Origin of the sequence: Salinicola avicenniae (genome assembly GCF_023736115.1) — a bacterium.
Lineage (GTDB): Bacteria > Pseudomonadota > Gammaproteobacteria > Pseudomonadales > Halomonadaceae > Salinicola > Salinicola avicenniae.
This window is the reverse complement of record NZ_JAKQZC010000006.1, coordinates 1-111,334: the sequence shown is the minus strand read 5'-3', so window position 1 is coordinate 111,334 and position 111,334 is coordinate 1. Positions and strand designations below refer to the sequence as shown.

At 62.6% G+C, this 111,334-nt stretch carries 114 protein-coding genes and 5 tRNA genes (1 of these 119 cut by a window edge); 46 read left to right on the top strand and 73 right to left on the bottom strand.

All coding sequences use genetic code 11. From position 1 onward, the window contains the following. Both MC381_RS15195 and MC381_RS15190 read left to right on the top strand, forming a co-directional pair. A protein-coding gene (locus tag MC381_RS15195; RefSeq protein ID WP_251978603.1) for a CDP-alcohol phosphatidyltransferase family protein crosses the window boundary here: on the top strand, positions 1 to 570 show its 3' portion. The gene continues 198 nt to the left of window position 1, outside the view; 570 of the gene's 768 nt are visible here — the last part of the coding sequence; the start codon falls outside the window, past its left edge; it ends in the stop codon at positions 568 to 570. A 187-nt stretch (positions 571 to 757) separates the two neighbouring features. Next, positions 758 to 1,786: a succinylglutamate desuccinylase/aspartoacylase family protein gene (locus MC381_RS15190; RefSeq protein ID WP_251978602.1), complete on the top strand. Its 1,029-nt coding sequence runs from the start codon at positions 758 to 760 to the stop codon at positions 1,784 to 1,786. A gap of 24 nt (positions 1,787 to 1,810) precedes the next feature. On the opposite strand, the gene dusA is transcribed toward MC381_RS15190, so the two are convergent. Further along, complete coding sequence (gene dusA / locus MC381_RS15185; protein ID WP_374708184.1) at positions 1,811 to 2,851, bottom strand: tRNA dihydrouridine(20/20a) synthase DusA; 1,041 nt, start codon at positions 2,849 to 2,851, stop codon at positions 1,811 to 1,813. 107 nt (positions 2,852 to 2,958) lie between these two features. On the opposite strand from dusA, the gene MC381_RS18375 reads away from it, so the two are divergent. Beyond that, positions 2,959 to 4,014 (top strand): tyrosine-type recombinase/integrase, encoded by a 1,056-nt coding sequence (locus MC381_RS18375; protein ID WP_251978600.1) that lies wholly within the window; start codon positions 2,959 to 2,961, stop codon positions 4,012 to 4,014. Here MC381_RS18375 and MC381_RS15175 read toward each other — a convergent pair. The 14 genes from MC381_RS15175 to MC381_RS18305 form a co-directional block, all read right to left on the bottom strand. After that, positions 4,002 to 4,595 (bottom strand): hypothetical protein, encoded by a 594-nt coding sequence (locus MC381_RS15175; protein ID WP_251978599.1) that lies wholly within the window; start codon positions 4,593 to 4,595, stop codon positions 4,002 to 4,004. The two genes, MC381_RS18375 and MC381_RS15175, sit on opposite strands and share 13 nt — an antisense overlap. Positions 4,596 to 4,609: 14 nt before the next feature. Next, a complete protein-coding gene (locus MC381_RS15170; protein ID WP_251978598.1) occupies positions 4,610 to 5,425 on the bottom strand; it encodes an HNH endonuclease in 816 nt (271 codons plus the stop codon). Continuing rightward, positions 5,418 to 5,852 carry a (deoxy)nucleoside triphosphate pyrophosphohydrolase gene (locus MC381_RS15165; protein ID WP_251978597.1) on the bottom strand — a complete coding sequence of 145 codons (435 nt, stop codon included), beginning with the start codon at positions 5,850 to 5,852 and terminating at the stop codon, positions 5,418 to 5,420. The genes MC381_RS15170 and MC381_RS15165 overlap by 8 nt, the downstream gene beginning before the upstream one ends. A 9-nt stretch (positions 5,853 to 5,861) precedes the next feature. After that, entirely contained in the window at positions 5,862 to 6,119 is a 258-nt protein-coding gene (locus MC381_RS15160) for a pyocin activator PrtN family protein (RefSeq protein ID WP_251978596.1), read from the bottom strand. Between the two features lie 271 nt (positions 6,120 to 6,390). Then, positions 6,391 to 6,606, bottom strand: a complete 216-nt coding sequence (locus MC381_RS15155) for a hypothetical protein (protein ID WP_251978595.1) — start codon at positions 6,604 to 6,606, stop codon at positions 6,391 to 6,393. Then, positions 6,596 to 6,811: a TraR/DksA C4-type zinc finger protein gene (locus tag MC381_RS15150; RefSeq protein ID WP_251978594.1), complete on the bottom strand. Its 216-nt coding sequence runs from the start codon at positions 6,809 to 6,811 to the stop codon at positions 6,596 to 6,598. The genes MC381_RS15155 and MC381_RS15150 overlap by 11 nt, the downstream gene beginning before the upstream one ends. After that, the gene (locus MC381_RS15145; protein ID WP_251978593.1) at positions 6,804 to 7,025 is read right to left on the bottom strand and encodes a hypothetical protein; all 222 of its coding nucleotides are present in this window, start codon (positions 7,023 to 7,025) and stop codon (positions 6,804 to 6,806) included. Before MC381_RS15145 ends, MC381_RS15150 begins: the two co-directional genes overlap by 8 nt. Before the next feature lie 37 nt (positions 7,026 to 7,062). Then, positions 7,063 to 9,426 carry a replication endonuclease gene (locus MC381_RS15140; protein WP_251978592.1) on the bottom strand — a complete coding sequence of 788 codons (2,364 nt, stop codon included), beginning with the start codon at positions 9,424 to 9,426 and terminating at the stop codon, positions 7,063 to 7,065. Beyond that, positions 9,423 to 9,632, bottom strand: a complete 210-nt coding sequence (locus MC381_RS15135; protein ID WP_251978591.1) for a hypothetical protein — start codon at positions 9,630 to 9,632, stop codon at positions 9,423 to 9,425. The genes MC381_RS15140 and MC381_RS15135 overlap by 4 nt, the downstream gene beginning before the upstream one ends. Then, positions 9,629 to 10,048, bottom strand: a complete 420-nt coding sequence (locus tag MC381_RS15130) for a hypothetical protein (RefSeq protein WP_251978590.1) — start codon at positions 10,046 to 10,048, stop codon at positions 9,629 to 9,631. The genes MC381_RS15135 and MC381_RS15130 overlap by 4 nt, the downstream gene beginning before the upstream one ends. Positions 10,049 to 10,077: 29 nt before the next feature. Beyond that, the gene (locus MC381_RS15125) at positions 10,078 to 10,464 is read right to left on the bottom strand and encodes a hypothetical protein (protein ID WP_251978589.1); all 387 of its coding nucleotides are present in this window, start codon (positions 10,462 to 10,464) and stop codon (positions 10,078 to 10,080) included. A 44-nt stretch (positions 10,465 to 10,508) separates the two neighbouring features. Beyond that, a complete protein-coding gene (locus MC381_RS15120; protein ID WP_251978588.1) occupies positions 10,509 to 10,754 on the bottom strand; it encodes an ogr/Delta-like zinc finger family protein in 246 nt (81 codons plus the stop codon). 233 nt (positions 10,755 to 10,987) lie between these two features. Then, positions 10,988 to 11,194 carry a ribbon-helix-helix protein, CopG family gene (locus MC381_RS15115; RefSeq protein WP_251978587.1) on the bottom strand — a complete coding sequence of 69 codons (207 nt, stop codon included), beginning with the start codon at positions 11,192 to 11,194 and terminating at the stop codon, positions 10,988 to 10,990. A gap of 21 nt (positions 11,195 to 11,215) precedes the next feature. Continuing rightward, positions 11,216 to 11,350, bottom strand: coding sequence for a hypothetical protein (locus MC381_RS18305; RefSeq protein ID WP_264297447.1), 135 nt, complete (start codon positions 11,348 to 11,350; stop codon positions 11,216 to 11,218). A gap of 109 nt (positions 11,351 to 11,459) precedes the next feature. Here MC381_RS18305 and MC381_RS15110 point away from each other — a divergent pair, with 109 nt between their 5' ends. The 3 genes from MC381_RS15110 to MC381_RS15100 are packed head-to-tail and all read left to right on the top strand — an operon-like array spanning position 11,460 to position 14,038. Next, positions 11,460 to 12,152 carry an XRE family transcriptional regulator gene (locus MC381_RS15110; RefSeq protein ID WP_264297446.1) on the top strand — a complete coding sequence of 231 codons (693 nt, stop codon included), beginning with the start codon at positions 11,460 to 11,462 and terminating at the stop codon, positions 12,150 to 12,152. Positions 12,153 to 12,203: 51 nt separating this feature from the next. Continuing rightward, positions 12,204 to 13,067 carry a sce7726 family protein gene (locus MC381_RS15105; protein ID WP_251978585.1) on the top strand — a complete coding sequence of 288 codons (864 nt, stop codon included), beginning with the start codon at positions 12,204 to 12,206 and terminating at the stop codon, positions 13,065 to 13,067. 20 nt (positions 13,068 to 13,087) lie between these two features. Then, complete coding sequence (locus MC381_RS15100; protein ID WP_251978584.1) at positions 13,088 to 14,038, top strand: sce7725 family protein; 951 nt, start codon at positions 13,088 to 13,090, stop codon at positions 14,036 to 14,038. 159 nt (positions 14,039 to 14,197) lie between these two features. On the opposite strand, the gene MC381_RS15095 is transcribed toward MC381_RS15100, so the two are convergent. Next, complete coding sequence (locus tag MC381_RS15095) at positions 14,198 to 14,623, bottom strand: hypothetical protein (RefSeq protein ID WP_251978583.1); 426 nt, start codon at positions 14,621 to 14,623, stop codon at positions 14,198 to 14,200. 104 nt (positions 14,624 to 14,727) lie between these two features. Between MC381_RS15095 and MC381_RS15090 the strand changes: the two genes are divergently transcribed. Further along, the gene (locus MC381_RS15090) at positions 14,728 to 15,099 is read left to right on the top strand and encodes a hypothetical protein (protein WP_251978582.1); all 372 of its coding nucleotides are present in this window, start codon (positions 14,728 to 14,730) and stop codon (positions 15,097 to 15,099) included. Positions 15,100 to 15,386: 287 nt separating this feature from the next. Here MC381_RS15090 and MC381_RS15085 read toward each other — a convergent pair whose 3' ends face one another. Both MC381_RS15085 and MC381_RS15080 read right to left on the bottom strand, forming a co-directional pair. Then, a complete protein-coding gene (locus tag MC381_RS15085; RefSeq protein ID WP_251978581.1) occupies positions 15,387 to 15,848 on the bottom strand; it encodes a DUF6392 family protein in 462 nt (153 codons plus the stop codon). Continuing rightward, positions 15,848 to 17,269: a PAAR domain-containing protein gene (locus MC381_RS15080; protein WP_251978580.1), complete on the bottom strand. Its 1,422-nt coding sequence runs from the start codon at positions 17,267 to 17,269 to the stop codon at positions 15,848 to 15,850. The genes MC381_RS15085 and MC381_RS15080 overlap by 1 nt, the downstream gene beginning before the upstream one ends. Positions 17,270 to 17,487: 218 nt before the next feature. Here MC381_RS15080 and MC381_RS15075 point away from each other — a divergent pair, with 218 nt between their 5' ends. Beyond that, positions 17,488 to 17,838 carry a LexA family transcriptional regulator gene (locus tag MC381_RS15075; RefSeq protein WP_251978579.1) on the top strand — a complete coding sequence of 117 codons (351 nt, stop codon included), beginning with the start codon at positions 17,488 to 17,490 and terminating at the stop codon, positions 17,836 to 17,838. Positions 17,839 to 17,850: 12 nt separating this feature from the next. Here MC381_RS15075 and MC381_RS15070 read toward each other — a convergent pair whose 3' ends face one another. The 3 genes from MC381_RS15070 to MC381_RS15055 all read right to left on the bottom strand — a co-directional run bounded on the left by MC381_RS15070 (position 17,851) and on the right by MC381_RS15055 (position 19,921). Beyond that, on the bottom strand, positions 17,851 to 18,609 hold the full coding sequence (locus MC381_RS15070) for a reverse transcriptase domain-containing protein (protein WP_251978578.1): 759 nt from the start codon (positions 18,607 to 18,609) through the stop codon (positions 17,851 to 17,853). A gap of 49 nt (positions 18,610 to 18,658) precedes the next feature. Continuing rightward, entirely contained in the window at positions 18,659 to 18,820 is a 162-nt protein-coding gene (locus MC381_RS15065) for a hypothetical protein (protein ID WP_251978577.1), read from the bottom strand. A 225-nt stretch (positions 18,821 to 19,045) separates the two neighbouring features. After that, complete coding sequence (locus MC381_RS15055) at positions 19,046 to 19,921, bottom strand: endonuclease (protein WP_286009770.1); 876 nt, start codon at positions 19,919 to 19,921, stop codon at positions 19,046 to 19,048. 216 nt (positions 19,922 to 20,137) lie between these two features. Between MC381_RS15055 and MC381_RS15050 the strand changes: the two genes are divergently transcribed. Further along, positions 20,138 to 20,665 (top strand): hypothetical protein, encoded by a 528-nt coding sequence (locus MC381_RS15050; RefSeq protein WP_251978576.1) that lies wholly within the window; start codon positions 20,138 to 20,140, stop codon positions 20,663 to 20,665. Here the strand turns inward: MC381_RS15050 and MC381_RS15045 are convergent. The 7 genes from MC381_RS15045 to MC381_RS15015 all read right to left on the bottom strand — a co-directional run bounded on the left by MC381_RS15045 (position 20,662) and on the right by MC381_RS15015 (position 27,242). Continuing rightward, entirely contained in the window at positions 20,662 to 21,672 is a 1,011-nt protein-coding gene (locus MC381_RS15045) for a phage late control D family tail protein (protein ID WP_251978575.1), read from the bottom strand. The genes MC381_RS15050 and MC381_RS15045 overlap by 4 nt on opposite strands. Continuing rightward, positions 21,669 to 22,112, bottom strand: a complete 444-nt coding sequence (locus MC381_RS15040; protein ID WP_251978574.1) for a phage tail protein — start codon at positions 22,110 to 22,112, stop codon at positions 21,669 to 21,671. Before MC381_RS15040 ends, MC381_RS15045 begins: the two co-directional genes overlap by 4 nt. Positions 22,113 to 22,123: 11 nt before the next feature. Then, positions 22,124 to 24,943 carry a phage tail tape measure protein gene (locus MC381_RS15035; RefSeq protein WP_251978573.1) on the bottom strand — a complete coding sequence of 940 codons (2,820 nt, stop codon included), beginning with the start codon at positions 24,941 to 24,943 and terminating at the stop codon, positions 22,124 to 22,126. A gap of 9 nt (positions 24,944 to 24,952) precedes the next feature. Then, the gene (locus MC381_RS15030) at positions 24,953 to 25,081 is read right to left on the bottom strand and encodes a GpE family phage tail protein (RefSeq protein WP_251978572.1); all 129 of its coding nucleotides are present in this window, start codon (positions 25,079 to 25,081) and stop codon (positions 24,953 to 24,955) included. Positions 25,082 to 25,119: 38 nt separating this feature from the next. Further along, positions 25,120 to 25,464 carry a phage tail assembly protein gene (locus MC381_RS15025; RefSeq protein ID WP_251978571.1) on the bottom strand — a complete coding sequence of 115 codons (345 nt, stop codon included), beginning with the start codon at positions 25,462 to 25,464 and terminating at the stop codon, positions 25,120 to 25,122. A gap of 78 nt (positions 25,465 to 25,542) precedes the next feature. Beyond that, complete coding sequence (locus tag MC381_RS15020) at positions 25,543 to 26,055, bottom strand: phage major tail tube protein (RefSeq protein ID WP_251978570.1); 513 nt, start codon at positions 26,053 to 26,055, stop codon at positions 25,543 to 25,545. A 14-nt stretch (positions 26,056 to 26,069) separates the two neighbouring features. After that, positions 26,070 to 27,242, bottom strand: coding sequence for a phage tail sheath protein (locus MC381_RS15015; protein ID WP_251978569.1), 1,173 nt, complete (start codon positions 27,240 to 27,242; stop codon positions 26,070 to 26,072). Between the two features lie 196 nt (positions 27,243 to 27,438). On the opposite strand from MC381_RS15015, the gene MC381_RS15010 reads away from it, so the two are divergent. Then, positions 27,439 to 28,044, top strand: a complete 606-nt coding sequence (locus tag MC381_RS15010) for an IolE/MocC family protein (protein WP_251978568.1) — start codon at positions 27,439 to 27,441, stop codon at positions 28,042 to 28,044. A 46-nt stretch (positions 28,045 to 28,090) separates the two neighbouring features. On the opposite strand, the gene MC381_RS15005 is transcribed toward MC381_RS15010, so the two are convergent. The 16 genes from MC381_RS15005 to MC381_RS14930 all read right to left on the bottom strand — a co-directional run bounded on the left by MC381_RS15005 (position 28,091) and on the right by MC381_RS14930 (position 38,382). After that, a complete protein-coding gene (locus MC381_RS15005; RefSeq protein ID WP_251978567.1) occupies positions 28,091 to 28,681 on the bottom strand; it encodes a DUF4376 domain-containing protein in 591 nt (196 codons plus the stop codon). A 1-nt stretch (position 28,682) separates the two neighbouring features. Then, positions 28,683 to 30,026 (bottom strand): phage tail protein, encoded by a 1,344-nt coding sequence (locus MC381_RS15000; protein ID WP_251978566.1) that lies wholly within the window; start codon positions 30,024 to 30,026, stop codon positions 28,683 to 28,685. Positions 30,027 to 30,043: 17 nt separating this feature from the next. Then, positions 30,044 to 30,673 carry a phage tail protein I gene (locus MC381_RS14995; RefSeq protein ID WP_251978565.1) on the bottom strand — a complete coding sequence of 210 codons (630 nt, stop codon included), beginning with the start codon at positions 30,671 to 30,673 and terminating at the stop codon, positions 30,044 to 30,046. Next, a complete protein-coding gene (locus MC381_RS14990) occupies positions 30,666 to 31,577 on the bottom strand; it encodes a baseplate assembly protein (RefSeq protein WP_251978564.1) in 912 nt (303 codons plus the stop codon). The genes MC381_RS14995 and MC381_RS14990 overlap by 8 nt, the downstream gene beginning before the upstream one ends. Further along, positions 31,574 to 31,912 (bottom strand): GPW/gp25 family protein, encoded by a 339-nt coding sequence (locus MC381_RS14985; RefSeq protein ID WP_251978563.1) that lies wholly within the window; start codon positions 31,910 to 31,912, stop codon positions 31,574 to 31,576. Before MC381_RS14985 ends, MC381_RS14990 begins: the two co-directional genes overlap by 4 nt. An 8-nt stretch (positions 31,913 to 31,920) precedes the next feature. Further along, positions 31,921 to 32,562 (bottom strand): phage baseplate assembly protein V, encoded by a 642-nt coding sequence (locus MC381_RS14980; RefSeq protein ID WP_251978562.1) that lies wholly within the window; start codon positions 32,560 to 32,562, stop codon positions 31,921 to 31,923. Between the two features lie 72 nt (positions 32,563 to 32,634). Further along, positions 32,635 to 33,306 (bottom strand): phage virion morphogenesis protein, encoded by a 672-nt coding sequence (locus tag MC381_RS14975; protein ID WP_251978561.1) that lies wholly within the window; start codon positions 33,304 to 33,306, stop codon positions 32,635 to 32,637. Next, positions 33,303 to 33,785: a phage tail protein gene (locus tag MC381_RS14970; RefSeq protein ID WP_251978560.1), complete on the bottom strand. Its 483-nt coding sequence runs from the start codon at positions 33,783 to 33,785 to the stop codon at positions 33,303 to 33,305. The genes MC381_RS14975 and MC381_RS14970 overlap by 4 nt, the downstream gene beginning before the upstream one ends. Before the next feature lie 95 nt (positions 33,786 to 33,880). Next, complete coding sequence (locus MC381_RS14965; RefSeq protein WP_251978559.1) at positions 33,881 to 34,252, bottom strand: hypothetical protein; 372 nt, start codon at positions 34,250 to 34,252, stop codon at positions 33,881 to 33,883. Next, positions 34,249 to 34,752 (bottom strand): lysozyme, encoded by a 504-nt coding sequence (locus MC381_RS14960; protein ID WP_251978558.1) that lies wholly within the window; start codon positions 34,750 to 34,752, stop codon positions 34,249 to 34,251. The genes MC381_RS14965 and MC381_RS14960 overlap by 4 nt, the downstream gene beginning before the upstream one ends. Next, positions 34,749 to 34,958 carry a hypothetical protein gene (locus MC381_RS14955; protein WP_251978557.1) on the bottom strand — a complete coding sequence of 70 codons (210 nt, stop codon included), beginning with the start codon at positions 34,956 to 34,958 and terminating at the stop codon, positions 34,749 to 34,751. Before MC381_RS14955 ends, MC381_RS14960 begins: the two co-directional genes overlap by 4 nt. A gap of 91 nt (positions 34,959 to 35,049) precedes the next feature. Further along, the gene (locus MC381_RS14950; protein WP_251978556.1) at positions 35,050 to 35,262 is read right to left on the bottom strand and encodes a tail protein X; all 213 of its coding nucleotides are present in this window, start codon (positions 35,260 to 35,262) and stop codon (positions 35,050 to 35,052) included. After that, complete coding sequence (locus tag MC381_RS14945; protein ID WP_251978555.1) at positions 35,259 to 35,726, bottom strand: head completion/stabilization protein; 468 nt, start codon at positions 35,724 to 35,726, stop codon at positions 35,259 to 35,261. Before MC381_RS14945 ends, MC381_RS14950 begins: the two co-directional genes overlap by 4 nt. A gap of 111 nt (positions 35,727 to 35,837) precedes the next feature. Next, positions 35,838 to 36,536, bottom strand: coding sequence for a phage terminase small subunit (gene gpM / locus MC381_RS14940; protein ID WP_251978554.1), 699 nt, complete (start codon positions 36,534 to 36,536; stop codon positions 35,838 to 35,840). Positions 36,537 to 36,545: 9 nt separating this feature from the next. Next, the gene (locus MC381_RS14935; protein ID WP_251978553.1) at positions 36,546 to 37,556 is read right to left on the bottom strand and encodes a phage major capsid protein, P2 family; all 1,011 of its coding nucleotides are present in this window, start codon (positions 37,554 to 37,556) and stop codon (positions 36,546 to 36,548) included. A gap of 10 nt (positions 37,557 to 37,566) precedes the next feature. Beyond that, positions 37,567 to 38,382 (bottom strand): GPO family capsid scaffolding protein, encoded by an 816-nt coding sequence (locus MC381_RS14930; protein WP_251978552.1) that lies wholly within the window; start codon positions 38,380 to 38,382, stop codon positions 37,567 to 37,569. Positions 38,383 to 38,527: 145 nt separating this feature from the next. Here MC381_RS14930 and MC381_RS14925 point away from each other — a divergent pair, with 145 nt between their 5' ends. The 3 genes from MC381_RS14925 (at position 38,528) to MC381_RS14915 (ending at position 42,258) form a co-directional block, all read left to right on the top strand. Then, positions 38,528 to 40,303: a terminase large subunit domain-containing protein gene (locus MC381_RS14925; protein ID WP_251978551.1), complete on the top strand. Its 1,776-nt coding sequence runs from the start codon at positions 38,528 to 38,530 to the stop codon at positions 40,301 to 40,303. Then, complete coding sequence (locus MC381_RS14920; protein WP_251978550.1) at positions 40,300 to 41,373, top strand: phage portal protein; 1,074 nt, start codon at positions 40,300 to 40,302, stop codon at positions 41,371 to 41,373. Before MC381_RS14925 ends, MC381_RS14920 begins: the two co-directional genes overlap by 4 nt. Positions 41,374 to 41,496: 123 nt before the next feature. Beyond that, positions 41,497 to 42,258, top strand: coding sequence for a DNA adenine methylase (locus MC381_RS14915; RefSeq protein WP_251978549.1), 762 nt, complete (start codon positions 41,497 to 41,499; stop codon positions 42,256 to 42,258). A gap of 664 nt (positions 42,259 to 42,922) precedes the next feature. On the opposite strand, the gene MC381_RS14910 is transcribed toward MC381_RS14915, so the two are convergent. After that, the gene (locus MC381_RS14910) at positions 42,923 to 43,222 is read right to left on the bottom strand and encodes a hypothetical protein (protein ID WP_251978548.1); all 300 of its coding nucleotides are present in this window, start codon (positions 43,220 to 43,222) and stop codon (positions 42,923 to 42,925) included. 342 nt (positions 43,223 to 43,564) lie between these two features. Here MC381_RS14910 and MC381_RS14905 point away from each other — a divergent pair, with 342 nt between their 5' ends. Further along, a complete protein-coding gene (locus tag MC381_RS14905; RefSeq protein WP_251978547.1) occupies positions 43,565 to 44,263 on the top strand; it encodes an aspartate/glutamate racemase family protein in 699 nt (232 codons plus the stop codon). A gap of 410 nt (positions 44,264 to 44,673) precedes the next feature. Here the strand turns inward: MC381_RS14905 and MC381_RS14900 are convergent. The 6 genes from MC381_RS14900 to MC381_RS14875 all read right to left on the bottom strand — a co-directional run bounded on the left by MC381_RS14900 (position 44,674) and on the right by MC381_RS14875 (position 48,326). Then, positions 44,674 to 44,760, bottom strand: a tRNA-Leu gene (locus MC381_RS14900). Positions 44,761 to 44,820: 60 nt separating this feature from the next. After that, positions 44,821 to 44,894: transfer RNA gene (locus tag MC381_RS14895), tRNA-Cys, on the bottom strand. Between the two features lie 11 nt (positions 44,895 to 44,905). Continuing rightward, a tRNA-Gly gene (locus tag MC381_RS14890) sits at positions 44,906 to 44,980 on the bottom strand. Between the two features lie 108 nt (positions 44,981 to 45,088). Beyond that, positions 45,089 to 45,637 (bottom strand): CDP-diacylglycerol--glycerol-3-phosphate 3-phosphatidyltransferase, encoded by a 549-nt coding sequence (pgsA, locus tag MC381_RS14885; protein WP_251978546.1) that lies wholly within the window; start codon positions 45,635 to 45,637, stop codon positions 45,089 to 45,091. Positions 45,638 to 45,728: 91 nt separating this feature from the next. Further along, positions 45,729 to 47,570 (bottom strand): excinuclease ABC subunit UvrC, encoded by a 1,842-nt coding sequence (uvrC, locus tag MC381_RS14880; RefSeq protein WP_251978545.1) that lies wholly within the window; start codon positions 47,568 to 47,570, stop codon positions 45,729 to 45,731. A gap of 117 nt (positions 47,571 to 47,687) precedes the next feature. Further along, a complete protein-coding gene (locus MC381_RS14875) occupies positions 47,688 to 48,326 on the bottom strand; it encodes a response regulator (protein WP_251978544.1) in 639 nt (212 codons plus the stop codon). A 366-nt stretch (positions 48,327 to 48,692) separates the two neighbouring features. Here MC381_RS14875 and MC381_RS14870 point away from each other — a divergent pair. The 6 genes from MC381_RS14870 (at position 48,693) to trpC (ending at position 53,033) form a co-directional block, all read left to right on the top strand. Further along, positions 48,693 to 48,768 (top strand) — tRNA-Ala (locus MC381_RS14870). A gap of 459 nt (positions 48,769 to 49,227) precedes the next feature. Beyond that, positions 49,228 to 49,779, top strand: coding sequence for a hypothetical protein (locus MC381_RS14865; protein ID WP_251978543.1), 552 nt, complete (start codon positions 49,228 to 49,230; stop codon positions 49,777 to 49,779). A gap of 106 nt (positions 49,780 to 49,885) precedes the next feature. Further along, positions 49,886 to 50,242 (top strand): hypothetical protein, encoded by a 357-nt coding sequence (locus MC381_RS14860; protein ID WP_251978542.1) that lies wholly within the window; start codon positions 49,886 to 49,888, stop codon positions 50,240 to 50,242. A gap of 292 nt (positions 50,243 to 50,534) precedes the next feature. Continuing rightward, positions 50,535 to 51,122, top strand: coding sequence for an anthranilate synthase component II (locus tag MC381_RS14855; protein ID WP_251978541.1), 588 nt, complete (start codon positions 50,535 to 50,537; stop codon positions 51,120 to 51,122). 17 nt (positions 51,123 to 51,139) lie between these two features. Continuing rightward, the gene (gene trpD / locus MC381_RS14850; RefSeq protein ID WP_251978540.1) at positions 51,140 to 52,159 is read left to right on the top strand and encodes an anthranilate phosphoribosyltransferase; all 1,020 of its coding nucleotides are present in this window, start codon (positions 51,140 to 51,142) and stop codon (positions 52,157 to 52,159) included. A 61-nt stretch (positions 52,160 to 52,220) separates the two neighbouring features. Beyond that, positions 52,221 to 53,033 (top strand): indole-3-glycerol phosphate synthase TrpC, encoded by an 813-nt coding sequence (gene trpC, locus MC381_RS14845; protein ID WP_251978539.1) that lies wholly within the window; start codon positions 52,221 to 52,223, stop codon positions 53,031 to 53,033. 106 nt (positions 53,034 to 53,139) lie between these two features. On the opposite strand, the gene MC381_RS14840 is transcribed toward trpC, so the two are convergent. The 3 genes from MC381_RS14840 to ydiJ all read right to left on the bottom strand — a co-directional run bounded on the left by MC381_RS14840 (position 53,140) and on the right by ydiJ (position 58,739). Continuing rightward, positions 53,140 to 54,939: a cation:proton antiporter gene (locus tag MC381_RS14840; protein ID WP_251978538.1), complete on the bottom strand. Its 1,800-nt coding sequence runs from the start codon at positions 54,937 to 54,939 to the stop codon at positions 53,140 to 53,142. Between the two features lie 89 nt (positions 54,940 to 55,028). After that, positions 55,029 to 55,472, bottom strand: coding sequence for a thioredoxin TrxC (gene trxC / locus MC381_RS14835; RefSeq protein ID WP_251978537.1), 444 nt, complete (start codon positions 55,470 to 55,472; stop codon positions 55,029 to 55,031). Positions 55,473 to 55,604: 132 nt separating this feature from the next. Continuing rightward, a complete protein-coding gene (ydiJ, locus tag MC381_RS14830) occupies positions 55,605 to 58,739 on the bottom strand; it encodes a D-2-hydroxyglutarate dehydrogenase YdiJ (protein WP_251978917.1) in 3,135 nt (1,044 codons plus the stop codon). Between the two features lie 282 nt (positions 58,740 to 59,021). Here ydiJ and serS point away from each other — a divergent pair, with 282 nt between their 5' ends. From serS to MC381_RS14805, 5 genes are all read left to right on the top strand, one after another. Beyond that, positions 59,022 to 60,299, top strand: coding sequence for a serine--tRNA ligase (gene serS, locus MC381_RS14825; RefSeq protein WP_251978536.1), 1,278 nt, complete (start codon positions 59,022 to 59,024; stop codon positions 60,297 to 60,299). 255 nt (positions 60,300 to 60,554) lie between these two features. Next, complete coding sequence (gene cobA, locus MC381_RS14820) at positions 60,555 to 61,730, top strand: uroporphyrinogen-III C-methyltransferase (protein ID WP_374708183.1); 1,176 nt, start codon at positions 60,555 to 60,557, stop codon at positions 61,728 to 61,730. Positions 61,731 to 61,889: 159 nt separating this feature from the next. Then, positions 61,890 to 62,825 (top strand): 2-hydroxyacid dehydrogenase, encoded by a 936-nt coding sequence (locus MC381_RS14815; RefSeq protein WP_251978535.1) that lies wholly within the window; start codon positions 61,890 to 61,892, stop codon positions 62,823 to 62,825. Between the two features lie 106 nt (positions 62,826 to 62,931). Beyond that, positions 62,932 to 64,869, top strand: coding sequence for a putative nucleotidyltransferase substrate binding domain-containing protein (locus MC381_RS14810; protein WP_251978534.1), 1,938 nt, complete (start codon positions 62,932 to 62,934; stop codon positions 64,867 to 64,869). Further along, positions 64,866 to 65,591, top strand: a complete 726-nt coding sequence (locus MC381_RS14805; RefSeq protein WP_251978533.1) for a 3'-5' exonuclease — start codon at positions 64,866 to 64,868, stop codon at positions 65,589 to 65,591. The genes MC381_RS14810 and MC381_RS14805 overlap by 4 nt, the downstream gene beginning before the upstream one ends. Positions 65,592 to 65,731: 140 nt before the next feature. On the opposite strand, the gene MC381_RS14800 is transcribed toward MC381_RS14805, so the two are convergent. Then, entirely contained in the window at positions 65,732 to 67,360 is a 1,629-nt protein-coding gene (locus MC381_RS14800) for a BCCT family transporter (RefSeq protein ID WP_251978532.1), read from the bottom strand. Positions 67,361 to 67,703: 343 nt separating this feature from the next. On the opposite strand from MC381_RS14800, the gene MC381_RS14795 reads away from it, so the two are divergent. The 14 genes from MC381_RS14795 (at position 67,704) to MC381_RS14730 (ending at position 81,852) form a co-directional block, all read left to right on the top strand. Further along, entirely contained in the window at positions 67,704 to 69,503 is a 1,800-nt protein-coding gene (locus MC381_RS14795; RefSeq protein WP_251978531.1) for an acyl-CoA dehydrogenase C-terminal domain-containing protein, read from the top strand. A gap of 436 nt (positions 69,504 to 69,939) precedes the next feature. Continuing rightward, positions 69,940 to 71,247 carry an urea ABC transporter substrate-binding protein gene (gene urtA, locus MC381_RS14790; protein WP_251978530.1) on the top strand — a complete coding sequence of 436 codons (1,308 nt, stop codon included), beginning with the start codon at positions 69,940 to 69,942 and terminating at the stop codon, positions 71,245 to 71,247. Positions 71,248 to 71,341: 94 nt separating this feature from the next. Next, a complete protein-coding gene (gene urtB / locus MC381_RS14785; RefSeq protein WP_251978529.1) occupies positions 71,342 to 72,964 on the top strand; it encodes an urea ABC transporter permease subunit UrtB in 1,623 nt (540 codons plus the stop codon). After that, positions 72,961 to 74,025, top strand: coding sequence for an urea ABC transporter permease subunit UrtC (gene urtC, locus MC381_RS14780; RefSeq protein WP_251978528.1), 1,065 nt, complete (start codon positions 72,961 to 72,963; stop codon positions 74,023 to 74,025). The genes urtB and urtC overlap by 4 nt, the downstream gene beginning before the upstream one ends. Beyond that, the gene (gene urtD, locus MC381_RS14775) at positions 74,022 to 74,879 is read left to right on the top strand and encodes an urea ABC transporter ATP-binding protein UrtD (protein WP_251978527.1); all 858 of its coding nucleotides are present in this window, start codon (positions 74,022 to 74,024) and stop codon (positions 74,877 to 74,879) included. The genes urtC and urtD overlap by 4 nt, the downstream gene beginning before the upstream one ends. Then, a complete protein-coding gene (urtE, locus tag MC381_RS14770) occupies positions 74,879 to 75,574 on the top strand; it encodes an urea ABC transporter ATP-binding subunit UrtE (protein WP_251978526.1) in 696 nt (231 codons plus the stop codon). Before urtD ends, urtE begins: the two co-directional genes overlap by 1 nt. Further along, positions 75,571 to 76,494 carry an urease accessory protein UreD gene (locus MC381_RS14765; protein WP_251978525.1) on the top strand — a complete coding sequence of 308 codons (924 nt, stop codon included), beginning with the start codon at positions 75,571 to 75,573 and terminating at the stop codon, positions 76,492 to 76,494. The genes urtE and MC381_RS14765 overlap by 4 nt, the downstream gene beginning before the upstream one ends. A gap of 69 nt (positions 76,495 to 76,563) precedes the next feature. Continuing rightward, the gene (locus MC381_RS14760) at positions 76,564 to 76,866 is read left to right on the top strand and encodes an urease subunit gamma (protein ID WP_251978524.1); all 303 of its coding nucleotides are present in this window, start codon (positions 76,564 to 76,566) and stop codon (positions 76,864 to 76,866) included. A 123-nt stretch (positions 76,867 to 76,989) separates the two neighbouring features. Continuing rightward, positions 76,990 to 77,328, top strand: coding sequence for an urease subunit beta (locus MC381_RS14755; protein ID WP_251978523.1), 339 nt, complete (start codon positions 76,990 to 76,992; stop codon positions 77,326 to 77,328). Continuing rightward, on the top strand, positions 77,328 to 79,034 hold the full coding sequence (gene ureC, locus MC381_RS14750; RefSeq protein ID WP_251978522.1) for an urease subunit alpha: 1,707 nt from the start codon (positions 77,328 to 77,330) through the stop codon (positions 79,032 to 79,034). The genes MC381_RS14755 and ureC overlap by 1 nt, the downstream gene beginning before the upstream one ends. A gap of 97 nt (positions 79,035 to 79,131) precedes the next feature. Beyond that, entirely contained in the window at positions 79,132 to 79,749 is a 618-nt protein-coding gene (ureE, locus tag MC381_RS14745; protein ID WP_251978521.1) for an urease accessory protein UreE, read from the top strand. 12 nt (positions 79,750 to 79,761) lie between these two features. Then, positions 79,762 to 80,451 (top strand): urease accessory protein UreF, encoded by a 690-nt coding sequence (locus tag MC381_RS14740; RefSeq protein WP_251978520.1) that lies wholly within the window; start codon positions 79,762 to 79,764, stop codon positions 80,449 to 80,451. Positions 80,452 to 80,510: 59 nt separating this feature from the next. Continuing rightward, positions 80,511 to 81,173 (top strand): urease accessory protein UreG, encoded by a 663-nt coding sequence (gene ureG / locus MC381_RS14735; RefSeq protein ID WP_251978519.1) that lies wholly within the window; start codon positions 80,511 to 80,513, stop codon positions 81,171 to 81,173. A 73-nt stretch (positions 81,174 to 81,246) separates the two neighbouring features. Continuing rightward, entirely contained in the window at positions 81,247 to 81,852 is a 606-nt protein-coding gene (locus MC381_RS14730; protein WP_251978518.1) for a HupE/UreJ family protein, read from the top strand. 76 nt (positions 81,853 to 81,928) lie between these two features. Here MC381_RS14730 and MC381_RS14725 read toward each other — a convergent pair whose 3' ends face one another. The 3 genes from MC381_RS14725 to MC381_RS14715 form a co-directional block, all read right to left on the bottom strand. Continuing rightward, a complete protein-coding gene (locus MC381_RS14725) occupies positions 81,929 to 82,735 on the bottom strand; it encodes a DUF1206 domain-containing protein (protein WP_251978517.1) in 807 nt (268 codons plus the stop codon). 831 nt (positions 82,736 to 83,566) lie between these two features. Next, the gene (locus tag MC381_RS14720) at positions 83,567 to 83,809 is read right to left on the bottom strand and encodes a DUF1654 domain-containing protein (protein WP_264297445.1); all 243 of its coding nucleotides are present in this window, start codon (positions 83,807 to 83,809) and stop codon (positions 83,567 to 83,569) included. A 370-nt stretch (positions 83,810 to 84,179) separates the two neighbouring features. After that, a tRNA-Leu gene (locus tag MC381_RS14715) sits at positions 84,180 to 84,264 on the bottom strand. Positions 84,265 to 84,569: 305 nt separating this feature from the next. On the opposite strand from MC381_RS14715, the gene MC381_RS14710 reads away from it, so the two are divergent. The 5 genes from MC381_RS14710 to MC381_RS14690 all read left to right on the top strand — a co-directional run bounded on the left by MC381_RS14710 (position 84,570) and on the right by MC381_RS14690 (position 89,320). Continuing rightward, positions 84,570 to 85,286 carry a ComFC family protein gene (locus MC381_RS14710; RefSeq protein WP_251978516.1) on the top strand — a complete coding sequence of 239 codons (717 nt, stop codon included), beginning with the start codon at positions 84,570 to 84,572 and terminating at the stop codon, positions 85,284 to 85,286. A gap of 41 nt (positions 85,287 to 85,327) precedes the next feature. Then, a complete protein-coding gene (locus MC381_RS14705) occupies positions 85,328 to 86,314 on the top strand; it encodes a serine/threonine protein kinase (protein WP_251978515.1) in 987 nt (328 codons plus the stop codon). Between the two features lie 232 nt (positions 86,315 to 86,546). Further along, positions 86,547 to 87,104, top strand: a complete 558-nt coding sequence (folE, locus tag MC381_RS14700) for a GTP cyclohydrolase I FolE (RefSeq protein WP_251978514.1) — start codon at positions 86,547 to 86,549, stop codon at positions 87,102 to 87,104. A 78-nt stretch (positions 87,105 to 87,182) separates the two neighbouring features. Next, positions 87,183 to 87,635, top strand: a complete 453-nt coding sequence (locus tag MC381_RS14695) for a hypothetical protein (protein WP_251978513.1) — start codon at positions 87,183 to 87,185, stop codon at positions 87,633 to 87,635. Between the two features lie 224 nt (positions 87,636 to 87,859). Then, a complete protein-coding gene (locus tag MC381_RS14690) occupies positions 87,860 to 89,320 on the top strand; it encodes an NAD-dependent succinate-semialdehyde dehydrogenase (RefSeq protein WP_251978512.1) in 1,461 nt (486 codons plus the stop codon). Between the two features lie 194 nt (positions 89,321 to 89,514). Here the strand turns inward: MC381_RS14690 and purH are convergent, their stop codons facing one another. The 8 genes from purH to dsbD all read right to left on the bottom strand — a co-directional run bounded on the left by purH (position 89,515) and on the right by dsbD (position 98,468). Beyond that, entirely contained in the window at positions 89,515 to 91,128 is a 1,614-nt protein-coding gene (purH, locus tag MC381_RS14685) for a bifunctional phosphoribosylaminoimidazolecarboxamide formyltransferase/IMP cyclohydrolase (protein ID WP_251978511.1), read from the bottom strand. Between the two features lie 90 nt (positions 91,129 to 91,218). Continuing rightward, positions 91,219 to 91,527 (bottom strand): DNA-binding transcriptional regulator Fis, encoded by a 309-nt coding sequence (gene fis, locus MC381_RS14680; protein WP_374708182.1) that lies wholly within the window; start codon positions 91,525 to 91,527, stop codon positions 91,219 to 91,221. After that, positions 91,524 to 92,558, bottom strand: a complete 1,035-nt coding sequence (gene dusB, locus MC381_RS14675; protein ID WP_251978510.1) for a tRNA dihydrouridine synthase DusB — start codon at positions 92,556 to 92,558, stop codon at positions 91,524 to 91,526. Before dusB ends, fis begins: the two co-directional genes overlap by 4 nt. Before the next feature lie 167 nt (positions 92,559 to 92,725). Then, positions 92,726 to 93,625: a 50S ribosomal protein L11 methyltransferase gene (gene prmA, locus MC381_RS14670; RefSeq protein ID WP_251978509.1), complete on the bottom strand. Its 900-nt coding sequence runs from the start codon at positions 93,623 to 93,625 to the stop codon at positions 92,726 to 92,728. Positions 93,626 to 93,820: 195 nt separating this feature from the next. Beyond that, positions 93,821 to 95,164, bottom strand: a complete 1,344-nt coding sequence (gene accC, locus MC381_RS14665; RefSeq protein ID WP_251978508.1) for an acetyl-CoA carboxylase biotin carboxylase subunit — start codon at positions 95,162 to 95,164, stop codon at positions 93,821 to 93,823. Positions 95,165 to 95,184: 20 nt separating this feature from the next. Continuing rightward, positions 95,185 to 95,655 carry an acetyl-CoA carboxylase biotin carboxyl carrier protein gene (gene accB / locus MC381_RS14660; protein WP_251978507.1) on the bottom strand — a complete coding sequence of 157 codons (471 nt, stop codon included), beginning with the start codon at positions 95,653 to 95,655 and terminating at the stop codon, positions 95,185 to 95,187. Positions 95,656 to 95,718: 63 nt separating this feature from the next. After that, the gene (aroQ, locus tag MC381_RS14655; protein WP_251978506.1) at positions 95,719 to 96,162 is read right to left on the bottom strand and encodes a type II 3-dehydroquinate dehydratase; all 444 of its coding nucleotides are present in this window, start codon (positions 96,160 to 96,162) and stop codon (positions 95,719 to 95,721) included. A 257-nt stretch (positions 96,163 to 96,419) separates the two neighbouring features. Beyond that, the gene (gene dsbD, locus MC381_RS14650) at positions 96,420 to 98,468 is read right to left on the bottom strand and encodes a protein-disulfide reductase DsbD (protein ID WP_251978505.1); all 2,049 of its coding nucleotides are present in this window, start codon (positions 98,466 to 98,468) and stop codon (positions 96,420 to 96,422) included. A gap of 290 nt (positions 98,469 to 98,758) precedes the next feature. On the opposite strand from dsbD, the gene MC381_RS14645 reads away from it, so the two are divergent. After that, a complete protein-coding gene (locus MC381_RS14645) occupies positions 98,759 to 99,904 on the top strand; it encodes a DUF2333 family protein (RefSeq protein WP_251978504.1) in 1,146 nt (381 codons plus the stop codon). A gap of 173 nt (positions 99,905 to 100,077) precedes the next feature. Here the strand turns inward: MC381_RS14645 and ppa are convergent, their stop codons facing one another. Then, positions 100,078 to 100,608, bottom strand: coding sequence for an inorganic diphosphatase (ppa, locus tag MC381_RS14640; protein ID WP_251978503.1), 531 nt, complete (start codon positions 100,606 to 100,608; stop codon positions 100,078 to 100,080). A 199-nt stretch (positions 100,609 to 100,807) separates the two neighbouring features. On the opposite strand from ppa, the gene MC381_RS14635 reads away from it, so the two are divergent. Next, positions 100,808 to 102,526 (top strand): bifunctional protein-serine/threonine kinase/phosphatase, encoded by a 1,719-nt coding sequence (locus tag MC381_RS14635; protein ID WP_251978502.1) that lies wholly within the window; start codon positions 100,808 to 100,810, stop codon positions 102,524 to 102,526. 51 nt (positions 102,527 to 102,577) lie between these two features. Here the strand turns inward: MC381_RS14635 and MC381_RS14630 are convergent, their stop codons facing one another. The 6 genes from MC381_RS14630 to MC381_RS14605 form a co-directional block, all read right to left on the bottom strand. Beyond that, positions 102,578 to 103,426, bottom strand: a complete 849-nt coding sequence (locus MC381_RS14630; RefSeq protein WP_251978501.1) for an HpcH/HpaI aldolase/citrate lyase family protein — start codon at positions 103,424 to 103,426, stop codon at positions 102,578 to 102,580. Between the two features lie 113 nt (positions 103,427 to 103,539). Beyond that, on the bottom strand, positions 103,540 to 104,739 hold the full coding sequence (locus MC381_RS14625; protein ID WP_251978500.1) for a CaiB/BaiF CoA transferase family protein: 1,200 nt from the start codon (positions 104,737 to 104,739) through the stop codon (positions 103,540 to 103,542). 250 nt (positions 104,740 to 104,989) lie between these two features. Beyond that, the gene (locus tag MC381_RS14620; protein ID WP_251978499.1) at positions 104,990 to 106,063 is read right to left on the bottom strand and encodes a DUF6708 domain-containing protein; all 1,074 of its coding nucleotides are present in this window, start codon (positions 106,061 to 106,063) and stop codon (positions 104,990 to 104,992) included. 1 nt (position 106,064) lies between these two features. Next, positions 106,065 to 108,818 (bottom strand): T6SS effector BTH_I2691 family protein, encoded by a 2,754-nt coding sequence (locus tag MC381_RS14615; RefSeq protein ID WP_251978498.1) that lies wholly within the window; start codon positions 108,816 to 108,818, stop codon positions 106,065 to 106,067. Beyond that, a complete protein-coding gene (locus MC381_RS14610; RefSeq protein WP_251978497.1) occupies positions 108,811 to 109,698 on the bottom strand; it encodes a DUF4123 domain-containing protein in 888 nt (295 codons plus the stop codon). The genes MC381_RS14615 and MC381_RS14610 overlap by 8 nt, the downstream gene beginning before the upstream one ends. Positions 109,699 to 109,701: 3 nt before the next feature. Then, the coding region (locus tag MC381_RS14605) for a DUF2345 domain-containing protein (protein ID WP_251978496.1) at positions 109,702 to 111,334 on the bottom strand (1,633 nt) is incomplete at its 5' end.

Sequence of the window (111,334 nt, the reverse complement as noted above, 5' to 3'; positions counted from 1 at the left end):
ACCTGGCCGCCGGCGCGCAGCGGACTGGGCTGGGCCAACCGGGTCACGTTGCTGCGCGCGGTGTTGATTGCGGTGATCGCTGGGCTGATCGCGTTTCCAGCCTTCATGCAGCGTCACAGCGAAGGGATCGCAGCACTGGCGTTGCTGGCGCTGTCATTGGATGGCATCGATGGCTGGGTCGCGCGACGCACGGGGTCGGCTTCGGCATTTGGTGCCCGCTTCGACATGGAGCTTGATGCCTTTTTCATTCTGGTGCTGAGCGCGGCGGTGGTAGCGCTCGACAAGGTCGGCAGCTGGGCGCTGTTGATCGGTCTGGCGCGCTATGCCTTTGTCGGTGCCGGTATCTATCTGCCGTGGCTGCATCGTGATCTACCACTCAGCTATTTCCGCAAGACGGTCTGTGTCTGGCAGGTGACGACGCTGCTGATCTGTTTGTTACCGATCGTGTCGGCCTCGCTGGCCTCGTCGCTTGCGGCGTTCTCCCTGCTGCTGCTGGTCGTCTCGTTCGGGCGGGACGTGCGTTGGCTCTGGCGGCGCCGTGCGGTGCCGCCCAGCCTCAACGCCTTCTAGGACCGGCGATCGCACCCCGGTCAGGTGTCAGTCGCGCCTAGGCTGGCGATGCCGATGCCTATCGTATGCGGCGAATTGGCTCTCTTTAGGCGCGATGTTCGCGCCTTCTGTTGTCGTTCGCGGGCTCGCCTACGCGCGGGGATGCCAGTACGATCAGCCTGTCTTTCCCGATCCTTCAGGTCGTTACATGGCGCAGGCACCTTTCACGCTCGCGGGCGAGCGCATCGAACCGGGGACGCGACGTCAGGTCGACGTGCCCGTGGCCAAACTCTATACCCACGCACCGCTGCACATTCCCGTCGAAGTCGTTCATGGCCGCCAGCCTGGGCCGGTGCTGCTGGTCTGTGGTGCCATCCACGGCGACGAGCTCAACGGTGTGGAGATCGTGCGACGGCTGCTGCGTCTGCCGGTACTCTCGCGGCTGCGCGGTACGCTGATCGCGGTACCTGTGGTCAACGTATTCGGCTTCGTGCAGCAGTCGCGCTATCTGCCGGATCGCCGCGATCTCAATCGTTGCTTCCCCGGCAGCGAAAGCGGCTCGCTGGGTTCACGCATCGCGGCGCTGTTGCGTGAGGCGATGGTCGACCGGGCGACGCATATCATCGATTTGCATACCGGCGCGATTCATCGCACCAATCTGCCGCAGATCCGTTCGCAGCTACACGGTAACGCGGAAACGCGTGCCATGGCCGACGCCTTTGGCGTGCCGGTGATTCTCAATGCCGAGCTGCGCGAGGGCAGCCTGCGTGAATATGCGCAGAGTCGCGGCGTGCCGGTGCTGACTTACGAGGCGGGGGAGGCGTTGCGCTTCGACGAATGGGCGATCGCCCCCGGGGTGCGCGGTATTCGTCGGGTCATGCGCCTGATCGGCATGTTGCCGTCGGAAGGTCGGCGCCGTTCGCCGCCCGCGGCGGAGATCGCCAACGGCTCGAGCTGGGCGCGCGCGCCAATCGACGGCATTTTGCGGCCAAGGGTCAGGCTGGGCGCGCGCGTGGCGCGCGATGAAGTGCTCGGCGTGGTCGCCGACCCGTTCGGTAATGACGAAGCGCAGGTCGTGGCAAGCGCTGACGGTATCGTCATCGGCATGAGCAACCTACCGCTGGCCAACGAAGGCGAGGCGCTGTTTCATGTCGCGCGCTATCAGGAGATCGACGACGTCGAGAGCGCCGTGGAGGACTTTCAGTCGCGCTACGAGACGCCTGGCGCGAGCGGTTAGAGAAACACGGGGCGTGCGTCAGGCTCAGGCGCTTTCGGTCAGGCGCTGCTCGTCGACTTGGCCCAGTGCATCATCGAAGACGCCGATGCCGGCGCCGTCGCGATGGGCGTGCTCGGAGAGATGGCGGCGGAAACGTCGGCCGCCCGGGCAGCCCTGGAAAAGCCCCAGTAGATGGCGCGTGACATGGTTCAGCTTGCTGCCCTGTGCCAGCCGCTCGACAAGGTAAGGGCGGAACGCGCGCGCGGCCTCGTGGCGCGAGGCGACCGGTGCGGCCTCGCCATAGAGCAGCGGGTCGACGCCTGCCAGCAGCCACGGGTTCTGATAGGCTTCGCGACCCACCATCACGCTGTCGGCACCGTTCTCAAGGTGCTCGCGGCTCTCGGCCAGCGTCTTGATGCCGCCATTGATACCGATGTGCAGCGTGGGATACTGGGCTTTCAGTCGATAGACGCGCGGATAGTTGAGCGGCGGCACATCGCGGTTTTCCTTGGGCGACAGCCCCTGTAGCCATGCCTTTCGTGCGTGCACGACAAAGGTGTCGCAACCGGTTGCCGCGACCTGCTCGATAAAGCGCGCAAGATCGGCGTCTTCGTCCTGGTCATCGATGCCGATACGGCATTTCACGGTGACCGGAATCGACACCGTGCGACGCATGGCATCGATTGCCGAGGCGACTTTCTCCGGGTAGCCCATCAGGCAGGCGCCGATCAGGTTGTTCTGCACCCGATCGCTGGGGCAGCCGACGTTCAAATTGACTTCGTCGTAGCCCCACGCTTCGGCAATCGCCGCACACTCCGCCAACTCGCCGGGATCGCTGCCGCCCAGCTGCAATGCCAGCGGGTGCTCGATGGCGTCGTAGCCCAGGAAGCGCTCGCGCGGCGTACCGTGCAGGATCGCTCCGGTGGTCACCATCTCGGTATAAAGCAACGTGCGGCGCGTCAGGCAGCGCGCGAAAGCGCGATAGTCGCGTGTCGTCCACTCCATCATCGGGGCGACGGAGAAAGTCCTATCAAGCACAGGCCGCGTGATTGTAGGGTTTTCGCGGGTTGTGACGTTTTCGGTCATAGCCATAACTGGTAATATTTACAGTGCTTTTGCCGCGTTTTGCGAGTCGTGTTGTCACAAATCTGGCACCGCGCGGCATCCGGATTTGTCACATTTCGGGAGGGGCTGTGGCCACCATCGTAAAGCGGCGGAAGAAGGACGGCAGTTTCTCATACCTGGCCCGGATCCGCATCGCACGCCGAGGAAGCGGGGATTATACAGAGTCGCGGACGTTTCCGCGCAAGGCGATGGCCGAGGAGTGGGCCAAGCGCCGAGAACTCGAGCTTAGTGCGCCCGGTGGCGTGATCACGGCCCGGTGGCGAAACGTCACTCTTGGCGATGCTTTCGAGCGCTACCTCGAGGAGTTTGGGCAAGGTGCTGGGCGTTCGAAGCGTGCCACGATTGAGCAGCTTGGGCGGTTCCCTATTGCGAGAGTGATGATCACGGACCTCACCAGCGAGCAGGTCATCGATCACGCTCAGATGCGTCGCAATAGCGGGATCAAGCCCTCAACGATCAATCAGGATGTGGTGTGGATCGGCATCATCCTGAAAACGGCCGCCGCAGCCTGGAAAATGCCCGTCGATCTGAATGAGTTCGAGTCAGCGAAATTGCTCTTGCGGGGCAAAGGCCTCATCGCCAAGGCAGGGGAGAGGGATCGCCGTCCATCCGAAGGTGAGATAAGCCGATTGCGAGCTTTCTTCCAGCGTTCCCAACGCATCCGGCCTTCGGCGATCCTTCCAATGGAAGACATCATGGACTTCGCGATCGTATCAGCCAGACGCCAGGCCGAGATCGTGCGACTGCGTTGGAGCGACCTGGATGAGGGATCAATGACCTGCATCGTCAGAGATGCGAAGCACCCGCGGCAGAAACTGGGCAATCACAAGCGGTTTAAGCTCACCCATGCCGCCATGGAAATTATCGAACGGCAGCCGCGGCAATCTGGCATTGATGAGATATTCCCGTACAACGGCAAGTCGATAGGAACCCGGTGGCGGGGCGCTTGCGTCGCCAGTGGGATCGAAGATCTTCGGTTTCATGATCTTCGGCACGAAGCGACGTCGCGGTTATTCGAGGTGGGCTATGAGATCGTTGAGGTGCAGCAATTCACGCTACACGAGAGCTGGGATGTCTTGAAAAGATACACCCACTTACGGCCAGAGAAGCTTCAATTGAAGTGATTGCATAGTTGTAACGATGGAAGTCGTAAAAAGTACAAAATAATCATGATGATGGGCAGAAGCATCAAGGCTCTAAAGGGGTATGCTTTTCTGTTTTTTTCCATCTCTTCTCGGCCATATTCCGTTGTAAGCATGGCGTAAGGCAGGTAGTTAGTAACTGCCGCTAGAGCATAAAAAATGGCGCCGCCCCCAATGATCCAGGGAGAATTTCCAAAAAGGCCAGATATCCCACTTTCTACCAGCGACGCGACGCAAAGTGCCGAAATAATAGCGCCAATAAACAAAGAGCCAATATCAGAGGAAATTTTTATCGTCGATGCCGCTGCTCGCTTAAGTAGCTTAATTTTCGGTGCGACATCATGTAGGCAGAGAAAAAACAAGCCGCAGAAGGTTAGAAGTAACCATAATTCCGGTGATAGAACCCCCAGCACCGCCTGGCATGCTAGCTGCGTCTTAGTCACTTCGTATAGCAGCATCGTCAAGCTTCCCAGGAAAATTCCAATGCCCATGCTTTTGTGCATCGCCCAGTATTTCTCCCTAGTCTCTCCAGGGGAATTAGGTCCCGAAAACACTTCTTTCAATTTCTCTCTGCCCCTCATTTGCGAATCTCTTTTAGGGCATTAATGTCGGCTTCTGCTTCGATAACATGCATCCGGCGGTGGCAGTTGGGGCAGAGCGCGACGGTATTGTCGATTGAGTCTTTGCCACCCCGTGACAGCCATTCGATGTGATGGCACTCCAGGTAGGGCTCTCCACCTTGAGTTTGGAATGGCGCGGGGGCCTGGCAGAGCTCACATGATCCCGCAGCGCGGCGCTTGGCATAGGCGGCGACATACGGTGAGCGTCCGCGCTGGGCGGTGAGCACACTGCGGACACTCACCTCTGCCGGCGATTGCCACGCTCTCTCCTGTAGCTTCTCATCCGAGAGCCTGCGAGCCTGGCGTTCTTGCTTGCGGTAGGCTTCATCCGCCGCCTCCGGGTCCAGCGGTGCTGCCATTGAGCTTTTCAGTTGCAACGGGAATAGCCAGGCCAGGCGGAGGTTACCTTCAGCGTCAGGTTGTTGGGCCTGGTAGGCCGGAGCAATACGTTCGACTTCCCCGACGTAGGTGTATTCACGCTTCCTGAACACCTCGAAAAGGTGGACCGCAACACCGTTCGCTGGGCTTTCATTGAGCGTCCGGTTCTGGGCCGCATTGAGCTCCATTTCACCGGTTTGGCCCATCCCGGTGTAGTGGATGATGTCCCCCTCCCAGCGATCGTCGTAGATCGATTCAATGTGATTCGTCACCACGACCAATGTATTGGTGCGTTTTGAACGCCTCATCCCGCCCTGAGGGCTGCATCCGAAAATCTCACATAGCTGGGCGTTGTTGAGAATCGTGCCTGGTTGAAGCGTCTCGATGCTATCCATGAGATTTGATAAGAGCCTTTGCGATGGGAATGTCTGCGGGTGCGAGCTTGAAGGTCATCAGGTCCTCTATCGGGACCCACTCTGCCAGGTCATGAACTGTGAGGGTGAGTGGCTGACAGTCAGCTTGAGCAATGATGCCAACGAGATTGATCGATCCCCCATCGTAGTCGTATCGGCTTTCCATGAAGACTTCTTTAGCGATGCAAGAAAGCGAGAGCTCTTCAAGTAGCTCTCGCTCTAGGCATTCCTGGATGGTTTCGCCGGCTTCCTGTTTGCCTCCTGGGAACTCCCAGTAGCCGGCGAGATTCTGCCCGGGGGAGCGTCTTGTCAGGAGTATGGTTCCCTCATCCAAGATCAGCCCTGCAGCGACATTTTTCATAGTGGCGCCCAGTATCGATTTGTTGAGTAGCCTAACCTGACGCCACATCGCTGATCATCAATGATTTACTTTCTGCCACATCGCGGACGCTTCAGCTCGCCGCTTGTCCAGATAGCTGGCCAGGTCTGCGGCGCTGATCAGCCAAGGCGATTTCTGGGAGTCCAGCGCACGATAGGCGGGCACGGGCAGCCCTTGCGCCAACGCGCGGGCGTTTGCCGTCTTGGCACTGATACCGAAATACCGGGGCGCCACTTCCTCCAGGAGGAGTTCAGCACGGCCGTCGAATTCGGCCAGCAGTCCGAAGTAGGTATTCATGATTTTTGTCTCGCTCTCCAACGGTTGAAGCGGTTCTGGATCAGCCGGAAGGTGGTACCGGCCTGCTGGTTTGTATCGAGCTCCGATCGGCTGCGGACTTGGCACGCTTTCCGGATCCACTCACTGGCGTCCTGATCGGTATGGGTACCATCTGGGACGTCTGCGCCGAACTTGGCCCGGGCGCGGCGGTCGAGATAGAGCCGGAACGCCGGATCGCGGCACAGGATGCCCGCAGCTCGGGCGTGATGATTGCCGGCCATCGTTCAGGCCCTCAGTACTGATACCGACCCGGCAGCGCCGGGAGCGGTTCTGTGGTGGCCATATCGGCCGTCTCGGCGTGATTGATGGCATGGACCTCAATCACATCGATGCGGGGCAGGATTCTGGCTGTCAGGCCGACGCCTGCCTGAAATGCCACGCCGAGTGCCAATGCGAAGATCAGCAAAGCGGCGACGTGAGACAGCCGTTTGATGCGTTCACCGGACATGGCGCCCCCTGGCTTCACGAATCGACTGGCACTCGATGCAGGTCGTTGCCCACGGAGCGGCGGCGCGCCGGGCGGCGGGGATCTCGTTGCCGCATTCCTCGCACTCGGAGTCGGTGGCGATATCCGCCGGCAGATGATGGCGGGCGAGTGAGCTGGCCAGTTGCTGCTCGATCACGACGCCGGCGTTGTCTGCTGCATCAGCCATGGGCGGCACCCTCCGCGTTGAGCTCCTGGACTCGCTGACCATCCCGATAGGCGCAGCGGTGGTTGGTGACGGCTTGTCGTAATGCGTCCTCGCTGTCGAACGCGATCACCAGGGCATAGCGGTGCCGGGTGGGGCCGCTGGCGTCACTCAAGACGGCCAGCTCGCCGGCTTCCTGCAGCGTGCCGCGTGGCACGGCTCGGGCTTGGGTTTCCATCGTTTCCTCCTTTAGCGCCTGCGTGGCGCGAGCGTTATCAGATGCCATCGGGGAAGAACTCCTCGATGCCATGCCATTCGGGTCGGGGCGCGTGCCGGCGGGCTGCGGCACGGATGTGGCGCTCTTCGAGTTCCACCGCTTCCATCTCGGCGCGGACCGCTTCGCTGCCGCGCCACTCCTGGTACCGGCGGGTCTGCTCCGTGAGCTCCGCCGGGGTGAGTTCTTTCGGAGTGAGGATCCTCCGAGGGATGAGGCTCTGGCCGGTCCCCGTGCCGGGGTCCGTACAGTTAGTGACACAAGTCCAAGGGTCGGCGGCTTCGCCTCCTCCCGAAAAACCCTTCGCGGCCGCACGCTTCGGGCGCACGTTCCAGCGGTACAGGCGCGTCAGATATTCGGACACGCGGCCCTTGCCATCGCTGACGGCGAGCCCCTTGGGTACCTTGATTTCGTCGCCGTAGCGGCCGCGCTCGAGGAACTCGGTACGCCGCTCGCCGGTGGCGTGGCTGAAATCGTCATCGCCTTGATCGGTGCGGAAAGCGGGGATCGACCACGGCTTGATCGGCTGCAGCTTGCGTGGCGTGTTCGGGCCGCCCATGAGCCGCAGGAAACGGTCCCACTGGCCGGCGTTGGCAGCTTCGCGGATCTGGTGGAAGGTGGCCGCCGCTCGCGGGTGAGGGCGGGTCGCGGCTTCCCACTCGCGCAGTTGGCTTTCCTGCTGGTCGGTGAGGCGGCGAATCTCGCGCCAGACGGTCACGCTGGGCAGGCCAACGAACTGGAACTGGCGGATGCCCCAGCACGCCGCCCAGGCTTCGATACGTGGCGCCGCGCTGTTCAGGTCGTGGCCGTAGCGGTCCAGCTCGTCGCCTTCCACGCCGGCGCGGGTGAACTGCTCGCCATTGATATTCTTCGAGATGTATTTCGCCACGTAGCCGGCGGCGGTGCCCTTGTCGTGGTCGATGCGCTTGGCATCGAAGCGCGCCGTGGTCTTGCCGAGCGAGTTGTAGAGCTCCTCGGGGGACTCTTCCTCCGCGTAGCCGCGAAGTGTCTCCGTAATGGCTTCGGCGTCTTCCGGCTTCATCCAGATGAGAAGGTGCCAGTGCGGGGTACCGTCGTGGTGCGGCTCGACCACGCGGATGCCATAGATGGCGCGCTCGTCCCGCGAGAGCTTGGCGCGGGCCTTCGCCCACACCTTCTGGATATGCTGCTGTGCTTCTCGTGGTGTGGAACCGTCGTATTTCGGGTTACGCCTGCAGCGGTAGCGCTCCCGGCCCTTGCGGTCCTTGTAGCGGTTGGCGTTGACCGGATGAAACCGGCTTGGCGCGGTGACGGTGTAGAACATGCCGACGTGGCCAAGACGCCGGGCTTCCACTTCCGTATCGCGGATGCGCAGCATCAGTTCCGCGCGGCGGTGGTCCGGGTTCGACAGACCCAGCTCGGCCAGCTCCGCTAGGGTGTAGACCTGACCTTCCTGATTGATCGCCTCGAAGGCTTCCAGCAGCGTGCGGTTGCGCACGCGCTGGGCGCGGCGGCGTTCGATAGTCAGGTCGCTGCAGTAGATGCCGGCCTGCGCATGAACGCGATAGGCCTCGCGCTGCACCTGCTCCAGCCGGCGCCCGGCCAACCGACGCAGCTTGCGACGCCAGAAGCTCTCGCAGCTCAGGCGGGCCAGTTGCATGCTGGCGGGTTGCTTCACCGGTGGCGGGGTGATGCTATGCAGCGTCGCACGTTTGCGCGCCGCGGCGGCGGCCAGCTCATCGGCGACCGCCAGACTCATGAGCGGCGCCCGATGCCACGCGAATACCGCCATCAACGGGATACCGGCCGGCGGCGGCGTCAGTGGATTGCGTGCCTCGGCGATCTGGCGCGCCATATCCCGCGACTGCTCGGATAGGGAACCACCACGCGGCTGGCGAATGCGCCTTGCCGGCGGCAGCAGGCCGAGCCGCTGGCGACGATTGTGCTCGGCGATGTTGCCGATCAGCTTGTTGCGCGCATCCTCCACGGCGCGAGCCTGTGCCTGGGCGTAGTCGACCAGCGCATCGTCATCGTGGGTCACGTTCAGCGAGCCGATCTTGAGGCGCGATTCGGCATCCTGTAGCCATTGGCAGGCTGCCTTGATGCCCTCGATAGTCGTGCTCTCGGCGTTGCGCTTGGCGATGAACGCGCGCTTGAGATCGTCCGCGATCACCGGGAAGCGTTTGTAGACCTGCGTCGGTTCGAGCAGATCCGCCGTCTGACGTGTCAGCCAGCGGTTACCCGCCGCGTTGCCGTAGCGAATGGCGACGTGCAGAAACCCGGCGGCCAGATCCTCGGCCAGCGAGGGCAGGCGCGTGAAGATGGCCCCGCGCCAACGCAGGCAATCGACCGTGCCCCACTCGCGGGATTGTTCGAGTGCACTCATTCCGATTTACCTTCGAGCGGAGACATTGCAGCGAGAATTCGGCCATCCATCTCGTGAACGAAGGCGGCTAGCCGCCGCTGTTCCGTCAGTAGTACCTGAGCGCCCTCGGTATCTCCCTCTGCCTGCATTTGGCCGGCCAGTTGCACCATTTGCAGTCGGGCGTCTGTCAACGCGTAGGCGATAGGTCGGTAAGTGATTCGGCTCATTGCGCGCCCCGTTCAATCAGGCCCAGCCAATGCAGTGCCGCCTGCGTATCGCCGGCACCGATCGCCCGACGGGCGTTGGCGGCCAGCTCCAGCGTTGGGCTCTCGCTCTTGAGCCGCTCGCCCAGACGCTGGGCGTAACGGCTCATGCGACCGATGGCGGCGCGAATCGCGTCGCGCTCGGTGCGGCTCATCTCGTCGATGCCGCGTAGCGCGTCACCCGGGGTCATCTGCGCGCTGGCCAGCACCGCCTTGCGTTCGTTGGTCAGCATGTCCGCCCATAGCTCGGCGAGATCCTCGTCCGCGCAGCGGGCGTGTAGCTCCGCCCGCAGGGCGCCAAAGCCAGCACGGGAATCCGGTTCGACCAGTGCCAGATGGCGGCGTGGTTGTGTCGTGACGGTTTGTGGAGCGGCTGCCATGGGGTAGACCTCGCTGACTCGAATGGCCGTTACTGCAGCGGCCGTTGGCGAATGACGCGAAGCGTGCCTTTGTCGCGGGCGGATTCCCGCGCGGCGAGCAGGTCGCCCACCGTGAACGAGACCGGCACGCCGCCGGCGGAGCGAATGACGACCACATCGCGGGTGCTGGCATCCAGGTCGATCCAGGCCACCTGATTGAGCGATTCCAGCTCGGCGCTGGCGTGGATCGCCTCCAGCTCCGCCCTGGCTTCCGGCATGGCCAGTTCGCTCATCAGGAACTGGGTGCAGTTTTCCAACGCCTCGCGGCGTTCCAGGCCCCGGCAGTAGCGCAGCAAATAGGCGGTGGCGGCGTTTTTCGGGTCGAGTTGGGGGAGCCGCTTGGCCAGATGGCCAGCGGAAGCGGTTGCGATCGTCATGGTGTCGTTCCTGAAATGAGCCCTTCGGGGCGTTGTGTTGGGGGTTAGCCGTTCAGCTCGGCGAGCTGCTCCATGCAGGCGCGGCGGTGTTCCGGCTCCATGGGGATACGAATGTCGGCGTTGGGCGCGCGGCTCAGCGTCAGCGTCTTGGCGAACTCGACGTAGATCTTGCCGCCGAAGCCGCACGCCGGGTTGATGCACTGCGCGTACACCTCGTAGAGCGTCGGCGACGGGCGTCGACTGGTGCGTGTGATCGACGCTTCGCCGCAATGCGGGCAACAGATCCTCACCGAGAACCTCCTTGGATTGGGTAAAGTGCGCGACCGCGACCGGTAAGCCGGGCATTGCCTTCGCGGATGCTGGTGCGTAGCAGGAACTCGGCGGCCTGACGTCGTGAGCTCAAGCCTGCGTGTTCGCACACGGCATCGAGCACGGCCGCTGTTTGCTCATCGAACTCGACGGACTGTTCCGGCATGAGGGCCTCGCTTTGCACGGTGGAAACACGGTGAATACACGGCTTCTTTCAACCGGCGCTCGCTGGCAAAGTGGCGCTGAGCGAGGCGGGATCGATGCCGAAAGCCTCCCGCGCCTGTTGCAGCATGAGTTGGCGCATCATCTCGGCCCGTGAGACACCCGCGTAGTTGGCGTGGGCCTGAATGATCGCGGCCTCGTACTCGTCCAGATAAACGGTGCACTTGTGGCTACGAACACGTTTCGGGTCCTGGTACATGGCGAGGATTCCTTGTGCTGATCAGGCGGAGGCGCTGTCTTGCCGGTAATGGGCAAGTCCACGCAGGAAGATGATGCGGGCCATCGAAGCCGCCGAACGGACTTCCTTGTCGGCGATTCGCTCCAGCTCGCCGCGCTCATCGGGCAACAGACGCATGGCGACGGGTCTCTCGACGCCGCGCGGACTACGGGTGGGCTTCGACGGCATGGGGTCCATGGGGTAAGCTCCGGGTTAGTGTGACGCTAAATCATCGTGTGAACTCAGAATGATATCCAAATGGATATCTGTCAAGAGTGAGAAATCCTTTTTGAGTAACATTGGCGAGCGGCTTAGACAGGAGCGTACCCGTTTGGGTATGTCTCAAGAAGACTTCGGCGCCGTAGGCGGCGTTAAAAAAGTCGCGCAATCCAACTACGAAACCGGTAAACGGCACCCTGACACTGCTTATCTCGAACGGATATTGCAGGTCGGGGCTGACGTGCATTTCATCCTCTATGGTTCCCGTTTGGATATTCCGGAGTCGCCACCCTCCTTGGACGTACTTCAGGGAGCAGAACCGGTGCCGATGTATGACATAGAGGCCGCAGCGGGAGCGGGGCGCCTATTCGACGCCGAGACGATTCAGTCGACGTTCTACCTGCCGGCCGAGCTGTTCGAGGCCGAGGGAGTGGACCCGGCCCAGGTCGTTGGCGTGACTGCACGCGGGGACTCCATGGGCGACACGATCCGCGATCGCGAACAGGTGCTGGTGAACCGTGGCCAACGCACGCCGGATGGCGTGTTTCTGCTGCGGATGGATGACGAGCTCCGCATCAAGCGCGTGCAGCGCGTCGCCGGCAACGGCTGGCTGCTGATCAGTGATAACCCGGCCTACGAGCGGGAGCTGATCAAGCCGGGCGAGCGGCGGAACGTGGAGATCATCGGGCAGTGCTGGCGGAAGGTGGGTAGGGTTTTTTGATTTCAGTACTGGAATGTACTAGTGCTAAATGTTCGTAAAGGTCGGTCAGTCATGCAGCATTATTTCAACTCTTTTACTCCTGATAGGCTTGCAAGTATATTTTCGCGAGCAAATTTTATGGAGTTATCGACTTGCCGAGATCCTGAGGATTTTGCGAACCGATTATTCTGTCTTTCATCTTTTGGAAAGATAGATGTTACTCTCGGTCAACTTTTCGATTTAGCTTGGAAACGTCTTAAAAGAGTTTATCGAAACGAGTATGTTTTTAAGACAGAAGTCGCTAATCGTATTGTTTTTGGTCGTCACAAACCTTCTACTACAGCTTTGTTTCCTGAGCTAGGCGCAGGAAACTCCGTTGTTGATTTGGCGGTTTTTAATGGTACGTCTACGGCTTATGAGATTAAAACGGAGCTCGATGGACCTTTTCGTTTGAATTCTCAATGCAAAGACTATTTGAAGACATTTGATAAAGTAAATTTAGTTTTGTCAGACAGGCAGTTCTATAAATACAGCTCCATAATTCCTAATGCGGTTGGAGTTTTGCTTCTTAATCAAAAGGGTAGCTTGAGGGTTGTGAGGGGGGCAGCATCCAACTTAAAGCTCCTAGACAAAAGAGCTATGTTTCAATGCCTTCGTCAAAAAGAAAAAATCATCGCTGGCGAGAAAATTACTGGGCAGAAATTAGATTTACCTAATGCGTTGGTACATGAGAAATGCCTAGATATTTTCGAAAATATTGACACCATTGAAGCACACGAAATTTACGTCCAATTGATGAGAGAACGCAAAACCGATATCAATGTTTCACAGTTTCTTTCCGCACTACCATATAGCTTGCGTGTTTTAGGTAGTGCTGTAGAGCTGAACAACAAAAATAAAGCTAATGTTTTGGATCTACTGGCGAAGAAAATATAATTTTACGCGAGGAAGTAAAGATGTACTGCCCATACCTTTATGGAGCTCAATCTGAGCTTTTGGCTTTAAGAGATTATGCCAAAAATCATCCTAACGATCGAGTTTTAAGTCCAATTATTGAGCCTACAAAAGCGAATGTTTCTAATTTGGCAACATGTTTGAGACAACTGTCTAGTAATGGTATTTTAGCATCTGTAGTCTTAAATCCAGGTCAGGATGAACTATCTTCGAGCCAGGCGCAACGGACTTGGTATCAGAATTTTTCTCACCAGTTGACAGCTTTCGTTGACTATATACCGGCCTACAAAACTAACGCAGCTATCGGGTATGCTGACATTGACTTATTTTTAAATGCTTATCCGGCTGGGGCAGTAGTAATACATGCTTCATCTCATTTGAGTCTCGGCAATTTTCAATCTGTCGACCAGGATGCAAGGGTTCGGTGGAACGTTGTTCTTCCCGGCTCCATTAATCCACCCCAGCGGAATACTCTTAGTGCCCATAAGACTATAGATATAGAAGACCGCTTCACGGTCCAGCAAAGAAATGCTGATTATGGCGCCCCTGAATTTTTCTCAAATCAATTTCACACATATCAGCAATATGCAGTGGGTTACGGAGACTATACAGTTCTTTCAACATTGCCACCTAGTTCTGGAGGGCAGCCAGGTGCAGTGGCAATCCATCTGACCTATAAGGATAGTCAGGCGGGAGGTGTTTGGATTGAGCATTTTGTTTCGGCCTTGACTCAAAGGAGTCAAGGAGATGTTGCTGGTAAATATCATGATGCCGCGACTCAATTAGTTTCTGCCGCTAATTCAAGGCCAGCAGAATTTGGGAATAATCCTGCATTAATTTCTTATCAGCAACAGGTCGCTAATATTCATTTTCCGGGCTTGCCAACTAATAAAAGACAACAGATTTTGCATCATCTTTGTCTGAATCGGCAAATGGCAACTGGCCAGATCTAAAGGGAAGTGTCGGTTTTCACGCTTATTGGGGCAGCCGTAAAGCTGCCCTTGTAACTACTACGATTTCTAGGTTTGGTACCGGGATGCTGGTTCCTCTCAAATGCGCTGGGGAGGCTAGCTAGCTTTTTTCAAAGTTGACAATTTTGCGGTAATTTAAAATTAGTCGTAAATCCCAATCACGCTTAATGCTAGCAGAAATGCGATCGGCGCTACGATGACAAAGCTGGCGTAGATCCATGTCACCACGTTGCGGATCCATGCAGGGGAACGTTCCACGGCTGTCACGCGGTCTGGACGATCAAGATAGATCCGGCGCTGCCCCCATTGGGTATGGCGGCCAAGCACCTTGAGGCCGTAGCTGCTCATTCGACGGGCTGATAGTGGCAGGCCCTTGAAGAATTGTTCTTTCTCCGAGGCCAGAGGCCCTAGCGCGTGGTCGACTTTGTCGATGATAAACGGTGCAAGGGTCATGCCGACGATCACGAGCAGGAACGCCAGCACGCCCAAGCCGACCGTGGTGAAGAGGAAAATTTCGAAAGCTGCTGATTCATTTATGTTGTGCCAAGTCCCCACTACCGGTGGCAAATAGCAATGATCTTGAAGGTTACAACGCCACCGGGGAACTTACGCGTCTTCAAGGCCGGTTTCATCTCGCGTCCTTATGATAGGCTAAAGCCTGGATGGTACGTATGTTGGGAATGCTGGCTATGAATGTAGTGGTAGTAGAAAACATCATTTTCGGATTGTCGCTGATCGCTGGGTTGGGGAGTTGGCTCGCACTGGCAAGGTCAATGAGACTCAACGGTCGATCTATTGCCTGGCGCCACGTCGCCGGCATTGCCACAGCCCCGTTTGCCGCTTGCGGCTTGTTCATGCTGCTGTACCTTTATCTGATAGATTCCACGACCGAGATCTCAATGCTGGTCATTTTGACACTCGCCTGCTTCGGAGTGTGCTCGCCGTCGTGGATACCACTTTATATCTCCGGTAAGACAGCTTATTCGTGTGGAAAGGGCGAGCCTCGCCTTAGCAAGAAAAACCCTGATGATCCATGGACATGAATAAGATAAATTAATATTCCCTAATCAACTAAATCTGCATTCCCACGACGATATCTCTTACACGCATTGGTGGTTATTCCTGACAGAGGCATCGCGCCCGGCTGCCGATAGCCAAAGAGTGTGCAGCCGCACATTCATACCCTGCATTGCCCGGCCTGATGGCCGGGCTTTTTTCGGCTACCCGAAGCTTGTGTTATGAATCCGCTCTGCATGGCGGGGCAGGTAGTACCGATCCTTTCCAAGTGGAACTGGTTGAGTTGGGGCCTCGTGTCGATAGCGCGCCTGCTTCAGGAGGATGTTGGTGGCTCGAACATGACGCCGTCTGCAATGCCTTCCTTGTCATAGGCCACTCGCATTAACGCGTCGCCATATACGCGCCGATCGGCCTGGAAAAGATCCGAGCCGCCGGTCATTCCGATGATGGGCAGTTTGACGGGAGGGCTGGTTTCGAGCGGCTCACCGTATTGTTGTCGCACGGCCTGCCGGGTGATTTCGCCTTGCATGGACGGAAACAACTGACCTTGATAGGTTTCCTCGGGGTCTTCGTCACGCAGTGTTATCTCAATTCGTTGAAGTACATCATCAAGGTTGAACTGTAAGACCAGCCCGGTTTCAGGTTCGAGGAACAGCCTGTCAGCACCGTCGTAGTCGGGTGCTGGTCTTGGGGTCTCCGGCAACAGGTCCTGACGGACGAGTTCATCGAAGGTGTTGCCAAGGCGTTGTGCGAGTTCGTCGAGATTGGCTGTCATCAGTACCACCCTTGTTCTTGCATCAATTCGTGTAACCGCGATCTTGCATTTTCAATATCGCGATCTGAATGACCGTGATTTCGTAGACCGGGCTTGATCGCGTCGAAGTTGCTATCGACCGCACGCCGGAGGTCCTCAGCATCCATCGTTCTCTTACTAACGCTGTTTCTACCCCCGTAAGTTTCGCTCAGCTGTCGATGAACGTCATTGGGTATGACTACACTCGGCGCCTGCCGCTTGATAGCGTCGATCTGCCTTTTTCTGATGTTAGGGTCGAGCGAGCGGAGGTAGGTTTCGAGGGCCGCTTGGGACGGAATATGATCTACATCCATACCGTCTCTACGGCTGCGTCGACTGAGGTCTCCGTAGGTACCGACTTCCAGGGGCACCACATCCGGCTCGCGATAGACGATATACAGTGGATCTACGTCATCCGCGGGGAATGTGATGATGAGGTCCTGAGATCCCGTCTCCGAGGCTGGGTACTCTGTTTGCTGCGGGCCTGAAGCATCCAGGTCGATCGGTGTGACGAGAATATTGTCTGGCTCGACGCCGGGATCGGCCGGGTAGGCGGATGTCGGCGTTTCAACGAGCTCGCTTTGATCCGGCCGCCAAGTGAAACGGATGCCGCCGTGTTCGGCGACGTAGTTTTCCCCATCCCGGTAAGCATGAACCACGGGGACCATTTCGATGGCTTCGCCTGGGCGTGTATGTAGACCACTGACTTCCAGCGCGCCTGTTTCGGCGTTCTCGCTCAGATAAAAGCGAACCGGCGTTCGGGCCATGGAAGTGCCGCGCAGATCCTGATGGCTGTATAACGTGCCATCGCCCAGCTCGGAGGGTTTGAATAGCAAAGCAGCCACGGCCCACGGGCCGACGCTTAGCGCCCGTGGCAAAGCCAGCTTGCCTGCGACGCGCTCCAGCAGACTTTCCATCCCCAGTGCACCGGGCCGGGCCGCACCTGCCGCCAGTAACGAAGCATTGCCAAAGTTGCTCGATGGCTCTTCCGTCTCACCGGCGTGGGTTGTGGCGCCGACGGTTAGGCTCTTGGCGAAGACCTTGTCCTGGTTGAGAACGGCGCGTTCTCGATGAGTCGTCCCGTAGAGCCGTGCGGCGCGAGCAGGGGAGTCACGCCGTTCTCCGCTGGTCCCGATGCCGTGGGTGCCCTGTACCGATGAAATAACGGAGGCGCCGCATGCCGAGCGACATCCGTGGGTGGCGACCTGCTTGCCGTCGACGATCATGAACGACCAGCTCTCAACGATAGGGTTGGTGCCGTGCTTGGGGCACGTAACGCTATCGCCTACGCAGGCCACGGGTAGGCCGTGCACCCTGTAGTTCTGGCCATGCGCCGTAATGACTTTGCCGCCGTGGCTGGTTGCATCGCCAAGACGAACAAGACCGTCGCCGGGATTGAACATGAGCAAGTCCTGATTCGTGCTTTGGCGCGAGTTTATTACAGCGCCATGGCGCCCCACAAAGCGCGGCACGACGGTTCACTGGCGAATGTCCGATCTCCTACGCGATTTTCAGCTTTTGCCGTGGTCCCGGTATCTCCTGGGTGCTTCAGCTTTCCTTGAGTACTGTTTTTATATACAGTTTTCGGAATCGGAATTGCGACAAGGTGGGCGGGCGTTCGATGCAGGTGCAATATCTCGGGCCGTTGATGATGGGGCATGGCCACCCGGCGTTGACCGGTTACGACCTGGATAGCTTCCCGGCGAACTACTTCGCGGTGGAGCTGGGCGAACAGGCCGGCTGTGATGGTTCGCTGATCGAAGGTGACGTACTGATCGCGGACGAAAGCCGCGCGGCGCGAAACAATGACCTGACCGTGGCCGATATCAACGACGATTGTCAGCTCGGTCGCATTTGGCGGATCGGCGGCCGCGTCCGGTTCATCCCGATGTACGGCCGAGAGTCTCTGTTCATCCGAGAAGACATGCTGCTGGGCGTGGTGGTGAACCTGGCTCGGCAGTATGTGGCGTGAGAGGCTTACTCTTCAGGGCGCACTCGGGCTACTTGACTGGGCTGTTGAGGCTTTTATAGGCAGATTCGGCTGTTGATTCTTAAGGGATGAACAGGCCTCATCGTATTGACTCTGATTGATGGATTTTATGTATGATAGGATTCCATCGATCTCGTTTTGGTTCTCGCTAAGCGATGCTTTTAAGAGCAGCGATGTGAAGCGAGATTGAGTTAATCTTACGTTTCCATGTGAAAGAATAATGTTGAAGGATTCTATTTCTTGAGCAACCTTGCATGATGATTTTTTCGATAGGAAAAGCTCTGATCGCGTCGATTTTTCAACTATTTTATTACTTATCTTTTGTAGCACTGCGGGGTCATTTGTTGAAATAATGATGTCGTCTACGTAGACGCTGACGTTGGTATCTTGGGATATTTTCTGTAAATACCTGCCTAGTGCACTTTCACGTAGGCATGAAGACGCGATCATTGAGGACTGAGGGAAACCATATGGTAGATGGTGGTAAGCTGGGGCTGAGCCAGGTTTTCTAACCGTAGACTCTATTGCAATTTCGCGGGCTTCAAAATAAGGAAAGAAACGCTTTAGCGTCCTGGTGACACGGCTTCTAGTAATGCTCCCGAAAAAATCTGAAATATCGACGCTCAAGAAGTAAGTGTCGTTTGTATGGCTTTTGATAGCCGACACGTGTCCACCGTTCATCAGATGATAGTAGTAATGCGGCGCAAGAAAGCGTGAGCCAACTCTTTCGGCTATTTTCTTTCCTTTAAGCATTGCCTGTTTCGATGGAACGTAAATCCATCTGTCAGGCTTTATTTGAAATCTAACGTCCCACTTGGAAGGCATTGTTCTTACAATAGTTAAGGGCTGCGCCCAGAAGTTCAACAATCTTGATAGCTAGCGCCGTGCAACGTTCCGCAAGGAAAACGATGCGCAGGGCCAGCAGAATGTGCTCCTGAGCTAGCCGAGATTTTTTCTTTTCCATGATCTCAGCTCCTCTAAATGTCTTGGCTTGACTAGCGCGACGCGCACAACCCGATAACCAACTGACGATACCCGGAGATTCCTATCGAGGACTCCCAGGAACATTGTCAAGCGATCACAAAGTGACTGAGGAGCGATAGGATACGCAGAGGCAGCCTATCGCCAAGACACTCATTTTGTATCAATTGTGGTTTCTTTACGCAAACTAAAGTTACGTTAACGCACCCTAGCGACATATCGCTTCGCAGGGCGTGCCATCGCCGTCACCATCCAGACGGCCGTTACCACACTGCTCTAGGTGGTAACGGGCTTCTTCGCAGGACCGCATCTGGCCACAGCTCTTGCGGGGGCTGCAGCTGAAACCCTCCGCTTCATCGGGATCGAACGGATCGGCGCGGCGGCTATCCGCTAGCCAGTCCGGCACCTCGGCGTTTTCGTCCACGTAAGGGTTGCCGGCCCCCTGTATCGCGGCGATGCGCCGGTTTCGCTCTCGCTCCCAGTCACTCACCGGATCGGCGTTCGCCCAGGCTTGGAAAAGCTGTTGCTGCTGGCGGCTGATCTGAATGCCGTAAGTATCTCGCATGTACCAGTAGGTGCGGGCGATATCGCCGCGGACATCCGCCGGTGGCTCGAAAATACGCTCAGGAAAGCTGACCTTCGCCTGGCACTGGCCGTACTGGTAGGCATCGGCGCCCGCGATCATGCCGTAGCGCATGTTCGAGCGATCGCCATTTACCTCGCCGACTGACGGCACGAGGTTCTGCAGATCGGCTTCGGCCTCCCGAAAGACGGGATCGTTGGCCCGGCAGTTGCGGCGGCCGCCTTCCTGCCAGCACTGGCGTTGACGGCCGAAGTCGTAGGCTGGCATGACGTGTTCCCACTCTATCCGCGCCGCGCGCGCCGGCTGCTTGCGGATCTCATACCCGCAGCTGGCGAGATCTGGCCCCGCCTCGAAATCGAATGCGCAGCCGCAGTAGAACGTCTGGTCCTGGTCGTAGTAGACCTCGCTTTCCGCTACGCGCTTCGCGGCGGAGAAGGACGTGGGCGGGGCGGCGAGGGCTGGAACAGTGAGAAAGGCAAGCAGGGTGATGAGGTAACGCATACGGGCTCCGTCTCAGGGAGACCGGATTGTAAATGGCGTAATGTAATTTGTATTTATCAATGAGCATTATTTTTTACATATGACCGAGCGTATTGATTTTCAGAGATTAATTCTTCGAGTTATTTTTTGTTTTTTTGAAATTCAAAATGAAATATTGCATTTGCATTTTCTTTCCTATTTTGTGTTTGTGTTTTCTGAATTTCCAGGGGAATTGTGATGGCTAACTATTATTATTGCAATGGTGAGTATGGGAATAGGTATGCATGTAATTCTCATGTTAAAGTTGAATATGGTAGGTGCAGTAAAGAGCATGAGGATGCAGACAATTCATGCTTATATTTCTACTTCTGTAATGCTAGTTTACCAAATAATCTTCCATGTGGCGCCCCAGTGGCGGTGGAACATGAACGATGTGCTAAGCATTCAGGAGGTGAATTTACGACATATTTGATTTCGATTTTAGGAAGTATTTTTGCTTCAGGAGTCGCGGATGTTGTAATTGAACAAGCCGGACGTGTGCTTGGGGGGCTCGGTCTGGCTCTCAAGCATGAGCCGCCAGGTTGGAATATGATGGAGATTCAGGAAAAAGCCGCTTCATTAGTAAGTGGGATTAATGACGATCCTGAGGGGGCTGAATATAAACTATTGGAGATGCCTGAAGAGGATCTAAGCAATCTCTTTCAAGAGCTTTATTTGCTTGTTAGGGATACTGGTGTCAATCAACATAATGGCAGAAGTGTCTAGATTCGGCATTCAAGCCTGAGGTGGGTGATGTACGAACTCTCGCTGAGCTCGTGCCGCACCTCCGTCAGCAGCCACGCCGTTTCCTCGATCTCTCGCTTCCAGCCGACGCAGCGGGCCGGGGTTTCCGGGTAGATGTCCGGCCGGCCCTCGGCGAGTGTCAATGAGAAATCCGCCGCGCCGCGCTGGATTCGCTGCCATTCCGACTGAGCGGCGGCGAGGGCGCCTTCCTCGCTGGCGTAGGTGGGTCGCAGCCGCTTGGCGTTGTCGTTTTCGCCGGCGATCACTTCTCGGAGTCGGGCGCCGGAGACGTCATTCCAGTTGGCGATAACACCGCTATAGCTCTCTCGGTCCGCGCTTGCGTAGCGATGCTGGTCGCCGTCCTGGCGTCGGATGATGATCGGGGGGATCTCGACGCCGCTGGCGGTGGTGGCCTGGCCGGCAGCAATGAACATCAGGTTGCCGGCTTTCACGGTGGCGACGGCGTCGTGGCGTTCGGCCAGCCGCGTGAGGAAGTGCATGTCGCTTTCCTCGGTCTGGTCGAGATGGGGCACGCGGATGCCGGCGAGCGTGGTGCCGCTTCTGGGCGTGAGGTCGTGGCGTTTGGCAATGGTGGTGACAATGTCGCCGATGGTGGTGTCGTGCCAGCTTTGTGTCCGCTTGCCGGGTAGCGTGCCGCGCAGGTTGGCACTGCTGGCCCGGATCGAGAGGGTATCCGGCGCGCCGGCATGTTCGACCTCGTCGACGATGAAGGTACCGCGCTGAACGAGCGGCTCGCCGCTCCAGCCGATAGCGACCTGGATCTCGACGCCACGCCGGGGCAAGGCGAGCTGGCCGTCATCGTCGGTCAGCACGATATCCAGCTGATCAGCCTCGAGGCCGCGCCGATCCGTCAGGGTGAGGCGTTGCAGGCGGCCGCGCAGACGTGGAGTGATTCGCTCGCCGTTGATCGCCAGCTCGTAGTCCGGCGAGCGAGCAGGGCGGCCACTCTCGATCGATGACGGGCTCATGCCAGGGCTCCCGTGACGGCGCGCAGGGCGGTGTCGCTGATCGCGCCCAGCAGATCTCGTCGATCGTCGTCGACGCGGGTCAGTGAGAGCGAAAAGGTGATATGCGCGGCGGCACCATCGCGGAAGTGCCGGTCGCTGCCTTCTTCCATCGAGTCGATGGTGTAGAGGCCGAACATGCGGCCGGTGCCTTCGATCAGCGGCCAGGCGGCGCCTTGTTCGCCCATGGCGCGCAGTTGGTCGAGATTCGACTGGCCACCGGTGAACTCCGGGTAGAGCTCGCCGGAGAGCGTGATCGTGTCACTGCCCGGGCCGAGGAACTGGACCGCCGGGCGCTTACCGATCCGCGAGAGGCTGGACTGGCGCCACTGTGTCTGGCGTTTGAAGTCCTGGTACGCGGCCGTGCCGAGCGAGAACACGAACATGCCGTAGACCATCATCATGGGGCGGTGCCTCAGTCGTTGTCGTAGAAGTTGCGCCGGGTGCGAGCGGCGGATTCGCGCTCGGCGGCGGCCAGGGCGCGCTGTACTTCGGCGGCGACGTATCGCGCCAGTGCCCGTTCGTCCATGCCCGGGGCGGCATTGACGTTGATGTCGCCGATCGTGATTTGCACGGTGGTGCCGCCCGGCGCGGCGATGGGCGGGCGCGTGTCCAGCGGCACGCCTCGGGCGCCCTCGATGGCTGGCATGGCGGCCGTGGGCAGGGCGGCGGTACCGAGCGCGATGCCGGCGCCGGCTTGGGTGACACGCTTGGCGATATCCGCGATCCGCCGGGCGGGCTCGTCGCGCTGGCGGTCCAGCCCCTGGTTGAAGCCGTCCACGGTGTAGCCACCGATCTGGCGGAACACACGAGACGGGGAGTGGATATCCAGCAGGTTCTTGACGCTGTCGACGGCGCCGTCGGCCATGCCCCGGGCGCTATCCACCACCGACGAGGCGCCGTTGCGGATCCCTTCGCTCAGGCCGGTGGCCACGTCGGCGCCGGCGGACCACATGCGCGAGGGCAGCGACTTGAGGTAGTCGATCGCGGCGGTCCATTTCTCCTCGAGCTGGCCGAGCAGATCCCACTCGCCGACCAGATCGACGACGTAGTCGATGGCGCGGCCGGGGGCGTTCTTGAACCAGTCCCAGAGGTTCTTGATGCCTTCCCACGCGGCGCCTAGACCATTGACGATGGCATCGCCCAGCGTGGCCATGCTGTCGGGGACTTCGACACCTAGCTTGCGCAGCACGGCGACGATGCCGCGATAGATCAGCCCAAGCGGATTCCAGTTGGCGAGCAGTCGCACGACGCCACCCACGCCTTCATCGAACGCGGCTTTCACGTCTCGCCAGCGGTCGCGGAAAAAGCCAGCGATGGCATCCCAGTTGCGATAGATCAGGTAAGCGGCACCGGCGATGGCGGCGACAGCGAGACCGATGGGGTTGAGCAGGAAGGCGCGGCCAACGATGGCGACGACACGCCCCAGCCAGAGCAGGGCCTTACCGATCATGGGAATCGCGCCCTTGGCCAGCTTGGTGAGCTTGCCGGCGGTACCGCCGCTCTTGATGCCCATTATCGCCAGCCCATAGCGAAGCATGGCGACGGGGCCGAGCAGGGAAGCGAGGCTGAGCGTCAGCGCGCCGCCGGCGGCCACGAGTACGGCGATGCCGGCGGCGACTCTGGTGATCGTGCCGGCGAGCTCGGGGTTCTCCTTGATCCAGTCGCCGACGCCGCGAACGATACCGGTGACGGATTGAATCAGGTCGCGCAACGGACCTTCGTTGGTGTCGGTGATGCTGATGCCGACTTCTTCCCAGGCGGAGCGCAGGCTTTTAAGATCGCCGCCGATGTTGTCGCTCATGGTCTTGGCGACGCGGGCGTTCTCGCCGCCGGCCTGGGTGAGAATCTCGACGAATTTCTCGACGCCGGCGGCACCCTGTTGGGCGATCAGCTCGGCCATGCCGGCGCCGGGCTCCTCGCCGAAGATGGCCTTCAAATAAGCGGCGCGGTCGGCGTTGCCCATGTTCTCCGTGGCCTGCGCAACATCCGCCAGAATGCGCGGCACGTCGCGCATGTTGCCCTCGGCGTCCTTGGCGTTGACGCCGAGGTCCTCGAGCGCGCCGGCGGCGGCACCGGTCGGGGCGGCGAGCCGCGTCATCATCGCGCGCAGGGTGGTGCCGGCCTGACTGCCTTGAATCCCCACGTTCCCCAGCAGCCCCGTCATTGCGGCGGCCTGTTCGAGCGAGAGGCCCATCTGCCTGGCTTGCGGGGCGACGTACTTCATCGACTCGCCGAGCATTTCGAGGTCGACATTGGCGCGGGTTGTCGTGGCAGTCAGGACGTCGCCAACGCGGCCCATCTGATCCGGATCGAGGCCGAAGCCGCTGAGAATGTTGGAGCTCAGATCCGCGGTGCGGCCGAGATCGGTGCCGTTGGCCAGGGCGAGGTTGAGCATGTCCGGCATGGCGGCCTTGATGGCCTCCGGATCGAAGCCGGCCATGGCGAGGAAGCCCTGGGCGTCACCGGCCTGGGTCGCGCTGAAGGCGGTCGAGGCGCCGAGGTCGCGAGCTTGATCGCGCAGCGCCTGCAGTCGTGGGTCGTCCTTGTCCAGACGCGTCAGCGCCTGCACGCGGGACATGGCGGTACCGTAGTCGATACCGGGAGAGAGCAGGCGCGCGGCGCCATAGACCCCTGCGCCACCGGTCGCCAGCATGCCGGCGCCGGTACCGGCCATGGAGGTACGCAGACTCATCGACTTGTCGTAGGCGCGGCGCGCGGTGGTGAGCCGGCGCTGCTTGTTGGCGAGCTGGTCGAGCTGGGCCTGCTGTCGCCGCATGGCGGCGGTAGTGTCGGTGATGCGTTCGCCCAGTTCCCGCTCATGACGGGCGAGATCCCGCGTGCCGAGGCCGGCTTCGCGCAGGCGTTGCTTGGCGTCCTGCATCTTGCCGAGGTAGCGGTTCTGCTTACCGGTGAGCCGTTCCACCTGACGCGCGGCGGCAGCGTGCTCCCGGGCCATCTGTTTGGTGGGCACGCCGAGCGCGTCGGTGGCGTCGCGGACTTGCTTGAGGCGTTGGCGGGCGGTGCGCAGGGCGTCGTTGTTGCTCTTCACGTCCCGCGAGACCTGACGGAAGCCGCGCGCGGCCTGCTGTTGCTTCTCGAGACGAGTCAGCTGCTCGCGATTGGCGCGCAGGGCATCGGCGGTTCTTTGGCTTCCGCGAGAGATCTTCTTGAGCGGCGCCGTGACCCGGTCGGCGGCCTTGAAGAGCAGTTGCAGCTTGAGGTTGCGCGCCATGGGGGATTCCTACGCTTTGCCGGACTTAGGCGGCTCCAGGCGGACCCGGGCACGCTCGCGCCAATCCATCAGTTCGGTGACGCTCATGGCGTCCATCTCGCGCGGGCCCCAGTGAAACGCCATGGCGAGATCCGCCATGGCGTCATCCACGTGATGGGGCAGGGCGCGCGGAGTGATCAGGCTTCCCCCTTCGCTCGCTTCGTCAGCAAAAAACCGGCCACCTCGCCGCCGAGCTGGACGAGGTCGGCGGGATCCAGGTTGCGCAGTTCGGCCTCGGTCAGCGCCGGCTCGGTGATGCGGGGCAGCACTTTGATCAGTGCGGTGACATCGAGCTGCAGCACATCGCTCAGCGTGACGCCGCGCAGGGCGCCGGAGAGCGGCTTGCGCACCGTGATCTCGGTGATGGACTTGCCGCCGCGCTGGAGGGGCGTGTCCAGGATGATGGTTTCGGTCTGCACACGGGCGGAGGCTTCGACGGTGGGGGCGTTGTCTTCGGTCTTGGCGACGGTGGTCTCTGTCATGGTTTTCTCTCTTCTGGCGATGTCGTGCCACCCCGGCGGGGGTGGCGGTATTGGGTCCGGGCGGACGTCGTGTCTCGTTTACAGGCCGAGCGCCTGGCGGCGATCCGCGTAGCGATCCTCGCCGCGGACCTTGAAGACGTAGCCGGGCACGTCGCGCTCGATGATCTCCTCGCCGTCGACGGTGAGCTTGTAGTAGCTCAGCGTGGTGGTGACGGAGATAGTGTTGTTGTCGCCCTTGCTGACCTCGCCCATGCCGATCGTCTTGTGACGGCCGCGCACGACGACCTCAACCGGGATCACGTCGCCGGTTTCGTCGCTTTCGTAGCTGCCGGTCATGCGAAGCAGGGCGGCGTCGTGCACCGGGGAGCCGAAGGAGTCGAAGAGGCCGTCGACGATCAGCCCGCCGGCGGTCCATTCCATCGTCATCAGTTCCTGGCCCTGGTCGACCTCGATGGGGCCATCCATGCCGCCGCCTTCGTATTCGGCCATGCGCCGGGCGAGCTCGGGCATCGTCAGTGACGGGATCTGGCCCTGCCAGTTGTTGCCATCGCCGAACAGGTTGAAGTCCTTGAGGATGTTGGGGAGTGCCATGTGTCGGTTGCTCCTTAGGCGGCGACGCGCGACGCGAAGTCGACCAGGTACTGGTCGCTGATGCGCTGCTGCAGCATGAGGTTTTCGAGCGGCGGGACGGGCGTGTAGTCGTAGTCGATGTACAACTTGCCGCTCTTGAGGACGTCGGTGGTGTTCACCTCGGCGTCGAACCAGGCGCTGCCGCCGAGCAGGTAGCCTTGCCGGGTCAGCTCGCGCATCTTGGCGTTGATGCCTTCGATGATGTCGCGCGCCAGGCTGGGGTGCATGGGCTTGTCGATCGCCCACAGATGCGCCTCGGCCATGGTGTCCGCGAGCACCTGGGCGGTGCGGGTGTAGTTCTCGAAGGCGAACAGCGGGTCGTCGGTGCAGGTGCGTGAGCCCCAGAAGCGGAAGCCGTCGCGGTTGATCAGCGTGGTGACGTCGGCGGCGTTCAGCACGCCGGCATCGGTCGCCGGGTCCTGCAGATCCCAGTAGATGTCCTGCGAAAGACCGGTAACGCCGTTCACCGCCACGTTGCTCAGTGTCTTATGCCATCCGGTCTGCTCGTCGATCTTGGCGCGCAGGCCCATGGCACGGGCGACCGCGGAGAGATTGCGGGTGCTGGCCGTGGCGGTGTCGAAGCCAGTGAAGTCCGGCCAGATCACCATCGCCTCGCGGGCACCGTAGGTCTGGCGATACATCGTCGCCTCGTCGACCGTGGTGCAGCCATAGGCGGAGAGGTAGGCGAAGGCGCGCAGTTTCTGGGCGACGCTGATCAGCTCGGCGCCCACGTCTTCGTCGTCGAGCTCCGGCACGCCGAGGATGCGGGGTTTGACGCCATGCCGGGCCTGCGCGGCCAGCAGCGCCTGGATGCCGGTCTTCCGGCCGTTGGGCTCGACGCCGCCGATGATGTTGGCCTTGGTTTCGTCGGCGGTTTCGCCCTCGGCCACGCGCACGATCACCGACAGCGGCTTGGCCTGATCGACGATGGCATCCAGCGAACGGGCGAGGGTACCGCTGTCGCCGGCCTTGCCGAGCGCGGTGTAGGCATCGGTGACCAGCACCGGGGTATTCAGCGGGAACTGCTCTGGGTCGGCATCTTTCGCCGTGGCGACCATCCCGATCACCGCCTTCGACACGGTCCGGATCGGGCGGGTGCCCTCGTTGATCTCGACGACGCGAACGCCGTGGTGGTAATCGGTCGCCATGGGCGAACTCCTGCGCGGGGAATGGTTCAGTGCATGCGTGCGGCCATGCTTGCGCGGTCGTTGCCATAGCTCTAGCGGCGGGCGTTGTAGATCGGGGATCTACAACAGGGAGGGGGCGGGCATTCCTGAGGATGGGACTGGTAGAGTGATGCGAGAGGGGCGTCATAGAACTGGCAACTCAGATATCGGAGGCAGCATGACCGGAATCGAACCAACTTTGGCAGGGGCGTTAAGATGGGCAGCCGCCAGAGGATATGAACACTTCACACAAGTGCGCCTAGAAAGATCCTTGCGTCGGGCGGCAGAGAATGGAGTGTCGGTTCAGGATTTATGCCGTACTGAAGTGCGCTTTGCTCATTTTGTTCGGATGGTGCGAGCCTTAGAAGTTTGCTCTAACAACGAGATGGCAGACTATTTGGTGGACTTAATGGTCGGCGGCGTGGAAAGTCGTTTTTCTGATGATTCACCAGACCAGTTTCAGCTTCTGATGGACTGCTTGGGATCGCTAACCCGCACCGAGATCATCGTTTTAGCTGAAATGCGGAAGCTGAGGCTATTTGATGATGAGCGCAGTGGTGAGGACGAAAGTAAACGAAACGAACTGGAATTGTTCGGTGAAAACAGCTTGGGATTCTCCAGAGACTATCTCGCTTCTCTGCTCAATCGTATGGCTGGCTCGGGGCTCGTCACCAGTCCTGGCGCTACATACGGAGGTGGATACGCACGGAATAGCAATCGATTATCACCTCTTGCTCGGGAGTTGTTTCATTATCTGGATTATTCCCATCGGATAACGAACTGAGCCCACATTCGCGGGCTCTTTTAATTGACGGTTCGATATTGTGAAATCACTTTATCCAGCTCACGACCTCGATAGCATCCCGGTCGCCGTTCCGTTCGGCTTCGCTGACGGCGTCCTTGAGCTGCCAGCTTTTGGCCAGCTGTGCTTTTTTGAACGCTTTGGCGGCGTCGGTGGCGGCGATCATCTGCTCGGGCGTGAGCGTGTAGACGCGGTTCGATTGCGCGCGCAGCGACATCACCGCGCCGGTCTCGCCTGCAGTGCGCAGGTCGCGCGCTTCGATTGCCAGCCCAAGTAGATTCGATTCGTCCTCGGGCCGGGTCTGGATCACATCTTCGGTGCCATCGGGCAGCGTGTAGGGCAGCCCGGTGGCGAGCGCGGCGGCATAGGCCGATTCAATCTCGGCGCGCTTGGCGGCAGCTAGGTCGGCGATCGGTAGCTTCCGCTCAGCAATGTTCTCGCCCGAGGCCAGGATCGCTGCGTGAAGCTGTCGGCCGCTTTCCTCTACGTCGTCTGCCGAGGCGGTGAATGGAATCCAGCCGTAGTCCGGGTGCTCGATCTCGCAGTCGATGGTGCCGTCGGCGTTGCGAACTGGGTTCTGCCAACGCGGCACCGTGGCGGTATTCGTGATGTCGCTCATGTCAGGAGATCCTCAGAAAAAGCGTGTTAGGGGAGCTTCCATAGGGTTGCCCCATGGCCCGCCAGGTCCCTGACGGCCGGTTTCCCTCTCCTCCCGACGCATCCGCATATTCCAGATTACTGGCCGCGGTAGTGGCACCAACAGACAGATCGCGTGATGAGTGCAGAAAAGCATACGTGCCCACCGCGCCGACGCTGGCCCCCTTGGTGGCATTGAGCACGCTTGAAGTAGTGACCTTTACGCTGTTCGGCAGGCGTGCGGCCGGCACCGTCCCGGCGTTGAGATTGGAGGCGTTTCGGTAGTAGCCGCCGTGCTGTCCGTCGAGGGTGTCGGCGTTGCCGGTGATATTGATGTCGTAGGTGCCGGACAATCGCGCTCTAGGCACCGTCCCGGCGTTGAGGTTGCCCGCGTTGCGATAGTAGCCGCCGGGCTGGCCTCCAAGCTGGCTGGAGTTGTTGGCCGAGGCGGCAGCGCCGTCGATATCGATGTTGTAGCTGCCCGAGAGGCGCGCCCTGGGAAGCGTGCCGGCGTTCAGGTTGCCGGCATTTCGGTAGTAGCTGCCGTGCTGGCCATCGAGCGTGTCGGCATCCAGTCCATTCCCGGGGCCCTGGTCGCGCAGTACCACGTTGCCCATGGCGGCCAGAGCCGCCTGGACGGTCTGGGGGTTGCCAAGGTTGGGCAGATCGCCGAGCGAGATACGGTCGGCGGAGTGGGCGTCGGTTTCCCTGCGGTGCTCATCCAACGCGACTTTGTTGCCCGCAGGGGTAACCGCGCGCTGGCTGTCATTACCGGTTCTTGTCTCTGTGGGCGTGGCGAGCTCCACCATGCCTTGGGCCGTGGTCGTCGCGGCGGGATGGCTGCGGGCCTTCGTGTGTTTGTCGAGCTCGTCGTTCACGTAGCCGCGCGTCGCAAGCACGATGCTGGGGTCGACCTTCAGTGTGACCGCCGCGGTATCGGAGACCTGCAGCACGAAGCGAATCGTCTGCGTTCTGCCACTGCCTTCGCTGAGCAGTGGCTTGTAGGTCTCCGGATAGTTGCCATAGGCGATCATGTCGCCGTCGGTATCGAACACGCCGACCTCGCGAATGGTCCATCCACCGACCTCCGGTGGCACGATCTGTTCGATAACGATCCAGGTCGGGTTATCGGGATCGGTCTCGCTGGCGTTGATCGGCGCCCGGCGCTGCTCGTTGATCAGTGATGAGCGGCTGCTGTCAGGATCGGGCAGGTTGCCGCCGCCGTCACCGACCGCCATCTCAACGATCTCGATCGGTACCCCGAGGGCGATGGCGTTGGCGAGCTTGGCGGCGCCGACTCGCGTCGGCACGGTGTAGTACTGGGCCATGGCGATTTCTCTCGCGGTTAGGAAACGGGTCCGGGGTAGACGGTCGCCGCATCGATCAGGTGCATGCCGGCGCCGATATAGCAGGCGCCATGGCTGGCAATGACCGGCGGCAGATAGGGGTAAACGGCGGACTGGTCGCCGTCATAGATCGTGCCGCCCAGATAGAGCGGCCCTCGGGTCTCGCCAAGCAGATCCAGTCCGGTGATATGCCGAGTCAACGGCTTGGCGTCATCGACCAGTCGCGCAAGCTCGGTGTACATGGCATCCGTAATGCCGGTGTCCAGCACGCCGACACGCAGCGCGAACGTGCCCGGCGTGCCTTCGGGGGATTGCTGCCACCACTCTTCCACTGTCAGCAGGTACCCGAGCGGCTCGACAACGCGGCGGAGCGCCGAGATCGTGCCCTTGCGCTGATGGATGTAGAACGCATTGCGCACCACGTCCCGTTTGGTGGCCTCGCTCCAGGTAGGATCCCAGCGGTCGACCGAAAACGCCCAGGCCAGATAGGGCAGCAGCCGCGCCGGGCAGGTGGTCGGGTTCCAGAGCTGACGCAGCGGAATCGGTACGCGCTGGATTTCCGCCAATGCCTCGGCGGCGGCGCGCTCGAGCGCGGTGGCGTTGGGCGGCAGCAACGTGGCGCTACTCATCGCTGCCCCCGATCACGATGCTCGTGCCGGTGCAGTGCGCGGCCTGCGTCTCGTCGAGCACGACATCGGCCGCCGGCGCGGCGAGCTCGACACGCTGGACGCCTTCGACGTGCAGGGCCGCGTAGACGGCCGAGAGGCGGATATCCCGGCCGATGCGGCGTTGGGTGGTGACGTAGGCCTCGAGCGCGGATTGGGCGGCGGCGAGGATGGGCTCCTGTTCCGGTCCCGGGTAGAGATAGAGCGTGGCGTCGACGGTGTAGTCGACGATGCTTGCTGATTGGACCGTCAGCCGGTCACCGACCGGTCGCACGTCCTCGGCGGAGAGCGCGGATGCGACGACATCGAGTAGCGCCTGGTCGGCGGTGCCGTCGCCGGCACGGGCCAGCACGGTGACGACCGCCTCGCAGGGTGCCGGCGAAATCGCCGTCGCGTCGGCGACGCGGCCGTCGGCCGACAGCGCGTGAAATACGTAAGCGCCACGAGGCCCGGCGACCGATAGCCCCTCGAACGCCCGCTGGGCGCGAAGCCTCAGATCGTCGTCGCTCTCATACGTCGGCGCGACCGGCGGCACCGCGTCCGGGTCGCCCGGGTCGATAACCAGCCTTTCGACGTTGTAGTTCGCGGCGACCTGGTCGAGATCGGTTTTCCGGCTGAATGCGAGCATGACCGAGCGCGCCGCCTCGTTGACGCGCTGCCGCCAGGTCAATTCTCGATAGGCGTTCTCTTGGCAGAGCTTGGTCAGCGGCTCGGATTCGAGCTCGAGCGTGGCCGCGATGTCGGCCTGTTCGTCGGCCGGAAACAGGGTGATGAGCGCGGCTTTGCGCTCGGCGAGGATGGTTTCGTAGTCGAGGGATTCGACGACCGCCGGTGCGGGCAGCTGGGAGAGATCGATGGGCGAGCTCATGCGCGGCCACCCACGGGGACGGAGAGCGAGACGTCTTCGCCATCGCTCGTTACGGCGTCGATCTCCAGCGTCGCGCTACCGGGGGCCGTCGTGCCGACACGCCTGTTGATCGAGCGAACGACGATGCGAGGTTCCCAACGGATGATCGCCATGACCGCCGCACTGTAGGTACGCATCAGCGTGGCGTCGTTGAGCGGCTGATCGATCAGGCTGGGCAGCAGTGAGCCATAGTCTCGGCGCATCAGCCGCGAGCCAATTGGCGTGGTGAGAATGTCGGCGACGCTCTGGCGAATATGCTCGAGGCCGGCAATCGACGCGCCAGTGGTACGGTTCATGCCGGGCATCAGGAAACGCCCCCTGTGTTATTGCTGCCACGCTGCACATCGGTATGTGTGTGGCTGCTGCTGATGTCCTTACCGTTACTGGTAACGGCGCCCTTGAAGTGGACCGCGCCAGACATCGTTGCGGTCTTCCCGCTGGGCTGATTGAGATTGCCGTTCAACGTGACGTTGCCGTTGATGACGACGTTGGCGTTGATGGTCGCGCCGCCGGCCGCGGTGGCGGTCAGCGCGGCGGTGGTGGTAACGGTGACATCGGCCTGAGCGTCGATCGAGGCGGATCCGGGCAGGGCGGCGCGCAGATGATGCGCCTCGTGGTCGTACTCGATTACGGCGCCATCGGGGAAGACGCGGTGCCACAACGAGGCCGCGTCACTTGGCGCTGGGTGGGCAGTGCTGAACAGGCCCGTGAGTGCGACCCCCAGAGCAGGATCTCCACCCGGAGACAGCAGTACGACTTGCTCACTGATTGTCGGTGGATCCCATTCGCGGGTCGTGCCTGCCCGCAGTGCCAACCACGGCAGCCAGGTCGTCAGTAGGCCGCCGGATCGGACACGAACGCGTGCGCTGGCGTGGTCCACCTCGGCGATGGTGCCGAGGCGGATCAGGTTGTGAATCAGGCGAAGAAGTTCGGCGACGTTGTTCATGTCGCCATGCTTGCGCGGTGGGTCGTTCAGCTCTAGCGGCGGGCGTTGTAGATCGGGTATCTACAACACGCCCTAGCCCTCCAGATCCGAGCCGAGATGGCGGATGAGCATGTCGTAGACGCGCTCGATATCGTCCGGCGTGGCGCCCAGCAGTTCCCGTTCGGGATAGTCGTAGCGCAGGAAGCCGTTGATGGGGGCGTTCTGGCCTTCCTGGTGGATGCGAGCGATGTGGGCAATGCGGCCTTCGTAGCCGACGGCGACGTGGTCGGCGTTCGCCTTCAGCTTGAGATACCGCGCGGTGCGTAGCTTCTGGAACATGGCCTCGCTGGCTTTGCCCTGATTGCGCTTGGCTCGCGGGTCGATCACCGGAGTCAGGTCCCGCTCGAGTATCCGGATGACACGCCGCTTCTTGAAGGTGCGCAGCTCGCCGGCGTGTTTCTGGTCGAAGCCAAAGTAGGTCTCGGGCGTCGCAAACCAGTTGAGAATCTCGCGCTCTTCCGGGGCATGGCCGGGTTTTTCGTAGATGAAGCGCAAGCGGCGGCGCGCGCGCCGGGTCTGCTTCTGGCCGACGCGGGAGCGGTAGGGCGTGCCATCCGGGTTTTGTTGGCGACGGATACGCTGCTGCTGGCTTTTGCGGAGCGCCACGCCGATCTCGCGGGACAACTTGCGCCGCTGGCCTGGTTCCAGCTTTTCGATCAGCGGACCCGCCCAGCTCTCCAGGCGCTGCAGGTCGTCCTCGGTCATGGCGTTTGCCACTCACTGGCGGGCGTGAAGTCGTCCTGGCCGTCGGTGCGTGTCGATAGCTGCCAGCGCTGGGCCGGGTCGCGATCGATGGGATACTCCGGCAGCCGGTGCTCGCTGCGGATCGTTCCGGCGTCGTTGTCCACGAGGGCAACCACGCGTTCGGTCAGCTCGACGCTGAAAATCAGGTCCTGCTCTTCGTGGGACAGGATCTCGGCGGAGAAGCTGACGGCCTGTTCCGGATCCGCGTCCGGCTGGTAGTGGGCGAGCCATTGCAGCAGGGGCAAGACGATCGGGTCGAGATCGCCCCGATGCCCCATCACGATAATCTCGGCAGTGAAGCGGTATTCATGGGAGAGGTGTTGGCCCCGGCTAAAGCGAATGCTCCCCGAGGGAGTGTAGGTACGCAGTCGATCGGGATCGGCCGCGAGAGGCGGCACGCTATCGAGCAGGTGCTGGCGAAGGTTGGCGAGCTTGCGCATCGAGTACCTCGACGAGTCCGTTGTGGCGTAGGGCGCAGCGGTGGTAGGCGCTGGCCCAGGTGTTCATGGTGAGCACGATGTCTTCGCCCGTGCCGTCAGTCAGCAGCGGGAGCGCCCGCGGGCAGCGCTGCAGCAGGTTCTGCTGGAGTGTGGGCGCGGCCGGCGGCGTCGTTGAGCAAGCGCACAGCGTTATCGCCAAGGCACACGTTGCGGTAAATCGGCTGCTGAATTTCACGGATGATCCCTCTATCGATAACGCGCTCGTTCGCGTCGAGCTCGGCGAGACGTTCCTCAACGATGCCGGCGATATCCGCTTCGCGGGCTGTCGCGGCATCGGCCACCAGCCGGGCGGCGCGTTCTTCGGTCAGTCGTTGGGCGTCTTCGAACCAGCCGCGCGTAAGCCAGCCGGCGGAAAAGGCGAGGGCTGCGACCAGCGCGATAAGTCCCGCGAACACGCGTGCTTTCATTCCAGCCCCGCGAGGCAGAGATCGCGTTCCGTGGCGCGTCGACGCACGAGTCCCTCGAGCTTCTGCCCCTGCGCGTAGATCCAGCGCGATAACTGGTTGCAGGCATCTCTGACGCGGCCGGCGTTGAGCCGCTCCAGGAGCGTGGAACCGCGAAAGGCGCCCTCGCCGACGTTGAAGATGAAGCTGGCCAGCGCCGCGCGCCGGACCGGTGGCATCGTGACGTTGATATCGGGCGCGACGTAGCGGTCGATCGCATCGAAAGCGTTGCCCAGGTCGCCGGCGAGTAGGTCGTCGCACTCTTCTTGAGTTTTTGTCTGATGCAGCTCTACGGTCGGCCCCGTGTGTCCGGTGCAGATGGTGGGGATCCCCACCGGATCGGGGTAGGATTCCAGCTCCGTGCCTTCGTAGTGCTTCACCATGCCGATGGAGATCGACAACGCCAGGCCGATACCGCCACCGATTCCGATGACGCCGTTATCCAGCCAGCGGCGCCATCTCATCGCTTGTTCCCGCGAAGCCGGTCCCACCACCCGCGTATCCGCTCGAGATACTTGGGCAGCAGCAGGCCGATCTGCAGCATGAGATAGGCCAGTGTCAGCACGGTGATCCAGTCGCTGGGCGTCATCCCGCCGGCGTGCAACAGGGAGACGATGGCCGGCGGTGTCGTCTTGATCGCTTCGGTGGTGATATTCAGCTGCTGGGCCATGGCCGTTCCTGCGTGAGCTATCAGAAGGGTGATCAGCACGACTATCGGGTCGGGCTGTTTGCGTGGTTGGCGTAGTCGCGCGGTCATGGCATCAGTCCCAGAGCTGAATGGGGTCGGACCGCTGGGGGCGGGGCGCGACGTCCGGCAGTACGACCGCCGTGCCCTGCGGCAGTACCGGGCCAAACTCGGCGAGCCCTGGGTTCAGTTCGAGCGCCTGCTCGGTCACGCCAGCGGTACGGCCGAAGACGCGCTGGCAGATGGCGTCGACCGTGTCGCCCTGGTGAGCGCGAACGGTGCGAGTCATATCAGCTCGACCGTGGTATGCGGCTCGCCGATGATCTCCGACACCGCCCAGCGGGCATCGCGCCGATAAGCCTCGGCCGCGTCGCTCTTGGCTTCTCCACGTTCGTCACCCTCCCGCGTGGCAGTGAAATCTCGGTAGCTTTCGAGCAGCTGCGCGTGCGCTTCGGCGAAAACCCCCTGACGATAGAGACGCCCGGCGTGCCCATCGATCTGCCAGACTTCCGGCGGCACGGCGTCGGCGGTTCGATGGCCGGCGGCCTGTCGGTCAAGCTGGTAGTCGGAAAGCTGTCGATTGAGGCTGGCGACCGCGATCTCGAGCGCGGCGACGACACGCCCCTGGGTGATGGTCGTGTCGATGCGATGCCGTTCGCGAAACTCGCGCGGCTGGATGTCCGGCCAGAAGCCGTTGTTGGTAATGGCTCCGGCGGTGGGGATGTTGGCGTTGCCGTAGGCGACCAGTGACATGGTGCGCTCCGTAAGTAAGGGGGTGGGTCGGAGATCGACGACGGGGCGCTGGGCCCGATCTCCTCCGACGCCCCCTTGGCGTCGGCGTGCGACTCGGTGGCGGCGTCGGGCTTACTGGCCCGGGGTGCCGGCGTTCTGTCTGGTGATTTCCCGTTCGAGCTTCTGGATGTCCTGCTTCACGCCGACGCGGTCGTTGAGCGTGTAGGCGCGCTTCAACTGCTCGAGCGCGGCGGCCGGGCAGCCGGCGTCGCGCAGGGCATAGCCATAGGCCTTGTGGAACTTGGCCGAGATCTGGTCATGCATGTCGGCGCCGTCGATTAGGCCGCGGGCCTCGGAACAGAGCCCGGCGAGGGTCGTGGCGAGTGCCAGTCGATCCTCGTCCGTGGACCGGTCGAGCTGTCCGAGCGTCTCTTCCGCCAACTGCTCGGCGACCAGGCTCGGCGTATCACGCTCGAAACTGTCGGGCGTGTCGAGATCGTGCTCGACGGCGTAACGGGCGATGGACAGTGCCCCGGGCAGATCGCCGATGTCGAAGCGCCAGATCATGACTCGGGCCAGCACGTCGTCCTGGGCACCGCTGCCGCTCTCGAGCACGCCTTCGATGTAGGCATCGAACTGGGGCAGCAGCTGGCGTTTCAGGGCGATCTTGCCTTCGGTCGATTTGATCGCCTTGAGGGAGCGGCGGGCCTCCCACATCGCGGCCATCATCAGCTCGTACTGTTCACCGTTCTGGGGCTGGCCGGGTACCGCGTCACCGGCCGCCCGGGCGGCGGTGACGCGCTGAAAGTGTCGGCGGGCTGGGCTCGTCATCGTTTCCCCTTACGCTTCGGTGACATCGATGTTCTCGATCAGGCATCCGAGCCCGAAGTCCTCGACGACATAGGCGTCGTTGGAGCTCTCGTAGTTCTCAACGCGTTTGCGCTCCGGCTTGTCGCGGATATAGCGGCGGCGGCTACCGTTCTGCCAGTAGAGCGACAGGTTGCTCAGCGCGGTGACAAAGATGGCGCCGTCCGGCACGTAGGGGGCACGCACTGCCTGGAGACCACCCACGCGCTTCTGGCTGACGATCAGGTCGAGGGCTCGCTGCTCGGTCGGCGGATGGTCCTGATTGATCAGCGGGAAGTACTTATCGGCGAGCATCTTGCGGCCCATGATTGCGACCAGGTCCGTCGATTCCCGGAACCAGGGGTCGATGAGCTCATTGACCGCGTCGATGACCAGCGCATCGAGGTTGACGTAATCGCCGCCTGTTCCGACGACGATCTTGCCCTCGGCCGCGCCTTTCGACATCACGCGCGCCGGCGCATGGGTGCGGTACTGCTGCAGCCAGCCGACATTGACGTCCTGAAGGAGAGGGTTTGTGGCTCGGTCGGTTTCCCGGGCGGCGTTGGTGCCGTTGAAACCCACCATGATCCGGTCCAGCGCCTGTTGCCGCAGGATGGTGTTGCGCACTCGGGTCTGGAAGTCAGGGAACTTGGCCCAGGCATCCAGCTTGTTCCACGGCAGGTATGTATCGAATTCGGTCGAGGCACACTCGTAGCTCTGCGAGTCGAGCGTCGTCAGGTCGCGAGGCGAACGGTCCTTCTGGCTCACATCGGTGCGGCCCGCGATCGGCCCCGAGATACCGAGGCCGAGCTTTTCGCCCTTGAGCTCATCGACCCCAACCACGTTGATCATGCCGAGGAATTCGCTGGATTCCTGAATACGGGTTTCCAGCGTCTGCTGGACGCTGGGCTCGACAGCGAAAGAGTCGGTCGCGGAGTTGACGCCGGACAATTGGGCGATCTGGGCCGTCAGGCGATTGAAAGCGAGGCGTGTATCGTTGCGCATTGGGCGGTCCTTAGCAGTCGGTCAGTTCGGTACCGCCGTTGCCGCCGGTGGCGGTGGAGCGGGGCGGCTGGTCTGGGGTGGTGTCGAGTTGGGTGAAGAGCGCATCGAGTTTTTGGCGCGTCTCCGCGTGCGCGGTCCGCAGTTCGGAGAAGGCATCGGCGCTCGGTCGGTTCGCGAGCTCGGCTTCGAGTGCGGCGTGCTTCTCGACGAAGAGGCCGAGGGTCTGCTCGAGGTCGTTGCGGAATGCCGCGAACTCGAGTTTTCCCTTGGCGGTATGTCGGGTGAACAGCGCCTTCACGTTCTCCAGCAGCGAGGGGCCTTCGTCTTCCGGCTCCGAGAAGTCGAGCTCGGTTTCGGTCGCGGCGGTGAACAGGTTCTCGGGGCGCTGCTTGCGCGCGTTGAGCGGAGAGGCCTCGCCCTGGGTGGCCGAGAACTGCAGCATTTCAGTACCGAGGCTGGCCGGTGAGTCGGTGACGGCCAAGCCGATGAGGTAGGCCTCGCCACTGCCGGCGAAGTCCGGGTCCACCTCGATGCTGGTGTAGACCTTCTGCCGCTCGCCATTGATCTGCTTGAGCCGATCGGTCGGATCGATCTGGACGAAAAGCGCCTGCTTGCCATCCTCGACCTCGCGGGCTTCGGCGGCGGTGACGTCGCCCAGCGCCGCGAACGGACCGTCGTGGAACATGCCGCGCATGTGTTCCATCCAGATCCGGGCGCCGTACTTCGCCGGGTCGAAATTGCTGGCCATCTGCTCGATCCACGTTTTGGAGATCGTGCGGCCATCCGTTGTGGCGCCCTCGGTCGCGACGCGAAACCATTTCGGCATTGGGTGTCCCTCGGTGACTGCCTGCTTGCTGTGTGCCGACAGGTTCCGCGCCCCCTTCGCTCATCTCAATCGAGCGACGTTGTAGATTCGCGATCTACAACGGCTTGCCCGGTAGCCCGAGCGCCCGGGCGGGTACGCTGGCCGCATGACGACGACAGCCCCCGACTCCCTCGATTCTCCGCGCCTGACCGCTCGCCACCTGTACTGGCAGGGCTGGCGTGTCGCGCGTATCGCTGAATTCATCGAGGTGAAGGCGGCCACGGTACATAGCTGGAAGGAACGCGACCGCTGGGAAGAGTCCTCGCCCACGCAGCGGGTCGAAGGCGCGCTCGAAGCGCGGCTGGTTCAACTGATCGTGAAGGACCGTAAGACAGGAGGGGATTACAAGGAGATCGATCTGCTCGGCCGGCAGATCGAGCGCATTGCGCGGGTGCACCGGTACCAGGAGACGGGCAAGGAGGGGGACCTCAATCCGAAGCTCGCCGCGCGCAACGCGGGGCCGAAGCGCAAGCCGAAACGCAACGCGCTATCCGAGGAGCAGTTCGAGGCGCTGGAGGCGGCGTTCTTCGATTCGCTGTTCGACTATCAACTGTCCTGGCATGCCGCCGGCGAAAAGCACCGCATCCGCAACATCCTCAAGAGCCGCCAGATCGGCGCCACGTTCTATTTTGCCCGCGAGGCGATCGTCGATGCCTTCAAGACGGGAAAGAACAAGATCTTCCTCAGCGCCTCGAAGGCGCAGGCTCACATCTTCAAGAACTACATCATCCAATTCGTCAAAGAGACCTGCGACGTCGAGCTGAAAGGCGATCCGATCATCCTCGAGAACGGTGCCGAGCTACATTTCCTCGGAACCAACTCGAAGACCGCCCAGGGCTATCACGGTGACGTGTATCTGGACGAGTACTTCTGGATTCATGGGTTCGAGCAGTTCCGGAAGGTCGCCTCGGCCATGGCCACGCATAAGCAGTGGCGGCAGACCTATTTTTCGACACCGTCGTCGATCGCGCACGAGGCATATTCCTTCTGGACCGGCGAACGGATCAACAAACGGCGGAAGAAGGCCGATCGCGTCGATATCGACGTGAGCCACTCGGCCTTGAAGGACGGCGAGCTTTGCGGCGACCGGCAGTGGAAGCAGATCGTCACGGTGCACGATGCCCAGGCCGGTGGTTGCGATCTGTTCGATATCGAGGACCTGCAGTTCGAGTACAGCGCGGACGAGTTCGCCAACCTTTTCGAGTGCGAGTTCGTTGATGATAGCCAGAGCGCTTTTCCGCTGGGCGTGTTGCAGGGCTGCATGGTCGACGCCTGGGAAGCCTGGGACGACTACCGGCCATTCGCGCCTCGGCCGGTGGGCGAGCGGGGCGTGTGGATCGGCTACGACCCGACCGGTATCAACGAGGATGGCGATGGGGCGGGGCTGGTGGTGATCCTGCCGGCACGCTCCGCCGGCGAAAAGCACCGGATTCTCGAGCGTCATCGACTCAAAGGGCAGGACTACGAAGAGCAAGCGGCTTTCATCCGCCAGTTCGCCGACAAGTACGACATCGACCACATCGGCATCGACACGACCGGCATTGGCGCGGCCGTGGCCGAGCACGTGGCCAAGTGGTTTCCGCTGGTCACCCGGTATCACTACACCGTCGAGCTCAAGACCCAGATGGTGCTGCAGGCGCAGCAGATCATCCGGCGTGATCGACTCGAGTTCGACGCCGGCTGGGTGGATCTCGCCCAGTCGTTCATGGCGATCAAGAAGGAGCTCACGGCCAGCGGTCGTCAGTTCACCTACACCTCGGGGCGCAACGCCAAGACCGGCCACGCGGATCTCGCGTGGGCGACCATGCACGCCCTGCACTTCGAACCGATCGACGGCCCGGCCGGCGATACCGGCGAATCCATGATGGAGATCTACGAATGAGCGAGCCAGCCGCCGCCAAGCCGCGCGTGCGCGTTCCCGCGATTCTTTCCAACGCATCCGAATCCACCCGCGAGACCGGGTCCCCAGGGGCGGGACGCGCCGAGGCGTTCAGCTTTGGCGATCCGGAGCCGGTGACCAGCCTGTGCGACGTGTTCTACGAGGGCGTCTACCTATCGCCGAACGAGTGGTATGAGCCGCCGATCCCGTTTCACATCCTGGCCAAGAGCTACCGGGCGACCGCGCACCACGGATCCGCGTTGCAGGTGAAGCGCAATATCCTGCTGCGCACGTTTCAGCCACATCCACTGCTGAGCCGGCAGACGTTCAGCGCGCTCGCGCTCGACCATCTGGTTTTCGGCAACTGCTACCTCGAGGAGATCCGGGGGCGGCTAGGGCGGTTGCTCGAGCTGCAGCGTCGGCCGGCCAAGTACATGCGCCGCGGCGCGCAGACGCATCGCTATTTCTGGGTGCCGGACTGGATCAACCGCACCGAGCTGCCGGCGGGGCGAACCATCCACCTGATGGAGCCCGACATCGACCAGGAGGTCTACGGGTTGCCGGACTATATCGGCTCCATGCAGTCGGCCTGGCTCAACGAGAGCGCGACGCTGTTTCGCCGCCGGTACTACCTTAATGGCAGTCACGCGGGCTTCATCATGTACGTGAACGACGAGGCCCACGACAAGAAGGATATCGACTCGATGCGCCAGGCTCTGCGGGAGAGCAAGGGACCGGGCAACTTCCGCAACCTGTTCCTCTACGCGCCCAAGGGCAAGAAGGATGGGGTGCAGATCATCCCGGTATCGGAGGTCGCCGCGAAGGACGAGTTCTGGAACATCAAGAACATCACGCGTGACGACCAGCTTGCCGGCCATCGAATCCCGCCGCAGCTGATGGGCATCATTCCGCAAAACACCGGTGGCTTCGGGGACGTGGAGAAAGCGGCGCGTGTATTCGTCGCCAACGAACTCGAGCCGCTTCAGCAGACCATGCTCGAGATCAACGATCGCATCGGCGAAGAGGTGGTGCGATTCCAGCCGTATTCACTGGAGGCACCGGCACAAGCCTGAAGGTAGGGCGCCCGGCGGCCACCGGGCGCATCGCCTGAATCTTCCTGATTCCTGTCACTCCCTCGGACCTCACAGCGACAGCCAAATCTTAACGAAAAGCTGTATAAATAGACAGGTATCAGGATGGCCCAGAAACCGATTCTCCCGTGGATGGGTGGCAAGCGTCGCCTCGCGAAACAGATCTTGCCGCTGTTCCAGCCCCACCACACCTACGTCGAGCCATTCTGTGGCGGCGCCGCGCTCTACTTCATGAAGGAGCCGAGTGCGGTCGAAGTCATCAACGATGCGCACGGCGAGCTGGTCAATCTCTACCGGATCGTCAAACACCACCTCGAGGAGCTCGTGCGCCAGTTTCGTTGGGCGTTGGTCAGCCGCGAGGAGTATCTCACCCAGCGCGAGGTCGATCCCGCTCACCTGACGGACATCCAGCGCGCCGCGCGATTCTTCTATCTGCAGAAGCTGGCATTCGGGGGCAAGGTGTCAGGGCAGTCGTTCGGGGCGAAGGTCAGCGCACCGCCTGGTTTCAATCTCATGCGAATTGAGGAAGAGCTAAGCGATGCCCATCTTCGTTTGGCCCGTACTTGGATCGAGCACCTGGACTGGTATGAGTGCCTGCGGCGTTACGACCGATATCAGACGCTGTTCTATCTGGATCCGCCGTACTGGGGCACCGCCGGTTATGGTCGTGACTTCGCGCTCGAGGAGTACGACCGCATGGCGGAGTTCGCGCGATGCTCGAAAGGTCAGGTGGTCATCAGCGTGAACGACATCCCGGAGATGCACGCCGCCTTCGATGGACTCAACATCCGCAAGACACAGCTGCGATACAGCGTTGGCCGGCAGACTACCGAGGCACGTGGCGAACTGATCATCACCAATCGCTGATCGATCGATCCACGACAGCGCGGCCGCCCAGGAGGGCGGCCGCTTTCGTTGGGCTGGCGGCCCCTAGCCCCGATCGCCGCCCGAGCCGCGCGATCAGCACCCCGCCCCGCCCGCGCGCTAAATGGGTCAGAAATTACGCACCCTTGCAGTAGCGTGGAAGCCGCGCCAGTACTGGGCATTCTGATGGTTATGAGGGGGCGATTTTTTATGCAGATTTATGCAAAAACTGGCGGTGTTGTGACAGCGGTTTCATGCATGTAGGGAAGAATAGGCGAGAAGGTCTGGTGATGGGAGAGTACGTTGTAGCGAGAGGTGCCAGATGTGGCCAAGCGTGGGCGTTATCGTGAGCCGCTAGCCTGGAAAAAAGAGGTTCTGTGGTCACAATTTTGTCACTGGGAGGTCACGAAGACCGTAGTTATAGGCTCTCGATCCAATCCATCATCGGGGCGACGGAGAAGGTACGGTCAAGCGGAGCGGGCGCGGAGCGTTCGAGAGTCATGGGGCAGAGCGTCGGTAGGGTGGTCGGTCGCGAGGGAAAGGCGCGGAGTGTCGCATATTTCGTGACGGTCTGCATGACCGGTGCTGAGGCAGGATGGTGTCGAACCTGGCGGGAATGACAACAAAAAAGCGATGGCGCTGGGCCATCGCTTGCGCTCTGAGGTAATCAGCCCAAATGGCCTTGCGAAATCGGACAGACCTGCTGCCGGATCCGCTCCGTCGGGCTGGTCCTGAAGAAGTCTGGCAGTTTTAGCAACGCCGACTTCACAGCGTCGTCGGTCCGTTCGCTGCGCAACTGTTCGATTTCGGCTCTGGCTTCATCCAGCTGGTCCAACACGCTTCGCAGCAGCGCATTGGAAGCGGCCAGCTGTGTACTGAGCTGATCAATCTTTCTTGCCGCTGCGACGTTTTGCACTGCGCGAACTTCCAAGTCGAAAACATCATCAGCGTGTGTCTGTCGATGCATGCCTGTCTCCTTGGGCTAGGCCCTGTGGGAATCGGGTTGAACAGTAGGCAACGCGGCAAAGATAATTCTTGGTTTGCAGAATGTATCTACACGTATAGAAAGTTGACATTTAAAGGGGGGAGTGGCCCTGGACGCGAGTTGCCTGGAGGTATCCGCGGGCCGGCCCCGCGCCTGGCGATAGGTGAAAGTGTCAGATGAGATTCGGAAATTGATCGTCAGCCATTCGGTCGCCTGCGCGCCCGAGGTGGCTGTCCACTATTTTGGGATAGCGCATTGCGACGGCTTGGCTTGGTCCGGGGTTCGATGGTCTAGTGGGTCTTTCGACGAGTGTGGGAGCGGGGCATGAAGACGATCGGCGTGTTGGGGGGTATGAGCTGGGAATCCACCGAGAGCTACTACCGCCTGTTGAACGAGGGGGTGCGCGAGCGTCTGGGAGGGCACCACTCCGCCAGGATTGTCATGATCAGCGTCGACTTCGCCGAGATCGAGGCGCTACAGCGCGCCGGTGACTGGGTGGCAGCCGGACGGCAGCTGGCGGAGGCCGCGCGCCGTGTCGAGGCGGCCGGGGCGGATTGCCTGTTGTTGGCGACCAACACGATGCATCGGGTCGCGCCAGCGATCTCGGCGGCCATCGATATTCCGCTTCTGCATATTGCTGACGGTACCGGCGAGCGATTGATGGCCGCGGGGATCGAGCGGGTAGGCCTCCTGGGGACGCGCTTCACCATGGAGCAGGATTTCTACCGCGGCCGACTGGCGGAGCGCTACGGTGTCACGTGCCTGGTCCCCGACGCGCCGAAACGTGATCAGGTGCATCGAATCATTTTCGAGGAGCTGGTGCAGGGGGTGATCAGCGACGTTTCCCGCCAGAACTATCGAAGCATTGTCGCAAGTCTGGAGGCAGACGGGGCGCAGGCGATCATTCTAGGGTGCACGGAGATTTCGCTATTGCTGCGGCCAAAGGATTGCGATCTACCGCTTTACGATACGACGGCGCTCCACGTGGCGATGGGGCTCGAGTATGCCCTGCGGTCGGTGTGAGTCAGACTTGGCGCGTCGCGCCGGCCACGCGCTGTGATCACGGTCGATGAGCAATTGTGGGGCGGTTCAAGTTGCCGGACACCATGCCGATAACTTATCCGGTTCTCACGGAGCAACGCTGCCGGGGCCGTTGGCATCGACGCGCCACGGCGGCAGGATTCGAGTCGCTTCCCTGCGACCGCTTCGACTCGGCAGCGCCCAATCGTCACCGCGATCGCACGCTGCCGAGTCGTTTTTTCTTGGCGTGACAAGACATAGAGCCGGTAGCCAGCGCTCGCAGAGATTGGTGATGATAAAGGCGCCGGGAGCGAATCGATAAAAACAGGAACGAGTCGATAAAACCAGGAACTGGTCGATAAAAGAAGCGCAGAGTTCACGTGGCCGGCGGTGGGGCAAGGTCGACGAGAGCATGGTGCCCGGAGCCGGGCTCGAACCGGCACGGTGTCACCACCGAGGGATTTTAAGTCCCTTGCGTCTACCAATTTCGCCATCCGGGCTGCGAATCAAAGAATTCGGGAGAGTGCGCTGAATGCGCTTCCGACGGGAGCTGTCGGAGTTGGAGGCTGGAGTCGGAATCGAACCGGCGTACACGGAGTTGCAGTCCGCTGCATAACCACTCTGCCATCCAGCCTTATTGAGTCATGGAGCGGGAAAGGAGATTCGAACTCCCGACCCTCGCCTTGGCAAGGCGATGCTCTACCACTGAGCTATTCCCGCTCAACTCGCCGACGCATTATAAGGATAAGTCCGTAAGTGTCAAACGCTTATGGCAATTTTCTGGAGAGGTTTATGTCACGGCGGCAGACCGGCCGGTCGTGCACCCGCTCACAGTGATCGGGTCAGCTCCGGCCACGCCGCCTTGAGGTACTGGATCATCGACCAGAGCGTGAGTGCTGCCGCTGCGTAGAGCAGCACCACGCCGAGCGAGGCGATCGGCGTAGCGGGCGGGAAGCCGAGCAAGAGCAGCAGCGCCACCATCTGCAGTGTTGTCTTGGACTTGCCAATCCAGGAGACGGCAACGCGTTTGCGTTCGCCGATCTCTGCCATCCACTCGCGCAGCGCGGAGATGACGATCTCGCGACCGATGATGACCAGTGCCGGCAGGGTGAGCCAGAACACTTCGTAGCGCTCGATCAGCAGAGCCAAGGCCACGGCCACCATGACCTTGTCCGCAACCGGATCCAGAAAGGCACCGAAGGGCGTGCTCTGGTTCCAGCGACGTGCCAGGTAGCCGTCCAACCAATCGGTCACGGCGGCGAGGCCGAACAGGACCGCGGTCACCGGCAGGCTCCAGTGATAGGGCAGATAGAACAGGATCACCAGCAGCGGAATGAACACGAGTCTTGCCAGAGTGAGCATGTTGGGAATGTTCATCGTACCGCTAGCGTCCTTGCTGGTAAGAGAGATTGAGGCATTCTACTCGCGACCGAGATCCCTCGCGACCGGCATCGTTATCCATGCAGGGTTATCCATGTAGGGCCTGATGAATCGTCGTCGCCATCTGTTCGTTGATACCGGGGACGCGCGCCAGATCGTCTCGGGTTGCCTTGCGCACCCCCTGGAGGCCGCCGAAGAAGCGTAGCAGCTCGCGTCGCCGTTTGGGACCGACGCCGGGGATATCCTGAAGCGAGGAGGTCCGGCGCTGCTTGTCGCGCCGCTGGCGATGACCGGTGATCGCGAAGCGGTGCGCTTCGTCGCGGATATGCTGGAGCAGATGCAGGGCGGGAGAGCTGGTGTCGAGGTCGAGCTCCCGGTCCACCGTCTCGATGAACAGGGTTTCGAGACCTGCCTTGCGGGTCACCCCCTTGGCCACTCCAATCAGGGCCACGCCGGTGACCTCCAGCTCGGCGATGACCTCGCGCGCCATGTTGAGCTGCCCCTTGCCGCCATCGACGATCAGAATGTCAGGCAGCTTGCCTTCGCCTCTCTGCAGTCGCTTGAAGCGTCGAGTGAGCGCCTGGCGCATGGCGGCGTAGTCATCTCCGGCCGCGACGCCCTCGATGTTGAAACGACGATAGTCGGACTTGACCGGGCCGTCCTGGTCGAACACGACGCAGGAAGCGACGGTCGCCTCGCCCTGGCTGTGGCTGATGTCGAAGCACTCCAGGCGCGCTGGGGGCTGAGGCATGTCGAGAGCCGCTCTCAGTGACTCGAACCGTCGGCTCAACTGGCTGCGGTTGGCCAACTGGGTCGCGAGATGCTGTTCGGCGTTGGTGACCGCCAGACCACGCCATTGGGCGCGATGGCCGCGAACCTGTGAGGCGATGCGTACCTTGCGCCCGGCGCGTTCGCCAAGCGCCGATTGCAGCAGGTCGATGTCCGTCAGCGGGTGCGAAACGATGACTTCTTGCGGAATCTCGTTGGATTGGCCCAGGTAGAACTGGCTTACGAACTCGCCAAGCAACTCGCCGATGCCGAGATCCAGGCCGTTCTCCGGCTGGTGGTGGCGAGCGCCAAGCATCCGACCTTGGCGAATCGTCAGCACGCTGATGCAGAGTCCGCCGGGCTGCTCGGCCAGGGCGAAAATGTCGGCGTCGCCGTCGGCGTTGTCGACGAACTGCTTTTCCTGCATGCGCCGAAGCTGCTGAATCTGGTCCCTAAGGCGCGCGGCCTCCTCGAAATCGAGCGTCTGGGCGGCCTGCTCCATGGCGAGGGTCAGCTGTTTCGTGACCTGCTCGCTGCGACCGTCAAGGCACATCACCGCGTGGTCGATATCGCGCTGATACTCCGCCTGGCTGATATAACCGACGCAAGGCGCGCTGCAGCGCTTGATCTGATACTGCAGGCAGGGGCGGTCACGGTGCGCGAAAACGCTGTCTTCGCAGTTGCGGATGCGGAAGATCTTCTGCATCAGCGCGAGGCTTTCGCGAACGGCGGTAGCGCTCGGGTAAGGGCCTAGGTAGCGGCCATCCTGGCGCTTCTGGCGCGCGCGCTTGAACTCCAGCGCCGGGTAGGCGTGACGATCGGTGACGAAGACGTAGGGATACGACTTGTCGTCGCGCAGCAGCACGTTGTAGGGCGGGCGCAGCTCCTTGATCAGCGTCTGCTCGAGCAGCAGCGCCTCGGTCTCGCTCCGGGTGATGGTCACCTGAATGTCGCGGATGCGGGCAACCAGTGCCTGGGTCTTGGTATTCAAGGCGCCGCGAAAATAGCTCGAGAGTCGTGCCTTGAGTCTCTTGGCTTTACCCACGTAAAGCACGTTGGCGGATTCGTCCAGCATGCGATAGACGCCGGGCGACTCCGAGACGGACTTCAGGAAATGGCGGGCATCAAAACGCGCGGCGGTGTCAGTAGGGGCTTCGCTCATGCCCGCAGTATATCAAAAACTACCCGCGTGGCCGGAAAGTCGGGCTCACCTGATGCGCGTCTCCGCGCGGGCGAGCGCGTCCGTTCGAAGCCCCGATGCTACTCGAAGCCCTCGATTCTACTCGAAGCCTTCGATCATGCCGTGACGCAGGCCGAGATGGGTCAGCTCTACATCGGATTGCACCTGCAGCTTGTCGAAGATGCGGTAACGATAAGTGTTGACCGTCTTCGGGCTCAGGCAGAGTTTTTCCGAGATCTGGCTGACCTTGTTGCAGTTCATGATCATGGTCGCAATCTGCAGCTCTCGGTGCGACAGCTGTTCGAACGGGTTGCGGTGGCCTTCGCTGCGAGCCAGCACGACCCGCTGGGCGACATCAGCGCTGATGAAACGTTCGCCGGCGGCAACGCGACGCACGGCCTGAATCATCAGGTCGAGCTCGGTCCCCTTGCTGACGAAGCCGGTTACACCCGCGTCGATCAAACGTTGAGCGGTGCTTTCTTCGACCTGCCCGGTGAGGACGATGACCTTGATCTCCGGCTGGTTTCTCAGCAGCTTGAGAATCGCTTCCAGGCCGCCGATACCCGGCATGCGGATATCCATCAGGGCGATATCCGGTTCGTGTTCTCGGCAGGCGTCCAGTGCGCCTTCACCACTATCGACTTCGGCAACAATGTCGATATCGGCCTCTTCGCTCAGCACGCGAGCGATGCTAGTACGCACCAGGTGGTGGTCGTCGGCAATCAATACCCTTGTCAAAAAATCATCCCCCGCTAACTGCCTGACTCGAGCCCGCCAATGCCATTAATAGGCGTGATTCACTGCGTGCTCGACGCGCTATCGAACGATCCCTGCAGTTGGTGAGCGTCTTTCAGTGAGATTCTTTATCTTTCAAAAATGAAACATTAAGAAACAACGCTTCTTGTCGGTCACAGTCTGACATGTTCCTGAACCGATTGCTCCACCTCCATCAGGGGAATTTGCCGCCCGGAAATGTGGCGACGGCCATTGGCCACTCGAGGTCGTTGGCCTTGGGCGACATTGTTGTGGATGAAAAAATCGCGCTTGACGGCTGCCTGGGCTATCGATAAAGTATGCCGCGTTGTCGAGAGACGACGCCCGCGTGGGGCCTTAGCTCAGCTGGGAGAGCGCGACACTGGCAGTGTCGAGGTCAGCGGTTCGATCCCGCTAGGCTCCACCAAAAATTGATCTGAATGAGCCGCTTGCCGTATTCATGGCAAGCGGCTTTTTCATATCTGCCATATGCAGTGTCAGTCCCTTCCTCTTCCTGTTTATCTCGGTATGTCGTCTTTGTCCTGATGCTTCGGCTGTCGCCGTTGTCGGCATGCGTCCCCTGCAAAGGGCTTCGTTCGGCACATTTACGTCTACGCGTACGACAGTGGTGGCGCTTCTACATGCTGGCGGCACTTCTACGTTGGTGTATCGACGTCATGGTTGGTGTATCGATGTCATGGGCATATCGACGTCATCGGTCGTGTCTAGGCTGCGCATCGTCCGACGCTGTACAGGACACGCCTTATCCCTTTTGATGACAAAAATAAGCCTCTATGGCTTTTCATATTCCTGTTGGTGGTTGGTAATCTTTTCCTTGCACAGCGTTACTGTCAGGGAAAGGACTGCTAACGGGAGTCCGTACGCAATGATGAGGGAAAACGGAACCGGCCCAGGGCCGGTGATCGCGCATCCGTCAGCGGTGGACCGCGGCGGTGCGGGCGGTCTGCTGGGAGGCGAGGAGATAATGGCTCACGAGGCGTTGCGCCTCGGGCATGTCATGCTTTATCGCGCGACGGATCTTGCTTTTATCAGTCAGGATGTTTCCTTCCATGTCAGCGATGTGGCCAAGTCGCTGTGTCGTCGGCTGGTCGCGAACACCTTTCTCGAGGAGCGCGAGCGTTTCGAGTCGCGCTCGACCTGGTTCGGCCACTGCTTCCGGCGCGAGGAGGTCGGAATGGACCTGGAGGCGCTGGAGGCCAGCTACGTCTGCTTTCTGGCGCCGATGTTGCCGCACAGTGCGAGTATCGATGGTGCCTCCGCTACTGCGGCGAGCGCTGTTTCGTGCAGCCCTGGTTCGTTATTCGGCACGGTGAAATGCACCGAACAGGCTAGTGTCCGGCAGATGACTGCCTGGATCGGAAGTGTCGCTATTGGTGCTTTCATCTGTTTCCTGCCGATTGTGCCAAATGAAGGGTGATTTTTTCGCATTCGTTGCGCCCCGGTTCTGTCATGATTCAGTCACCGGTCGTCATCGGGTGCGATCCGGGCGCCTTGACCGGCGTCAACATTCGGGGCGAGGGCTTATGCGAGAACTCATTTTCGACGTCGCCATTCGTCCGACGTCCGATGTGCCCCGCCTTTGGGAGGCCTTGGTGCCGGCGCTGCCGGGGCTATCGGTTGTGGCCGAGAGCGATCTGCTGGCTTTCGATCGACTGCAGGCGCTGATGATGACGCATTTGTCGGACCGTCTGATGGCAGGGCTCGGCGTACCGGCCCAGGCGCGTATCGGTCAGTACCTTGGCGATTACGGCCTGGTCTTCTGGCAGTTCCTGCGCGTCAAGCTGGGGCCGGGTTGCGGCAGTAGCCGGGAGGTCGAACCCGTCTTTCCGGATATCGATGAATTGATGCGCAATCTCGTCGAGGAGACAGGGCGCGAGTGACGGGCCCGGTGGTGGCGCGGCTGCGTTGACACGTCAGTGAGCGTCGAGGCACTATACGGGCCATGAATATGAGCCCAACGCACAGATTGACCCAGTGGTGGTGGCGCCTTTGACTCAAGGGCGGCACGCCAATGTCTGTCGGAAATGCCGCCCCATGGGGCGGCATTTTTCGTTTGTCCGTTGCGCTCCGTGAGGTTGGCATAGGTGAAATGATCGAACTGGGGAGCCTCTCTCCCGGGTAAGAAATCACGGCCATGACTCGATCTGTCACGAATATCAGGAGTTTATCGCTATGTCAGTCCTCATGATCGATAACTACGACAGCTTTACCTTCAATATCGTCCAGTATCTGGGCGAGTTGGGGGCGGAGGTGATCACGGTGCGCAACGACGAGGTCGAACTGGCGGATCTCGAACGCTACGCGCCTACGCATCTGGTGGTCTCGCCGGGGCCTTGTACGCCCAACGAGGCGGGGATTTCGATGGCGGCGATTCGACATTTTGCCGGCAAGCTGCCGATTCTGGGCGTCTGTCTCGGGCATCAGGCGATCGGTCAGGTCTATGGCGGCGATGTCGTGCGTGCACCGCAGGTCATGCACGGCAAGACCTCGGCAATCCGTCACCGTGGGGAGGGGGTCTTCGAAGGACTGGAGGACCCGCTCGAGGTGACGCGCTACCATTCTCTGGTCGTTAGCGCGGAGACGTTACCCGACTGTCTCGAGGTGACTGCCTGGGTCGACGACGGTGACCCGACCCCGGGGCTGATCATGGGGCTCAAGCACAAGACACTGGATATCGAAGGGGTGCAGTTTCATCCCGAATCGATTCTCTCGCGCCAGGGGCATGAACTGCTGGCCAATTTTCTGAAACGGCGCGCCTGAACGGCTGGGAGAGCGATATGCAAATGCGGGATGCCATCGGCGCCTTGATGCGTCATGAGAACCTCGGCTTCGAGGAGACCCATGCCGTCATGCGGACCATCATGACCGGAGAGGCCACCGACGCCCAGATTGCCGGCTTCCTGATCGGGCTATCCATGAAAGGGGAGACCGCTGACGAGATCACGGCGGCGGCCAAGGTCATGCGTGAGTTGATGCAGCCGGTCTCGATAAGCTGCGACAACGTGGTCGATATCGTCGGCACCGGCGGTGACGGCGCCAACCTGTTCAACGTATCGACCGCGTCCAGCTTCGTCGTGGCCGCCGCCGGCGGTCATGTGGCCAAGCACGGCAACCGCGGCGTCTCCTCCTCGCAGGGAAGCGCTGATCTCTTCGATGTGGCCGGGATCTATCTCGATCTGGATGCCGCGACCATTGCGCGCTGCATCGAGCAGGTCGGGGTCGGTTTCATGTTTGCGCCGCGCCATCATCAGGCGATGCGCCATGCTATCGGCCCGCGTCGCGAGATGGGCGTTCGCACCATCTTCAACATTCTCGGTCCGCTGACCAATCCGGCAAGCGCGCCCAATCAGCTGCTCGGTGTCTATGCGCCGCACCTGGTGCCGCTGGTCGCCGAATCGCTGCGTCAGCTCGGCAGTGAGCACGTGCTGGTCGTCAACGCAGAGGATGGGCTGGACGAGATTTCGCTGGCAGCGCCGAGCCGGGTCGCCGAGCTGCGCGACGGCGAGATCCGGGAGTATACCGTCACGCCCGAATCGCTGGGTATCGAGCGGCAGTCGTTGGCACCACTCAAGGTGGTCACGGCGGAAGACAGCTTGAAGCTGGTCAAGGAGTCGCTGGTGGGCAAGGGGCCGGCAGGTGATATCGTCGCGCTCAACGCCGGTGCGGCGCTTTATGTCGCTGGCATAGCCGATTCGCTCAAGGAGGGGGTGCTGATGGCGCAGGATGCTCAGGCTTCCAAACTGCCGCTGGAGAAACTCAAGGAGCTGGCGGATTTCACTCGCGTCTTTCAGCAGTGATCCCGATGCCCACGTCGTTACGCATTTCGTCTTTTGTCAGAGCCGTCACCGGAGCCGTCGTATGACCGACAATGCCAATTCCGCACTGCCCACCATTCTGGCCAAGATCCTGGCGCGCAAGCACGAGGAGATCGCCGAGCGGCGCGCGACCCTCAGCGAGCAGGCTTGGCTCGAGCGTGCGGCCGCGCAGGACGCCCCACGCGGTTTCGTGGCGGCGCTCGAGACCTGCATTCGCGGCGGTGACCCGGCGGTGATCGCCGAGATCAAGAAGGCCTCGCCTTCCAAGGGGATCATTCGCGAGGACTTTCGTCCGGCGGCGATCGCCGCCGATTACGCGGCAGCCGGCGCCAGCTGTCTCTCGGTGCTGACCGATGCGGACTATTTTCAGGGGCACGAGGACTATCTGATCGCCGCGCGCGAGGCGTGCCAGCTGCCAGTCATTCGCAAGGACTTCATCGTCGAGAGCTATCAGGTGGCGGAAGCGCGCGGGATTGGCGCCGACTGTATCCTGCTGATCGTCGCGGCGCTCGATGACGCCAGGCTCAAGGATCTCTACCAGCAGGCGACGGCGCTCGGCATGGACGTGCTGGTGGAAGTCCATGACGCCTTTGAGCTGGAGCGCGCGCTGACCCTGGATCTACCGCTGGTCGGCATCAATAATCGGGATCTGCGGAGCTTCGAGACTTCGCTGGACACGACCTTCGAGCTGCTCAACCGCATCCCCGCTGGGGTGACCGTCGTCACCGAGTCCGGCATCCACACCCGCGACGATGTCGAGCGCATGCGTGAATACGACGTCAATGCGTTTCTGGTCGGCGAAGCCTTCATGCGCGAAGCGGAGCCGGGGAACGCGCTGCGTCGCCTGTTCTTCTGAGTCGCCGGCTTGACTGCCGTCGCCCTAACAAACGCCGCTGCCTGTCAGCGGCGTTTGTCGTTGAGGGCGATGATCCTACGGGGGCGGCGAGCCTTGGCCGGCTGGCTTAGAACTCCGGCGAATCCGGGAAGATCAGGCTGATCAGCAGGTCGCCCGCCTTCGGGTTGAGCGGCTTCTCCGCCGTGGCGATGCGGATGCGCCCGCTGGTCGAAATGGTGAACAGCGTCAGTAGCCGGTTCTGATGGATGCGGCGATAGTCCTCGATGCCGAAGCTGTCGTTGATATTCGCCGTGCGAATCACCGCGTCACGACTGATCAGACTGGAGAGCCGCGTGAAGGTGGTGTGGCCGTCAAACAGCAGCGGCAGGTGGGCGAGCGCCTGCTGGTGGTGGCGACGCGCGCTGCGCGACGACTCTACCGCTAGCCGGAAGACGTTGCCGTGGCCGAGGACATGTTCGAAGTGGAGCGCAGCGAGATTGTTGAGTTCGCGATAGGGCGATAGGGGCAGCAGATGGCCGAGGCCGGTCAGGGCCAGGTGCTGGCTCGCGTGTTCTGAGAGCGGGTTGCCGTAGTAGGTCGAGAGCCCGGCCATGCGCGCCTCCTGAATGGCGTCCCAGTTGTGATCGCAGAGCCGTACCGTAAAACCGGCCTCTTGCAGGACCTTGCCGAAAGCCCGGGCAACCGGATTGGCGCCGATGATCAGGAAGCCCGAGGGGGTTGGCGCATCGACCTTGAGCAGTCGCGCCAGCGGTCGCGAGAAGAGACTCTGGACCACCACCGTGCTGATGATCACGAGAAACGTCACCGGCACCAGCAGTTCGGCGCCGGGCACGTCTAGCGTCTCCAGACGGATCGCGAACAGCGAAGCGACTGCCGCGGCCACGATACCGCGCGGCGAGAGCCAGGCCAGCAGCGCTTTCTCGCGCCAATTGAGCGAGCTACTCAGCGTACACAGCCACACCGCGAGCGGGCGTGCTACCCAGACCAGAATGACCAGGAAGACCCAAGCTTGCCACGACAGCAGGCCGAGCTGCTCCAGGCTCAGCCGAGCCGCGAGCAGGATGAACAGGCCCGAAATCAGCAGGATCGACAGCGTCTCCTTGAACTCTAGGATCGGCTGGGTCGGCACGCCGCGCATGTTGGCCATCCACACGCCCATCACCGTCACGGTCAGCAATCCGGATTCGTGGAACAGCTGGTTGGAGGCGGTGAACAGCGTCAGCATCACCATCAGCGTACCGAAGCTGTGGAGTCGCTGCGGCAGCCAGTAGTGGCGCAGCACGCTGCCCCAGAGATAGCCGCCGGCAGTCCCCAGTCCGAAACCGATCACGGCGGTCTGGGCGAAGCTGAACAGGGTGTGGGTGGCGGCACCGTTCGATGCGCCCAGGGCGACGTACTCGTAGACCAGTACCGCGCCGATGGCGCCGATCGGATCGATCAGGATGCCTTCCCAACGCAGGATCTGGCTGACGTGTTCGCGGGCGCGCAACGACTGCAATAGCGGTAACACCACGGTGGGTCCGGTCACCACCAGCAGCGCCCCCAGTACGCTGGCCATCTTCCACGACAGGCCAAGGACCCAGTGCGCGGCGGCGATACCGATCAGCGCGGTGACCAGCGCCCCCCAGGTGACTAGCCGGCTGACGGTATGACCATGGCCGCGTAGCTCGCGAAAGTCGAGCGTCAGTGCTCCCTCGAACAGGATCACGGCGACGGCCAGCGAGACCATCGGGAACAGCAGGTCGCCGAGCACCGCGTCGGGTTCGAGAATGCCGGTGACCGGCCCGGCGGCGATGCCGGCGATCAGCAGCGGCAGAATCGCCGGTACCCGCAACTGCCAGGCAAGCCATTGGCAGATCAGCGCCAGCAGTCCGATGCCGGTCAAGGCAAGGGCAGCGTCTTCCATGGCAGTTTCTCCGGGGCGTGGCAAAAAGCGCGCAGACTAGCGGTGGCGCTGCGGCGATGCAATGCCGACAAGGACAGAAAATTGGCGGATTACGGTGTGGCGAGTTGCCGCGCCACCCACTGCTCGATCTCCGGCTGACGCATGGCGCCAGCCTGGCGGGCGATTTCGCGCCCGCCGCGATAGAGGATCAGCGTCGGAATGCTGCGGATACCGAAGCGCGAGGCGATGTCCGTCGCGGCTTCGGTATCGAGCTTGCCGAGGATGACATCGGGAGACAGCGTGCGGGCGGCGCCGGCAAATCCCGGTGCCATGGCCTGGCACGGGCCGCACCAGTCGGCCCAGAAGTCGACCAGCAGGGGCAGATCACTGCGCGAGAGAAAGCGCTCGAAATTGGCCGAGTCCAGCGTCAGCGGTTCGCCGGTGAACAGCGCATTGTGGCAGCGGCCGCAGTTGGGGTGCGCCGCGAGGCGTTCGGCAGCGACCCGGTTGACGGCTTGGCAGTGAGGGCAGACAACGTGCCGAGGATCAGACATGGTATGGGGCGTCCCTGGAGGAATAGCGGTGGACAATGGGATGGGCCGGCCTCGACAAGAGGCCGGTCGCCATGAAGATAGACCGAAGTCATGACGCCTGCGCGAGGACGGCGTTGAAGTCGGTGCCGGCGCCTAGGTCGTGGAGTTGCCGGCGAGTCGCGCGACCTTCAGGAGCGCCTGCAGCGGATGCGGCAGGCGGCTGTCGGAAAGCCGTTTGACTTGACTGCGGCACGAGTAGCCGGTGGCGAGCAGGCGTCCCGCGTTGGCGTCGTCCTCGACCGGGGCGCGCCACGAGAGATCGTAGATCGCTGCCGACGTATCACGATTGCGTGCCTCGTGGCCGTAGGTGCCGGACATGCCGCAGCAGCCGGTGTCGACCAGATCGAGCTCGAGCCCGGCGCGTGCGAAGAGCTGCTGCCAACCCTTGGGGCTGCCGGGGGCGTTGGTCTTCTCGGTGCAGTGCGAGAGCAGTCGATAGCCGGGATCTGCCTGCGCTGCCGCCGCGGGGTCCCACCCCGACGGCAGAAGCGCCGGGCCCAGCCCGAGCAGCCACTCCTGCAATAGCGATACCGGCGGTACCGCCGTCGGCCCGAGCTGTTTCACGTATTCCTGGCGATAGGTCAGCGTCATGGCTGGGTCGATTCCCACTAGCGGTACGCCGAAGCGCGACAGCGTCTTGAGCCGTTCGGCCTGGCGTGCGGCGACGCGCTGGAAACGGCCCAGAAAGCCTTGCACGTGGAGTGGCTTACCGTTGGGGTGAAAGGGCGCCACGAACACGCGGATATCCAGGCGCGAGAGCAGCTCGACGATATCCAGCACCAGTTCGGCCTCGAAGTGGCTGGTGAAGGCATCCTGTACCAGGACCACGCTGCGTGCCTTCTGGGACTCGGTCAGCCGGCCCAGGGTGATCGGCGTCGCTTCGGCAATGCCCCAGGCGGCCAGCCCCTTCTTCAGGCTCGCGCGCGACAGGCGCGGGGAGTCGACGAGGCCGAGCCCCCGAGACAGGCACCTGTCAACCAGCCTCTGGTCGAGCAGCGCGTTGTAGAGCCCGGCGACCGGTTGCAGATAAGGGATCGAAAACTCCAGTCCGCCGATCAGATAGTCGCGCAGCGGGCGTGCATAGCGGCTGTGATAGCTCTCCAGGAAGCGCGATCGGAAATCGGGCACGTCGACCTTGATCGGGCATTGGCCAGCGCACGATTTGCACGCCAGACAGCCGGCCATGGCATCGTAGACCTCATGCGAGAAATCCGTTTCGCCGCGACGCCGCGCAACCGCGTGGCGCAGCTTGCTCGGCTGCGCCTTGAGCCAGGCGCCTAGTCCGCCGCGCTGCTGGGTGCGGCTGACCTCAAGCACATCGACCCCGGCGTCACCCTGACGCGTGAGCCACTCGCGCATCAGGCTGGCGCGCCCCTTGGGTGAATGCACACGTTGGCGCGTCGCCTTCCAGGAGGGACACATCGCGTCGTTGGGGTCGTAGTTGTAGCAGGCGCCGTTGCCGTTGCAGTAGACCGCGCTGGCGTTGGCCTGCCAGACGCGTTCATCGATCCGGCGGTCGCGCTCGCCGCGGGTCGGTACGCCATCGACCGCCAGCAGTCCCGGATCGGTGCCGTCGATGATGCCAGAAACGCCGGGCCTGGCGGGCGTCGCGATCTTGCCCGGATTCAACTGATTATGCGGGTCGAACGCCGCCTTCAGACGCTGCAGGGCCGGATAGAGCTCGCCGAAGAAGCGCGGCGAGTATTCCGAGCGCACGCCCTTGCCGTGCTCGCCCCACAGCAGGCCGCCGTAGCGCTGTGTCAGTGCTGCCACCTCGTCGGAGAGTTCGCGAATCAGCACCGCCTGGGCCGGGTCCTTCATGTCGATGGCCGGGCGCACGTGGAGCACGCCGGCATCGACGTGACCGAACATGCCGTAGTCGAGCCCGCGGGCATCGAGCAGGGCGCGGAACTCGGCAATATAGTCAGCAAGCGCCGCCGGCGGTACTGCCGTATCCTCGACAAAGGGGATCGGGCGCTTCTCGCCCTTGGCGTTGCCGAGCAGGCCCACAGCGCGTTTGCGCATGGCGTAGACCCGTGCGATCTGCGCTCGGCCCTCGGCCAGGGTGTACCCGATTCGCTCGACGCCCGCGTCAGTCCCGAGGTGGGCGGTGAAGGCGGCGACGCGGGCGGCCAGGCGCTCGGGATCGTCGTCGTTGAACTCGACCAGGTTAATGCCGCGCGCTGGCGTGTCGTCTGCCGCCTCGGGGAAGAATTCGGCGACGCTGTCCCAGACGAAGTCCTCCATCGCCAGCATCAGCACCGTGTCGTCGACCGTTTCGATCGATGTCGGTCGACTCACCGACATGAGGGTCTCGGCGTCGCGAAGGGCCTCCATGAAGCCCGCGTAGCGCACGTTCACCAGCGTCGAATGTTTCGGTAGCGGCAGCACGTTGAGCGTTGCTTCGTCGAGCAGTGCCAGTGACCCTTCCGCGCCGCATAGCACGCTGTTGAGATCGAAGTGTCCGTCGGTGGTGTAAAGGTGCGCGAGATCGTAGCCGGTCAGGCAGCGGTTGAGCGGCGGAAAGCGGGTCGCGATACGCTCGCGCTCCGTCTCGGCAATGTCGTGGGCGGCGCGATGGACACGGCCGACGGCATCGTCGCGTTCGCAGGTCGCCGCCAGCGCATCGGCGGCGAGCGGTTCACTGTATAGCCGCTCGCCACCGATGAGCAGGGCATTCAGCGCCAGTACGTGGTTGCGCGTCTTGCCATACTCGCAGCTGCCCTGGCCGCTAGCGTCGGTGGAGATCATGCCGCCGATCGTCGCGCGATTGGAGGTCGAGAGCTCCGGCGCGAAAAAGAGCCCGTGCGGTTTGAGCGCGGCGTTGAGCTGATCCTTGACCACACCGGCCTGGACGCGAACGCGGCGATTGTCGACGTCGATCTCGAGAATCCGGTTCATGTGGCGCGAGACATCCACCACCACGCCATCGGTCAGCGACTGGCCGTTGGTGCCGGTGCCGCCGCCGCGAGGCGCCATCACGACGCCGCGATGGCGCGTCGTGCCGATCAGCCGGGCGATTCGCTCGAGGTCGGCGCCGTCGCGCGGGTAGAGCACTGCCTGCGGCAGGCGCTGATAGATTGAGTTATCTGTCGCCAATACGGTTCGGTTGGCGGCGTCCGGCGCGATTTCGCCGGTGAATCCTGCCGCCTCGAGATCATCGAGAAAGCGGCGGTAGATCTCGTCGAGGGTCAGGTCGGCGCTGGCCGGGTCGAGCCTTGCAATCATGGTGGTCATCAAGCCTGTTCATCCCGCTTTCGGGGCGCGGTTGTCGTTGGCCATCTTGCCGGCGCGCCTGCATCACGGCGCGTCAGGAGGATCGAAAAGGGCCATGTCAGGAGGATCGAAAAGGGCCATATTGTAGCGCGAGAGCGACACGACTGACATGAAACCCGCGCGGCGCATGGTGCGGCTCGCGCCTTTTCCCTACAATAATCGCCCGGCGTCGCCACGACGTCGGCGTCTGTCTCGACCACAGGCTACCGATCCAACCATCAACGGAACATCGTCATGCTCGATCCCAAGCTGTTGCGTAGCGATCCGCAGTTCGTCGCCCAACGCCTGGCCCTGCGGGGCTTCACGCTCGATACCGCGAAGCTCGAGTCGCTCGAGTCGCAGCGCCGCGAGCTGCAGACCCGCACCGAGCAGTTGCAGAACGAGCGCAACGTGCGTTCCAAGTCGATCGGCAAGGCCAAGGCGGCGGGCGAGGATATCCAGCCGCTGCTCGCCGAGGTCGGCCAGCTGGGCGATGATCTCGACCGCGCCAAACGGGAGTTGGCCGAGCTGCAGGAAGCCTGGGACGCACTGGTCTCCGGGTTGCCCAACCTGCCGCACGCGGAGGTGCCCGAGGGGGCGGATGAAGACGACAACGTCGAGCTCCACCGCTGGGGCACGCCGCGAGCGTTCGATTTCGAGGTGCGCGATCACGTCGACCTCGGCGCGCGCTTCGGGTATCTCGACTTCGAGATGGCGACCAAGCTGACCGGCTCGCGTTTCGCCGTCATGCGTGGCCCGATCGCGCGGCTGCACCGGGCGCTGGTGCAGTTCATGCTCGACAAGCAGACCCAGGAGCACGGCTACGAAGAGTGCTATGTGCCCTACATGGTCAATGCCGACTCGCTGATGGGGACCGGCCAGCTGCCCAAGTTCGGCGAGGACCTGTTTCGCCTGGCAGAGAGCGACTATTACCTGATCCCTACCGCGGAAGTGCCGTTGACCAACTTCGTGCGCGACGAGATCCTCGATCAGGCTTCGCTGCCGTTGAAGCTCACGGCGCATACGCCGTGCTTCCGCAGTGAAGCCGGGGCATACGGCCGTGATACCCGCGGCATGATTCGTCAGCACCAATTCGACAAGGTCGAGATGGTGCAGGTGGTCGATCCCGCGACCAGCTACGAGGCGCTGGAGGCAATGCGCGGACACGCAGAGGCGATCCTGCAGACGCTTGAGCTGCCCTATCGGGTCGTGACCCTGTGCACCGGTGACATGGGGGCGAGCGCGGCCAAGACCTACGATCTGGAAGTGTGGCTGCCGAGCCAGGAGACCTACCGTGAGATCTCGTCGGTCTCCAACTGCGAGGATTTTCAGGCGCGGCGCATGCAGGCGCGCTTCCGTGGCGCGGAGCAGAAGAAACCGCAGCTGGTGCATACGCTCAACGGCTCCGGCCTGGCGGTCGGTCGCTGCCTGCTGGCAGTGCTGGAGAACTACCAGAACGCCGACGGCAGCATCGATGTACCGAGCGCGCTGCAGGGTTACATGGGCGGCGTGACACGCATCAACGTCGAGTAGTCTCGGGTTTGGCGCGACGCCCGAGCGGTGTGCCGTTAACAAGGTACCGCTCGGCCGACTCCCTCGCCGCTTCTGGGGCGAGGGAGTCTTTGGTTATAACCCTGTAAAAAAGCGTTCCTTCGTCGACACCGCCTGGGGTTTTACAATTCGGCTATAAGACAATGCGCTTTGCGCACTTTTTCGTTCTAAGACGCGGTCTGTGGCCCGCGCCAACCGATGGTTCGATTCGTGACCCGACATGCCCATGAGCCCCTGATGCTGCAGCATGATCCTGCTCAGCTCGATGTGCATCTGATTGGCGGTGGCGGCGAGGCGCTCACGCTGGCGCGGCGCTGCATCGACCTGCTGCCGGCGATGACCGTGCATGCCGCAACCGCCATGCCGGGCCTGGCAGCTCTTTGCGAAGCGCAACGCTGGCGACTGCGCACCGCGGCGCCGACGCCGGCGGCGGGCCAGCTCTGGCTGGTGGCCACGGGGGAGGTCGAGGCAGACCGGCGTCTTGCCGAACAGGCGCGCCAGGCGCGAGTGCCTGTCTATGTACCGGCGCACCCGGCGCTCTGCAGTATCCGTCTGCCGGCGCGGCTGACGGCGACGGATCGTGCCGCGGCGGAAAGCCGGTGGCGCCGGGGGCGGGTGGCGCTGGTCGGTGCCGGCCCGGGTGATCCGGAGCTGCTGACCTTGAAGGCCCTGAAGCGACTGCAGCGGGCCGATGTCGTGATCCACGATCGGTTGGTCAGTGCCGAGATCCTCGCGCTCGCCAACCCCGAGGCCAGGCGCTTCTATGTCGGCAAGGCCCGTTCACAGCACAGCGTGCCGCAGGACGGCATCAATCAGGCGTTGGTCGAGTGGGCGCGTGCCGGCTTTGAAGTGGTGCGTCTGAAGGGCGGCGATCCTTTCATCTTCGGCCGGGGTGGCGAGGAGCTGGAGACGCTGGTCGACGCGGGCGTCGAGTTCGAGGTCGTGCCCGGCATCACGGCCGCCTCGGGTTGTGCGGCGTATGCCGGCGTGCCGTTGACGCACCGCGATCATGCCCAGTCGGTGCGTTTCGTCACCGGGCATCTCAAGAACGGTAGCTGCGACCTCGACTGGCCGACACTCGCCGCCCCGGGCCAGACGCTGGTGTTCTACATGGGGCTCGGCGCGCTTGAGCTCATCCGCGAGCGCCTGGTGGCGAATGGCCTGGCCGGCGATACGCCGATGGCGTTGATCGAGCAGGGCACCACCGCTAACCAGCAGGTGCATCTGGGGACGCTGGAGACGCTGCCGGCTAGCCTGGCCGATCGCGCGCCGAGGCCGCCGACCCTGATCGTGGTCGGCAGCGTCGTCAGTCTCGCCCAGCGGCTCGACTGGTTTCGGCCCTCGGACAGCGGCAGCCTTGGCTGGATCGAGGGCAAGCACCCGACGCCGCTGTCGCAGGCCGATAGCGCCTGACGGGAACGCGTTTTCGCGACGCTTTTCCCGATCTCTCCTTCCGTTCTCTGGCGTTATCGGCGCCCACTGTCGCAAAGCGGTATTCGGGCGGCGCGGCATTTACTCTGATGACGCGTCGCGGCATGGTAATTTCGACCATTCCATCGAAAGGGGATTGCCGTGCGCGTACTGTTTGCCGCCGAGGAGGACGCCTGGGGCGGAATTCTTCACAAGTTTCGCCGGGCGCTGCCCGAGGTCGAATTCGTGGCCGCCGGCGGTTACGCGCTACGCTCGCTGGCCGGCTTCGACGCGCTGATCCCGACCATGGCGCGGGTCGATGCCGAGCTGCTGGCCACCGGTGATCGCCTGCAGCTGATTCAGCAGATCGGTGCCGGGTTAGAGGGTGTCGATCGCGAGGCGGCGGAAGCACAAGGGATCGTCGTGGCCAACGTGCCGACCGGCCTCTCCGGCAATGCGGACTCGGTGGCCGAGCTCGGTATCTGGCTGATGCTGGGGCTGGCACGTCACGCGCGTCGGATTCCCGAGCATTTCGCAGCCCGTCAGTTGGGCGGGCCGATCGGCGTCGGTCTGAAGGGCAAGACGGCGGGGGTGATCGGCCTCGGCGGGCTTGGGCAGTCGCTGGTCCAGCGGCTGCGCGCCTTCGACATGACGCTGATGGGCATCAAGCGGCAGGCCGATCCGGCCTTTGCCGAGCGACACGGGCTGGCCTGGCTCGGCACTCTCGAACAGCTGCCGACGCTACTCGAGCGGGCGGATTTCGTCGTGCTTACGCTGCCGGATACGCCCGAAACGCACCAGATGATCGACGCGCAGGCACTGGCTTCCATGCGTCACGGTGCCTTTCTGATCAACCTGGGACGCGGCGGCCTGATTTCGCGTGATGCGTTGCTCGAGGCGCTGCGCAGTGGTCAGCTCGGTGGTGCCGGTCTCGATGTCTTCTGGGAGGAGCCTCCGAATCCGGACGACCCCATCTTTGTCGAGAACGTTATCGCTACCCCGCATATCGGTGGCGTGACGGATGTCTCGACCCAGGGGATCTTCGAGGTTGCCTGCGAGCGTCTGCGACAGCTGGCGCAGCAGCTGGAGCGCGCATGACTGGCGCTCGGCTTTTGCCCCGATATCAAGCCGATATCCCCGAAGGCGCGATTGACGCCGCCAAGGCGCCCCCCGGAAAATGAGGGCTCGCACCGGGGAGGCAAGCATGAACGTTGAGCAGTTGGACATCCGCGCCCATATGGCGCAATTTGCGCCTTTCGATGACCTACCCGACGAGCTGCTCGATCGCCTTGTCGGCTCGGTCGAGGTCCGCTATTTCCAGGCCGGCAGTGAACTGCTGGTCAAGGATCAGGAGATCGACTCCCTGTGGTATATCCGCAGCGGTGCGGTGGAGATGTATTTCCGCAGCGGGCGGCTGTTCAATCGGCTCGATGAGGGCGATATCTTCGGCTACTCCGATCTGCTGCGGAACCGGCGTGTCCGCTACCCGGTCAACGCCATCGAGGATACCCTGATCTACTTTGTGCCCGCCGACGTGTTCGAGTCGGTGTGCGACGAGGACGATGATTTTTCCGAGTTTGTCGATACTGGCGGCCAGCGTCTCAAGGGCACGGTGGAGCAGCAGCGCGACGACAGCGGGCTGATGACGACGCGGGTACGCCGCCTGATTACGCGCCAGCCGAAGATGGTCGAAGCCACCACCACGCTGCAGGAAGCGGCCCGCGAGATGCGCGACGGCAATACGACCTGCGTGCTGGTGGTCGATGTCACCGATACTCAGTCCGCCTACACCTTTACCGGACGCGACGGCCGCAATTGGCAGCTCAGCGGCATTCTGACCGATCGCGACTTCTGTACCCGGGTGCTGGCCGAGGGTTTGTCTCCTGAGACCGCGGTGGGAGACGTGATGTCATCCAAAGTGATCGTGGTGCAGTCGGACGAGTCGGTCTACGAAGCCATGCTGAGCATGCTGCGCAATCAGGTCCATCATCTGCCGGTTCTGCACCGGCGGCAGCCGATGGGTGTGCTGCATCTGTCCGACATCGTGCGCCACGAGACTCACAGCAGCCTGTTCCTGGTCAACAACATCTTCGTCCAGAATACCGCCGCGCAGCTGGCCCGGCTCTCGTCGGAAGTGCAGACCGGCTTCGTGCGCATGGTGGCCGATGGCGCCAATTCGGAGATGGTCAGCCGATCGCTGGCGACCATCGGACGCAGCTTCACGCAGCGCCTGCTCGAGCTGGCGGAGAGCGAGCTGGGGCCGCCGCCGGTGCCTTACTGTTTCATGGTACTGGGGTCGATGGCGCGCGAGGAGCCGACCATCAACGCCGACCAGGATAACGCGCTGGTGCTCGACGACCGCTATGACGCCGAGCAGCACGGCGAGTACTTCGAGTCACTGGCGCGCTTTGTCTGCGATGGTCTCGACGCCTGCGGCTACGCCTACTGCAAGGGCGACGTGATGGCGATCAACCCGCGCTGGCGGCAGCCACTGCACGTCTGGAAGCGTTACTTCACAGAGTGGATGGACGAGCCTAACGGCGAGCGGCTGCTGCATAGCTCGATCTTCTTCGATCTAGCGCCGGTGCATGGCGAGTCGCCGATGGTTGAGGCGCTGCAGGATCTGATCGCCGACCTGGCACCGCAGCGTCCGGTCTTTCTGGCTGCGCTGGCGCGCAACGCCAAGAGCCGCACGCCACCGCTGGGATTTTTCCGCACCTTCGTCATGGAGCAGGACGGCGAGCATCGCAAGTCGATCAACCTGAAGCGTCGTGGCACGGCGCCGCTGACCGATCTCGTCCGTGTCCATGCGCTGGCGTGTGGTTCCAAGGCGCAGAACAGCTTCGCGCGACTGGACGATATCGCCAACACCAAGCTGCTCGCCGAGGGGGTCAACGAGCGGCTGCGTTATGCCTTCGAGTTTCTCTCGATGGTCCGTATTCGGCATCAAGCGGATGCCATCGAAAAAGGGCAGGAGCCCGATAACAGCGTCGATCCGGAAAATATCGGCAGCCGCGAGCGGCACCATCTCAAGGATGCCTTCGAGGCGATCAGCAACGCGCAGAAGTTTCTCTCCTTCCGCTACACGATGCCCGCCGGGCGTCAGGGCAAGCGCACCGGTAGCGGCAAGGGGGCGCCGTGAGCCGGCGCTTCGGTTTTCGTCGTCAGGCGCAGCCCAACTGGCCCGACTATCTGGCGGCGCGTGCGACACAGGCCGCCGACCCGCGCCTCAAGCGCTACTTCGAAACCGGCCTGCCGGATCCGGCGACGCCGATCAGCGAGGTGCCGTTGATGGCGATGGACTTCGAGACCACCGGGCTGGACAGCCACCGCCACGATATCGTCAGCGTCGGTCTGGTACCGTTCACGCTCGATCGCATCCGCCCGGCAGAAGGAAAATACTGGGTACTGGCGCCGCGCCGCCAGCTGAGCGACGAGTCGGTGGCATTTCACCATATCACCCATGCAGAAGTGGCCGATGCGCCCGACTTCGCCAGCATCATCGACGAGCTGCTGGCGCAAATCACCGGTCGGTTAGTGGTGGTGCACTACCGTCAGTTGGAACGAAGCTTTCTCGATGCCGCCTTCCGCGAGCGTGTGGGTGAAGGCCTGCTGATGCCGATGCTCGACACCATGTCGCTCGAGGCGCGGATTCATCGGCAGTCCTGGTGGGCGCGTTTGCGGCGCTGGGCAGGTCGCCCGATGGCCTCGATTCGCCTGCACGAAAGCCGCCAACGCTATCATCTGCCGGCCTACACGGGGCACCATGCGCTGGTCGATTCCTTGGCGACGGCCGAGCTGCTGCAGGCGCAGATTCTCTATCACTACAGCTGGGATACCCCGGTCAGCGCGCTCTGGCGCTAGGGTCCCGGCAACCGGGCGCTGGCGTGATCGTCGCATCCTTCTCGCTTTCTTCTCGTGTTCTGGCATTTTCTCTACTCGGAAACGACAGCGAGCGGCCAGGTGGCCGCTCGCTGTAGGGGATGCTCGATGTCGCGATGTGATTAGCGCGGTTCCGAGCGCAGTCCCTGGATGATGGCGTAGCACGCTGCCAGCAGCACGATCGTGAACGGCAGGCCCGTCGTGATGACGGCGGCCTGCAGCGCAATCAGTCCGCCGCCCAGCAGCAGGGCGATAGCGATGGCGCCTTCGATCAGCGCCCAGAACACGCGCTGCGGTTTCGGTGCATCCACCTTGCCACCGGCGGTGATCGAGTCGATGACCAGAGAGCCGGAGTCGGAGGAGGTGATGAAGAACACCATCACCAGCACGATCCCGACGAAGGAGGTAATCGCGGAGAGCGGCAGTTGCCCCAGCATGGTGAAGAGCTGCAGCTCAAGAGCGGCGTCGCGCACGCCTTCGAAGCCGTCGCTGACCAGCTGATTGATGGCAGTGTCGCCGAAGGCGGTCATCCAAAGCACCGATACCACGGTCGGCACGACCAGTACGGCGATCAGGAACTCGCGTACGGTACGGCCGCGGCTGACGCGCGCGATGAACATGCCGACGAACGGCGACCAGGAGATCCACCAGGCCCAGTAGAAGGCAGTCCAGCCATGAACGAAGTTGGTGTCTTCACGTCCGAACGGATTGGACAGAGCCGGCAGTTCGGTCGCGTACGAGAACAGGTTCTCGAAGAAGCTGGTAGCGATCAGGGCGGTCGGGCCGACGATGACCACGAACAGCAGCAACAGGAAGGCCAACGCCATGTTGATCTGCGACAGACGCTGAACGCCCTTGTCGACGCCGAGCATGACCGAGCCCAGGGCAATGATCGTGATGCCGATGATCAGTAGCACCATGGTGACGTCGGTATTGGGCACGCCGAACAGGTAGTTGAGGCCGGCAGAGGCCTGTGAGGCGCCGAGACCCAGTGAGGTCGCCAGACCGAACAGCGTCGCAAAGACGGCCAGGATATCGATCACGTGGCCCGGCCAGCTCCAGATCCGCTCACCCAGAATCGGGTAGAAGATCGAACGCATGGTCAGCGGCAGGCCCTTGTTGAAAGAGAACAGCGCCAGCGACAGGGCGACGACGGCATAGATGCCCCACGGGTGCAGGCCCCAGTGGAAGATCGTGGCGGCCATGGCCAGCGACTGAGAGGCGGCATCGTTGCCTTCAGCACCACCCAGCGGCGCCCAGGAATCCCCGGTCACGGCTGTGCCGAAGTGTGTAATCGGTTCGGAAACGCCGTAGAACATCAATCCGATACCCATGCCGGCGGCGAACAGCATCGCGAACCAGCCGGCATAGCTGAAGTCGGGTTTTGCCTCCATGCCGCCGATTCTGACCTTGCCCAGCGGGGTAAAGATCAGCACCACGGAGAGAATCACGAAGATATTGCCGGCCAGCAGGAACAGCCAGCTCAGGTTATCCGTCAGGAAACTCTTCATGCCGTTGAAGATCGGTCCCATCTGGTCGGGCAGTGCCAACGTGATGATCACGAAGAAGAGAATCAACAGCGACGAGATCGTGAAGACCTTGCCATGCAGGTCGACATCGAAGCCGAACTTGTTGGTCTGAATATTGTCCTGGCCAATCACATAATCGGTATCGATGAGATTGGCGGGACCCTCCGGCGCCGGAATGCCTTCCTGTGGCGCATCCGGCTGATTATTAGTGTCCTGAGCCACTAGCCGTTCTCCCTTGGTTATGTTTGATCGCTGGTGCCGCATTCGCATCGCGAACGACGGCAACGCCCTTGCGTTCGATTGCGCCATTCTCGCCGCACCAGTGCGCACTTAGTCTGGCGGATCGGTGAAAACACGCAAGCCCATAATTATCCTGAATCAACCGCGGGGTTCCAACCACCCTCAACCCGATCTCCACGGTCCTGTTTGCGTCGCGGCGGTGATATTGATGGTGCAGCCCGCGACAGGCGTGGCGTACAGCGCCATGGCTAGACCAATGTCAGGGATCAGTCAGCGCCCTATCATCGTTTATATTGAAACGCACGTTTGAACGGGAGGTGAGGAGATGACGGTCTATCGAGCGCCGCTAGCGGACCTGCGGTTTGTACGTGAAGACGTTCTCGAAGCGGGAAAAGTGTGGCCGACGATGCCGGCCACCACGGAGCTGGAAAGTGGGCTGGCGGAGGCGGTGCTCGAGGAGGCGGCTCGAGTGATCGAAGCCGAGCTGCAGCCGCTCAACCAGTCCGGTGATGCCCAGGGATGTCTGCTGGAGGCCGGGCGCGTCTCTACGCCTGCTGGGTTTCGCGAGGCTTTCCGGCTGCTGGCGGATGGGGGCTGGTGCGGCCTCGGCGGGGATCTCGAGTTGGGCGGGCAGGGGCTGCCCAAACTGGTGACGCACGCCGTCGACGAGATGTTGTTTGCCGCCAACACCGGGTTCGCGCTTTACCTGTCGCTCAATCAGGGGGCAGCGTCGCTGCTCGAGGCGTGTGCGGACGAGACCGTCCGGGCACGTTACCTGCCTCATCTCTATGCCGGCGACTGGCTCGGCACCATGTGCCTGACCGAGCCGCACTGCGGCACGGATCTGGGGTTGATCAAGACGCGCGCCGAGCCGCGAGAGGACGGCGACTACGATATCTTCGGCAGCAAGATCTGGATCACCGGCGGCGAGCACGACCTGACCGACAATATCGTCCATCTGGTGTTGGCCAAGCTGCCTGACGCCCCGGCCGGCTCGCGCGGCATTTCGCTGTTTCTCGTGCCGAAGCGTTGGGTCGATGAGTCGGGGGCGCTCGGTGACGATAATGGCGTGCTCTGCGGCGGTCTGGAACACAAGATGGGCATTCGCGCGAGCGCCACTTGCGTCATGCACTTCGAGGCGGCGCGAGGCCTGCTGATCGGTGAGCCGCATCAGGGGTTGGCGGCGATGTTCACGATGATGAACGAAGAACGGCTGTCGATCGGTATTCAGGGGCTAGGGCTGGGGGAGGTCGCCTACCAGAACGCCATTGCCTTCGCCCGCGAGCGCCTGCAGAGCCGGGCGCCGGGTGGGGCTGCTTTACCGGCCAAGCCGGCCGATCCGATACTCGTGCATCCGGACGTGCGCCGCATGGCGCTCGACGTGCGGGCCTGGAACGAGGGTGGGCGACTCTTCGCCGGGTTCGTCGCCGCGGAGATTGATCGGGCGCGGCTGCATCCTGAGGTCGCCGTGCGCGAGGCATCGGAGGCGATGGTCGCGCTGCTGACGCCGGTGGCCAAGGCCTTCCTCAGCGATCGTGGCTTCGACGCCACGGTGGAAGCGCAGCAACTGTACGGGGGTAGCGGGTACTGCGTCGAATGGGGCGCGGAGCAGTTCGTGCGGGACGCGCGTATCGCCATGATCTATGAAGGTACCAACGGTATTCAGGCCATGGATCTGGTCGGACGCAAGTTGACGCGTAACGGCGGCGCCTACGTCGAGGCGCTGGCGCGACGGATGCGCGATGACCTGTGGCTGCCGGCAGGCGCCGAGGAGGCGTTGGCGCCGTTTCTCGAGGCGGCCGAACAGGTTCTGGCGCGTCTCGAGCGCAGCACGGCGACGCTGCTGGCCGAGGCCGATCGAGACCCGGCGGCTACGGGTGCAGCGGCGAACGACTATCTGCAGCTGACGGGCTATACAGTTTATGCCTGGCTCTGGTGGCAGGCCGCACGGGCGGCGTGGCGCGGCCTGGAAAAGGGAGGCGCCATGGATGAGGCTTTCTATCGTGCCAAGCTGATCGTGGCACGCCACTTCATCGAGCGCTTGCTGCCGCGTAGCACGGCTTTCGAGGCGCAGATCGGAGCCGGCGCGGCTGGCCTGATGGCGCTCGACGCGGATCACTTTTAAGCGCTAGTAGGTGCTAGCGGTCGTATCCTGTCGCGGCCCTGATAACCCCTGCCACGCTTTCTCCGCATCGACGTGCGGCCTGTGGTGCCCGCTGGCACCGCAGGCGCGCACAAAATCGGTGCCTTCAAATGCTTACCCTAGTCGTGCGTGTGCCTTATTGGTGCATTCCGCGGCGCGGTGCGGCCTCGTGTTGAGGCATGGCTGGCGCAATCCGGCAGAAATTCGGCGCGGCTGTGCACCATTTTCTTGCATATTTTGGGGTGTGAACGTCCTCTTTTCCCGTTTTTTGTATACGCGTTGGCGGCGCGGCGTCATTCAAGGCACGAAATATGCATGTGCCTGAAGGATCGACGGCAGCGCGTCCGCGGGGCCTCCCGCGTTCGAGCCCGCTCGCATCAGGGTGACTGAACTGGGGATACTGACGAAGGAGCACTCCATGACAACAACTTCCCTCCGTAGACTGATCGCGGGTTCCAGCATCGCGCTGGGATTGAGCGCATTCGGCGGCGCCGCCGTGGCGCAGGATGAAGGCCCGATTCGCGTCGGCATTCTGCACTCGCTCTCCGGCACCATGGCCATCAGCGAGTCGACGCTGAAAGACGAAATGCTGATGCTGATCGAGCAGCAGAACGAAGCCGGCGGCCTGCTGGGGCGCCAGCTGGAGCCGATGGTGATGGACCCCAATTCGGACTGGTCGCTCTACGCCGAGCAGGCGCGTGACATGCTGACCGGCGACGACCGGGTCGACGTCATCTTCGGCAACTGGACCTCGGCATCGCGCAAGGCGGTGCTGCCGGTGGTGGAAGAGCTCAATGGCCTGCTGTTCTACCCGGTGCAGTACGAAGGGGAAGAGTCCTCCGAGAACATTTTCTATACCGGCGCCGCGCCGAACCAGCAGGCGATTCCTGCCGTCGACTACCTGATGAGCCAGGGCGTCGAGCGCTGGGCGCTGCTGGGAACCGACTACGTCTATCCGCGGACGACCAACAAGATTCTCGAGGCCTACCTCAAGGATCATGGCGTGTCGGATGACGACATCATGATCAACTACACGCCGTTCGGCTTCAGCGATTGGCAGTCGATCGTCTCCGAGGTGAGCGATTTCGGCAGCCAGGGCAAGAAGACGGCCGTGGTCTCGACCATCAACGGCGACGCCAACGTTCCGTTCTACAACGAGCTTTCCAACCAGGGCATCTCGGCTTCCGACATTCCGGTGGTGGCATTCTCGGTGGGCGAGCAGGAACTGTCAGGGATCGATACCGCCCCGCTGGTCGGTCACATGGCGGCCTGGAACTACTTCATGAGCGTCGACAGCGACGCCAACTACGATTTCATCGATAACTGGCTCGACTTCACCGGAAATGATGACGCGGTGACCAACGATCCGATGGAAGCGCACTACATCGGCTTCAATATGTGGCTGCAGGCGGTCGAGAGTGCCGGCACCACGGATGTCGACGCGGTCAAGGATGCGATCATCGGTGTGACCGTGCCCAACCTCTCCGGCGGTGCCTCCACGATGATGCCGAACCACCACATCACCAAGCCGGTGATGATCGGCGAGATCCAGGATGACGGTCAGTTCAGCGTTGTCTGGCAGTCCCCCTCCGCGGTGGCTGGGGATGCCTGGTCGGACTACCTGCCGGAATCGGCAAACCTGATCAGCGACTGGCGTGCGCCGTTACGCTGCGGCAAGTTCAACGTCGAGTCGATGACCTGCGAAGACGGTCCGGGCGCCGAGTAACGCCCGCCTGCCGGCGCTCGAAGAGCGTCGGCCTGCACGCCAGAGGCACCGATTCGGATGACGCCCGTGAACGGGCGCCTTCGAGGATAAGAACATGACCGATAACAGACTGTCAGCGGGCCAGCGCCTGGCGCGCCTGCTGACCCTTTCTCTGCTCCTGTGCCTGCTGTCGGCATGGGGCACCTCCGCCGTGGCCGCCGTCAGCGAGTCACAGGCGCGAACGCTGCTGGATGCGCTCGACACCGGCAACTTTCAGGCCAAGGGCGAGGCCGCGCAGGCCATTGCGGACAGCGACGCCGAGCAGAAGATGCGCTGGCTGCAGGCGCTGCTCGACGGCCGTCTGGGCAAGGAGCGCCGTGGCGATCGCTTCTACATCATCACCGATGACAGTGGCCGCGAATGGCCGATCATCGATGCCATCAGCTATGAGGATGCCGGTACCGGTACCCGGCGTACGGTCGATGCCTTTCGCATCAACAACGACCTGCGGACCCAGCTACAAGGCATCATGGCATCGCTGTCGCTCGCCAGTGGCGACGAGGCATCGCGCTTGCAGGCCGCCGACCGCCTGCTGGGCGAGGTGTCATCGGACAACGTCGAGACCGTGCGCCGGACACTCGCCGATGAAGAGAGCCCGGCCGTACGCGAACGCCTCGAGATGGCGCTTGCCCTCCATGCGGTGGCACAAGGGGATGCCGAGGCGCTGGAAACGCTGCGCGGCAATCTCGACACCCGCGTGCGCAACGCGCTGACGCCGATCGCCGCCGGTGACGACGCGCTGGCCGAACAGACGCGGGCGGTACTCGACGGCATCGAGAACAAGCGGGCCTGGTACAGCCGGGCCCAGACCCTCTTCTTTGGCCTTAGCGCCGGGTCGATTCTGGTGCTGGCGGCGATCGGGCTGGCGATTACCTTCGGGGTCATGGGCGTGATCAACATGGCGCACGGCGAGCTGATCATGATTGGCGCCTACACCACCTGGCTGATCCAGCAGGCGCTGCCGGGGCAGCCGGGGCTGGCGCTCGCGCTGGCGATTCCCGGTGGCTTTCTGGTCGCCGGCGCGTTCGGGGTGGTGATCGAGCGCACGGTCATCCGCTTTCTCAAGGGACGCCCGCTGGAGACACTGCTGGCGACCTTCGGCCTCAGCCTGATGCTGCAGCAGCTGGTGCGCACGGTCTTCTCGCCGCTCAACCGCCGGGTGAGTTCGCCGGACTGGCTGCAGGGCTCGTGGCAGATCAACGAAGCCCTGTCGTTGACGCTCAACCGCTTCGGCGTGCTGCTGTTCTGTCTCGCGGTTTTCGCGGCGTTGTGGGCACTGATGCGCTTCACAAGACTCGGGCTGGAGGTGCGCGCCGTGACCCAGAACCGGGCCATGGCACGGGCGATGGGCATCCGCGCGACGCGCGTCGACATGCTCACGTTCGGCCTGGGCGCGGGGGTCGCCGGTCTCGCGGGGGTGGCGCTCTCGCAGTTGACCAACGTCGGCCCTAACCTGGGGCAGGGCTATATCGTCGACTCCTTCCTGGTCGTGGTCTTCGGCGGCGTCGGCAATCTGTGGGGCACCCTGGTCGCCGGCATGTCGCTGGGTGTCATCAATCAGGTGCTGCAGCCGTGGGTCGGCGCCGTGCTGGCCAAGGTGTTCGTGCTGGTCGGCGTCATTCTGTTCATCCAGAAACGCCCGCAGGGCATCTTCGCACCGAAGGGGCGCACCTCATGACCGCGAGCGACAACCCTCAGGCCATCGACCGCTCCCGCCAGGCCTTCCTGTCACGCTCGACGCTATTGACCAGCGTCGTGCTGATTGTCGGCATGCTGGGCGTACTGGTGCTCAATGCGCTGCCGGATGGCAACCCGCTGCATGTCAGCAGCGCCACCGTGGCGCTGCTCGGCAAGTATTTTACCTACATGCTGCTGGCGCTGGCCGTGGATCTGATCTGGGGCTATCTCGGCATCCTCAGTCTCGGCCATGGCGCCTTCTTCGCCCTCGGCGGCTACGCCATGGGGCTCTATCTCAACGCGCAGACCTCGCCGTTGCCCGGCTGGCAGGCGGTGATGACCTACTTTCCGGTCGCCGCGCTGGCGATCGTGCTCGCGCCGGGGTTGCTGGCACTGGTCTTCGGCTGGCTGGCATTCCGGTCGCGCGTGACCGGGGTCTACTTCTCGATCATTACCCAGGCGCTGACCTTCGCGCTGATGCTGGTGTTCAACCGCAACGAAATGGGCATGGGCGGCAGCACCGGACTGACTCGCTTCTACGAGCTGCTGGGCTTCTCCCTGTCCAGCGAGGGCATGACGGTGGCGCTGTTCATCGCATCCGGCGTCGCCGTGCTGCTGGCCTTCTGGCTGTGCCGGGCGATCGTCGTCTCGAGGCTGGGACGCGTCAGCATGGCCACGCGAGATGCGGAGGCGCGAGTGCGTTTCATCGGCTACCGGGTGGATCATGTCAAGCTGGCCCTGTTCGTGGTGTCGGCGATGATCGCCGGGATCGCTGGGGCGCTCTATGTCCCGCAGGTGGGCATCATCAACCCGAGCACCTTTGCGCCACTGTTCTCGATCGAGGTGGTGGTCTGGGTCGCGCTGGGCGGACGCGCCACACTGTACGGTGCGCTGCTGGGCGCCCTGGTGGTCAATTATCTGAAAACCGTGCTGACCGGTGCGGTGCCGGATGCGTGGCTGTTCCTGCTGGGTGGATTGTTCGTGCTGGTCACGATGGCGCTGCCACAGGGAATTGCCGGGCTGCTGGCACGTCGGCGCGGCCGGCAGGAGGCAAGTGCATGAATCCGATCGCTTCCGGCCGCCTCGAGCGGCTGCGGGAATTCGCGCGTCCGGATCGCGTCTTTGACTTCATGGCTCCGGCGCAGTCGCCGGTGGACGTGAGCCACGGCCCGATCCTCTATCTGGAAGACGTCAGCGTCAGTTTCGACGGCTTTCAGGCGATCAACCGGCTCAACCTGACCATCGACGACGGCGAACTGCGCTGCATCATCGGTCCCAACGGGGCCGGCAAGACCACCATGATGGATATCATCACCGGCAAGACCCGGCCCGATACCGGACAGGTCTGGTTCGGCAGCCGCCATAATCTGCTGACGCTCGACGAACCGCAGATCGCCAACCTGGGGATCGGTCGCAAGTTCCAGAAGCCGACGGTCTTCGAGGCGCTGGACGTGACCGAGAATCTGGAGCTGGCCATGGCCGGCGATCGACGCATCTGGAAAACACTGTTGGCACGACTCGATCATGAAGGCCAGGCGCGCATCGACGAGGTGCTGGAGACGACCGGCCTGAGCGCGCAGCGCCATCGCCTTGCCGGCGTCCTCTCTCACGGTCAGAAGCAGTGGCTGGAGATCGGCATGCTGCTGATGCAGCGTCCACGTCTGCTGCTGGTGGATGAGCCGGTCGCGGGCATGACCGAGCCGGAGATGCATCGCACCGCGGATCTGTTGACGCGACTGGCGGGCCAGCAGTCGGTGGTGGTGGTCGAGCACGACATGGGCTTCGTGCGCTCGATCGCGCGCCAGGTGACGGTGCTGCATCAGGGCAGCGTACTGGCGGAAGGGACCATGGACGAGGTGGCCGGCGATCCGCGAGTGATCGAGGTCTATCTCGGTGGCGACGAGGAGGCAGCTTGATGCTGAGTGTCGACGGGCTGAACCAGTACTACGGCGAGAGCCATATTCTGCGCGACCTGTCGCTCGAGGTGCCGAGTGGCCGCTGCACCTGCGTCATGGGGCGGAACGGTGTCGGCAAGACCACGCTGCTGAAGACGATCATGGGCGAGGTCGGCGCGCGCAGCGGTAGTGTCCGGTTCGACGGCGAGGAGCTACTCAAGCGGCGCCCGGAGGCGCGTGCGGGTCTGGGTATCGGCTATGTGCCACAGGGACGCCAGATCTTCGCCACCCTGAGCGTGGAGGAGAACCTGCGCATCGGCCTGCCGGCCCGGCGCGATCGAGTGCGGCGCATTCCCGAGCGCATCTACGAACTGTTCCCGGTACTCAAGGAGATGCGTTATCGCCGCGGCGGTGATCTGTCCGGTGGACAGCAGCAGCAGCTGGCGATTGGTCGAGCCCTGGTGCTCGACCCGCGCCTGCTGATCCTCGATGAGCCGGGCGAGGGTATTCAGCCCAATATCGTGGCGCAGATCGGCGAGGTCATTCGCCGGCTCAATCAGGAAGATGGTTTGACCGTCCTGCTGGTCGAGCAGAAGCTACCCTTTGCGCGTAAATACGCCGACGGCTTCGCGATCATGGATCGCGGCCAGAAGGTGGCGAATGGGGACATTGCCGCCTTGAGCGACGACTTGATCAAGCGACACCTGACGGTATGACGGCAGACCCTTTACGTGATTGGCGGCCCGCCGAGGCCGATTCCGGCCACCGTTTCGATGCCGAGCGGCGCTGGGAAGCGGCGCTCTCGTTGCAGTTTGTGGCGCGGCCGGTAGGCGATGGCGAGGCGAGGCGCACGCGGCTGGCGCGCGCGCGCCACCGCGGGCCGCTGCGGGTGCAGCGGCCATTCTATCCGGAGCGGACCGAGGCCGGGAAAAGCGATCCCTGCCATGTCTATCTGTTGCATCCCCCGGGCGGTCTGGTCAGCGGCGATGCGCTGGAGATCGAGGTCGAGGTGGCCGCCGATGCGCACGCCGTGCTGACCACGCCGGCGGCAACCAAGCTTTATCGTGCCGACAGTCATGCCGTGGCCTGGCAGCAGACCAACCGGTTGCGAGTCGATGACGGCGGCCTGCTCGAGTGGCTGCCACAGGAGACCATCGCCTTCGACGGCTCGCGCGGGCTGCAGCGAACCGAAGTTGCCCTCGCCGGCGGGGCGCGCTGCCTGGGCTGGGAGGTGATGGCGCTGGGGCGCCCGGCGAGCGATCTACCGTTTGCCAGCGGGCGTATCGAACAGCGCTTCCAGCTCGTTCGCGACGGCCGGCCGCTGTGGATCGAACGCCAGCCGCTCGACCCTGCGCATCCGCGCTTCGTTGGGCGCTGGGGGCAGGGGGGCGCCACGGTCCAGGCAACGCTGTGGGCCGTCGGCCTGGAGAACCCGCGCGCGGCGGTCGAGGCCGTGCGGGCATCGCTGGCCGCGGATACCGGCTGGGCCGTGACCGAGCGCCATGGCGTTCTGCTGCTGCGCTACCTGGGCAGCTCGCGTAACGCGGCCTGGGCGCTCTGCCGTGCCGCCTGGCAGGTTCTCAGGCCGCTGCTGGCCGGGCGTGAGGCCTGCGATCCGCGAATCTGGAACACGTGATTCGAATGACGGTGCCACGCGGAGCCGATTCGCGCGGTGCGGTCGACAGACGACGATCAGGAACCCGATATGGAACTGACACCGAGAGACAAAGACAAGCTGCTGCTGTTCAGCGCCGCCCAGTTGGCCGAGCGCCGGCGTGCCCGCGGGCTCAAGCTCAACTATCCCGAGTCCATGGCGCTGATCAGCTTCGAGATTCTCGAGGGCGCGCGTGATGGCAGGAGCGTGGCCGACCTGATGAGCTACGGGCGCGAGATCCTGGGCCGTGACGACGTGATGGATGGGGTCGCCGAGATGATTCATGAAGTGCAGGTCGAGGCCACCTTTCCCGATGGGACGAAGCTCGTCACCGTTCACGACCCCATCGTCTGAAGCGGCTGCGCTCGCTCAGGCGCTGTTGGCGGCCGGGCCCTCTCTCATGGCGGGTCAGATCAGCGGCAAATGACAGCCGAAGCGCTGTCCATGCGACGAACAATCGACAACAAGGGAAAACCCATGATTCCCGGTGAAATGCAGATTCAGGATGGCGAGATCGAGCTCAATGCCGGTCGCGAGCCGATCACGCTCGAGGTCGGCAATACTGGTGATCGGCCTGTACAGGTCGGCTCGCACTATCACTTTGCCGAGACCAATCCGGCGCTGACTTTCGATCGCACGGCGGCGCGCGGCTATCGTCTCGATGTGCCGGCGGGCTCGGCAATTCGCTTCGAGCCGGGGCAGACCCGGGAAGTGACACTGGTCCCTTACGTCGGTGAGCGACGTATCTACGGCTTCCGGGGCGAGGTGATGGGGGCGTTGGACGACGTCGCCGACAGCAACGGGGGAGCGAACTGATGGTCAAGATCACCCGACAAGCCTACGCCGATATGTATGGCCCGACGGTAGGCGATCGCGTGCGCCTCGGCGATACCGAGCTGTGGCTCGAGGTCGAGCGCGACGCCACCGTCTACGGCGACGAGGTGAAATTCGGCGGTGGCAAGGTTATCCGCGATGGCATGGGCCAGAGTCAGCGGGTCGACGACGCGGTGATGGATACGGTCATCACCAACGCGCTGATTCTCGACTGGTGGGGCGTGGTCAAGGCCGATGTCGGCCTGCAGGGCGGGCGGATCGCGGCCATCGGCAAGGCGGGCAATCCGGACGTGCAGCCCGGTGTCGATATCGTCATCGGCCCGGGCACGGAGATCATCGCGGGCGAAGGCAAGATCCTCACCGCAGGCGGTATCGACGCGCACATTCATTTCATCTGCCCGCAGCAGGTCGAGGAAGCGCTGATGAGCGGCGTGACCACCATGCTCGGCGGTGGCACGGGGCCGGCAACCGGTACCAATGCCACCACCTGCACGCCGGGTGAGTGGCACATGGGCAAGATGCTGCAGGCGATCGATACGCTGCCGATGAACATCGGCCTGCTCGGCAAGGGCAATGCCAGCCTGCCCGAGGCGCTGGAAGCGCAGATCGTCGCCGGGGCAATCGGGCTCAAGCTGCATGAGGACTGGGGCACGACGCCGGCGTCGATCGACAACTGCCTGAGCGTGGCCGAGCGCTACGATATTCAGGTCGCGATCCATACCGATACGCTCAACGAATCCGGCTTCGTCGAGGACACGATCGCGGCGTTCAAGGCGCGCGGCATCCATACCTACCACACCGAGGGGGCGGGCGGCGGTCACGCGCCGGACATCATTACCGCCTGTTCCAAGGACTATGTGCTGCCGTCGTCGACCAACCCGACGCGCCCCTATACGGTCAACACCATCGACGAGCATCTCGACATGCTCATGGTGTGCCACCACCTCGACCCCAACATCCCCGAGGATGTGGCATTTGCCGATTCACGCATTCGCCGCGAGACCATCGCGGCCGAGGATATCCTGCATGACATGGGCGTGATCTCGATGATCTCGTCGGATTCCCAGGCGATGGGGCGGGTCGGTGAGGTGGTCTGTCGTACCTGGCAGACCGCGCACAAGATGAAGGTGCAGCGCGGTCTGCTGCCGGAGGACGAAGCGCTCGGTGCGGACAATTTCCGGGCACGCCGCTATATCGCCAAGTACACCATCAACCCGGCGTTGACCCATGGCATCGCACATGAGGTCGGTTCGGTCGAGGTCGGCAAACTGGCCGATCTGGTGCTGTGGGATCCGGCTTTCTTTGGGGTCAAGCCGGCGCTGATCGTCAAGGGCGGGATGATTGCGGCAGCGCCGATGGGCGATGCCAATGCGTCTATCCCGACCCCGCAGCCGGTCCACTATCGGCCGATGTTCGGCGCCTTCGGCAAGGCGGCGAGTGCGACGCGGCTCACCTTTGTCAGCCAGGCGGCGCTGGATGCCGGCGTCAAGTCGCGCCTCGGGCTGGATAGCCCGCTGTCGGCGGTGACGAACGTGCGCGGCGTGCGCAAGCGTGACATGAAGCTCAACGATGCCTGCCCGCATCTTGAGGTCGATCCGCAGACCTATGAAGTGCGCGCCGACGGCGAGTTACTGACCTGCGAGCCGGCAACCGAACTGCCGCTGGCCCAGCGCTATCATCTGTTCTGAGAGCGGTGGGCCACTTGTCGCCGGGCGCTTTTTCGGTCATCTGCAGCGCTCGGCCACTCCCACCACTTTTCCACTATCACTTTCCGAGGAAGGGGCGATGTTGAAATTCACTCAGCGTCTGGAGGCGACGTCCGACGCCGTGGCCAGTGACAGCGTGACGCTGCCATTCGAACTGCGCTGTCGAGGGCGGCTGAAGGCGACCAGCGATAGCGGTCGTGAGATTGGCCTGTTTCTCGACCGCGGGCCGGTACTGCGTGACGGCGCGCTGCTGCGTGCCGAGAGCGGCGAGATCGTCGAAGTCCTGGCGGCCGACGAGCCGGTCGTGACGGCTCGCGTTACCGCCGGCCTGGAGCTGGCGAGGCTCTGCTACCACCTTGGCAATCGCCACGTGCAGCTGGCGATCGGCTGTGATGGTGAGTCCGGGTGGGTGCGATTCCCGCCGGACCATGTGCTGGAAGCGTTGGCGGCCCGACTGGGCGCGTCGCTCGAGCACCATCAAGCGCCCTTCGATCCCGAGCCCGGTGCCTATGCCGAGGGGCATTCTCACGGCCATGCCCACGGGCATGATCATGGGCACAGTCATGAGCCCGGCCCCAGTCATGAACCCGGTCACAGTCATGAGCACGACCACGAACACGATCATGGCCACTCGGCTCGGATCCTGGAGTTTCGCGCCCATCGCGGGTCGTCGCACGATCATGATCATGAGCACTGAGCCGAGTCGCGCATGATGGTAGCCGATACGACGCGGGACCCGCTGGCACTGATGGGCCTGATGCAGTTGGTCAGCCCAGCGCTGCCGATCGGGGCGTTCGCCTGGTCGCAAGGACTGGAGAGCGCTTTCGAACTTGGCTGGGTCCACGACGAAGAGAGCCTGGGCGAGTGGCTTGCCGGTGTGCTGGAGGATGGATTAGTGCGCTGTGAGCTGCCACTGATCGCGCGTCAGCAGCAGGCCTGGGCCGACGATGATCGGCAGACGTTGAGCGTCTGGAACGACTGGTTGCAGGCCAACCGCGAGACCCACGAGCTGGCGGAGGAAGATCTGCGCCTGGGGCAGGCGCTGGTGCGCCTGCTGGGAGATCTGTCGTTGCTACCGGAACACGGCTGGCTGCCGCCGCGCCCGGCCTACGTCACGCTGTTTGCCTGGGTCGCCTATCGTCGGGGCATTGCGCCGGTGGACGCGCAGCTGGGGTTCGCCTGGGCCTGGCTCGAGAATCAGTTGGCGGCGGCATGCAAGGCACTGCCGCTGGGGCAGACCGCCGCGCAGCGGCTGATCGAGCGCCTGCGCCCGGCGTTGGTGAGCGCGGTGACACGAGCTAATACCCTCGGCGATGAGGACCTCGGGCCGGTGCTGCCCGGGCTGGCGCTAGCCAGTGCGCTGCACGAGACGCAGTACTCGCGCCTGTTTCGAAGCTGACACCCTGGCGCGCTGGCACGCGAGTCGGCGCCGCTGAGAGAAGAGAGAAGGAGAAAACCATGAAACATTGTCTACGCGTCGGGGTCGGTGGGCCGGTGGGCTCGGGCAAGACCGCGCTGCTGCGTCAGCTCTGCCTGGCATTACGGCAGCATTACGATATCGCCGTCGTCACCAACGATATCTATACCCGTGAGGACGCCGATTTTCTGCTGCGCCACGAGGCGCTGGAAGCCGAGCGCATCATCGGTGTCGAAACCGGTGGCTGTCCGCACACCGCCATCCGCGAAGACGCCTCGATGAACCTGGCGGCGATCGACGATCTGCACGCCCGTCATCCGGGCCTGGAGCTGGTGCTGGTGGAGTCAGGAGGCGATAACCTGGCGGCGACCTTCAGCCCGGAGCTCTCCGATCTGACGCTCTACGTCATCGACGTGTCGGCAGGTGACAAGATTCCGCGTAAGGGCGGGCCCGGCATTACCAAGTCGGATCTCCTGATCATCAACAAGATCGACATCGCCGAGCAGGTTCATGCCTCTCTCGAGGTGATGGAGCGTGATGCCAAGAGGATGCGTGGGGCGCGGCCTTTCGTATTCGCCAACCTGCATGATGGCATCGGCGTCGAGACGATTGTTCGCTTTATCCTCGATCAGGGCATGCTGCCGGAGCGCAGAGGGGAGGACCGCCGGGAGCTTCAGGATCAGGCGCTGTTGAGCGCTGATTGAGCCGGCTTCGGAGCATTTTTTTGACGATGGATCGCTTGGATAAGTGATCGTTTCTACCTGCAAGGAGATAGATATGTTGCATTCGCTTTTGACCTCGCGCCGACTTGCCGCGCTCTGCCTGCCACTGACGCTTCTGGTCGCGGGCGTGGCCTCGGCCCACCCAGGGGCGCTGCCGCACACGCACGGCGGCAGCTTTCTGGCAGGGTTGATGCACCCGCTGACCGGCCTGGACCATCTGCTGGCGATGCTGGCAATCGGTCTGTGGAGCTGCCGTCAGAGCGATGTGCTGCGCCGCGTGATGCCGTTGCTGATCGCGTTCGGCATGGTAGCGGGGGCCGGGCTTGCCTGGTTCGGCGTGCCGCTGATGGGAGTCGAGTTCGGTATCGCCTCCAGCGTGCTGCTGGCCGGCGTACTGCTGGCCACGTTGGCGAAGCTACCGACCGCTGTCGGTGGTGGATTTGTCTTCGCCTTCATTCTGCTGCATGGCCATGCGCATGGCAGCGAGTTGGCGCCCGGTGCCTCGGCGGCGCTGTATGCGATCGGTTTTGTGCTGGCGAGCGTTGGCATCACGCTGGTCGGTCGCTATGTCGGCGGTTGGCTGGCTCGCCGCGACAATCGCTGGCTGCGCGGCATCGGTGTGGCGATCGCCGCGGCCGGTGGTGCACTGCTGATGGGATAGTACTGCAACACGTTACGTTTGTAGTGCCGCGGGCCGCTACTTAGCGGCCCGCATCGTTTCCCTCGGTAGCGAGATCTCAGCGAGGATGACGCACGCGGCGATAGCCCGCGTTGATGAAGCAGTAACCGCCATAGGCGATCAGGCCGATGGCGACTGCGCCCAGCATGACGTCGCCGTAGGGTTGATGGGCGAGGAAGTTGAGCGCGGCGCCCAGCCCCTTGGCATCGTCCGGCGAGACCTCCCATGCTGCGATGCCGAATAGCATGCCGATGAGCATGAAGGTGACACCACGTGCGCCAAGACCCAGGCGTGCAATACCTTCGAGAAGCGGCAATGGCGGGTTGGGGCGGTCCTCCAGATGCCAGTTCTTGCGATAGGAGCGCCGCCAGGCTCGCCGTAGCTGATGAATCCCCACGGCGATAAACACCGCACCGGTCGCCAGTAGCAGCCAGCGTCCGCCGGGCAGCGAAAATAGCCGCTGTGCGCCTTGCTGATCGCCGCCTCCGCTCGAAAGGCTGTTGAACAGCAGCGTCGCGCACTGCCAGGCCAAGGCCGTGTAGAGGCTGCCGCTGACAGCGAATCCGATCCGCTGTAGAAGGCCTTTCCACTCGCGTCCCTTGCGCTCGGTATCCCAGATCGCCTGTGCCAGTCGCCAGAGTACGTAGGCCACGAGCCCAAGCCCGAGCAAAGCCAGCAAAAAGCCGCCGAACGGCCACAGGGCAATCTGACGAATGACGTCGCTGGTGCCGCTTTCACTGCCGCCAAACCCGGCGGCGGTCAGCAGCGCGAGCCAGCCGACCGTGATGTAAATGACGCCCTTGGCGATATAGCCGGCGGAGGCCGTATGACTAAGCCAGTTTCTCAGGCTGTGTGATGAGGTCATTAAAATCTCGTGTTGTCGTCGTCCTTGAGCCTAGACCTGAGCCTAGAAGAGAACGGCGCCGCTGACACCTGCGCCGATCCACGTTCTTGCCGCATTGCCGTTCAATCCTGTGTCCGCACTGTCATGTCAGCAAGGAAAAACAGCTTGGCGGGTGTGAATATTTTGTACGAAGCTTTGTTGTTTGTAATGTATTGATCTAACATCTGGGCAGTTCTTCTCCTGAAGGCTGCCGCAGGGACGTGACCAAGGGATGTGCGCTCGGCGTGGGTTAGCGGCATGGGCCAAGGAACGAGTTCAAGACTCAGGAGCCAGAGAAGAATGGGCGCGAACAGGCCGGTTTGATCGCATGAGCACCGTATTCGATACGTGGTTCCGCGAATGCGGCGTGAACAGTGTCAGAAAAACCGACGTCCTTCCGTCGGTTTTTCTCTTTAGGGTGCTTGAATCTGATCCCCCTCCTTTCCCGCCTCAGATGTTCTTCGTGTTTCATGAAACGCTTGACCCTCAGTCAACTCTTGTATAACTTTACGTCTGTCAGCTGGCCCACCGGCTTCAAGGAAGAAGCTAGGGGAGGGAATCCACTGTGCCTTAGTCGGCACGATGAGCGTGGGCCGGTTCGCAGCCAAGGAGGGCTGCTGGGTCTCGAAGCATCAGGATGATGTAGAAAGACTCGTGAAGCACAGCGCCGCGCGCCAGATCCCGTCAGGATGACGTCATGGATCGGACAGGATGTCCACGGCAGATGCGGAACCTAAAAAGGCGGGCCCAAGGGCCCGCCTTTCGTGTTTCTGACGCAGTCCCATGGCGTCGAGACGACACTCGATGAATCGCCTACGAAGCCAAGCCAGTACCCGCCGCGCGCCAGTCCAGCAGTACGTCATCGTGCCCGATATGGATCACGTTGAGCGTACCGCTCTCCCCCAGAATTTCCATCGTCAGGGACCAATCCATGGACGTTTCGCCGTCCACGCGCGAGACGACAATCTGGCGTTGGCAGTGACGTTCGGCCTGATGCATGCGGCGCTGGATGCGTCGCCCAATGCGTTCGCGAGCGGAAGGAAAAGGAAGGATCATTGCGTTACCCATGGATAACTGTCTATGCATACAGTATTTCACTCAATGGGCACCGGGCGCAATGCCCGCTACCGAGCTTTCGCCTCATGACTGACGCGCAAGGCGGAGCGCGATGACCTTCAAGGTCAGAACGGTCTCGGTATGCCTGGTTCCGAGGCTAGTTCATAAGGACGAGTATCATAGCAGGGCGATTTTACGCGGGACTTCTTCACGCGGGGCTGCGGGAGGGAAACCGTTGGCGTCGTTTAGTGGTGACAGCAAGGCGGTGTGTCTAGACCAGGAGCGCAACACGCTGTCTCGGTAGGGGCAGGGCTCTCGCCCATCCGAGGAGGATCGGGGCACGATGTTAAGGAATGCGCAAGGTAAAGCATGGTGCGGATGGGGAGACTCGAACTCCCACGCCTCTCGGCACTAGAACCTAAATCTAGCGTGTCTACCAATTCCACCACATCCGCAGGATGACGGGCCGGGCGTATTTTACGGACGCGGGCTTCGAAGTCAAACGCCGGATGGTTCGGTCATAAGACGTCGCTTGACACTGGAGGCTATCGTGCAGCGTTTGCGGGCGTCAGTTGGTCGCCGAGACGAGAACTGGCTTCAGTTTTCCGGCTGGGCTGCCGACAGAGGTTGATGAATGAGTCTACTGAAAATGGGGCCCACGGAAGAGAAAGGGGCCCACGAAAGAGGAGGCGTGGCCACGAGTACGAGATCCGGGAGACAGCGTTTTGACAGGGTGTCGGGCGCGGGGCTGCGTGGTTACGTGGCGCGCCTGGTCAATACGATCAACGCCCAGTTGCGACGCGCGTTGCCGGGCTACTGTGCGTTCTGTCTGGGACCCGTTCGCGGCGACCATCCCTGGTGCGAAGGGTGTCTGGTCGAGATGCCGTGGAACACCTCTGCCTGCTGGCGCTGTGCCGAGCCATTGCCGAGCGTGGCGGGGGGCGACAGGACGCTTTGCGGTCGCTGCCTGAAACGGCCGCCGGCGCAGGTGCGGAGCCTGGCGCCGTGGCGTTATGAGGGACGCATGGTGCGCCTGGTGCAGCGTTACAAGTTCGGTGCCGAGGCGTGGGCGGGCGAGGTGATGATTCAGCTGATGGTTGTCGCGTTGGCCAATGCTGCGCTGAGGGTGGATGCCGTGATTGGCGTGCCCGGTCATCGCGAGCGTACGCGGCAGCAGGGCTTCGACCACGTGGCCTGGTTGACGAGGCGCCTGGCCGGTCGCCTGGAGCTGCCGTTGATCGAGGCGCGACGGCGGCGGGAGACGCCCTCCCAGCGTGGTCTCGATCGACAGCATCGCCGGCGCAATCTACGGGGCGCCTTTGCGCTGTCCCAAGCGCTACCGAAGCGAGTGATGATCATCGATGACGTCATGACCACCGGCGCCACGCTCGATGCGCTGGCTCGCGCCTGTCTCGACGCTGGCGCCGAGGAGGTCGTGGCACTCGCCTTCGCACGGACGCCGCCGGGTGGAATCTGATAGCATGCGCGCAATGAAAGAGGCCTTCTGGCGAGGTAAGCATGAGCGCTGCATCCCCGCACCCCTTCGAGTCGCTGACGCCGCAGCTCGTGGTCGAAGCCGTCGAGTCTCTCGGCTTCTGGCTGCCGGGCGAGCCTTTCGCGCTCAACAGTTACGAAAACCGAGTCTATTCGCTGACCGATGAGGATCGCCGCCGCTGGGTGGTGAAGTTTTATCGGCCGGAGCGCTGGAGCGACGCGCAGATTCTGGAAGAACACGCGTTTCTCGGGGAGCTGACGGCTGCGTCGGTGGCCGTGGGTGCGCCCTGGGCAGATGCCGCGGGTACGACGTTGCATCACTATGAGGGCTTCCGCTTCACGCTGTTCGCGCATGTGGTGGGACAGGCTCCGGAGCTCGAGAACCCCGCTCATCTGTTCGCCCTCGGCGAATTGATCGGCCAGGTGCACGCCGTCGCGGTACGGCAGCCTTTTCTGCATCGTCCTCGCTTCGATATCGCCGCGCGGGTCGAGCAGTGTCGTGAACGCGTACTGCAGGCGCGCTGGCTGGATAAGCGCCAGCGCGAGAGCTATGCCAAGGTGACCCATGCCCTGCTGCCGCTACTCGAGGCGAACGCCTGGCCGGCGTCGGCGTTGCAGCGTGTTCACGGTGACTGCCATCTCGGCAATATGCTGGGAAGAGACGAGTCGTTCGCGCTGGTCGATTTCGACGACTGCGCCATGGCGCCGGCAATTCAAGATCTGTGGATGCTGCTGACCGCGCAGTCACCGGAAGAGTGGCAGATGCAGCTCTCCGAGGTGATCGAAGGCTACGAAACCTACTGCGAATTTGATCGTCGCCAGCTTGCCTGGATCGAGCCGCTGCGCACGCTACGATTGATGCGTCACAGTGCCTGGCTGACCGCGCGCTGGGAAGACCCGGCCTTTCCTCGCGCCTTCCCCTATGTCGCCGACTCGGCCTACTGGGATCAGCACATTCGCACGCTCGAGCAGCAGCGTGTGGCGCTCGACTCGCCCCGCTGGCTCGCTTGAAACGACGGTGATGTGGAAGCCGGCGATATGGTGTCAGGTCATCTTGTGGCGTAAGCAGGCGTCGTGAGGATCGACTGTCTCGGCGGCGTGAAAATTGCGTTCTGGCAACGAGCGTGTCGGCAAGAAGATAGAGGCTCTCGGCGAGTTTCGCTAGAATCGCCGCAATCCCGAAGGCGATGACCCCGTCCGGTTGCCGGGCGTCATCCACGATACCGATAGACAAGGCAGCAACATGACAGAGCAATTGGCAGGCCATTTCCGCGGCATCCTGGAAAAACTCGGCGAAGATCCCGAGCGCGAGGGCCTGCGCAATACCCCGATGCGCGCCGCCAAGGCGATGCAGTTTCTGACCCAGGGCTACCATCAGTCGCTGGAAACGCTGGTCAACGACGCGGTCTTCGCCTCCGACACCGACGAGATGGTACTGATCAAGGACATCGAGATGTACTCGATGTGCGAGCATCACGTCCTGCCGTTCATCGGCAAGTGCCATATTGCCTACCTGCCGCAGGGCAAGGTGCTTGGGCTCTCCAAGTTTGCGCGTATCGTCGATATGTACGCCCGTCGCTTGCAGATTCAGGAGAACCTGACGCGCGAGATTGCCGAAGCGGTCATGCAGGTGACCGAGGCGCGTGGCGTCGGCGTGGTGATCGAGGCTCAACACATGTGCATGATGATGCGTGGTGTCGAGAAGCAGAACTCCTGCATGAAAACCTCGGTCATGCTCGGCAGCTTCCGCAAGAATCAGACCACGCGTCAGGAGTTCCTGATGCTGGTCAACGGACGCTGACAGGTTGGCGGGTAACGCGATGATGACTGATCCGAAGGCGGCCTTGACCCTCGCTGGTGAGATAACCGGGGAGGTGACATGGATGGCCACCTGACGCGCTTCGACGACGAGACGCAGCAGGGCGAGATCGACAGTGAGGATGGCCAGCGCTACGCCTTCGATTTTTCGCAGTGGCGCGGGCGTGGCCTGCCTGGCGCGGGCATGCCTGTCCGATTCGAGGTGCGTGACGGCGCGGCGATTCGGGTTTTCAATCGTCCGGAAACCCAGCGTCGTGCCGTCAGTACGCGGGATGCTAAGGGCGAGACCGTTCGCAAGCAGCTCTCCCACTGGTCGCTGGCCGCCTTCGTGCTCTCCGTGGTCGGCTTCAGCGCCGGGCGCTTCGCGCCGGTGGTGGAAGTGCTGGCCTTGATTCTGGCGTGGGTGGGGCTGCGCCATATCCACCGCGAATCGCAGCGTATCAGTGGCTACTGGGTCAGCGGGCTGGCCATTGCCATCGCCGTTGGCGTCACGCTTTGGTCGCAGCTGCCCTGACACGTTACGGTGCGGGGTCTGGTCGCCGTTGCGCGACGGATTGCGACTGGCAAAGGCGCTCGCGACACGCCATCCTTGAGGGCAGAAGCGCAGCCGCTGCGGTCTTTGTCACGTCCAAACGTACCTCGTGAGTTCGAGCCGGCAATGGCCGAATCGAGACCGCTGCCCGCGTCGGTCGGTGCCGCGCCAGCGCACCGGCAAGTCCATCCAGGAAGGAGCGATTCATGCAATCCGTCAAAGAGAGCGCGCTGTTCCGGCCCTATGCCTATATCGATGGCAACTGGGTCGCCGCCGACAGCGGTGAACAGATCGACGTCGACAATCCCGCCACGGGAGAGATTCTCGGCCGTGTGCCGCGTCTCGGCCGCGTCGAGACCGAGCGTGCGATCGAGGCCGCCGAGGCGGCGTTGCCCGCCTGGCGCGAGCATACCGCGCTGGAGCGCGCGGATATCCTGATGAAGTGGTACGAGCTGATGCTCGAGCACAAGGATGAACTCGCCGCCATCATGACTGCCGAGCAGGGCAAGCCGCTCAAGGAAGCCGCCGGCGAGATCGTCTACGCCGCTAGCTTTATGCGCTGGTTCGCTGAAGAGGCTCGGCGCATCTACGGCGATACCATCCCGGCCGCCAGCAACCAGCAGCGTATCGTGGTGACCAAGCAGCCGGTCGGCGTGGTCGGCGCGATCACGCCCTGGAACTTTCCGTCATCGATGATCACGCGCAAGGCAGCGGCCGCGCTGGCGGCTGGCTGCACGATCGTGATCAAGCCGGCCAGCCAGACGCCGTTCTCGGCGACGGCGCTGGCGGCACTGGCCGAGCAGGCCGGCGTACCGCGTGGGGTGTTCAATGTGGTGCCAGGCAAGGCCAGCGAAATCGCCAAGGCGATGACCGAGTCGCCGGTCGTGCGTAAGGTCACTTTTACCGGTTCGACCGAGGTGGGTAGTTCACTGATGGCCGGCGCGGCCAAGCATATCCAGAAGATTTCCCTGGAGCTGGGCGGCAACGCGCCGTTTCTGGTCTTCGAGGATGCCGATCTCGATGCGGCAGTCGAAGGCGCCATTGCCTCCAAGTTCCGCAATGCCGGCCAGACCTGCGTCTGTACCAACCGTTTTCTGGTGCAGTCGAGTGTCATCAACGCCTTCAGCGAGAAGCTGGCCGCGGCCATGAACAGCGAGCTCAAGGTGGGCGACGGTTTCGAGGAGGGCGTCAACATCGGTCCGCTGATTGATGAAGATGCCGTGGCCAAGGTGACCGAGCATATCCAGGACGCCACCGATCAGGGCGCCGAACTGCTGCTGGGGGGGCACGAGCACTCGCGCGGCGGACGTTTCTTCTCGCCGACCTTGATCAGTCACGCCACGCCGTCGATGAAGGTTGCCAGCGAAGAGACCTTCGGTCCCCTGGCGGCGGTCTTCCCGTTCGAAACCGAAGAGGAAGCCGTGCGCCTGGCCAACGATACCCAGTTCGGGCTTGCCTCCTACTTCTACTCGAAGGATCTTGGGCGCGTCTGGCGCGTCGCGGAAGCGCTCGAGTACGGCATGGTCGGGATCAACACCGGCCTGATCTCGAATGCCAGCGCGCCGTTCGGCGGGGTCAAGGCCTCCGGTCTCGGGCGCGAAGGTTCCAAGTACGGTCTTGATGAGTACCTCGAGACGAAGTACCTCTGCATCGATCTAGGCCAGTAGTCACGCGCAAGCCGCCACCGAGCGGCCGGCCAAGCAAAACGCCAGCGACGGCCGTCGCTGGCGTTTTGGTTCGTTAGGGCTGCGGCCTGCATATCGCAACCCTGATGGCGATGCCCTCGGTGGCGTCGAGCTGGGTGTTATCGACTCCGAGGGCAGCGACTGGGTACCGGCAGTGGCTTGGTGTCGGAAGTGACTCAGTGCCGGAAGTGACGCATGCCGGTAAACACCATGGCGATGCCGGCCTCGTTGGCGGCGGCGATTACTTCTTCGTCACGCACCGAGCCCCCCGGCTGGATGACCGCCGTGATGCCGGCAGCCGCGGCGTTGTCCAGGCCGTCGCGGAAGGGGAAGAAAGCGTCCGAGGCCATCACCGAGCCGGCGACTTCGAGGCCTGCCTGTTCAGCCTTGATCGCGGCGATGCGGGCAGAGTTGACGCGGCTCATCTGGCCGGCGCCGATACCGACCGTCTGGCGGTTCCTGGCGTAGACAATGGCGTTGGACTTGACGAACTTGGCGACCTTCCAGGCGAAGATCAGATCGTGGAGTTCGCGCTCCGACGGCGCGCGCTGGGTCACGACCTTGAGATCGTCGGCCGTGATCATGCCGGTATCGCGACTCTGGACCAGCAGTCCGCCGTTGACGCGCTTGTAGTCCCAGCCTTCGCCGGTCTTGGCCGGCAGCTCGCCGCACTCGAGCAGGCGCACGTTGGTCTTGCTGGCGACAGCTTCGCGCGCGGCGTCGGAGATCGTCGGGGCGATGATCACCTCGACGAACTGACGTGCAACGATGGCTGCAGCGGTGTCGCCGTCGAGCTCGCGGTTGAAGGCGATGATGCCACCGAAGGCAGACTCGCTGTCGGTCTCGAAGGCCAGATCGTAGGCGCGGCGAATGCCGCCCTCGTCGTCGGGGACGACGGCCACTCCGCAGGGGTTGGCATGCTTGACGATCACGCAGGCCGGCTTGCTGTAGGACTTCACGCACTCCAGCGCGGCATCGGTGTCGGCCACGTTATTGTAGGAAAGCGCCTTGCCCTGGAGCTGTTTTGCGGTGGCGATGCTTGCTTCCGTGTCGCTCGACTCGGCGCCTGATTCGACGTAAAAAGCGGCTTTCTGGTGGGGGTTTTCGCCGTAGCGCATGCCCTGCTTCTTCTCGAATTGCAGCGACAGCGTACGCGGGAATTCCGGCTCGCCGTTGCCGACGCGTTGGCCGAAGTAGTTGGCGATGGCGGCGTCGTAGGCGGCCGTGTGTTCGAAAGCCTTGATCGCCAGATCGAAGCGCGTCTTGTGGCTGACACCGCCGTCGTGGCCAGCCATGTCCTTGAGCACGCGGGTATAGTCGCCGGCGCTGACCACGATGGTGGTGTGATCATGGTTCTTGGCGCAGGAGCGCACCATGGTCGGGCCGCCGATGTCGATGTTCTCGACTGCGTCTTCGAGGGTGCAGTCCGGTTTGGCCACCGTCTGCTCGAAGGGGTAGAGATTGACCACGACCATGTCGATGGGATCGATGCCGTGTTCCGCCATGACCGCATCGTCCTGACCGCGCCGCCCGAGGATGCCGCCATGGATCTTGGGATGCAGCGTTTTCACGCGTCCGTCCATGATCTCCGGAAAACCGGTGTGCGCCGAGACTTCGGTGACGGCGATCTCGTTTTCCTTGAGTAAGCGATAGGTGCCGCCGGTAGAGAGCAGTTCGACGCCACGCGCGGAGAGCTCACGCGCGAAATCGACGATGCCGGTCTTGTCCGAGACGCTCAGCAGGGCGCGACGGACGGGACGGGGGGCGGTAGATGCGGAATTTTGAGACATGCCAGTCCACTCTGTTCGATGAGTCCGACGGGCGTCGCCGAGGCGTCGCGCGTCGAGGTGGCGCTTCGCCTACGCGAAGCATAGGGAGAATCAGATCAGCTCGTACTGCTTGAGCTTCTTGCGTAGCGTGCCGCGGTTGAGGCCGAGCAGGTCGGCGGCGCGGGTCTGGTTGCCTTCGACGTGACGCATCACGACCTCCAGCAAGGGGGCTTCGACCTCAGCCAGCACCATGGGGTAGAGGTGGGAGACCGATTCGCCCTCGAGGTGCGCGAAATAGCGCTCCATCACGCGCTCGACGCACTCGCGGAGGGTGGTCTGGGGCAACGTCTCGGACATCTGTAGCGGATCTGCCTCGCGGGGCGCGTCGCTATCGAGGGCTAGTGGCTGCCGACTGTTCATGCTGCGTGGATTCCGTTATCGATCGCGGCGGCGTCACCGCGAAAGAGTTCATGGAGAAACTCGAATTGTTCGCTGGCCTGCTCGAGCCGGTTGAAGCGGGCGCGTCGCTCGCGGTTCGGATCATGCGCCGCGAGATACCACCCGACGTGCTTGCGGGCGACGCGGACGCCCAGATAGTCACCGTAATGCGCATGGAGCGCCGCCAGATGGCGGCGCATGGTCGCGACGATCTCTTCGGCGCTCGGTGGTGCATGCGCCTGGCCGGTGCGCAGGTAGTGCTCGATCTCGCGAAACAGCCACGGATTGCCCTGGGCGCCACGGCCGACCATCACCGCATCCGCGCCAGTGTATTGCAAAACGTCGGCGGCGCGCTGCGGCGTAGTGACGTCGCCATTGGCGAAGACCGGTATCGACACCTGCTGCTTCACCGCCGCAATGGTGTCGTATTCGGCGTGGCCCGTATATTTCTGCTCGCGGGTGCGACCATGGACCGCCAGCGCTGCGATGCCGGCGTCTTCTGCCAGCCGGGCAACGCGCTCTGCGTTGCGTGTTTCCTCGCACCAGCCGGTGCGGATCTTGAGCGTCACCGGGATCTCCACCGCCGCGACCACGGCCGTGAGAATGGCGGCCACCAGACGCTCATCGCGCAGCAGGGCGGAACCGGCGGCCTTGTTGCAGACTTTCTTCGCCGGGCAGCCCATGTTGATGTCGATAATCTCGGCCCCGGCCTGGGCGTTGAGCCGTGCGGCTTCAGCCAGCATGTCGGGGTCGCCGCCGGCAATCTGCACCGAGCGTGGTCCCGGTTCGCCGCGATGGATCAGACGCTGCTGCGACTTACGCGTGTGCCACAGACGGCTGTCCGAGGTGACCATCTCCGAGACCACCAGCCCGGCCCCGAGCTCTCGGCAGAGTTGACGAAAAGGACGATCCGTCACCCCCGCCATGGGGGCCAGAATGACCCGGTTGGGCAGGGTGAAGCTGCCGATACGGGGCAATGGGCGGTCGCTCTGCGATGATACGGGATCACGCATCGGTTCTGAGGCTCAGGCAAAACGGGGAAGCTATGATACCGGTCACCCCCGGTTTGTTGAAGCGCTGTTTGGCCACGCCAGACCTAAGCCGTAGTCGTTCCCCGACGACGCCAGTGTCGCCGGGGGTAGCGGAGGGGGTGACAGGGTGGAGCGCCCTGACCAATGGGCTAGGCGGGGCGCCGGCCGGTCAGCAGAATCCAGCCATCTTTTTCGACCGGCTCGTCCATGTACAGCCCCTGTGCGCGATAGGCGTCGAGGACCGAGTCCGCTTGCGCGCTCAGGATGCCGGAGAGGGCGATGAGGCTCCCCGGCGCGACGCGACCGGCGATGTCGGCGGCGAGCTCGATCAGCGGCGCGGCCAGGATATTGGCGACCACGACATCGAAGCGGCCCTGGCCGAGCTTTTCCGGGTAGTCGAGGATCAGTTGGGCCTCGTCGATGGCGTTGCGCTCGGCGTTATCGCGACTGGCCTGCAGCGCCTGAGGGTCGATATCGACGCCGACGGCGGTATCCGCGCCCAGCTTGAGTGCGGCGATGGCCAGAATGCCGGAGCCGCAGCCGTAGTCGAGCACGTGGCGCTGATCGAGGTCTTGGCCATCCAACCAGCCGAGACAGAGTGCGGTGGTCGGATGGGTGCCGGTGCCGAAGGCGAGCCCGGGGTCGAGCAGCAGATTCACCGCCTCGGGATCCGGTGCCTGATGCCAGCTCGGTACGATCCACAGCCGCTCGCCCATGCGCAGCGGTTCGAAGCCGTCCATCCACTCGCGCTCCCAGTCGCGGTCGGCGAGCAGCTCATAGTCGATCTGCGGCGCCGGCTCTTCCGGCTGGTGCGCCGCCCAGGTGCGACGAACGCGTTCGATCATCGCCTCGACATCGTTGAGATCGTCGTAGAGCCCGGTCAGTACGGTTTCGCGCCACAGCGGTGTGGTACCTCGGTCCGGTTCGAACACCGGCTCGTCATGTGCGTCTTGCAGTGTGATCGCGCTGGCACCTTCGGCGAGCAGCAGCTCTTCCAGCCATTCGGCCTGCTCGGGGGCGATATGCGCCTTGAGTTGTAGCCACGCCATGGCGACTCTCCTGAAATGATGGGTCGAACCGCACGTTGCGAGCATCACCTTGGCCGGTGTCTGAGATTCGCAATCAGGGCCTGCCGCGACGGTGTCGACCAAAATGGTATCGTGACGTGACGTTCCGATCGGGGATCACGACGCAAACGGGGCGGCCATCGCAGGATAGGCCGCCCCGTCGAGAAGATTCGAGACTCAGTGGATCCCGAGCTTCTTCTCCAGGTAGTGAATGTTGACGCCGCCACGCTGGAAGGCGCTATCGCGAACGAGATCCTTCTGCAGGTCGATATTGGTCTTGATGCCTTCGACCAGCAGCTCGTCCAGCGCATTGCGCATCCGCACCAGTGCGATATCGCGGTCGGCACCCCAGGTGATCAGCTTGCCGATCAGCGAATCGTAGTGGGGCGGCACGCTGTAGCCGGTGTAGATGTGCGAGTCCATGCGCACGCCGAGACCGCCCGGCGGGTGGTAGAGGTCGATCTTGCCCGGCGACGGCATGAAGGTGCGCGCGTCCTCGGCGTTGATGCGGCACTCGAAGGCGTGGCCGCGCAGCTCGACATCGGACTGCTTGATCGACAGCGGTTGGCCGCAGGCGATGCGCAGCTGCTCCTTGACGATATCGACACCGGTAACCATTTCGGTGACCGGGTGCTCGACCTGCACGCGGGTGTTCATCTCGATGAAGAAGAACTCGCCGTTCTCGTACAGGAACTCGAAAGTGCCGGCGCCACGGTAGTTGATCTCGATGCAGGCGTCGGTACAGGCCTTCAGCACCTGGGCGCGAGCGTCCGGGTCGAGATGGGGGGCCGGGGCCTCCTCGAGTACCTTCTGGTGGCGGCGCTGCAGCGAGCAGTCGCGATCGTAGAGGTGGATCGCGTTGCCCTGGCCGTCGGCGAGTACCTGGACTTCCACGTGACGCGGATTCTCCAGGAACTTCTCCATGTAGACGGTGCCGTCACCGAAGGCGGCAGCCGCCTCGGTGCGGGTGACGCTGGCGGCGTGAGCGACTTCGTCGTCGTTGCGCACCACACGCATGCCGCGACCGCCGCCACCGGCGGCAGCCTTGATGATCACCGGGTAGCCGATCCGGCCGGCGATGCGACGAATCTCGTCGTCATCCTCCGGCAGCGGGCCGTCGGAGCCAGGCACCGTCGGGACGCCAGCGGTCTTCATGGCGTTGATCGCACTGACCTTGTCGCCCATCAGGCGAATGGTCTCGGCGCGCGGGCCGACGAAGGTGAAACCGGAGCGCTCGACCTGCTCGGCGAAGTTGGCGTTCTCGGAGAGGAAGCCGTAGCCCGGGTGGATGGCGCTGGAGTCCGTCACCTCGGCGGCGCTGATCAGTGCCGGGATGTTGAGATAGGACTGCGCCGACGAGGCCGGGCCGATACAGACCGCTTCGTCCGCCAGGCGAACGTGCATCAGTTCCCGGTCGGCCTTGGAGTGAACCGCCACGGTCTTGATCCCCAGCTCCTTGCAGGCGCGCAGGACCCGAAGGGCGATCTCGCCGCGGTTGGCGATGAGTACCTTGTCCAACATGATGGTTTCGCTCGTATGGCTTAGTTGATGATGATCATCGGCTGGTCGAATTCGACCGGTTCGCCATCCTCGACCAGGATTGCTTCGATGACGCCGTCCTTGTCGGCTTCGATCTGGTTCATCATCTTCATCGCCTCGACGATGCACACGGTGTCACCCTTCTTGACGCTCTGTCCGACTTCGACGAACGACTTCGCGCCCGGCGCCGGTGAACGGTAGAAGGTGCCGACCATGGGCGAGGTCACGGCGTGGCCGGCAGGCTGTGCCGGTGCCGGTGCCGGTTCGCCGGCATCGGCGCTCGGCGCGGTCGGCGCCGGCGCGGCGGCCGGTACGGCCGGCTGCGGCATGGCGGCCATCGGCTGCTGCAGGGCGCCAAAGCCATTCGGGTGGCGGCTGATGCGTACCGACTCCTCGCCTTCCTGAATCTCGATCTCGCTGATGTTGGACTCTTCGAGCAGTTCGATGAGTTTCTTGACCTTGCGTATATCCATGGCGGTGTAGCTCTTTTCAGTCAGGTGAAGCGTTCCGGAGAACGACGAGAGTGGAGTGGCAATCTAGCGTGACGCTAGCTGTGCCAGCGCGGCTTCCAACGCCAATGTGTAGCTGTCCGCCCCGAAACCGGCAATCACGCCGCGGGCGACATCGGTGAAGTACGAGTGCGTACGAAACGGCTCGCGGGCATGGACGTTGGAAAGATGCAGCTCGATGAAGGGTATATCGACGCCGGTCAGCGCATCGCGCAGTGCAACGCTGGTATGCGTGAACGCAGCGGGATTGAGCAGGATAAAGTCGATGCCTTCGAGGCGGGCGGCGTGAACGCGTTCGACCAGTTCGTGTTCGGCGTTGGACTGCAACCAGTCCAGCTGATGGCCGGCGGCGAGGGCGCGTTCGGTCAGTCGCAGGCGAATATCCTCGAGCGTCGTGGTGCCGTAGACCGCCGGCTCCCGGGTGCCGAGCAGGTTGAGATTGGGACCGTTGAGAACGAGGAGTCTAGCCATTGATCGCTTTCCTGGCGCTGTTAACCCTGTCGCGCTTTGCCGAGTTCACGTCACTTTCCTGCAAGATGGCGTCATCGGCGGCGTGTTTTTCAGTGGCCCGAAGTTTGCCGAAAAATCTGGCAGGTGTCCACCCTGACGCTCGAACGATGTTCGTTAATGGTGTGTAAGCGCTAGCCCAGGCGGCCATAGGCTCCCGGGGCGAAGTGGTCGGCGGTTGTAAAGCCTGGTGAATCAGGCGGCGCCTCTCGCCGTCGGCGTCAGTCTTGAGCCGAGAGACGCTCGACCGTGGCCAGGTGCGCGGCGAAGGCGTCAGCCTCCATTTCGCCCTGGACTCGGGCGCGCGTGAGTTCATGGTCCCCGGCGAAGAACAGAAAGGCTGGCGGACCGAACAGCCGGTAATGCGCCAGCAGTTCGCGGCTGGCCGGCACGTCATCGGTGACGTCGGCGCGAATCAGCGCAAAGTCGGCGAGCCGTGCCGCGACCGCGGGAGCGGGGAAGACTTCGCGTTCCATCACCTTGCAGGCGATACACCATTCGGCGCTGACATCGACCATGGCCGGGCGGCCGGCCTCGCGGGCGGCGTCGAGCGCCGCCGAGAGCTGATCGAGATCGGTGACCGTGTGAAATACCGGCGCCGCGGGCGTCGAGTGATCGCTCGTCATCGGCCCGCGCAGTGGGCGCAGAGGGTCGCTCTGGCCCTGGGCCGCCCCCCAGACCATGGCGACACCCCAGACGAGAAGCACCCAGCCAGCGGTTTGGCGAATCAGGGGCCAGCCGCCGGTGGCGCTGGCGGGTGCCCGGTGCAGGCCTCCGGATGGGTTGCTGCCCTGCGCTGTCGGTAGCGGTCGCCATGGCCCCAGCGCAACGGCGCACCCCAGCGCCAGCACGCCCCACAGCACCAGTGCCAGTGGGCCAGGGAGCAGGCGCTCGATTAGCCAGATAGCGACGCCCAGCAGCATCACGCCGAATAGCGCCTTGACGCTATTCATCCAGTGGCCGGTGCGCGGTAACCAGCGGGTGCCGAAGGTGCCCACCAGAATCAGCGGTAGTCCCATGCCTAGCGCCAGCGCCAGCAGTGCCAGTGCGCCGGCCACGGTATCGCCGGTGGAGGAGATGAAGACCAGCGCCCCGGCTAACGGTGCAGAGACGCAGGGCGATACCACCAGCACCGACAGCGCGCCGGCGACGGCCAGCCCGAGCGGACCGCTGCGGCGCAGCCGCTGCTGCCAGGCATCGGCGCGCTGGCTCAGGCCGTTTGGTAGGCGCAGATCGAAACGGCCGAACATCGCACAGGCAAAGAGCACGAACAGCAGCGCGAAGGGAATGAGTACCCAAGGAGACTGCAGGCGCGCCTGCAGGTTCAGCGACGCACCGAACAGCCCCATCAGTGTACCGAGCAGGGTGAAGGTGAGTGCCATGCCGACGACATAGCTGACCGACAGCACCAAGGCTCGGCGGCGCCCGGCATGCTGGCCGACGATGATCGAGGTCAGGATCGGCACCATCGGCAGTACGCATGGCGTGAAGGTCAGCCCTAGGCCGGCGAGGAAGAAAAACCCCAGAGAGGCGATACCGAGACCACCGCGCAGCAGCGATTGAAAGTGGCCGTCGTCACTGACGGGGGCAAGAGAGGCCGCGTCTCCTGTCGTGAGGGGCAACGTCTTGGCGGATGCCGCCGGAGGCGAGGAGGGCGCGCCGATCGGGTCGGCCTGAGGAGCCGGGCCAGGATCGGCTGCGAACGGGGCGTTGCCCGATGCCGGTGTCGAGCCCAGTGGCGAAGCTTGGGCATCGTCGCTGGCATCGGTATAGCCCGCTGGAGCCGAGCCGGCGCGGGCCGAGAGCGACCAGTGCTCGGGCGGATAGCAGAGGCCGGCGTCGGCGCAGCCCTGAAAGCTGAGCGTGACCGGCAGGGCGCCTTCGCGGTCAGCGGTCGCGGCCGGCGGCAACGGGGCGCTGAGCTGAACCCGGTCGCGAAAGATATGCACGTCGCCGAGATAGGGGTCGTTTTTGAAGGTGCCGGCGGGCATCTGCAGCGTGCCGAGAGAGAGATGGGGATCACTGCTCTCCAGCGCGAAACGCTGGCGATAGAGATAGTACCCGGGGCGGGCGCGCACGCCGACGTAGACGCGCGAGTCATCATGCCAGGCATAGGCCTGGAAGGCCTCGTCCACCGGCAGAAACTGGGACGGGTTGCCGGCAGCGGCGGTGTTGTCCTTCTCGGAGGACGAAAACGGCCAGGCGGCCTGTGCGTTGGCGCAGGATAGAACCAGACAGCAGGCAACGAGCAGTAAGTAGAGACGCGACATTCTGAAGCGGGTTTCCCGACAAGCAATTGGCGCCGTGACCTTCGGTAACGGCAATAGGGCTGCGCATCCTGCCTGCGTGACGCCGGATTGTCAGGCGCAGCGGCAGGTTTGATCGCGAAACAGGTAAAAAGTGCCTGCTCGCCGTTCGGGTTGTCCCGTGTCGCGCACTGTCGGTCGACGTGCCGGGGACTGCACCAAAGGCGGGCTGCGCGGCAGACGCTGCATGATAGGATAGACTGAAGCGATGCCCAACCCGGGGCGCCCTCCACCTGGAATGACAAGGATCGTCCATGGCCCTGTTTCGCAAGACATCGACCGATACGCGAACCAACCCGCTCGAGACGCCCCAGTACGGCTGGATCTGGAAGCCGCTGGTCGCGCTGGTGGTCATCTACCTGCTGGTCTGTATCGTGCTGGGCATCTGGTGGAGCTGGACACCCAGCCCGGTATCGCCACAGCAGGCCGTGGAGCGTCAGCGTGGCTTTCCGCAGGCGGTCGACACCGGCGCCGGTTCGGCGACGATTCAGCCAGGCGAGGCGCTGCTGGCGACCAACCTGGCCATGCTCGATACGCTGTTGAACAAGCCGGGGGGCTACCTGCGCAACGACGTGATGCCGCCGGGGCTCTGGCTCGACAACATGCCGAACTGGGAAAAAGGCGTGACGAGGCAGGTGCAGGATGCGGTCGCGGCGCTGGGCGACGGCCTGGATATCGGCCAGGCGCCGCTCTCGCACGCCGAAGACGCGCTCGGCGGCGATCTCGACAGCTGGCGATGGCCGACGGCGGAAAAACAGCTACTGTCCGCGCGCAACGATCTCGGTGAGGCGTTCACGGCGCTGGAGAACGCGAGCCGCGCAAGCTCACCCTCGCAAGCCGCCGATACCGATGAGGCGGCGGTGGCCAACCGGGATGCGGCGAGTGCCAGCGGCGACGAGTCTTCAGAGACCGATGGCGGTCCGGATAGCGCAGCCGATGGCGAGAGCGCCGCGGCAACGCCCGGCCAATCAGAGGCGCCGGGGTCGCCGAGCGCCGAGAATCTGTCTGCCTGGCTGGCGGTCGCGCAGCAGCGGCTGCGTACCCAGACGCGCCAGCTCGCGGCGAATGTGGGGCAGTCGCCGAGCGGTGATGTCCAGCGCGAGCGCACGCCCTGGTTCCATATCGACAACGTTTTCTTCGAAGCGCGTGGCACGACCTGGGCGCTGGCACAGCTGATGCGCGCTGCACAGATCGACTATGCCGAGGCGATCGAGACGGCCGGGGCAAGCACGCAGTTCGATCAATTGATCGCGGAGCTGGAAGCCTCGCAGGCGCGGCTCTGGAGCCCAGTGATTCTCAACGGTTCCGGTTTCGGGTTGTTTGCCAACCACTCGCTGATGATGGCCAACTACACCGTTCGTGCCACGCAGCTGATCGGCGAGATTCGCGCCCAGCTCTGACTGGGCTGCAACTCGAAAGCCGGCAGGCGAGCGGTATCCTTGTGCGAGAGCCCGGCGCTGGCTCCAGCAACACGAGCGGTTCGGGCGAGACGCCACAAAAAACGCCGCCCCGGTATCTGACCGGGGCGGCGTTTTTGAACATGGCGGTCGCGCGGGGCGCGCCGCCGTGCGCCTTATTCGTTCTCGTAGGCGGCGATAGACTTCTCGATCGCCTTGCGTGCCGCGTCGGCACCGTCCCAGGAGTCGATCTTGACCCACTTGCCTTTCTCGAGATCCTTGTAGTTCTCGAAGAAATGCGCGATCTGCTGGCGCAGCAGCTCGGGCAGGTCGGTCACTTCGCGCACGTCGTCGTAAAGCGCGGTCAGCTTCTCGTGCGGCACGCAGACCAGCTTGGCGTCTTCGCCGGCTTCGTCGGACATGTTGAGCACGCCAACCGGACGAGCGCGAATCACGCTACCGGGCTGGACCGGATAGGGAGTGACGACCAGCGCATCCAGCGGATCGCCGTCGTCGGCCAGGGTGTTCGGAATAAAGCCGTAATTGGCCGGATAGAACATCGGGGTGGCCATGAAACGGTCCACGACCAGAGCGTCCATCTCCTTGTCGATCTCGTACTTGATCGGCGCGTGGTTGGCGGGAATCTCGATCGCCACGTACACGTCGTTGGGGAGATCCTTTCCGGCGGGAATCTTGTCGAAACTCATCGTCGAGTCCTTGCGGTTTGCAGGTTGAACACCAGCGGGCGAAAATCCGGAGAATTATACGAACAGGCATGGCCGATTACCAATCCGGTCGGTGGTCACTCGCTGTCGAAGCCGAATGTCAGGGCGGCGGCGATGGGCGAATCCGGCCGCTGGCACGCGCCACTGACCTGAACGGATCGATTCATGGGGGAGAGAACTGTTGTCGAAAAGCGCGTTGTCACTGTCCTACGGCCAGGCCTTCGTGGCACCGGATCTGCATCGGCACCGCAGCTCCATGTCGGTTCAGATTCCGCAGGGTGACCAGCTGCTTTCCAAGGGGGGGTGTGCGCTCATCAGCGACTCCACCTGGCGTAACTCGATTGCCAAGCAGGCCGGCGACCTGAGCGTGCGCGGGTTTCTCGCCGATTACTACTCGACGCCCGAACACTGGGATATCAAGACCTCCGCGACTCGAGTACTGCGGGCGCTCAACAGCTGGTGCTATAGCCAGAGCGGTTATATCGAGGGCGGCAGCTACATCTGTTCGCTGTCGGCGATGATCTTCCACCAGCACGAGGCGCACCTTTTTCACATGGGCGACACGCTGGTCTTTCGTATCCGTGGGGCGGAGTTCGAGCAACTGACCCGGGATCACGTCACCGACCTGGGGGGCTACCGTTATCCGTCGCGGGCGCTGGGCATGGATGGGCACGTCGATATCGACTACTCGACCTTTCCGCTCAAGCAGGGAGACCTCTTCCTGTTCATGACCCAGGCCGTGCGAGGCACGCTGGTGCCATCGGAATACGTGCAACTGATCCGGGCCGATGTCAGCGATCTCGACGCGGCCTGCGAGCGCTTGACCGAAGCGGCCAACCAGCGCGCGATAGAGCGCGGCTACAACGCCAATCAGTTCTGCTTCCAACTGGTGCGCGTCGACCGTCTGCCGGAGGAGATCGCCGACCAGCAGCCGCGTGTCTTCCATCATCTGCCGGTGCCGCCGGAGCTTGCCGGTGGCGATCGCATCGACGGCCTCGAGGTTGTCGAGGTCTTGTCGCGGACGGCCAAGGCGCGCCTCTATCGGGTTCGTGACAGTCGTACGGGGCGCGACATGGTGCTCAAGGCACCGAGCCCCGAGCTCTCCACGCGCAACGTCTATCTGGAACATTTCGGACTGCAGCAGTGGGTGGTCGAGCGCGTTAACTCGCCGTTCGTGGTCAAGGTGGTCGAGCCTGCCCGGCCGAGGCGGCATCTCTACTATTTGATGGGCTATATCGACGGCGAGACGCTGACCGAGTGGCTGGGGCGCCATCCGCGGGCGAGTCTGGAGCAGCGGCTGGAGATCGCACGACAATTGGTGAAGGCGGTTCAGGCGCTGCACCGCCATGATGTCCTGCACCAGCATGTGCACCCGGACAACGTGTTGATCGACCGCCATGGCAACCTGCTGCTCACGGACTTCGGTGCCTGCCACAAGCGCGACGGCGACGGGCTGGGCGAGGCGCGAGAGCTGGCGCGGCAGGTCGGGCTGACCGAACACAGCGCGCCGGAGTATGCGCTGGATACGGAGGTCGGCAGGCGCAGCGATCAGTACTCGCTCGCCTCCACGATCTACTGGATGCTCACCGGACATCTGCCGTATACCATGCTGCCCAATCACCTGCGCAGCCACACCGATCTCGAGCAGATGACCTATCGCCCCGCCGCGCTCAGCAATCCGGCGATCAGCAGCGATCTCGACGATGCGCTGCGGCGCTCGCTGGACCCGCTGCGGGCGCTGCGCTTCCGGCGTATCTCCGAGTTCGCCTACCACCTGCGGCCAACGCCGCGCCACGACGAGAGCAGCCGTAAACCGCCCTGGCGTGAGCCCGCCAACGTCTGGCAGGCGATCGCGACCGTGCTGCTGCTGCTGCTGATTCTCTCCTGGTGGCTGAAGTGACTCGCTATCTCGTGACCGGCAAGACGCGGCCGATCGATGCCATGTTGCGAATCAGCGGCGGTTGGCCCGGGCCAGCAAGCGGCGCGCCCGCTCCATAACGGGAGCATCGATCATCTGTCCGTCGACCTGAGCGGCGCCGGCGTCCTGTTCGGCGGCCGCCAGCACACGCCGGGCCCACGCCAGTTCGTCATCTCCGGGATGAAACGCGGCGTTCACGATCTCGACCTGGCGCGGATGGATACAGAGCATGCCGCCGAACCCCATGTCGACAGCGCGCCGGGCGGCGGCGGCAACCACACTGGTATCGCGGAACTCCGGATGCACAGTCTCGATAGGCGCGCACAGTCCGGCCAGGCGCGACTGCAGCACCAGTTGGTAACGAGCCTGATCCAGCATCCAGCGGCCGCCCTCGCTGTGCGGGTCGATCCCGAGATCGAGCCCTAGATCCAGTGCGCCGAAGCTAAGCTGGGCAATGCCCTCCACGCGTGCCAGCTCATCGAGCCGCTGAAGCCCGATGGCACTCTCGATCAACGGCATGATCGGCCGGCCCAGCGCTGCCGCCTGGGCCAGCGCGCGCGGGCTTTCCGCCTTCGGCACCACCAGACCGGCGACGCCCGGTTGGTCCTGACAGATGGCAAGGTCCTCGAGCACATCATCGTCGTCGGCGTTGATGCGCACCCAGACAGAACGGGGCGACGCCTGCGTCAGATACGTCAGCAGGGCCTGCCGCGCCGCGGGTTTGGCCTCCGCCGCGACCGCATCTTCCAGATCGACAATGGTGATGTCGGCGCCGCTCGCCAGCGCCTTGGGAATGCGTTCCGGCCGGTTAGCCGGCACGAACAGCGCGGAGCGTGGCGTGACGGCGGGGCTGTCTGGCTGGGGCAGATCTTGCTGTGTCATGAGGGCGGTGTCCTGAAGAGGGTGACCTAAAGATGGTGCCTAAAGAGGGTATCCGGAAATCGAGACGTCACAGACGAGAGAATGGGCGCCGGCGTCAACGCCGCCACCCTGGTTCAGATCGTCCCATGCTCGCGCAGGCGGGCGATATCGTCTTCGGCATAGCCAAGCTGCTTCAGGATAGCCTCGCTGTGCTCGCCAAGCGCGGGTACCGGATCCATGCGCGGTTCGAACGCGGCGTTGCGCCCCGGGGGCAGTAGTGCCGGCAATGGCCCCTGTGGGCTGCCGACCTCGCGCCAGCGCTCCCGCGCCGCCAGTTGCGGGTGAGCCCAGACACCCGCCATGTCGTTGACATGCGCGTTGGCGATCTGCGCCTCGTCCAGCCGGGCAATCACGGCTTCCGGAGACAGCGCCGAGAACACCGAATCGATGATGCTGCGCAGCGTGTCGCGCTGTGCCGAGCGTTTGGCGTTGGTGTCGAAACGGTTGTCTTCGGCCAAGGCCGGTTGCTGGAGCACGGTATCGCAGAACCGTTGCCACTCGCGCTCGTTTTGCAGGCCCAGCATGACCGTACCGCCTTGTCCGGTGGGGAAGGGGCCGTAAGGGTAGATGGTCGAGTGCGAAGCGCCCGCGCGCGGCGGCGGTGTCGCGCCGTCGAAAGCGTAGTAGAGCGGGTAACCCATCCACTCGACCAGGCCTTCGAGCATCGAGACATCGATATTCGAGCCTTCGCCTGTCCGGCCCCGCAATAAAAGGGCGGAGAGAATATTGCTGTAGGCATACATGCCAGCGGCGATATCGGCCACCGAACAGCCGGCTTTCGCCATCGCCTCCGGTTCTGGCCCGCCGGTAACGGACAGGAAGCCGGCTTCGCTTTGGATCAGCAGGTCGTAGGCCTTCTTGGTCTCCAGCGGCCCCCCTTGGCCGTAGCCGGAGATATTGCAGACGATCAGCCGCGGGTAGCGTGCATGGAGCGTATCGAAATCGAGCCCCATCCGTGCGGCGGCGCCCGGCGCCAGGTTCTGCACCAGCACGTCGGCCTCAACCAGCAGTTCATCGAGAACCGGGCGTGCGGCCTCGTGCTTGAGGTTGAGCGTCAGGCTCTCCTTCGAGCGGTTGGTCCAGACGAAGTGCGACGACAACCCCTTGACGCGGGTGTCGTAGCCGCGCGCGAAATCTCCGACTTCAGGGCGTTCGATCTTGATGACACGCGCACCTTGATCGGCAAGCTGGCGCGTACAGAAGGGCGCGGCGATGGCGTGTTCCAGGCTGACGACAGTGATGCCGTCGAGTGGGCGAGGCGAAGTCATGGTCATGAAGCATCCTGATCCTGAAGGGATGTGTAATGAGCCGTGCCCGGCCGCGCTGTACCTGTCAAACTCAGACAGCGCAGCGACTGACAGGTATCAGCGCGATCGCCTCGACGCCCCGGTTAAGGGACGTCGCATTCTGGGTGAGAGCGGCAGTGGGCAAAAGCCGGACACGAGCTCCGATCATCGCCTCGGAGACATCATCGGAGGAATTCGCCTTTGCCGAGAGGGGGCTTCGGTGTGGGTTGAAGCGGTCTTAGAAATAGCCCCGAAAGCAGAAATAGAGGATCACCAGCACTTCTGCCCAGCCAAGCAGAAAACACAACAGCGGCCAGAGTATTTCCTTCGCGGTCAGCGGACGCTCGGTGTGGCGATTGCGGACGTAAGGATCGTCCGGAGCAACCTGGCATTTCTCTTCGACCCAGGCGGGCCAATGCGGCACGCGACAGGTCCACTTGGCGATGAGACGGCCGGTGCCGGCCCACATGACCATCGGTGCAAAAATCAGCTGGATCGCACGACTATCAGCCATCACCTGCGTGGCCTGTATCAGCGAATGGATGAAACTCTCACGCTTGCCATCCAGATCCAGCAGACGCTGGTCGACCTGATAGGCCTGAATATGGCCGTCGGGCTCCTCCATATAGCGACGCACCAGCTCCCAGATCTCCAGCACGCCTTTCATCCCTTTAAGGCCTTCGTATTTGAAGAAGACCAGGTGATAGAGCATGTTGCCGTTACTATCTCGTACGTATCCGCGAATCTCCTCACGCGACATACCCCGACGATCCTGAGATTTGGTCGCCTGACTGCTATAAAACTGGATGTCATTCCAATTCATGGTGACGATGCCCATATCCTGAGACCAGGCATAGACTTTGCGGTCACGACGATTGAAACGTATAGGATAGTGAGTTTTGCGAAATAATTCCCTGCTTACCAATGAGGAAGTGATCGGTAGTACAAATACAAAGCTAGTAATCAGTGTTAGTATGGCGAGAACAATTACAAAAATAGGAAGTTTTTCGCTGTGGCTAGACAGTATGTATAATAGGGCAAAGAGCCCTAAAAGAAATGGTACACCTCCGATTAGACCAAAAAAAGATGGCACGCCACGTAGGCGATTGCCAGGGTCCACTGCCTCAATAAATACTGAGTTTGTTTTTATTACGGTGTCGTTTAGTTTCGTGCCGTCGACTTTTAGGGTTTTAGTTTTTTTGTCAAGAGTTTTGATTTCTCCTTCCAGCTTTAAAAGCTTTGAGGTGGTGCTAGAAAAGCCCCAGTTTCCTTTGATGTAAAGGTTGTAATAATCCCGCGCGGACGGCCGCATTTTAGTCTCTCTCTTGAGTAATGGCTTTGAGATTCTGCAGCTCACTTTCCAGGGCGGCGGAGCCCAAGTTCAAGTTGCCCCGCTTTCCGAAGGCGCATTCGGCTAGCCATTTCTGTAAATCATCTTCAGTAAACCACCAAATAGCGAGGGTCGCTGCGATTGCAAAAACCCCTAATATACCAGCTACCCACCAAAGGGCTACGATCGAGAGAGCCCCAGTCATGCCTGCTCCGATGGAGAAGATGGCCAAACTGGCGCCCACAGTAGATATGCCGGAAACTAGGTGTAAGGTACTTAACGTAAGTTCGCCATCAGCCCACTCTTCGCCTCCTTCCCAAAGATCCATCGCTCCAAGCAGTAACCCCCCTGCTAGGCTGAAACGAATCCCTAACCTTAGGAGAAACTTACTAGGTCTCCCTAGCAGTTGTTCCGAAGTAACGAAGGTTTTTTTTGCCTGTTTTAATGTGTCTCCAACCAGTTCTAGTCCTGCCCCGGAGACGGCCATTCCTGCTCCCATCAAACGCCCCTGTTTTCGGATAGGTTCGTCCAGCAGTCGGTTCATTCCAGAGAGATAATTGTTGAAGGTGCAGACGGCAAAGAAGACATTCAATACACCTGCCGAGATCTCACGGTTGGCGATCAAAGCCGCAAGTTTTTCCCCCGCGCCGGCTCGTCCGCCAACCTCAGACATAGGCTCCAGCGCGGTTAGTGCCTGGTTCATTAGACGGGTCTCGGAGTCGTAATCACTCAACTCGCCCAGCTCGATATGCCTTATTGCGAATGAATAATCGTGCTGTCCAGCGACGGAGTTGTTCATTTGTCGCAAAGAGCGAGTATTAACCCTAATTTTTCTCTCGAACTCTTTTATGTTGACGTCGTCTAGTTGTGGGTAAATGGTTCGTAATTTATTGCTCAAGGCTGGTATTGCCTGCTTTTGTGTAGTCCCTCGCTTTTCAAAAACCCTTACGGGCCTTGCTGAGGTCACTCCTAACGCGATCAGCAGAGGGCGAGGCACGCGTTCACTGTTGACCGCGCTCATCATGGGGCCGAACAGTCGGCCAATTAACCAAGCTGGAGAGACCATTTCATCAGGAAAATCTTTGGTCAGGCCAACGAAACTGGCTATCAGAGGTCCCCAAGGTATAGTGCGAAAGGTATCCCCTGTCTCGTCTAAACGTTGTGCCTCGCTATCAGCTCTCGCTTGATCAGCAGCCGCGAGCACGCTTGTCTGTAGCTCCTTGTGGTTGAGACACAGCGCCCTTAGCAGCAGGTTGTCGTCGGCAATGTCCGTCGATGAGAGCCATTGCACGTATTGCCGGAACGCGGAGGTATAACTCTGGGTGCCCAGCAGCACGAAGGAAATGACGGAGACAAAACTGATACCCGATTCGACGCTATCGTCATCGAAGCGGTTATCGAGATAGATCAGCAGGGGATTACCGGTCAACCAGCTCATATAAGCCGATGCCAGTGGTTGCATGTTGTCTTTATCGTAAACCGATAACTGTGCGCGATAAGTGCTTTCCATCCAGTGATCGGGCTCGTCGGGGCGGAGCTTATCGCCATATTTGTCCCAGGCATCGTCGGCGGCCTCTTCAAGTTCAGCCTCACTGATGCCCTGGTAGGCTGCCGACCGTGTGGCCTCGACCTCTTGCCGATAGACCGGGTCTTCCTGCTGCCGGCGCTCGAAATTGGCTTTGAGCTCATGCGACATGCCCGGCGGGCCGCCATAAGTACGGTAGTACTCATGTTCGAGGCGTTCCTCGACAATCTTATTGGCGCGCTGCATCCGAGCCCGCTCCCGTAAGCCGTCACGCAGCGCATTGATGACCCCCGCCGTCACGAAGGGTCGCTTGATCGCTTCCTGCTCGTTGAACTCATGCTCCCGTGCTTCGAGTAGCGCGGCGAGATCGCTGGTGACGCCGGCCGGATCGTCGAGCACGAACAGCGCTGGTGTCATCTCGCTTGATGTGGCCTGGCGTTGCGACCACTCGATAAGTCCATCGACATCGTCCCGTATCCCGTTGACGGGTGCCAGGCTGTGGCTCAGCGCACTCACTTCCGTGCTCTGGGGTGCTTCGCCGCTTTCTGTGTCGCTCGGTTGGCGTTGTACCCAAGGAAAATTGGCCTCGGCCACTCGCTCTCCGAGTTCGTTGAGGGGACGGGTGTAGTCAGCCGAGCCGCTTTTCCATTGTGTTAGGGAGAGCCTACGCATGGCATCACGTCGGCCATCCGTATTGGCGGCGTGCGCTTTCCATACCCGTTTGGTCCAGCGGTCATCCGAAAAGGCGAGGTAAAGCTCGGTGGCATCCTGAGCCGTCGGTATCGTAATGCAACGCCCTGGATAGACATGCTCGGGATTGCCGCGGCAGGGGAACTCGTCATCCTCTACCGACGCATGGATATCGGCATCGAGCGGTCCCGGCGCATTGGGGTCGAGCGCCAGTAACTCGGCGTTTGTGACATCGATGTAGCGACTGAGAAAGCCTTCATCGGTCACATAGTAGCCCTGCCAGCGTCCACGGGCTGCGTTGAATACATACAGGAATCCTTCTCGCAGCAGCCTCAGCGTGTAGTGCTGGCCTCCCGACAGAGCGACTTGCGAGACCGCATCGTCCGCGAGATCCGCTGGCAATTCGGGGGCGGTGAGGCTGACATCATCACTACGCGCCACGGCATATCGTACGGGTAGTATCGGCAGGCCACCGCCGCCACAGAAACTGCAATCGGGGCGAGGACTATCGGCGCTACTCATGGCCGCTCCTTAACTCTGAAATGAGGATGTTCCATTCGGCGTCATGCCATGCATCGAGATGGCCGCCAGTGTCGGATAGGCGCCGCGTCGCTATCGCCATGAACAATTCCAACAGGTGTTGTCCGGCCAAGTCCGGCAGATGCATGGCCGCTCGTTCTGCCAGTAACGCCTGATCGTCGGACGATAGGCTTGAGCGCTGCGCATGACCCAGGGCATGATCCAGCCACTGCCAATGGATCGTGTCCTGTGGCCAATCGGGCGCCAACAGGGTCAAACGGCGCAGGCTTCGATTCAGGTTCGCAAAGCGATCGATACGCGACCACTGGGCGCGAGTCAGCTCCATCCAATCGATGGATGTCGTGACTTCAGGGCGTTTCAGGGCATAAGACCGGCCCAGGCTATCGAACCAGGACCATTGATCGAGAGGGCCCAGGAGTCGGGCCAACTGCGTCGGTGTCAGCAGCCACGCCAGATGGCGGAAGACGAGCGGATCATAATAGCGGAACCAGTAATAGCGGCGGTCGCCCGGACGTCGCTGCAACAGCTGACGACGCAGATGATGGGCCGTCTGCTCGAGATCGGATTTTCCCATCATCAATGCCGAGAAAAACAAGGCACCACGTTTGCGATAACGCCTGGTCCGGTCGATAAGGTCGTCGCACGTTTCATCAGACAAAGTGTGAAGATCGACGAGCTGTGGCAAGCGATGCGCCCGCGCTGGTGCAGGTGACGTTTCCAACGCGTGGACCGGCAGATCGTGCCAGTCTCGCTCGTGCACGATCAAAGGGTTGATCACGGCATAGTCGAATTGACGCAGCGATGCGGTCGTTAGCGTCGCATCATGGGCGTGAAGTTGAGGTGGCTCCCTCAATACCGACATGGATTAGCCTCCCACAGGCGAACTGCCTGCGGCCGACTTATCGGCGCCTGCGAACTGCTTTTCACACTCCCCGTCTGGCAACCCCGGCAACGTGGTGTCCATACTCGCCGGCCCGCCAAAACTTTGCGTCGCGCCTTTGACCGTGACCTTGCCGGGCGCGTGAAGCTCGATATCGCCACCCTTGATGCGCACGTAGGCGCCGCCACTGACCAAGAGGATTTCTTCGGCGGCGGCGAGGTCGATCTTCTGATCGCTGGAGGCCACGCTGACATCGCGTTTGGCGGTGGCCTCGAGATTATCTGATTGCGCCTGCACCTCGACCTTGCCCCGGGCCGCGAAGAGCTTGATCCCGGCCCGCTGCACGAACAGCGAGAGTTTCTCCGAGATCGAGGCGATCAGGCTCTTGCCGGTGGCGACGTTGACGTCCTCGCCGCTCGAGATACTCAGCGATTGGCCCTGCGCCAGGTGGGTCGACTCGGGCGTGCTCAGCGTGATGCCGGCGGGCGAGGCCATGTGCAACCACGGCGCTTTCATGCGCGCGGATTCGCCTCGGCCGCCGCTGTCGCTGGCGCCGGCGGCGTTGCTCTGGTCGGCCTGTCCCGATGAACCGGCGAGCTGTTCGCTGGTGCCGTAGGTGTCGTCGGCGTCCTCGCCGGCCTGCTTGAGATGCTCGCGGGCCTCGAGCGCCTCGGCGTTGTGATCCTGGGCGCTCTGGCTGAGGGCGTCGGTGAGGTTATAAGCGCTGTCGAGCTGCTGTTTGGCCGGGGTGAGGTCGAGCTGGTCGCCGCTGGCCCCGAGCTGGCCCCAGCTGGTGAGGTAGAGCCCCTGATTGGCACGGATGGCGCCATAGGCGTCGGTGCGTAGCTCGAACCCGGTACCGCGGAAGGCACCGCGGGTGTTGCCGGTCTGGTGGATCAGGTAGCCCAGGTTGAGCTGGCTCTTCTCGGCTTCGGAGTTGAGCCGCACGCGTTCCTGGTCGGTGGCGTCGTCGAACACCAGTTCGTTGTACTTGCTGCCGCGATAGGTCTTGCTCTTGAATCCGGAGAGCAACCCATGGCTGTGCCAGTCGGGGGTCTGTTCGCCGTTGTAGACCCGGCCGGTGATCAGCGGGCGGTCGGCGTCGCCTTCGAGAAAGTCGACGAGGACTTCCTGGCCGACACGCGGGACGAACACGCCGCCCCAGCCGGCGCCGGCGTTGGGCTGGGAGACACGCAGCCAGACGCTCGAGTTCTCGTCGTGCTGACCCTGGCGATCCCAGTGGAACTGCACGCGCACGCGGTTGAGATGATCGGTATGGATCTCTTCATTGGCGGGGCCGACCACGGTGGCGGTCTGCGGGCCGCCGATGACGGGCCGGTGGTGGGTCAGCGGATGGCGATAGGGCTGCGTGCGCCGCTGGGCCTCGAGATCCACGAGGAAATGGCCGGTGCCGCCAGTCGCATAATCCGACAGACGCTCGCCGGTGGGGTCGGCCCGATTGCCGTTAACATCGTCACCTTCCAATCCGTGCGCCTTTTTGGCGGCGTCGAGCTGCGGCTGCAGGCTGCCCGGCAGGGCCTTGAGCTGGGCGGAGACGGGCAGGGCGTTCTCAGCGTGGACAGTGACGCCGAGGAGCAGGAACTGACGCTCGGCTTCG

Coding starts and splice junctions, on each gene's coding strand:
- MC381_RS14615 (WP_251978498.1), bottom strand. CDS start 108,818: ATGAGTAGCGCCGATAGTCCTCGCCCCGATTGCAGTTTCTGTGGCGGC.
- MC381_RS15050 (WP_251978576.1), top strand. CDS start 20,138: ATGGCTAACTATTATTATTGCAATGGTGAGTATGGGAATAGGTATGCA.
- MC381_RS14690 (WP_251978512.1), top strand. CDS start 87,860: ATGCAATCCGTCAAAGAGAGCGCGCTGTTCCGGCCCTATGCCTATATC.
- trxC (WP_251978537.1), bottom strand. CDS start 55,472: ATGTCTGATCCTCGGCACGTTGTCTGCCCTCACTGCCAAGCCGTCAAC.
- MC381_RS15085 (WP_251978581.1), bottom strand. CDS start 15,848: ATGACAGCCAATCTCGACGAACTCGCACAACGCCTTGGCAACACCTTC.
- MC381_RS15075 (WP_251978579.1), top strand. CDS start 17,488: ATGCAGGTGCAATATCTCGGGCCGTTGATGATGGGGCATGGCCACCCG.
- MC381_RS14960 (WP_251978558.1), bottom strand. CDS start 34,752: ATGAGATGGCGCCGCTGGCTGGATAACGGCGTCATCGGAATCGGTGGC.
- MC381_RS14795 (WP_251978531.1), top strand. CDS start 67,704: ATGACGGTCTATCGAGCGCCGCTAGCGGACCTGCGGTTTGTACGTGAA.
- MC381_RS15040 (WP_251978574.1), bottom strand. CDS start 22,112: ATGATGATGGTCTACGGCATGTTCGTGTTCTCGCTCGGCACGGCCGCG.
- urtE (WP_251978526.1), top strand. CDS start 74,879: ATGCTGAGTGTCGACGGGCTGAACCAGTACTACGGCGAGAGCCATATT.
- uvrC (WP_251978545.1), bottom strand. CDS start 47,570: ATGAGCGAAGCCCCTACTGACACCGCCGCGCGTTTTGATGCCCGCCAT.
- MC381_RS15100 (WP_251978584.1), top strand. CDS start 13,088: ATGTACTGCCCATACCTTTATGGAGCTCAATCTGAGCTTTTGGCTTTA.
- MC381_RS14720 (WP_264297445.1), bottom strand. CDS start 83,809: ATGATCCTTCCTTTTCCTTCCGCTCGCGAACGCATTGGGCGACGCATC.
- MC381_RS15125 (WP_251978589.1), bottom strand. CDS start 10,464: ATGACGATCGCAACCGCTTCCGCTGGCCATCTGGCCAAGCGGCTCCCC.
- MC381_RS14970 (WP_251978560.1), bottom strand. CDS start 33,785: ATGCGCAAGCTCGCCAACCTTCGCCAGCACCTGCTCGATAGCGTGCCG.
- MC381_RS14705 (WP_251978515.1), top strand. CDS start 85,328: ATGAGCGCTGCATCCCCGCACCCCTTCGAGTCGCTGACGCCGCAGCTC.
- MC381_RS14855 (WP_251978541.1), top strand. CDS start 50,535: ATGTCAGTCCTCATGATCGATAACTACGACAGCTTTACCTTCAATATC.
- trpD (WP_251978540.1), top strand. CDS start 51,140: ATGCAAATGCGGGATGCCATCGGCGCCTTGATGCGTCATGAGAACCTC.
- MC381_RS14955 (WP_251978557.1), bottom strand. CDS start 34,958: ATGGCCCAGCAGCTGAATATCACCACCGAAGCGATCAAGACGACACCG.
- MC381_RS15135 (WP_251978591.1), bottom strand. CDS start 9,632: ATGAGCCGAATCACTTACCGACCTATCGCCTACGCGTTGACAGACGCC.
- MC381_RS14730 (WP_251978518.1), top strand. CDS start 81,247: ATGTTGCATTCGCTTTTGACCTCGCGCCGACTTGCCGCGCTCTGCCTG.
- MC381_RS14905 (WP_251978547.1), top strand. CDS start 43,565: ATGAAGACGATCGGCGTGTTGGGGGGTATGAGCTGGGAATCCACCGAG.
- MC381_RS14915 (WP_251978549.1), top strand. CDS start 41,497: ATGGCCCAGAAACCGATTCTCCCGTGGATGGGTGGCAAGCGTCGCCTC.
- MC381_RS14695 (WP_251978513.1), top strand. CDS start 87,183: ATGGATGGCCACCTGACGCGCTTCGACGACGAGACGCAGCAGGGCGAG.
- MC381_RS14620 (WP_251978499.1), bottom strand. CDS start 106,063: ATGCGGCCGTCCGCGCGGGATTATTACAACCTTTACATCAAAGGAAAC.
- MC381_RS14965 (WP_251978559.1), bottom strand. CDS start 34,252: ATGAAAGCACGCGTGTTCGCGGGACTTATCGCGCTGGTCGCAGCCCTC.
- MC381_RS15045 (WP_251978575.1), bottom strand. CDS start 21,672: ATGAGCCCGTCATCGATCGAGAGTGGCCGCCCTGCTCGCTCGCCGGAC.
- MC381_RS15080 (WP_251978580.1), bottom strand. CDS start 17,269: ATGTTCAATCCCGGCGACGGTCTTGTTCGTCTTGGCGATGCAACCAGC.
- cobA (WP_374708183.1), top strand. CDS start 60,555: ATGCTGCAGCATGATCCTGCTCAGCTCGATGTGCATCTGATTGGCGGT.
- MC381_RS15000 (WP_251978566.1), bottom strand. CDS start 30,026: ATGGCCCAGTACTACACCGTGCCGACGCGAGTCGGCGCCGCCAAGCTC.
- dusB (WP_251978510.1), bottom strand. CDS start 92,558: ATGCGTGATCCCGTATCATCGCAGAGCGACCGCCCATTGCCCCGTATC.
- MC381_RS15145 (WP_251978593.1), bottom strand. CDS start 7,025: ATGGAAACCCAAGCCCGAGCCGTGCCACGCGGCACGCTGCAGGAAGCC.
- MC381_RS15025 (WP_251978571.1), bottom strand. CDS start 25,464: ATGACAGAGACCACCGTCGCCAAGACCGAAGACAACGCCCCCACCGTC.
- MC381_RS14760 (WP_251978524.1), top strand. CDS start 76,564: ATGGAACTGACACCGAGAGACAAAGACAAGCTGCTGCTGTTCAGCGCC.
- gpM (WP_251978554.1), bottom strand. CDS start 36,536: ATGACGAGCCCAGCCCGCCGACACTTTCAGCGCGTCACCGCCGCCCGG.
- MC381_RS14645 (WP_251978504.1), top strand. CDS start 98,759: ATGGCCCTGTTTCGCAAGACATCGACCGATACGCGAACCAACCCGCTC.
- MC381_RS15065 (WP_251978577.1), bottom strand. CDS start 18,820: ATGGAAAAGAAAAAATCTCGGCTAGCTCAGGAGCACATTCTGCTGGCC.
- MC381_RS15055 (WP_286009770.1), bottom strand. CDS start 19,921: ATGCGTTACCTCATCACCCTGCTTGCCTTTCTCACTGTTCCAGCCCTC.
- MC381_RS14980 (WP_251978562.1), bottom strand. CDS start 32,562: ATGAACAACGTCGCCGAACTTCTTCGCCTGATTCACAACCTGATCCGC.
- MC381_RS14755 (WP_251978523.1), top strand. CDS start 76,990: ATGATTCCCGGTGAAATGCAGATTCAGGATGGCGAGATCGAGCTCAAT.
- MC381_RS15090 (WP_251978582.1), top strand. CDS start 14,728: ATGTTGGGAATGCTGGCTATGAATGTAGTGGTAGTAGAAAACATCATT.
- fis (WP_374708182.1), bottom strand. CDS start 91,527: ATGAACAGTCGGCAGCCACTAGCCCTCGATAGCGACGCGCCCCGCGAG.
- purH (WP_251978511.1), bottom strand. CDS start 91,128: ATGTCTCAAAATTCCGCATCTACCGCCCCCCGTCCCGTCCGTCGCGCC.
- dusA (WP_374708184.1), bottom strand. CDS start 2,851: ATGACCGAAAACGTCACAACCCGCGAAAACCCTACAATCACGCGGCCT.
- MC381_RS14740 (WP_251978520.1), top strand. CDS start 79,762: ATGATGGTAGCCGATACGACGCGGGACCCGCTGGCACTGATGGGCCTG.
- MC381_RS15005 (WP_251978567.1), bottom strand. CDS start 28,681: ATGAGCGACATCACGAATACCGCCACGGTGCCGCGTTGGCAGAACCCA.
- MC381_RS14860 (WP_251978542.1), top strand. CDS start 49,886: ATGCGAGAACTCATTTTCGACGTCGCCATTCGTCCGACGTCCGATGTG.
- MC381_RS15105 (WP_251978585.1), top strand. CDS start 12,204: ATGCAGCATTATTTCAACTCTTTTACTCCTGATAGGCTTGCAAGTATA.
- MC381_RS14935 (WP_251978553.1), bottom strand. CDS start 37,556: ATGCGCAACGATACACGCCTCGCTTTCAATCGCCTGACGGCCCAGATC.
- MC381_RS15030 (WP_251978572.1), bottom strand. CDS start 25,081: ATGGCGGATCTCGCCATGGCGTTTCACTGGGGCCCGCGCGAGATGGAC.
- urtC (WP_251978528.1), top strand. CDS start 72,961: ATGACCGCGAGCGACAACCCTCAGGCCATCGACCGCTCCCGCCAGGCC.
- MC381_RS15190 (WP_251978602.1), top strand. CDS start 758: ATGGCGCAGGCACCTTTCACGCTCGCGGGCGAGCGCATCGAACCGGGG.
- MC381_RS14930 (WP_251978552.1), bottom strand. CDS start 38,382: ATGCCGAAATGGTTTCGCGTCGCGACCGAGGGCGCCACAACGGATGGC.
- serS (WP_251978536.1), top strand. CDS start 59,022: ATGCTCGATCCCAAGCTGTTGCGTAGCGATCCGCAGTTCGTCGCCCAA.
- MC381_RS15015 (WP_251978569.1), bottom strand. CDS start 27,242: ATGGCGACCGATTACCACCACGGCGTTCGCGTCGTCGAGATCAACGAG.
- MC381_RS18305 (WP_264297447.1), bottom strand. CDS start 11,350: ATGCGTCTGTTGCCCGATGAGCGCGGCGAGCTGGAGCGAATCGCCGAC.
- accB (WP_251978507.1), bottom strand. CDS start 95,655: ATGGATATACGCAAGGTCAAGAAACTCATCGAACTGCTCGAAGAGTCC.
- MC381_RS14990 (WP_251978564.1), bottom strand. CDS start 31,577: ATGAGCTCGCCCATCGATCTCTCCCAGCTGCCCGCACCGGCGGTCGTC.
- ureC (WP_251978522.1), top strand. CDS start 77,328: ATGGTCAAGATCACCCGACAAGCCTACGCCGATATGTATGGCCCGACG.
- MC381_RS14765 (WP_251978525.1), top strand. CDS start 75,571: ATGACGGCAGACCCTTTACGTGATTGGCGGCCCGCCGAGGCCGATTCC.
- aroQ (WP_251978506.1), bottom strand. CDS start 96,162: ATGGCTAGACTCCTCGTTCTCAACGGTCCCAATCTCAACCTGCTCGGC.
- MC381_RS15170 (WP_251978598.1), bottom strand. CDS start 5,425: ATGGATAGCATCGAGACGCTTCAACCAGGCACGATTCTCAACAACGCC.
- MC381_RS15020 (WP_251978570.1), bottom strand. CDS start 26,055: ATGGCACTCCCCAACATCCTCAAGGACTTCAACCTGTTCGGCGATGGC.
- MC381_RS14910 (WP_251978548.1), bottom strand. CDS start 43,222: ATGCATCGACAGACACACGCTGATGATGTTTTCGACTTGGAAGTTCGC.
- MC381_RS15070 (WP_251978578.1), bottom strand. CDS start 18,609: ATGCTTAAAGGAAAGAAAATAGCCGAAAGAGTTGGCTCACGCTTTCTT.
- MC381_RS15110 (WP_264297446.1), top strand. CDS start 11,460: ATGATATCCAAATGGATATCTGTCAAGAGTGAGAAATCCTTTTTGAGT.
- accC (WP_251978508.1), bottom strand. CDS start 95,164: ATGTTGGACAAGGTACTCATCGCCAACCGCGGCGAGATCGCCCTTCGG.
- MC381_RS15155 (WP_251978595.1), bottom strand. CDS start 6,606: ATGTCCGGTGAACGCATCAAACGGCTGTCTCACGTCGCCGCTTTGCTG.
- dsbD (WP_251978505.1), bottom strand. CDS start 98,468: ATGTCGCGTCTCTACTTACTGCTCGTTGCCTGCTGTCTGGTTCTATCC.
- MC381_RS15150 (WP_251978594.1), bottom strand. CDS start 6,811: ATGGCTGATGCAGCAGACAACGCCGGCGTCGTGATCGAGCAGCAACTG.
- MC381_RS14865 (WP_251978543.1), top strand. CDS start 49,228: ATGATGAGGGAAAACGGAACCGGCCCAGGGCCGGTGATCGCGCATCCG.
- prmA (WP_251978509.1), bottom strand. CDS start 93,625: ATGGCGTGGCTACAACTCAAGGCGCATATCGCCCCCGAGCAGGCCGAA.
- MC381_RS14975 (WP_251978561.1), bottom strand. CDS start 33,306: ATGACCGAGGACGACCTGCAGCGCCTGGAGAGCTGGGCGGGTCCGCTG.
- urtA (WP_251978530.1), top strand. CDS start 69,940: ATGACAACAACTTCCCTCCGTAGACTGATCGCGGGTTCCAGCATCGCG.
- MC381_RS14610 (WP_251978497.1), bottom strand. CDS start 109,698: ATGTCGGTATTGAGGGAGCCACCTCAACTTCACGCCCATGATGCGACG.
- MC381_RS14810 (WP_251978534.1), top strand. CDS start 62,932: ATGAACGTTGAGCAGTTGGACATCCGCGCCCATATGGCGCAATTTGCG.
- trpC (WP_251978539.1), top strand. CDS start 52,221: ATGACCGACAATGCCAATTCCGCACTGCCCACCATTCTGGCCAAGATC.
- MC381_RS15130 (WP_251978590.1), bottom strand. CDS start 10,048: ATGGCAGCCGCTCCACAAACCGTCACGACACAACCACGCCGCCATCTG.
- MC381_RS15140 (WP_251978592.1), bottom strand. CDS start 9,426: ATGAGTGCACTCGAACAATCCCGCGAGTGGGGCACGGTCGATTGCCTG.
- MC381_RS15160 (WP_251978596.1), bottom strand. CDS start 6,119: ATGAATACCTACTTCGGACTGCTGGCCGAATTCGACGGCCGTGCTGAA.
- MC381_RS15115 (WP_251978587.1), bottom strand. CDS start 11,194: ATGTACCAGGACCCGAAACGTGTTCGTAGCCACAAGTGCACCGTTTAT.
- MC381_RS15165 (WP_251978597.1), bottom strand. CDS start 5,852: ATGTGGCGTCAGGTTAGGCTACTCAACAAATCGATACTGGGCGCCACT.
- MC381_RS14945 (WP_251978555.1), bottom strand. CDS start 35,726: ATGTCACTGGTCGCCTACGGCAACGCCAACATCCCCACCGCCGGAGCC.
- MC381_RS14630 (WP_251978501.1), bottom strand. CDS start 103,426: ATGACACAGCAAGATCTGCCCCAGCCAGACAGCCCCGCCGTCACGCCA.
- MC381_RS14625 (WP_251978500.1), bottom strand. CDS start 104,739: ATGACCATGACTTCGCCTCGCCCACTCGACGGCATCACTGTCGTCAGC.
- MC381_RS15010 (WP_251978568.1), top strand. CDS start 27,439: ATGACCGGAATCGAACCAACTTTGGCAGGGGCGTTAAGATGGGCAGCC.
- ureG (WP_251978519.1), top strand. CDS start 80,511: ATGAAACATTGTCTACGCGTCGGGGTCGGTGGGCCGGTGGGCTCGGGC.
- MC381_RS15035 (WP_251978573.1), bottom strand. CDS start 24,943: ATGGCGCGCAACCTCAAGCTGCAACTGCTCTTCAAGGCCGCCGACCGG.
- MC381_RS14995 (WP_251978565.1), bottom strand. CDS start 30,673: ATGAGTAGCGCCACGTTGCTGCCGCCCAACGCCACCGCGCTCGAGCGC.
- MC381_RS14925 (WP_251978551.1), top strand. CDS start 38,528: ATGACGACGACAGCCCCCGACTCCCTCGATTCTCCGCGCCTGACCGCT.
- urtD (WP_251978527.1), top strand. CDS start 74,022: ATGAATCCGATCGCTTCCGGCCGCCTCGAGCGGCTGCGGGAATTCGCG.
- MC381_RS14920 (WP_251978550.1), top strand. CDS start 40,300: ATGAGCGAGCCAGCCGCCGCCAAGCCGCGCGTGCGCGTTCCCGCGATT.
- MC381_RS14725 (WP_251978517.1), bottom strand. CDS start 82,735: ATGACCTCATCACACAGCCTGAGAAACTGGCTTAGTCATACGGCCTCC.
- ppa (WP_251978503.1), bottom strand. CDS start 100,608: ATGAGTTTCGACAAGATTCCCGCCGGAAAGGATCTCCCCAACGACGTG.
- urtB (WP_251978529.1), top strand. CDS start 71,342: ATGACCGATAACAGACTGTCAGCGGGCCAGCGCCTGGCGCGCCTGCTG.
- pgsA (WP_251978546.1), bottom strand. CDS start 45,637: ATGAACATTCCCAACATGCTCACTCTGGCAAGACTCGTGTTCATTCCG.
- folE (WP_251978514.1), top strand. CDS start 86,547: ATGACAGAGCAATTGGCAGGCCATTTCCGCGGCATCCTGGAAAAACTC.
- MC381_RS14985 (WP_251978563.1), bottom strand. CDS start 31,912: ATGAACCGTACCACTGGCGCGTCGATTGCCGGCCTCGAGCATATTCGC.
- ureE (WP_251978521.1), top strand. CDS start 79,132: ATGTTGAAATTCACTCAGCGTCTGGAGGCGACGTCCGACGCCGTGGCC.
- ydiJ (WP_251978917.1), bottom strand. CDS start 58,739: ATGATTGCAAGGCTCGACCCGGCCAGCGCCGACCTGACCCTCGACGAG.
- MC381_RS14840 (WP_251978538.1), bottom strand. CDS start 54,939: ATGGAAGACGCTGCCCTTGCCTTGACCGGCATCGGACTGCTGGCGCTG.
- MC381_RS14950 (WP_251978556.1), bottom strand. CDS start 35,262: ATGACTCGCACCGTTCGCGCTCACCAGGGCGACACGGTCGACGCCATC.